General features: G+C 46.5%; 79 protein-coding genes and 1 other RNA gene (2 of these 80 cut by a window edge). 19 read left to right on the forward strand and 61 right to left on the reverse strand.

The window, feature by feature from the left end:
- From BBR47_RS25805 to BBR47_RS25825, 4 genes are all read right to left on the reverse strand, one after another.
- Positions 1 to 17, reverse strand: partial view of a dihydrolipoamide acetyltransferase family protein gene (locus tag BBR47_RS25805; protein ID WP_015893386.1) — the 5' end (the start) only. Its footprint begins 1,228 nt before the window's first position; 17 of the gene's 1,245 nt are visible here — the first part of the coding sequence; its start codon is at positions 15 to 17; the stop codon falls past the left edge of the window.
- Positions 18 to 51: 34 nt separating this feature from the next.
- A complete protein-coding gene (locus tag BBR47_RS25810; protein ID WP_015893387.1) occupies positions 52 to 1,086 on the reverse strand; it encodes an alpha-ketoacid dehydrogenase subunit beta in 1,035 nt (344 codons plus the stop codon).
- 28 nt (positions 1,087 to 1,114) lie between these two features.
- Positions 1,115 to 2,113 carry a thiamine pyrophosphate-dependent dehydrogenase E1 component subunit alpha gene (locus BBR47_RS25815; RefSeq protein WP_015893388.1) on the reverse strand — a complete coding sequence of 333 codons (999 nt, stop codon included), beginning with the start codon at positions 2,111 to 2,113 and terminating at the stop codon, positions 1,115 to 1,117.
- A gap of 444 nt (positions 2,114 to 2,557) precedes the next feature.
- Positions 2,558 to 2,938: a winged helix-turn-helix transcriptional regulator gene (locus BBR47_RS25825; protein ID WP_041749657.1), complete on the reverse strand. Its 381-nt coding sequence runs from the start codon at positions 2,936 to 2,938 to the stop codon at positions 2,558 to 2,560.
- Positions 2,939 to 3,050: 112 nt separating this feature from the next.
- Between BBR47_RS25825 and BBR47_RS25830 the strand changes: the two genes are divergently transcribed.
- The 3 genes from BBR47_RS25830 (at position 3,051) to BBR47_RS25840 (ending at position 6,443) form a co-directional block, all read left to right on the forward strand.
- On the forward strand, positions 3,051 to 3,713 hold the full coding sequence (locus BBR47_RS25830; protein WP_015893391.1) for an NAD(P)H-dependent oxidoreductase: 663 nt from the start codon (positions 3,051 to 3,053) through the stop codon (positions 3,711 to 3,713).
- A 907-nt stretch (positions 3,714 to 4,620) separates the two neighbouring features.
- Complete coding sequence (locus BBR47_RS25835) at positions 4,621 to 5,262, forward strand: hypothetical protein (protein WP_015893395.1); 642 nt, start codon at positions 4,621 to 4,623, stop codon at positions 5,260 to 5,262.
- A 323-nt stretch (positions 5,263 to 5,585) separates the two neighbouring features.
- Positions 5,586 to 6,443 (forward strand): SDR family NAD(P)-dependent oxidoreductase, encoded by an 858-nt coding sequence (locus BBR47_RS25840; RefSeq protein ID WP_015893396.1) that lies wholly within the window; start codon positions 5,586 to 5,588, stop codon positions 6,441 to 6,443.
- A 37-nt stretch (positions 6,444 to 6,480) separates the two neighbouring features.
- Here BBR47_RS25840 and BBR47_RS25845 read toward each other — a convergent pair whose 3' ends face one another.
- Positions 6,481 to 6,852, reverse strand: a complete 372-nt coding sequence (locus BBR47_RS25845) for a DUF2165 family protein (RefSeq protein WP_015893397.1) — start codon at positions 6,850 to 6,852, stop codon at positions 6,481 to 6,483.
- Positions 6,853 to 7,079: 227 nt separating this feature from the next.
- On the opposite strand from BBR47_RS25845, the gene BBR47_RS25850 reads away from it, so the two are divergent.
- Entirely contained in the window at positions 7,080 to 8,543 is a 1,464-nt protein-coding gene (locus BBR47_RS25850; RefSeq protein ID WP_041749658.1) for a PLP-dependent aminotransferase family protein, read from the forward strand.
- Positions 8,544 to 9,051: 508 nt separating this feature from the next.
- On the opposite strand, the gene BBR47_RS25855 is transcribed toward BBR47_RS25850, so the two are convergent.
- The 8 genes from BBR47_RS25855 to BBR47_RS25890 form a co-directional block, all read right to left on the reverse strand.
- On the reverse strand, positions 9,052 to 10,011 hold the full coding sequence (locus BBR47_RS25855; protein WP_015893401.1) for a carbon-nitrogen hydrolase family protein: 960 nt from the start codon (positions 10,009 to 10,011) through the stop codon (positions 9,052 to 9,054).
- Between the two features lie 68 nt (positions 10,012 to 10,079).
- Positions 10,080 to 10,652, reverse strand: coding sequence for an SCO family protein (locus BBR47_RS25860; RefSeq protein WP_015893402.1), 573 nt, complete (start codon positions 10,650 to 10,652; stop codon positions 10,080 to 10,082).
- Positions 10,653 to 10,667: 15 nt separating this feature from the next.
- Positions 10,668 to 10,994 carry a c-type cytochrome gene (locus BBR47_RS25865; RefSeq protein ID WP_015893403.1) on the reverse strand — a complete coding sequence of 109 codons (327 nt, stop codon included), beginning with the start codon at positions 10,992 to 10,994 and terminating at the stop codon, positions 10,668 to 10,670.
- 110 nt (positions 10,995 to 11,104) lie between these two features.
- Positions 11,105 to 11,437, reverse strand: a complete 333-nt coding sequence (gene cyoD / locus BBR47_RS25870; protein ID WP_041749659.1) for a cytochrome o ubiquinol oxidase subunit IV — start codon at positions 11,435 to 11,437, stop codon at positions 11,105 to 11,107.
- The gene (gene cyoC, locus BBR47_RS25875) at positions 11,438 to 12,034 is read right to left on the reverse strand and encodes a cytochrome o ubiquinol oxidase subunit III (RefSeq protein WP_015893405.1); all 597 of its coding nucleotides are present in this window, start codon (positions 12,032 to 12,034) and stop codon (positions 11,438 to 11,440) included.
- Positions 12,034 to 14,007 carry a cbb3-type cytochrome c oxidase subunit I gene (locus tag BBR47_RS25880; protein WP_041749660.1) on the reverse strand — a complete coding sequence of 658 codons (1,974 nt, stop codon included), beginning with the start codon at positions 14,005 to 14,007 and terminating at the stop codon, positions 12,034 to 12,036. The genes cyoC and BBR47_RS25880 overlap by 1 nt, the downstream gene beginning before the upstream one ends.
- A gap of 36 nt (positions 14,008 to 14,043) precedes the next feature.
- Positions 14,044 to 14,949, reverse strand: coding sequence for a ubiquinol oxidase subunit II (gene cyoA / locus BBR47_RS25885; RefSeq protein WP_015893407.1), 906 nt, complete (start codon positions 14,947 to 14,949; stop codon positions 14,044 to 14,046).
- Positions 14,950 to 15,149: 200 nt separating this feature from the next.
- Positions 15,150 to 16,607: an aminotransferase class I/II-fold pyridoxal phosphate-dependent enzyme gene (locus BBR47_RS25890; RefSeq protein ID WP_041749937.1), complete on the reverse strand. Its 1,458-nt coding sequence runs from the start codon at positions 16,605 to 16,607 to the stop codon at positions 15,150 to 15,152.
- A 401-nt stretch (positions 16,608 to 17,008) separates the two neighbouring features.
- On the opposite strand from BBR47_RS25890, the gene BBR47_RS25895 reads away from it, so the two are divergent.
- The gene (locus BBR47_RS25895) at positions 17,009 to 18,304 is read left to right on the forward strand and encodes an MFS transporter (protein ID WP_015893409.1); all 1,296 of its coding nucleotides are present in this window, start codon (positions 17,009 to 17,011) and stop codon (positions 18,302 to 18,304) included.
- 73 nt (positions 18,305 to 18,377) lie between these two features.
- Here the strand turns inward: BBR47_RS25895 and BBR47_RS25900 are convergent, their stop codons facing one another.
- The 26 genes from BBR47_RS25900 to BBR47_RS26025 all read right to left on the reverse strand — a co-directional run bounded on the left by BBR47_RS25900 (position 18,378) and on the right by BBR47_RS26025 (position 76,678).
- Positions 18,378 to 18,560, reverse strand: coding sequence for a hypothetical protein (locus BBR47_RS25900; RefSeq protein ID WP_015893410.1), 183 nt, complete (start codon positions 18,558 to 18,560; stop codon positions 18,378 to 18,380).
- A gap of 12 nt (positions 18,561 to 18,572) precedes the next feature.
- Positions 18,573 to 19,403 carry a hypothetical protein gene (locus BBR47_RS25905; protein WP_015893411.1) on the reverse strand — a complete coding sequence of 277 codons (831 nt, stop codon included), beginning with the start codon at positions 19,401 to 19,403 and terminating at the stop codon, positions 18,573 to 18,575.
- A gap of 721 nt (positions 19,404 to 20,124) precedes the next feature.
- A complete protein-coding gene (locus BBR47_RS31850) occupies positions 20,125 to 20,259 on the reverse strand; it encodes a hypothetical protein (protein ID WP_269446209.1) in 135 nt (44 codons plus the stop codon).
- 32 nt (positions 20,260 to 20,291) lie between these two features.
- Positions 20,292 to 21,362 carry a DUF5050 domain-containing protein gene (locus tag BBR47_RS25915; RefSeq protein WP_015893412.1) on the reverse strand — a complete coding sequence of 357 codons (1,071 nt, stop codon included), beginning with the start codon at positions 21,360 to 21,362 and terminating at the stop codon, positions 20,292 to 20,294.
- A gap of 98 nt (positions 21,363 to 21,460) precedes the next feature.
- Positions 21,461 to 22,567, reverse strand: a complete 1,107-nt coding sequence (locus BBR47_RS25920; RefSeq protein ID WP_015893413.1) for a DUF5050 domain-containing protein — start codon at positions 22,565 to 22,567, stop codon at positions 21,461 to 21,463.
- 267 nt (positions 22,568 to 22,834) lie between these two features.
- The gene (locus BBR47_RS25925; RefSeq protein WP_015893414.1) at positions 22,835 to 23,809 is read right to left on the reverse strand and encodes an ABC transporter ATP-binding protein; all 975 of its coding nucleotides are present in this window, start codon (positions 23,807 to 23,809) and stop codon (positions 22,835 to 22,837) included.
- A complete protein-coding gene (locus tag BBR47_RS25930; protein ID WP_015893415.1) occupies positions 23,806 to 24,852 on the reverse strand; it encodes an ABC transporter ATP-binding protein in 1,047 nt (348 codons plus the stop codon). The genes BBR47_RS25925 and BBR47_RS25930 overlap by 4 nt, the downstream gene beginning before the upstream one ends.
- On the reverse strand, positions 24,828 to 25,808 hold the full coding sequence (locus BBR47_RS25935) for an ABC transporter permease (protein ID WP_015893416.1): 981 nt from the start codon (positions 25,806 to 25,808) through the stop codon (positions 24,828 to 24,830). The genes BBR47_RS25930 and BBR47_RS25935 overlap by 25 nt, the downstream gene beginning before the upstream one ends.
- Positions 25,805 to 26,776: an ABC transporter permease gene (locus BBR47_RS25940; protein ID WP_015893417.1), complete on the reverse strand. Its 972-nt coding sequence runs from the start codon at positions 26,774 to 26,776 to the stop codon at positions 25,805 to 25,807. The genes BBR47_RS25935 and BBR47_RS25940 overlap by 4 nt, the downstream gene beginning before the upstream one ends.
- Before the next feature lie 87 nt (positions 26,777 to 26,863).
- Entirely contained in the window at positions 26,864 to 28,609 is a 1,746-nt protein-coding gene (locus tag BBR47_RS25945; protein WP_041749662.1) for a peptide-binding protein, read from the reverse strand.
- Between the two features lie 208 nt (positions 28,610 to 28,817).
- A complete protein-coding gene (gene ltaE, locus BBR47_RS25950) occupies positions 28,818 to 29,873 on the reverse strand; it encodes a low-specificity L-threonine aldolase (RefSeq protein WP_015893419.1) in 1,056 nt (351 codons plus the stop codon).
- Positions 29,870 to 31,126: an ATP-grasp domain-containing protein gene (locus tag BBR47_RS25955; RefSeq protein WP_015893420.1), complete on the reverse strand. Its 1,257-nt coding sequence runs from the start codon at positions 31,124 to 31,126 to the stop codon at positions 29,870 to 29,872. Before BBR47_RS25955 ends, ltaE begins: the two co-directional genes overlap by 4 nt.
- Complete coding sequence (locus BBR47_RS25960; RefSeq protein WP_015893421.1) at positions 31,101 to 32,153, reverse strand: PLP-dependent cysteine synthase family protein; 1,053 nt, start codon at positions 32,151 to 32,153, stop codon at positions 31,101 to 31,103. Before BBR47_RS25960 ends, BBR47_RS25955 begins: the two co-directional genes overlap by 26 nt.
- A complete protein-coding gene (locus BBR47_RS25965; protein ID WP_015893422.1) occupies positions 32,143 to 33,669 on the reverse strand; it encodes an argininosuccinate lyase in 1,527 nt (508 codons plus the stop codon). The genes BBR47_RS25960 and BBR47_RS25965 overlap by 11 nt, the downstream gene beginning before the upstream one ends.
- Before the next feature lie 51 nt (positions 33,670 to 33,720).
- Positions 33,721 to 34,992, reverse strand: a complete 1,272-nt coding sequence (locus BBR47_RS25970; protein ID WP_015893423.1) for an MFS transporter — start codon at positions 34,990 to 34,992, stop codon at positions 33,721 to 33,723.
- A 27-nt stretch (positions 34,993 to 35,019) separates the two neighbouring features.
- Positions 35,020 to 35,919, reverse strand: a complete 900-nt coding sequence (locus tag BBR47_RS25975; protein WP_041749663.1) for a kinase — start codon at positions 35,917 to 35,919, stop codon at positions 35,020 to 35,022.
- Between the two features lie 39 nt (positions 35,920 to 35,958).
- Positions 35,959 to 44,721 carry a non-ribosomal peptide synthetase gene (locus tag BBR47_RS25980; RefSeq protein WP_015893425.1) on the reverse strand — a complete coding sequence of 2,921 codons (8,763 nt, stop codon included), beginning with the start codon at positions 44,719 to 44,721 and terminating at the stop codon, positions 35,959 to 35,961.
- Between the two features lie 18 nt (positions 44,722 to 44,739).
- Complete coding sequence (locus tag BBR47_RS25985) at positions 44,740 to 46,767, reverse strand: condensation domain-containing protein (RefSeq protein ID WP_041749664.1); 2,028 nt, start codon at positions 46,765 to 46,767, stop codon at positions 44,740 to 44,742.
- A gap of 79 nt (positions 46,768 to 46,846) precedes the next feature.
- Positions 46,847 to 56,389 (reverse strand): non-ribosomal peptide synthetase, encoded by a 9,543-nt coding sequence (locus tag BBR47_RS25990; protein WP_015893427.1) that lies wholly within the window; start codon positions 56,387 to 56,389, stop codon positions 46,847 to 46,849.
- A 10-nt stretch (positions 56,390 to 56,399) separates the two neighbouring features.
- Positions 56,400 to 63,503 (reverse strand): amino acid adenylation domain-containing protein, encoded by a 7,104-nt coding sequence (locus BBR47_RS25995; protein ID WP_015893428.1) that lies wholly within the window; start codon positions 63,501 to 63,503, stop codon positions 56,400 to 56,402.
- Positions 63,504 to 64,342: 839 nt separating this feature from the next.
- On the reverse strand, positions 64,343 to 69,307 hold the full coding sequence (locus BBR47_RS26000; RefSeq protein ID WP_015893429.1) for an Ig-like domain-containing protein: 4,965 nt from the start codon (positions 69,305 to 69,307) through the stop codon (positions 64,343 to 64,345).
- 224 nt (positions 69,308 to 69,531) lie between these two features.
- Positions 69,532 to 70,059, reverse strand: a complete 528-nt coding sequence (locus BBR47_RS26005) for a hypothetical protein (protein ID WP_015893430.1) — start codon at positions 70,057 to 70,059, stop codon at positions 69,532 to 69,534.
- The gene (locus BBR47_RS26010) at positions 70,040 to 71,824 is read right to left on the reverse strand and encodes a sensor histidine kinase (RefSeq protein WP_015893431.1); all 1,785 of its coding nucleotides are present in this window, start codon (positions 71,822 to 71,824) and stop codon (positions 70,040 to 70,042) included. The genes BBR47_RS26005 and BBR47_RS26010 overlap by 20 nt, the downstream gene beginning before the upstream one ends.
- A complete protein-coding gene (locus BBR47_RS26015) occupies positions 71,821 to 72,501 on the reverse strand; it encodes a response regulator transcription factor (protein ID WP_015893432.1) in 681 nt (226 codons plus the stop codon). Before BBR47_RS26015 ends, BBR47_RS26010 begins: the two co-directional genes overlap by 4 nt.
- A 299-nt stretch (positions 72,502 to 72,800) precedes the next feature.
- Positions 72,801 to 75,371 carry a LuxR C-terminal-related transcriptional regulator gene (locus tag BBR47_RS26020; RefSeq protein WP_015893433.1) on the reverse strand — a complete coding sequence of 857 codons (2,571 nt, stop codon included), beginning with the start codon at positions 75,369 to 75,371 and terminating at the stop codon, positions 72,801 to 72,803.
- 188 nt (positions 75,372 to 75,559) lie between these two features.
- Positions 75,560 to 76,678 (reverse strand): hypothetical protein, encoded by a 1,119-nt coding sequence (locus BBR47_RS26025; RefSeq protein ID WP_015893434.1) that lies wholly within the window; start codon positions 76,676 to 76,678, stop codon positions 75,560 to 75,562.
- Positions 76,679 to 76,810: 132 nt separating this feature from the next.
- On the opposite strand from BBR47_RS26025, the gene BBR47_RS26030 reads away from it, so the two are divergent.
- Complete coding sequence (locus BBR47_RS26030; protein WP_041749665.1) at positions 76,811 to 77,884, forward strand: RDD family protein; 1,074 nt, start codon at positions 76,811 to 76,813, stop codon at positions 77,882 to 77,884.
- A gap of 48 nt (positions 77,885 to 77,932) precedes the next feature.
- Here BBR47_RS26030 and BBR47_RS26035 read toward each other — a convergent pair whose 3' ends face one another.
- The 4 genes from BBR47_RS26035 to brnQ form a co-directional block, all read right to left on the reverse strand.
- Positions 77,933 to 80,254, reverse strand: coding sequence for a S9 family peptidase (locus BBR47_RS26035; RefSeq protein ID WP_015893436.1), 2,322 nt, complete (start codon positions 80,252 to 80,254; stop codon positions 77,933 to 77,935).
- Between the two features lie 206 nt (positions 80,255 to 80,460).
- Positions 80,461 to 82,053 (reverse strand): sensor domain-containing diguanylate cyclase, encoded by a 1,593-nt coding sequence (locus BBR47_RS26040; RefSeq protein ID WP_015893437.1) that lies wholly within the window; start codon positions 82,051 to 82,053, stop codon positions 80,461 to 80,463.
- A gap of 166 nt (positions 82,054 to 82,219) precedes the next feature.
- Entirely contained in the window at positions 82,220 to 82,867 is a 648-nt protein-coding gene (locus BBR47_RS26045; protein ID WP_015893438.1) for a 2OG-Fe(II) oxygenase, read from the reverse strand.
- Between the two features lie 202 nt (positions 82,868 to 83,069).
- Positions 83,070 to 84,416 (reverse strand): branched-chain amino acid transport system II carrier protein, encoded by a 1,347-nt coding sequence (gene brnQ / locus BBR47_RS26050; RefSeq protein WP_015893439.1) that lies wholly within the window; start codon positions 84,414 to 84,416, stop codon positions 83,070 to 83,072.
- Between the two features lie 626 nt (positions 84,417 to 85,042).
- Here brnQ and BBR47_RS26055 point away from each other — a divergent pair.
- The 3 genes from BBR47_RS26055 to BBR47_RS26065 all read left to right on the forward strand — a co-directional run bounded on the left by BBR47_RS26055 (position 85,043) and on the right by BBR47_RS26065 (position 87,810).
- Complete coding sequence (locus BBR47_RS26055; RefSeq protein WP_015893441.1) at positions 85,043 to 86,593, forward strand: hypothetical protein; 1,551 nt, start codon at positions 85,043 to 85,045, stop codon at positions 86,591 to 86,593.
- A 240-nt stretch (positions 86,594 to 86,833) separates the two neighbouring features.
- A complete protein-coding gene (locus BBR47_RS31700) occupies positions 86,834 to 87,184 on the forward strand; it encodes a DUF6220 domain-containing protein (protein ID WP_269446221.1) in 351 nt (116 codons plus the stop codon).
- Between the two features lie 2 nt (positions 87,185 to 87,186).
- The gene (locus tag BBR47_RS26065) at positions 87,187 to 87,810 is read left to right on the forward strand and encodes a DUF2306 domain-containing protein (RefSeq protein ID WP_015893442.1); all 624 of its coding nucleotides are present in this window, start codon (positions 87,187 to 87,189) and stop codon (positions 87,808 to 87,810) included.
- 154 nt (positions 87,811 to 87,964) lie between these two features.
- On the opposite strand, the gene BBR47_RS26070 is transcribed toward BBR47_RS26065, so the two are convergent.
- From BBR47_RS26070 to BBR47_RS26110, 9 genes are all read right to left on the reverse strand, one after another.
- On the reverse strand, positions 87,965 to 88,609 hold the full coding sequence (locus BBR47_RS26070; RefSeq protein ID WP_015893443.1) for a hypothetical protein: 645 nt from the start codon (positions 88,607 to 88,609) through the stop codon (positions 87,965 to 87,967).
- Positions 88,610 to 89,096: 487 nt separating this feature from the next.
- Positions 89,097 to 90,275, reverse strand: coding sequence for a hypothetical protein (locus BBR47_RS26075; protein ID WP_041749667.1), 1,179 nt, complete (start codon positions 90,273 to 90,275; stop codon positions 89,097 to 89,099).
- 188 nt (positions 90,276 to 90,463) lie between these two features.
- Entirely contained in the window at positions 90,464 to 90,775 is a 312-nt protein-coding gene (locus BBR47_RS26080; protein WP_231850525.1) for a hypothetical protein, read from the reverse strand.
- Positions 90,776 to 90,939: 164 nt separating this feature from the next.
- Positions 90,940 to 91,479 (reverse strand): hypothetical protein, encoded by a 540-nt coding sequence (locus BBR47_RS26085; protein WP_041749668.1) that lies wholly within the window; start codon positions 91,477 to 91,479, stop codon positions 90,940 to 90,942.
- Positions 91,476 to 92,804: a sensor histidine kinase gene (locus BBR47_RS29845; RefSeq protein ID WP_015893445.1), complete on the reverse strand. Its 1,329-nt coding sequence runs from the start codon at positions 92,802 to 92,804 to the stop codon at positions 91,476 to 91,478. The genes BBR47_RS26085 and BBR47_RS29845 overlap by 4 nt, the downstream gene beginning before the upstream one ends.
- Positions 92,797 to 93,492 carry a response regulator transcription factor gene (locus tag BBR47_RS26095; protein ID WP_015893446.1) on the reverse strand — a complete coding sequence of 232 codons (696 nt, stop codon included), beginning with the start codon at positions 93,490 to 93,492 and terminating at the stop codon, positions 92,797 to 92,799. Before BBR47_RS26095 ends, BBR47_RS29845 begins: the two co-directional genes overlap by 8 nt.
- A complete protein-coding gene (locus BBR47_RS26100) occupies positions 93,467 to 94,033 on the reverse strand; it encodes a ferric reductase (RefSeq protein WP_041749669.1) in 567 nt (188 codons plus the stop codon). Before BBR47_RS26100 ends, BBR47_RS26095 begins: the two co-directional genes overlap by 26 nt.
- 20 nt (positions 94,034 to 94,053) lie before the next feature.
- Positions 94,054 to 95,043, reverse strand: coding sequence for an FAD:protein FMN transferase (locus tag BBR47_RS26105; protein WP_015893448.1), 990 nt, complete (start codon positions 95,041 to 95,043; stop codon positions 94,054 to 94,056).
- A gap of 31 nt (positions 95,044 to 95,074) precedes the next feature.
- Positions 95,075 to 95,815 (reverse strand): hypothetical protein, encoded by a 741-nt coding sequence (locus tag BBR47_RS26110; RefSeq protein WP_015893449.1) that lies wholly within the window; start codon positions 95,813 to 95,815, stop codon positions 95,075 to 95,077.
- Positions 95,816 to 96,218: 403 nt separating this feature from the next.
- On the opposite strand from BBR47_RS26110, the gene BBR47_RS26115 reads away from it, so the two are divergent.
- Positions 96,219 to 96,704 (forward strand): hypothetical protein, encoded by a 486-nt coding sequence (locus BBR47_RS26115; RefSeq protein ID WP_015893450.1) that lies wholly within the window; start codon positions 96,219 to 96,221, stop codon positions 96,702 to 96,704.
- Between the two features lie 58 nt (positions 96,705 to 96,762).
- The gene (locus BBR47_RS26120; RefSeq protein WP_015893451.1) at positions 96,763 to 97,812 is read left to right on the forward strand and encodes a DUF3231 family protein; all 1,050 of its coding nucleotides are present in this window, start codon (positions 96,763 to 96,765) and stop codon (positions 97,810 to 97,812) included.
- 241 nt (positions 97,813 to 98,053) lie between these two features.
- On the opposite strand, the gene ssrA is transcribed toward BBR47_RS26120, so the two are convergent.
- The 4 genes from ssrA to secG all read right to left on the reverse strand — a co-directional run bounded on the left by ssrA (position 98,054) and on the right by secG (position 102,096).
- Positions 98,054 to 98,409: a transfer-messenger RNA gene (gene ssrA / locus BBR47_RS29870) on the reverse strand.
- Between the two features lie 157 nt (positions 98,410 to 98,566).
- Positions 98,567 to 99,040 carry an SsrA-binding protein SmpB gene (gene smpB / locus BBR47_RS26125; RefSeq protein ID WP_015893452.1) on the reverse strand — a complete coding sequence of 158 codons (474 nt, stop codon included), beginning with the start codon at positions 99,038 to 99,040 and terminating at the stop codon, positions 98,567 to 98,569.
- 148 nt (positions 99,041 to 99,188) lie between these two features.
- Complete coding sequence (rnr, locus tag BBR47_RS26130; RefSeq protein ID WP_015893453.1) at positions 99,189 to 101,711, reverse strand: ribonuclease R; 2,523 nt, start codon at positions 101,709 to 101,711, stop codon at positions 99,189 to 99,191.
- Between the two features lie 142 nt (positions 101,712 to 101,853).
- Positions 101,854 to 102,096, reverse strand: coding sequence for a preprotein translocase subunit SecG (gene secG, locus BBR47_RS26135; protein ID WP_007728789.1), 243 nt, complete (start codon positions 102,094 to 102,096; stop codon positions 101,854 to 101,856).
- A gap of 281 nt (positions 102,097 to 102,377) precedes the next feature.
- Between secG and BBR47_RS26140 the strand changes: the two genes are divergently transcribed.
- From BBR47_RS26140 to BBR47_RS26160, 5 genes are all read left to right on the forward strand, one after another.
- Complete coding sequence (locus BBR47_RS26140) at positions 102,378 to 102,773, forward strand: YqzM family protein (RefSeq protein ID WP_026134028.1); 396 nt, start codon at positions 102,378 to 102,380, stop codon at positions 102,771 to 102,773.
- Between the two features lie 82 nt (positions 102,774 to 102,855).
- On the forward strand, positions 102,856 to 103,608 hold the full coding sequence (locus BBR47_RS26145) for an ABC transporter ATP-binding protein (RefSeq protein ID WP_015893455.1): 753 nt from the start codon (positions 102,856 to 102,858) through the stop codon (positions 103,606 to 103,608).
- The gene (locus BBR47_RS26150; protein WP_015893456.1) at positions 103,605 to 104,369 is read left to right on the forward strand and encodes an ABC transporter permease; all 765 of its coding nucleotides are present in this window, start codon (positions 103,605 to 103,607) and stop codon (positions 104,367 to 104,369) included. Before BBR47_RS26145 ends, BBR47_RS26150 begins: the two co-directional genes overlap by 4 nt.
- A gap of 108 nt (positions 104,370 to 104,477) precedes the next feature.
- Positions 104,478 to 105,002 (forward strand): RNA polymerase sigma factor, encoded by a 525-nt coding sequence (locus BBR47_RS26155; RefSeq protein ID WP_015893457.1) that lies wholly within the window; start codon positions 104,478 to 104,480, stop codon positions 105,000 to 105,002.
- Positions 104,992 to 106,230, forward strand: coding sequence for a YjgB family protein (locus BBR47_RS26160; RefSeq protein ID WP_015893458.1), 1,239 nt, complete (start codon positions 104,992 to 104,994; stop codon positions 106,228 to 106,230). Before BBR47_RS26155 ends, BBR47_RS26160 begins: the two co-directional genes overlap by 11 nt.
- 40 nt (positions 106,231 to 106,270) lie before the next feature.
- Here BBR47_RS26160 and BBR47_RS26165 read toward each other — a convergent pair whose 3' ends face one another.
- On the reverse strand, positions 106,271 to 107,266 hold the full coding sequence (locus BBR47_RS26165) for an ABC transporter substrate-binding protein (RefSeq protein ID WP_015893459.1): 996 nt from the start codon (positions 107,264 to 107,266) through the stop codon (positions 106,271 to 106,273).
- Positions 107,267 to 107,449: 183 nt separating this feature from the next.
- Between BBR47_RS26165 and BBR47_RS26170 the strand changes: the two genes are divergently transcribed.
- The 3 genes from BBR47_RS26170 to BBR47_RS26180 all read left to right on the forward strand — a co-directional run bounded on the left by BBR47_RS26170 (position 107,450) and on the right by BBR47_RS26180 (position 110,895).
- A complete protein-coding gene (locus BBR47_RS26170; protein WP_015893460.1) occupies positions 107,450 to 108,457 on the forward strand; it encodes a FecCD family ABC transporter permease in 1,008 nt (335 codons plus the stop codon).
- On the forward strand, positions 108,457 to 109,494 hold the full coding sequence (locus BBR47_RS26175; protein ID WP_015893461.1) for a FecCD family ABC transporter permease: 1,038 nt from the start codon (positions 108,457 to 108,459) through the stop codon (positions 109,492 to 109,494). Before BBR47_RS26170 ends, BBR47_RS26175 begins: the two co-directional genes overlap by 1 nt.
- Before the next feature lie 573 nt (positions 109,495 to 110,067).
- Positions 110,068 to 110,895 carry an ABC transporter ATP-binding protein gene (locus tag BBR47_RS26180; protein ID WP_015893462.1) on the forward strand — a complete coding sequence of 276 codons (828 nt, stop codon included), beginning with the start codon at positions 110,068 to 110,070 and terminating at the stop codon, positions 110,893 to 110,895.
- Between the two features lie 166 nt (positions 110,896 to 111,061).
- Here BBR47_RS26180 and eno read toward each other — a convergent pair whose 3' ends face one another.
- From eno to BBR47_RS26200, 4 genes are all read right to left on the reverse strand, one after another.
- Positions 111,062 to 112,348 (reverse strand): phosphopyruvate hydratase, encoded by a 1,287-nt coding sequence (eno, locus tag BBR47_RS26185; RefSeq protein WP_015893463.1) that lies wholly within the window; start codon positions 112,346 to 112,348, stop codon positions 111,062 to 111,064.
- An 87-nt stretch (positions 112,349 to 112,435) separates the two neighbouring features.
- On the reverse strand, positions 112,436 to 113,977 hold the full coding sequence (gene gpmI, locus BBR47_RS26190; protein WP_015893464.1) for a 2,3-bisphosphoglycerate-independent phosphoglycerate mutase: 1,542 nt from the start codon (positions 113,975 to 113,977) through the stop codon (positions 112,436 to 112,438).
- Positions 113,978 to 113,989: 12 nt separating this feature from the next.
- Positions 113,990 to 114,748, reverse strand: coding sequence for a triose-phosphate isomerase (tpiA, locus tag BBR47_RS26195; protein WP_015893465.1), 759 nt, complete (start codon positions 114,746 to 114,748; stop codon positions 113,990 to 113,992).
- Positions 114,749 to 114,769: 21 nt separating this feature from the next.
- On the reverse strand, positions 114,770 to 115,343 hold the final stretch of the coding sequence (locus tag BBR47_RS26200) for a phosphoglycerate kinase (protein WP_015893466.1). The gene runs 611 nt beyond the window's last position; the window shows 574 of its 1,185 coding nt (coding positions 612–1,185); its start codon lies beyond the right edge, outside the window; its stop codon occupies positions 114,770 to 114,772.

Raw genomic sequence — 115,343 nt, forward strand, 5'->3', positions numbered from 1 at the left:
AGCACCTCGACTGCCATCGGTTTTCCCTCCGTTTTCTTCTTTCTTTCTGAATCAGACGCTCAGCAGCGATTTATCGCCAAGCAGTTCAGATACCACTTGAATCACCGTTTGTGGCGTCGGTAAGTACAGGTCCTCCAGCACAGGTGAGAACGGAACCGGGGTATGCGGTGCTGTAATCCGCTTGATCGGCGCATCCAGACTGTCGAAGCCTTTATCCGCAACCAAGGCCGCGATGTCGGTCGCAATGCTACAGCGTGGATTCGCCTCGTCGATGACAATCAGCCGATTCGTCTTTTGAACGGACCCCAAGATCGTATCCTCATCGAGTGGCGACAGGCTGCGCGGATCGACGACCTCCGTTTCAATTCCTTTCCTGGCGAGCTGCTCCGCCGCCTCCAAGGCTGTATGCACCTGTTTACCGACCGCGACGATCGTCAAATCCGAACCGGCACGCTTGATGTCCGCCTTGCCGATCGGAATTGTGTAATAACCGTCTGGCACTTCCCCTGTCATGTTGTATAGCGTCTTGTCCTCAAAGAAGATTACGGGGTCATTGTCCTCGATGGATGCCAGCAGCAGCCCTTTCGCGTCAGCAGGTGTGGACGGAACCACCACTTTGATACCCGGAATGGCCGTGAACAGAGCGTAAAGGCTTTGTGAATGCTGCGCCGCCGCCCGGAATCCGGCGCCGTGTGTCGTGCGGATCGTAACGGGCACCTGTGCTTTGCCCCCAAACATGTACCGGAACTTGGCCCCCTGGTTCAACACCTGGTCCAGGCAGCTTCCGATGAAATCGTTGAACATCAATTCCGCAATCGGGCGAAGACCAGTGGTCGCGGCAGCCATCGCCGCCCCGATATAGCCCGCTTCGGTAATCGGGGTATCCAGCACCCGCTCTCGGCCGAACTCCTGAACGAGGCCTTTCGTTACCCCGAGAACGCCTCCCCATGCTTCTTCATCCTGCAAATGGTCGACCTGTGCCCCGCCAGCTACGTCCTCGCCCATCAAAATCACGTTTTCGTCTCTGCGCATCGCGAGTTTCATCGCCTCGTTGATTGCCTGCGACATGGTTATTTTTTTAGTCATGTTCCCTTCCCCCTTTGCTATCGTTTTTTCAGTACGATACGTATACGTCTGTCAACAGTTCGGACGGCTCCGGGTACGGACTGTTTTCCGAAAACGCGACTGCTTCCTCGACCGCTTTGTCAACAGCTGCTTCGATTTCACCTAGCTCGTTTTCAGTAAACAGCTTTCCAGAGAGCAGATCGTTCTGGAATTTTCTGATCGCGTCTATTTCCGACAGATGCGCCTTCTTCTCTTCATCTTTTTTGTATTTCTGGGCGTCGCCCTCAAAGTGGCCGTAGTTGCGGTACGTCACGCACTCGATCAGAGTCGGCCCCTCTCCCCGACGAGCACGCTCGATTGCTTCCTGCGCTGCCTGATAAACGGCCAGCACATCCTTGCCATCCACTCGGATGCCGGGAATGTTGTAAGCGATTGCACGGTCCGCAATGGTTTTGCAGCTGGAGGCGTACGAAAACGGCGTGGCTTCCCCATATCCGTTGTTCTCTGCTACGAACACGGCTGGCAGCTTCCAAATGGCTGCCAGGTTGATCCCTTCATGGAACGTACCCTGGTTGTTCGCTCCGTCTCCAAAGAAACATACACTTACAGCGCCTGTCTGCTTGTACTTGGCTGTCAAAGCGGCTCCGCAAGCAAGCGGATAGCCACCCCCGACAATGCCGTTTGCCCCGAGCATTCCTTTGTCCAAATCCGCAATGTGCATGGAGCCCCCCTTTCCTTTGCAAAGTCCCGTGGCCCTGCCGTAAATCTCCGCCATCATTCCATTCAGATCGCACCCCTTTGCGATGCAGTGTCCGTGCCCTCGATGCGTGCTGGTAATGGTGTCGCTGTCGTCCAGGTGCGCGCAAAGCCCGACCGCAATGGCCTCCTCCCCCGCGTATAAATGGACGAAACCAGGGATTTTCCCTTGGCCGAACAGGTCGTGCACCTTGTCCTCGAACTTCCGGATCTCCAGCATTTTTTGGTACATCCAAGCTGCCTTTTCACGGGACAACGGAATTCCTTTGACTTGCTGATCCACTTTCGTCATTTGCGTGTCTCCTCCTCGAACATGTTTTATTGGGGTCCGGCCTTTGACACAATGGATATCGCAAAAAGTATGCCAACCGTCGAAGCAGGTCACATTGCGTTTTTTTGTAACCGCTTTACTTTTGGCGGGAAACAAAAGTGGACACCTGTCTCGTTTTGTCTCCTTTTGTACACTGGCTCACCGCGTGCCTTTGGAGTGTGGCAACGCAAAAAAACCTCCCGGCATTATACCAGAAAGGCCTCATCTGCAAATCCTATTCTATTACCTGGAGCAGCCTTATGCCGTTCAAAATGACAACCAGCTGTTCGCAGAAAACTGGCTTTGGTTTTTTAAACGATCGAACCCGGTTGGTCAATGGCAAGGTTGAACGAAAAAAGGCGCCATACGAGCTTGCGCTTACCGGGAGGTTACAAAATAAAAAACCACCCTTTCAGGTGGCGATTTTCATGACCCGTGAGCAGTAGATAGAGACTCTTCTGGTGCCTCTGTTTGAAAATGTTCTCCCCATTCTCGTAAATACTCAATGACAGGTCCCAAGCCTTGCCCTAGCTCGGTCAATTCGTACTCTACTTTTGGCGGAACGACCGGATACACTTCACGCTTGACGATTCCCGCTTCCTCCAACTCTCGCAATTGTTCTGCCAGCATTTTATGATTCACACCGAGTATATTTTTCTTTAACTCTCCGTACCTTTTTTTCCCTTTGAACAGCTGACAAATGATGGATACCTTCCATCTTCCCGCAAAAACCGAGACGGCAAGCTCGATTGGGCAAGGATATTCCTTGCCATTTAATAGGTACCTCATCGCTGGTTTCTTCTTCATCCCACTCACTTCCCTTTTCGTAAGTATTAACCGAAAAAGTGCGTACTTACTTTTCTTTAGTGTATTCGGTATGCTTATTTTTGTAAAACACTTTTACCGGAGGGAGCTCATCATGCATAAAGATCAAATTATAGAAGCCTATCAATTCAGACATGCCTGCAAAGAGTTTGATGCAGCTAAAAAAATTACGACGGAAGACTTTGACTTTATTATGGAGACAGCTCGCCTGTCGCCTAGCTCCTTTGGTTTTGAACCATGGAACTTCCTCGTGCTGCAAGAGCCGACGCTTAGAGAGAAGCTGTTACCCGTCGCATGGGGTGCGCAAAAACAACTGCCGACCGCAAGTCATTTCGTCATCGTATTGGCTCGGACCAAACAAGAAATGGCCGCTGATTCCGAATATATCCAACATATGATGAAAGACACGCAAGAGTTGCCGGAAAACGTCGTACAGCAAAAAGGCGCTGCTTACGATCACTTCCTGAAAAATGATTTCTCCGTGTTTGATGACGAGCGAGTCATGTTCGAATGGGCATCCAGACAGACCTACATCGCACTTGGCAATATGATGACATCTGCTGCGATGATCGGCATTGATTCCTGCCCCATTGAAGGCTTTGCAAAAGAAAAGGTTGAGGACATCCTTGCGGCGGAGGGGCTGCTGGACAGAGAACGTTTCGGCGTGGCTTGCATGGTGGCTTTTGGCTATCGGAAAAATGAACCCCGTGCGAAAACCCGACAAGCGAAAGAAGAGATTATTCGTTTTATCGGTTAAAATTCAGGATTGGTTACACGTAAAAAGCATTCGTATTCCGAATGCTTTTTGGCGTTCATCGTGACAAAAAAAGTAGTCGCCCGCAAAAGCAAGCGACCATCTTTCTTACCTATTTACTTACTCATCCGTATACTGAAAGCCTACGATGCGACCTGCTTCATCCACAGATATCGTGATTCCCTTGCCTGTGGCTGGACGGAACGTCACGTCTGCTGTCACAAAGCCATAGTCATAGTCTTCAAAACTGGAACCGCCACCGCCCCGCTCGACCTTTTCCTCTACTTTATACTGGCTTGCTTGGATTCAAGGAACAGATTCGGAAAAATAATCATTCGCTGTTTCTCTCTATCGTTAGGCCCGTTACTTTTTATTTGTCAGACTATCAAAAGACATTTCGCTTTTCCCTAGCAGATGGGTTGATCGAATCCCCCTGCGATCCACTCGATTGTGATGTGGAGCTGTCATCTGAGGCCCTGCATTATTGCTTCACCCATTTGTGGGGATGGAGTACGCTACGGATAAATAGCAGACTGCAAGCGCCAAAAGGTCGGAATGCCCGTTTCAAGCGCTTTGTCATGCTCGGGCATGTTGCACAGCTAAACAATTTCGGTATTTATATGGGGTGGAACAGGGCGTTTTTGCGTTTTGGGGTAAATTATTTGAGAGAGAAGATTCGCGACCGCTATATTACGTCAAACAATATATGAAAATAGGTAATTATACTCATTTTACCACAATTTAAATAGGTGTATTTTATCCTAGTTCCCTTGGGCATGTAAGAGAGGGTGTTATTATTCGAATATTCGCAATTAACCTCCCGTATTCCCAATATTATACACCCCATGATAGAATCGGAAAGGAAATTCCGCACATTTCCAATTATGTATAAAAAGGTGGATCAATTCAGATGAAAAAACTAGTATCCGTAGCTTTGCTGCTCTCCATGTTGGCTGTTTCTGCTTGTTCGAACAAGCCAGCTGATACAAAGCCAGCTGAGCAAAATGCAGCACAAACCACAGACGCTGCTAAACCAACTGAAGCTCCAAAAACAGATTCAACTACACCAGCTGCAACAACAAGCGACAAGCTGGAAGCGAAAAAGGTTCTGAACGACAAAGTGGAAATCTTGATTCCAAAAGGCTTTACTGTCATGTCCGAAGAGATGGCAAAAGCAAAATATCCGATGGAAAATCGTCCTTCCCTGATCTATACCGATGAAAAAGGTACCATTAACATTGCGTTTAGTCATACAGAAACACCTATTCAGGACAGCCTTCTCAAAGACATGAAGGACCCAATGAAACAAGCTTTCTCCAACATGTACCAAGATGCAACCTGGTATCGCGATGAAGTTATCCAAATCAACGGAAAAAATGTTGGTGTGTTCGAACTTCTGACTCCAGCTGCTGATACAAAAATTTACAACCTCATTTTCTTTACAGAGCTCGACGGCAAAATGCTGATGACCACTTTCAATTGCACCGAGGCACAAATGGAAGAGTGGAAGCCGCTCGCACAAGAAATCTTGATGTCTTATAAAGTGCAATAAGGAAACCACGATTCCCCCTTATAAAGAGTAAAGGCACCCGCCAATGGGTGCTTTTTTCGTTTTTTCTGTTTGTTGCATCCAACTCTTTCTTCCAACGAAGCAAGACCACCCGAGAAGGATACGGATAGGGAAACTGCAATGCTTGCTCGATGGATTGAAAAGCTTGGGTATGCATCCCTGCCATTCTTTGATTCACTGGCTTCATATTGGTCTCACCCAGATTTCCAGTATCGAACAAAATAAAATAGACTTATAATCAAATTATCTATTATAATTAAAACAAAACTTTATTTCGTTTGTTTTTTTTAAAAAGGAGGCCTACCATGAATCAGTTTGAGAACAAAGTAGCGGTCATTACGGGAGCGGCCAGCGGTATCGGTCGTGCATTGGCAATGCGCTGTGCTGAGGAGCAAATGAAGGTGGTTCTTGCCGATGTGGAAGTAGTGGAGCTCCAACGGGTAGAGCAGGAGTTACAATCAGCAGGAGCAACTGTTCTCGCCGTCGTAACGGACGTAAGCAAAGAGAAAGATATCCAGACGCTCGCACAGAAAACGCTAGACATGTTTGGTGCTGTCCATCTCTTGTTCAACAATGCAGGGGTTGGCGCAGGCTCGACAATCTGGCAAAGCACCCTCGCTGATTGGCAATGGGTCATGAATGTGAACTTATGGGGAGCCATTCACGCTACACAAATTTTCGTACCCATGATGTTAAAACAAGGAACTGAATGCCACATCGTGAACACCGCCTCTCTCGCTGGTCTAGAGTCTGGACCAGGGAATAGCATTTATCGTGTCAGCAAGCATGCATTAGTCAGTCTGTCGGAAACCCTCTACCACGAATTGAAAATGATCCAATCCAAAATTGGTGTTTCCGTTTTATGCCCCGGCTTTGTTCAGACGCAAATATGTGACGCCCATCGCAATCGTCCAGCCGAGTACAGTAAACCAGGAGATATTGTGGAGCCCTCACCGATGTCCAGCGCCATTGACCAGTTCATTCGTTCAGGTGTCGAGCAAGGAATTTCTCCGAAAGAAGTGGCTGATCACACCTTCCTGGCGATCAAGAGCAATCGCTTTTACATTCTGCCAGATCCCTCGTATAAAGAACCTGTGCGTCAACGGATGGAAGATATTTTGAACCAGCATAACCCGACGTTCGTGATTCCCTCTCATATTTAACAAAAAGCCACGCTCTCAAAGGAACGTGGCTCTTGTATTAGATATCTGTTAATTCTCGATCTCGCAAGGAAACCAAAATAACGAATCCAATCATCACTTCTGTAATGTTAAACGCTACCTGCTGACCATTCCATACTTGTGATTGCCACATGGCGAACCACTCTGCACCCACAATGGCAAATCCGAAAAACCAGATGCAAAAAGCAACCATGTAAGCGATGTATGCGAATGTTTTCGAGTTATTGAACGTTTTTGCATCCTTTTTTACGTTACGCAGCATATTTCCTGTAGCGACCCAACCAAAAAGTGAGAATAATCCTTCCGCAATGATAATTCCGATATAAGCTATGGTGTGAGCAGTATGATGCTCACGCCTCTTTTCCCTATTCCCTATACTGTCTTTACTCATTCTCGATCGGATTGACTCCCCCTTTCTCTTTGTAAGAAAAATCTATCTATTTTTATCACGAGTATTCATATCCATTAGATGGAAACCTAATCATACTCATTCGGAAATGGAACTAACCCATTCATGATTTTTACCCCGTCCATGTTCAACAGTTTGGAACGGTTTTGTCACATGTATTTTTCTTAACAATGTTATGATGAAATGGATTCACCCCTATATAACAAACAATGAATATGTGCAAGGTTGTGATTATTATTTGGAAGCCTGATCGGTCGAGCAGTCAAACTTTATACCACCAAATAGCCGATGAGATTGAACGCAGAATTTCATACGGAGAGTTCCCCCCTGGGAGCCTACTCCCTTCTGAGAGAAAACTGGCTGAGCAATTAGGTGTAAACCGAAGCACTGTTATTCTAGCGTACGAGGAACTCCGGGCATTAGGCATCATTGAGAGCAGAACAGGAAGCGGTACTCGTGTGTGTAAAAATAAATGGGAGGCAACTCCGAAGCATACACCGAACTGGCATCGATATGTAGAAGGTGGTCAATTCCTCCCGAATTTGTCTTATCTGCGTCGGATCAGAGAGGCCTTGCAAAAAGACAGCAGTCTCATCGATTTTGCGAGTGGAGAATTGTCTTCCCAGCTCTCACCAGGCAAGGAGATCAGTACCCAGATGAAGGAAAACCCCTTCACCGAATATTTGGGATACGATAATCCGCAAGGCTTTACGCCATTGCGTGAAGAACTGGTCTCCTATTTGTCACGTTACCGGAATGTACAGACAACGGACTCTTCGATTCTGATCACGTCGGGTTCTCAACAATCCCTGTATTTGATCACTCAATGTCTGCTTGCACCCGGCGATGCAGTTGCCATCGAAGATCCCTCTTATTGTTACTCGTTGCCTATGTTTCAATCTGCTGGTCTCCGCCTGTTCCGCCTCCCCGTCAGCAATAACGGCATGAATCCAGAAGATATTCGAGCCTTGTATAAAAAGCATCGGATCAAGATGATCTTTATCAATCCTACCTTTCAAAACCCGACTGGGGTTTGTCTTGATCCCACTCGGCGCATGCAGCTGTTGGATGTAGCAAGCGAACTGGGTCTTCCGATTGTAGAGGACGATCCATTCAGTCTCACTTCCTATGACGGCAAGCCTCCACTGCCACTCAAATCATTGGATCAGCTTGGCTCCGTTCTCTACATCGGTTCCTTTTCCAAAATTGCTGCATCCGGTTTACGAGTCGGTTGGATGGTGGCGCCTCATTCCGTTGTCGAGCGTTTGGCAGATGCCCGCCAACAGATGGATTTTGGCCTGAGCGTGGTGCCACAAAAAATCGCGGCCCAGTTTTTGCATTCCGATAACTTCCTGCCTCATTTAGAGCGGTTACGCATGCATTTACAGTACAGAAGAGATTTGCTTGTGGAGGCACTGCAAAAAGAGTTGCCCAATGAGCTTTCATTCTCCATTCCCCAAGGCGGATTACACTTGTGGTGTAAAATCAACCTGGATGTGAACGACAACCAATTATTTGAAGAAGCCCTTCGCAGAGGCGTCGTCTTTGTGCCAGGAAGTGTGTATGGTTCAGACTCCGGCTACGTTCGCTTTACCTTTGCGCGACCAAAAGAAGAGGAAATTACGCTTGGTGTCGCTAAATTTGCGGATGCGTTGAAGGCGGTTTTGTTATAAAGATGGTGGTCGGCCAACGATTGTGGTCGGGGGAAGCCCTGCCACATGTTTTCCAGTCGCCTGTATCCTCTCTACGTTCGGGCGGTCTCCTTCCAAACATGTGACAGGACTTTCGTACAGCTTTTTTTATTTCAATTTCTATTAGAACGTTTTGCGTGCTAGAACATAGGAGCACGATACCACTGATTTACTTCCTTGGATTCACGTTCAGGTTCTTTGCCAAAGCTGCGTGGAAGAAGCGCATTTCCAGTCCAAGCGCCTCTGGAGCCCATCCCAGCGTAGGAACAAATGGCAGGTAATTTCAGCTTCACTTATGGAATGCTTCATTGCAACTTCTACGTTTGAAGCGCTCCCGCCATTTGTTCCGAAGCGGACAGTCTTGACCCCTTGCGGGGCGTAGGCCGAAGCGTAGACTGGAAATGCGCTTCTTCCCCCACCACAGCAGCTACAAAAAAGACCTCCACCGCTTTTATCAAGCAAATGGAGATCTTTTTATACTATATAAGCTCTATTTCATCCACTTCACATTCTCTTTTTTCTCTTCATTCACCAACAATGTAAAAACATCGGGTCGCGAGTAATGTCCAACGACATCAAAATCGAATTGGCTATACGCGATATCGCGAATAATGTCCAGATCAGCGTAAAGAATCTCCTCCCGACCAAAAACAGGCTCGACGATATAGTCGCCCAATGGCCCCACAATCGCACTTCCACCTCTGCTCATCTCGTCTGGTGAAGAAGCAAGATCGTCGTAGCAGGCCAAATCAGTCGGATACATATCTTTTGTTACGTACTGATTGCTCGATAGAACGAAGCATCTACCTTCCAATGCGATATGGCGGATGGTAGCTTGCCATGCATCCCTCGCGTCTGCTGTAGGTGCGATGTAGATTTGAACGCCTTTTGCATACATCGCTGCTCGCGCTAACGGCATATAATTCTCCCAACAAATCAGAGCCCCGATCTTACCGTACGGAGTATCGAATACCGGTAAAGTACTTCCGTCTCCTTCGCCCCAAATCAACCGTTCGGATGCAGTCGGCTTCAGCTTGCGATGCACACCGAGCAACTCACCATCTGGTCCGAAAAATAAAACGGAACAATATAAGGTGCCACCGCTATTTTCATTGTCTCGCTCGATCACGCCAATGACGAGATACACGCCAGCCTTGCGCGCTGCCTCCCCGAGCTTGTCTGTCTCTTCACTCGGGACGACAATCGAATTGTCCCAATAACGAAACCAGTCTTTACGCCCCTCAGGTGAGCGACTGCCTACTTTTGCTCCAAAAGTAAGTCCTCTCGGATACGCAGGGATAAAAGCTTCGGGAAAAACAACGATTTTCGCTCCTTTTTCTCCTGCTTCCAATGTCAGTGAAACCGCCTTTTCCGTACTTCCCTCACGATCCATTATGACCGATGCAGCTTGAACAACTGCTACTCGTACGTTCTGTTGCTGAATGGACATGTTACATCCCCTCCCAAATGGAGCATCTGTCTTGCTTTCCTATTATTCGGCGTACCCGACTGGCTCCCCTACTCCTGCAACGCTTTCATATCCTCGATAATTTGATTGTAGGGCACGTCCGTCATTCCTTCATAACGGTTAACCACTGTTCCCTTTTGATCGACCAAATATAAAAACGTGTCGTGGATGATTTGATCGGAATTAGAGTCCTTTTCTATTGGCGTCTTGAATGACTTGAGAATAAACGTTTTGATCTCATCAAATCCGTAGCCAGTCAATGCATGCCAATTGGAGAAGTCAGCATTGAATTTACCCAGATAGGACTTCAATGCCTCTGGCGTATCTTTTTCTGGATCAACCGAGAAGGAAACAAACTCCACATCTACGCCAGCTTCTTTTGCTTTTTTCTGCAATTCAGCCATGTTTGCTGTCATCGTAGGACAAACGGTTCCACAATACGTAAAGACAAAGTTAGCAACCCAGACCTTATTTTCCAGATCACTTGATGAAAAAGGCTTCCCTTCCTGGTCCGTATAAGCAAATTCATTAACCGGATAGTTGTAATCATATCTTGCTGGACCACACGCAGTTACCAAAACCATCAGGATACTGAGCATGATCAACCAAGCTGTTTTTTTCATTGTACCGCCCCTCTCCTATTCCTTTTTCTCAGAGAGCCACTTCGCTAACTGGCCGATTTCTTCAGTGCTTAGCACTTTTTCATAACCAGGCATGCCATTTGCGCCGACCGTAATTATTTCAACGAGTTTTTCCTCCGTCATTTTCGAGCCAACTTGCTGCAAGCCTGGACCCACCCTACCGGATAAATCATTACCGTGGCAGCTCATGCAATTATTTTTGTATAGCTGCATCGCAGTTTTCTCAGCATCTGCAACTTCTGTTTGCTCTTCCGTTGCACCATTGCTGCATGCAGTTGCAACCAAGAACAGGGAACCAATCAGGAGATACTTGATGGCTTTCACAGAAACCCCCTACCATTCCTGCGGGAATAAGGTTACCTTTCAAAAAGGGACGGTCTGCAACCGAGAATCAGGGCGTACAGCAGTACGCCCCCCGATTGAATTTTATGTCATTATAGTGCGACCATGTTGTACATCATGATCCAGATAGAGCCGATCACGATGAGGAAGACGATAAACAACCCGAGTAAAAGCGACATCAAGTTGTAGCGTGGTTTATCCTCTTCTTTCAGGTGCATGAAGAAGAATAACTGGACAATAAACTGGAACAGAGCCGCTCCTAAATAGATGATGAGTCGCTTATCACTATCCAACCAGCCGTTCTCTAGCGCCAGGATGGGAATGATAGTGAATATAAGCGACAAGACGAAACCGATCACATACGATTTCAGGGAACCATGACCGCCGTGTTGTTCTGTCGTGCCATGCACAGATTGCTTGCTCAATTAATTCACCCCCATCACATACACGATGGTGAAGACGAAAATCCAAACAACATCAAGGAAATGCCAGAACAAGCTGATGATGTTTACTTTTCGTTTCGTTACAGGTGTAATACCATGCTTGGCGATTTGCATGATGACGATGATCATCCACCCCATACCGAGCGTCACGTGCAAGCCATGTGTCCCTACCAATGTGTAAAAGGCAGTCAGGAATGCACTCGTTCCAATCGTTGCCCCTTCACTAACCATATGGATGAACTCGTTGATTTCCAGGAACAAGAAGGATGCTCCCAAGAATACGGTAACTCCCAGCCAGTTCATCAAGGCAAGACGATTCCCCTTATTCATCGCGAGAATCGCAAGACCACTCGTAAAGCTACTGGTCAGCAAAATAAACGTACTCGCGTAAATCCCACTCATCTGAAACAGATCTTTTGGACCTGGACCACCATCCGTGCTGCCTTGCAGTACGATATAAGTCGCAAACAAGGTAGCAAACAAGATAACATCCGTCATGAGGTAGATCCAAAAGGCAAACGTGCGCAATTCCTCTTGGTCTGGATGATGATCATGATGTCCAGCATTCACATTAGCCATTACGTAATCACCCTCCCTGCTTCCGCCTCTGTACGTTTAATCTCTTCCACCGTGACATAGTAGTCCGTGTCGTAGTTAAACGAGTGAACAACCATACATGCAATCACACCGATAAACCCTGGTACCGCCATCCATAGCCAGTCAAAAATCAAACCGAATCCGACAAAAAACCAGAACATGGACATCACAATCGGAATACCGGAGTTTTTCGGCATATGAATCGGTTCCAGCTCTACTTTCGCTGGCTTTTCCAAGCCTTGCTCGATGCGCAGCTTTCTTTCATGCCAGTCATCTTGAGACGTTACCTGCGGCATGACGGCAAAGTTATAGAACGGAGCTGGAGAAGGAATCGACCACTCCAACGTACGAGCATTCCACGGATCGCCTGTTGTATCTCTCTTCATGTGCTTGATGCTATGAGCAATGTCCCAAATTTGGACAAGGAATGCAGCACCCATGATTACGGCACCAATCGTCGATACCAGGTTCATTTCAAACCAGCCCTTGTCCCAGCCGTACGTGTAAAGACGACGTGTCATCCCCATCAAGCCCAATGCGTATTGCGGCATGAAGCACAGGTAGAACCCGATGTTCCACAGCCAGAAAGCCCAACGGCCAATACGCTCATTCAGCTTGAAGCCAAAAATTTTCGGCCACCAGTAGTACAAGCCCGCGAAGAATCCAAATACGACACCCGCAATGATCACTTGGTGGAAGTGTGCAACGAGGAAGTAGCTATTGTGATACTGAAAGTCAGCAGGTGCCACGGACAGAAGAACACCCGTCATCCCACCGATGACGAAGTTCGGGATAATCCCGACCATCCACAGCATCGGCGTTTCGAACGTAATTTTTCCTCGGAACATCGTAAACAGCCAGTTAAACACTTTCACACCCGTCGGAATCGCAATCAACATGGTCGTGACGGCGAAGAACGCATTGACGTCAGCACCGGAGCCCATCGTGAAGAAATGATGCGCCCATACGAGGAACGAGAGAACGCTAATGATGATCATGGCGAATACCATGGATTTATAACCAAACAGCTTTTTCCGCGAGAACGTTGCAACGATCTCCGAGAAAATCCCGAACGCTGGCAAAACGATAATGTAAACTTCCGGGTGACCCCACATCCAAATCAGGTTGATGTACATCATCGGATTACCGCCGCCATCCAAGGTGAAGAAGTGCCCACCCAAATAGCGGTCGATAAACAGCAGTGCCAAGGTAACCGTCAAGATGGGGAATGCGAAAACGATCGCGATACAACTCGACAAAACCGACCAAGAAAACATCGGCATTTTCATCAAAGTCATACCAGGAGCACGCACTTTCAAGATCGTCACAATAAAGTTAATCCCGGTCATCAAACTACCAATACCTGAGATTTGAATCCCCCAAATGTAGAAATCCTGACCTGGCCCCGGGTTAAAGGCTAGCTCCGAATACGGCGGGTAAGCCAGCCATCCTGCATCCGGGGAGCCCCCAATGACGAAGGACAGGTTGAACAGCATCGCCCCTGAGAAAAACAACCAGAAGCTGAGCGCATTCAGAAACGGAAAGGCTACGTCACGTGCACCGAGTTGCAGCGGCACGATGACATTGAATAAACCAAACATAAGCGGCATCGCCATAAACAGAATCATAATGACGCCATGCGTCGTAAAAATCTGATTGTAGTGATCCCCACTCAAAAATTGCATCTCAGGCATGGCGAGCTGAGCTCGCATCAGGAGAGCATCTACCCCTCCTCGAAACAGCATGAGAACGGAAGCGAGAATGTACATGATACCGATCTTCTTGTGATCGACAGTCGTCAGCCATTCGCGCCAGAGCCATCCCCATTTTTTAAAGTAAGTCAGCACCGATACAACTGCGATGATACTGAGCACAATGCTGACGTCCGCACCATAAATAAGCGGATCGCCTGTTACGAAAAATTCAGAGGCGAATTCTTTCACACTCTCCCACATCGTTGTCTCTCTCCTCCCTCTTTCTATTTCAACCGATTATTCTTTCACCCGCGCTGGCGGTTGCACTCTCGTAGATAAGCCGTGATTGTGTGAAGCAGCATACTTGGTCACCGTCATCTCGTACAATCCTTCAGGGAAAGTGGAGAAATAGCGTACATCCGATGTTCCTTGTTTCGTCAGCTCTTTGTAACCATCCAGTGTCAGCTCAGGGGAAGTATGTTTCACCTGATTCACCCATTGATCAAAGTTTTCTTGGGAAGTCGCATTCGCTGTAAAGAACATCTTCGCAAACTCTTTTCCGGTAAAGTTCGCACCTGATCCCATGTACTCACCCTGCTCATCTGCTTGCAGGTAGAGAGTCATCGACATGCCGGACATGGCATAAATCTGACCGCCAAGCTGTGGAATCCAGAATGAATTCATCGGGGCGTCAGATGTCACTTCGAAGCGTACCGGCACATCCTCTGGGAACTGCACATAGTTCACAGTGGCAATGCCTTGTTCAGGATATTGGAATAGCCACTTCCAATCCAAATTCGTCACTTGAATCGTGATCGGTTTCTTCTCGGATTCCAACGGCTTGGATGGCTCCAACGAATACGTATACCGAACTGTCACGATCCCAATTAACGTAATAATGATGATGGGAATGCCCCACCAAATGATTTCCAGTTTCGTGCTGTGTTCCCAATTAGGCGTGTACTTCGCCTTTCTTCCTTTTCTGTCACGGTATCGCCATACAATGACAAACGTAAGAATTAGTACTGGAACAATCACAATTAACGTTAAAAGCGTGGATAAAATCATTAAGTCCTTTTGCTGTTCACCAATGGGTCCTTTCGGATCGAGCACGATATAGTTATCAGCGCAACCGGTCGTCAAGAACAGCAGGATGAACATGAACAAAAATGACATACAGCGTACTGTCTTGGACGTCTTCATGTCCTTGTCCTCATCTCCTATCACCATGCACAGGGTACTTTTGAAACAAGTCTTACTCTAAAGCCGGACCGATAGAGTGTCACCAGCCAATGACAAAGTGGATCAACCAGCCATGTTCAAGAATCCGCTGCATTTTGGTCACTTTTTCGACATAAAAAGAAAAAGGCCACCCCATGGCGGCCTTTCCTCCTATTGTTTCGTTATTCCTTGATGACACGTATGGTTTGTAGCGTCGGGTCTTCAAAGCCCTGTACTGGTAAACCTGCCTCCATGTTTCTCTTCGTATAGATGAGGTTCTCTTCCGAAATGATCTCACCCGGGATAAAGATCGGGATACCTGGTGGATATACCATGACAAACTCCGCGATAATTCTTCCCACAGCTTGTTCGACGGGAATCATCTCTGTCGGTGCGTAAAATGCATCGCGCGGGGTGACAGCCAGTACTGGTATTTTCGGGAGCTGCATTTTCGGGCGGGCTTTTCTGTTTCCTTGATCCTCGGACCCGGCAGCCAGTTCCTCCAAGGCATAGACAAGGATTTGCAAATCTTCTCTCGTATCGCTTGGTGTGATAATACAAACGATGTTGTACAGGTCAGATAGCTCTACCTCAATGTTAAAGCGATCACGGAGCCATTTTTCCGCTTCATATCCCGTAATGCCAAGGTCTTTTACCGAGATGACCAGCTTGGTCGGATCATGGGCAAACGCTCCATTTGTCCCGATAATTTCTCTCCCAATGCAGTACAAATCATTTATTTTATTGATTTGTGCCCGTGCTTCGTTTGCGAGCTGAATCGTTTGATCCAATAGCATTTTCCCGGATGTAACCAACCGCTTTCTCGCCACATCGAGCGAGGCGAGCAGTAAATAGGAGGTGGATGTCGTCGTGAGCATGCTATAGATGGCTTGTACACGCTGAAACGAGACGAGATTTCCCTGCATGTTCAACAACGAACTCTGCGTCAGAGAGCCTCCTAATTTATGCATACTGCTTGCTGCCATATCTGCACCAGCCTGCATCGCCGATAGGGGAAGCTTGGGATGGAAGTGAACATGTGAGCCATGCGCTTCATCTACGAGTACAGGCACCCCTCTGGCATGCGCAATTTGAACGATACTCTTCAAGTCACCGGCAATTCCGAAATAGGTTGGGTTGATGACGAGGACTGCTTTTGCATCGGGATGCTGTTCCAATGCTTTTTCCACAGCCTGTGGTGTGATTCCATGTGAGATCCCGAAAATAGGGTCTATTTCTGGATGTAAAAAGATAGGAGTCGCACCAGATAAAACAATGCCGCTCATGATAGATTTGTGTACATTTCGTGGCACGATGACCTTATCGCCAGGATTACATACTGCCATAATCATCGTCATGATGACTCCGCTCGTGCCTTGAACAGAAAATATGGTGTGATCAGCGCCAAAGGCTTCAGCTGCCAATTCCTGCGCTTGTTTGATAATTCCTTTTGGTTGATGCAGATCATCTAATGGTTCAATGTTAATCAGATCGATGGAAAGTGCATTTTTTCCCATGAACCATCGAAATTCAGGATCCATCCCTTTCCCTTTCTTATGACCTGGTATATGGAATTGGATTGGATTCTTCTGGGCATGCTTTCTCAACCCGTTAAAGAGCGGCGTTTGCCCTTGAATCAACATTTTTCCCACCTCACTATCCTTCCGTGTTGTTTGCATGAGTGATGTTTCTGGGCTGATTATAAAGGAAGCGGCCTCTTCCTTCATGATCCAATCTTGACTTTTATGAACCATCCAATTTGTGTCCTTCCTCGTAATTGGTCTGTTTCATCTTTCGTAAATTGCCTGCTTACAGTCCCTATGCAAAAGAACCGTTTAACGTCAATTCCCTGGCACAAATAGCCGCTATTACCGCCCTTGGTGTTTTTGCTTTTGCTAAGTGTTTCTTCAGCCGGATTCTCCTTGTGTTTACCCGTCGCCAATACTATACTGAATGCAAATTACCCATTCATTTCCACACGAAGCAATGACTGAAATTTCATAACTTACGAAAGCTTTCGCTCCATAGAAAGGTGGATCAGATGTCACTCAAACCTGAAGATTTACAAAGCTACATCGACTCCCCAGACAAGCAGCAAAGACTATACAAACGAACGCTCTGGATTGTCGTCATCTCACAAATTTTCGGTGGTGCAGGACTTGCGGCAGGTGTCACCGTAGGGGCTCTCCTCGCTCAGGATATGCTCGGTTCGGAAAGTCTCGCGGGCATCCCTGCCGCATTGCTCACACTTGGCTCTGCTGTCGCTGCGTTGCTGGTCGGTCGACTCTCTCAACGCTTTGGACGCCGTTTAGGGCTCGCTAGCGGCTTTTTAGCCGGAGGGATTGGGGCAATTGGGGTGGTGCTCGCAGCCGTCGAAAACAGTATTGTCCTTCTATTTGCTTCCTTAATTTTGTATGGGGCTGGCACAGCTACTAACCTGCAAGCCCGCTATGCAGGCACAGACTTGGCAAAGCCTAAACAGCGAGCGACTGCCGTGAGTATTGCCATGGTCTCCACTACATTCGGGGCCGTTGCAGGACCAAACCTGGTGGAAGTCATGGGACGATTCGCTACATCCATTGGTGTCCCCGCACTTGCTGGTCCTTTCATCTTGGGTGCCGCAGCCTTCATCCTTGCAGGTCTCGTATTTTGGGTATTGCTTCGCCCGGACCCGTTCATTGTTTCGAAAGCAATCGCCGAAGCACAACAGGTGAATCAGAGCTCGTCGGCCTGTCTGAATGAGAATCAGCTTGCAAGCAACAACCGGGGAATCATCGTGGGAGCCACCGTCATGATTTTGACGCAGATCGTCATGGTCGCCATTATGACGATGACGCCTGTACATATGAAGCACCACGGACATGGTCTCTCAGAAGTAGGCATCGTCATCGGTTTTCATATCGGTGCGATGTACCTTCCCTCGCTCTTGACGGGTGTACTCGTTGACAAGATCGGTCGCTCCACAATGGCCTATGCTTCAGGTGTCATACTGCTTGCAGCCAGCCTGACTGCTGCTTTTGCCCCAGCCGATTCGATGCCGCTGCTCATCACCGCTCTTGTGCTGCTCGGACTGGGCTGGAATTTTGGATTAATTAGCGGCACAGCGCTCATCGTGGATGCAACGCAGCCCGCCACTCGCGCGAAAACGCAGGGAACGGTTGATGTCTTGATTGCCTTGGCTGGTGCATCCGGTGGAGCCCTATCTGGTATGGTCGTCGCCAATGCCAGCTACGCAACACTTTCGCTTGCCGGGGGCGCATTATCGCTGTTGCTAGTCCCTGTCCTGATATGGTCCCACAGAAAAAGCAAACACCGTGTAGAGATCTCCCAAAACTAAAGCCACCCTCATCAGGTGGCTTTTTCTCTATCCAAAGGTATCCAAAAAAAAATAACACTGCTCACAGGCAGTGTCATTTTCCTCCGACCACTTTATTATCATGTCCTTCACTCGGACTATGCTCATCTATAATCTGTTTTAAGCTAGCGAAGCCAGGAGTAAATTTGCTGTTGGGAATCTTCTTCTTGGAAGAGAGATTTTTCGAGTAAACAGCAGTTTCGTTACCTCTTTTCGCGAAGAACTCAGCTAATTTCATCGTATCCCACTCCTAACTAGCTCTCTTTAAAGTTTTGACCTTATTCACAAACTTGGTAACAAACCCTAATAGTAACATATACGTTGTCAACCGCTCGAACTCCTGCATATTTTCGGGAGTAAATGTGTCATTCTTGTAAACAGCGACCGCAAATCCAAGTCGGAACTTGCCGAAATTTTTCACAATTGCAAATTGTTCGATGTCCGTGTTTTGAATACGTCCCTTTACTTGTTTATCGGCAATTCTGCAATCCTCTTGAAGCATGGAAGACAGTAGTAGCGTACGTACTGTGTCAAAATCTTTCAACTCGGTTAAGTAAAACACTTCAAACTGCTTGTCATTATTCGTAGGTACGATCCAATAGCAGCATAGCTCGTCCGGTTTCAAACCATAAATCGTCTTTACTTCCATTTCAAATGCCTTCATAAACGTGATCGCATTCGCATTAATAATAGCTGTTGATTGACCGCTCCCATCCAAGCTGTAAATCGCATTGGCCAATTCTTTCTCACAATATTTCACTTCCATCTGGAACTCGATCTCGTTCCCTCTAATCTTGTTGCAGATGAACAAAACGATGAATACCATTCCTGCCAAAATAGCGGAATACAAGATAGACAAGCCTAGAACAGAGCCTAATGAAGCTAGCTTGTTTTCCTCATGTGGCGGTGCCAGGATAAACAGCCATTCAATCGGTTGAAACATCCACTTATGTATGACTGCTATCAAATCTGGCAGCAAACCTTTTAACAATTCAAATACGAGCCATGAAACCAGAACGAACAAGATGCCAAGAACAGAAAAAACAATCTTCACATGGCTCTGCACGAGATTCTTTAGCACCTGTAAACCTCTCCTTCTGGTAAAGTTTTACATTATTTTAACATTTTATTCAGATTCTACAAATAGGAAAAAACTACCTACATTTAGGTAGTTTTTTAGGCGTTTCTATCGTTATCGTACTAACTTTTTGATTCCCTATGTACTGGATCGTCTGCTGTACAATCTTGCTGTTTTCTTCGATTCTCTTTAGCGGTTTAAATGAACTCAACAATTCCGCATTCCCCCTATCGGTATACTGGGTGTACTTCGTAACGAAACGCTCCCTTATTGGTCTGCCCATTTTTCACCTCTATCAAACACGAAATGCTCATTATGACCTTCATCCGTCTAGGTAATACCCCTTACCTTATGCCGTTCTAATTTTGTTTAGACCCCTCTTCTAGGTGCTGCTTTTCCACTGTTCGTGACGGTTTTGTTACAGACAATGCCGCTCCCATTGGCACCATTGACATCCTCAATCCTTGCCTTACTTAAAGATAATCCAAGCGAAAAGGAGTTAGTCAGAATGAATTCCATCATAGCGAAAAATGAAACCACTTTCCTATATCATTGCCATAGCACGCATTTTCGATAGATCAAGTAGACTTGCCCAACCTTGAATAAGTCAGTATCACACTCGGCGTTCTCGCCTTCAAGCTAAATGGCGGCCTCGAGAAGAAAGTGAAGATACCATATCAGTATATGCTCGTGTTCTTGATTTTGTTATTCGTGTGGATTGGTGTTAACCCATTTCGGCGACAGTCGGTACTTTGCCATTGATTCGTGGGTGATCGTCAGGCTGCCCGTTTAGTGCGCTCATCGCTTCTACTTTCTTGTTTGGCTTCAGTTGAATGCTCAAGGAATTAGCCCATAACAATAGAGCCACCCGCCTTGGGGTGGCTCTTATCCTTACTTCGCCTTTGGGGTTACCTTTTCCACTTTGTTTTCGCCCATCTTCACTTTGAATAGTTCTTTTTTATCATGATCGGAAGTTTGATAGTCGTAAAAAAAGATGAAATCTCCCCCGATGTTTAGCCGTAAACCCAATGGAGACAGTGGAGTTGTCTTGCCGTCCGTCATATTCATTCGGCCTACCATTTGTTCGCCGTTTATTTCTGAGATGTAGTATAGATAATTCCCAGCTATAATGATCGGTTTCTCTGCTGGTGGCAACCCTTTCTTGACTAGAGCAGTCTTCCCATCCTGCAATCCTATTTTATAAACATCGACGACTCCATGGTCTACCCATTTTGTATAGTAAATGAAATCGCCAGACAGACCGACAAGGGTCAGTTCTTTGTCTTTGCTTACGAGCTTTTTCTGCGTTCCATTCCGCTTCATTTTGTATAGTTGACGATTCTCATTGGTGTAAAAAATCCAATCTTGATAGAAATAAACTTCCTCAAACCGATCAAGTAGCTTCTTTTGATTTTTGCCGTTCGTGTCCATTCTGTACAAATGACTTTTATTATCCGCGTAATAAATGATATCTCCCACTACATACAATCTAAGTACGTTATTGGGGTCATCTTCCGCAGGACTACTGCTCTTGATAACTGTTTTCGAACTGCCATCTGTCTTGATTTTCATGAGCTCCATCACATCTTCATACGTATAGCCAATCTCATAAGGGGACATCTCAAGCTGATAGAATTCTTTCACGGGCTTATTGCGCGTATAGTAAATCCAGTCACCTACCACATTCAGATCATGGGCCCAATCACTGCTCAACTTTTGAAGAGAGCTTCCATCCTGTTTGATTTTGTATAAGCCATCGTTGTTATAAAAAATCCACTCTCCTTGAACGGCGACAAAGCTGCGGTATGAATTGATATTCACAGGATCGCTGCCCAAAACGTTTATCACTGGTTTTTTTGTTGGAGCAGTCGCCATTGTTTGTTGATTGCCAAAGCCAAGAACCACACTCAGACATACTGCCATCGCAATGGTGATCATCCATTTCCCTTGATGTTGCACCATGCATGCAACCCTCCCGTTCATAGCCGAATATAGCACAAGCAAATTTGCCGAATATTACCCCAACCATAACACTCACACGTGACGACGCGATTCATTTGTTATTTTCCTCTATACTTCGCTTTTGGTCCTACCTTTTCCACTTGGTTCTCTCCCAATTTCACTTTAAATATGTCGACTTTTGAACTATCGGAAGCACTATCGTTGTCAAAAAAGATAAAATCGCCTCCGATGTTCATCTGTTGACTAGAGTAGCGGATTAATCGATACAGCGGGGTTGTTTTCCCGTCCGCCAAGTTCATTCGTCCTACCGTTAGTGAGTCATACATTTCCGACATATAAAACATATAATATAAATGGTTCCCGGCAATGATGATCCGATTGTCAGCTGAACGCAACCCTTTCTTGACAAGAGAAGTCTTCCCATCCTTCAATCCTATTTTATAAACATCTTCTACTCCACTGGAGTCTACCCATTTTGTATAGTAAATGAAATCGCCAGACAGACCGACAAGGGTCAGCTCTTTGTCTTTGCTTACGAGCTTTTTCTGCGTTCCATTCCGCTTCATTTTGTATAGTTGACGACTCTCATTGGTGTAAAAAATCCAATCTTGATAGAAATAAACTTCCTCAAACTGATCAAGTAGCTTTTTTTGATTTTTGCCGCTCGTGTCCATCCTGTACAAGCGACCATAACCATCTGCGTAGTAGATGATATCTCCCACTACATACAATTTCTGTACGTTATTGGGGTCCCCTTCCGCAAGGCTTCCACTTTTGATGACTGTTTTCGAACTGCCGTCTGTCTTGATTTTCATGAGCTCCGTCACATCTTCATACGTATCATTGATATCGTAAGCGGGCATCTCAAGCTGATAGATTTCTTTCCTAGGCTTGTTGCGCGTATAGTAAATCCAGTCCCCTACAACATTCAGATTATCGGCCCAATCACTGCTCAACTTTTGAAGAGAGCTTCCATCCTGTTTGATTTTGTATAAGCCATCGTTGTTATAAAAAATCCACTCTCCTTGAACGGTGACAAAGCTTCGGTGTGAATTGATATTCACAGGATCGCTGCCCATAACATTTATCACTGGTTTTTTTGTTGGCGCAGTCGCCATTGTTTGTTGATTGCCAAAGCCAAGAACCACAATCAGACATACTGCCATCGCAATGGTGATCATCCATTTCCCTTTATGTTGCACCATGCATACAACCCTCCCGTTCATAGCCTAATATAGTCACAGCGAAGATATCCCCCATTCCGATACAATCCGGCAACTCTGATTTATATGTACCAAAGCGAATCCACCTTCGTCTAGATATATATGTAAATTTTGTAAAATTATATATCAAACACATCAGAACAATGGGACGAGTTCCATTTATGATTTTCAGGAGGGATAACCGTGTTTTGAGAATAGAAGAAGCCACCCATCCTAGGTGGCTCTTTCTCTTTCTCTTTCTCTTTCTCTCTATGCTAAAGGGAAATGACACGCGACCTGCCGATCCTGCCCAACCTCTATAAGCTCGGGAATCTCCTTGCTGCATCTCTCCTGCGCCATCGGACAACGAGGATGAAAACGACAACCTGACGGCGGATTGGCCGGAGATGGTACATCCCCTTGCAGGACGATCCGCTCTTGTCTACGATGCGGAGTGGGCTTCGGAATCGCCGACAACAATGCCGCCGTATACGGATGCAGTGGCTGTGCAAACAAGTCATCCGTTCGTGCAATCTCCACCATTTTCCCCAAGTACATCACGCCTACCCGATCAGAAATATGGCGTACCACATTCAGACCATGCGCGATAAATAGATAGGTCAGCCCCATCTCTTTTTGTAATTTCATCATCAGGTTCAAAACCTGTGACTGTACGGATACATCCAGCGCAGAAACAGCCTCATCCGCCACAATAAACCGTGGTGAGAGTGCGATTGACCGCGCAATACCGATCCGTTGCCGCTGTCCGCCGGAAAACTCATGCGGATACCGATTTCGTCTCGAAGGATCGAGTCCCACCAGACTCATCAGCTCGACTACTCGCTCATCCATTTCCTTTGCAGAAGCCCGCAGATGAACCCGCAAAGGCTCTCCAATAATATCACTTACCAAAAATCGTGGATTCAACGAACCAAACGGGTCTTGAAAAATAATCTGCATATCCCGTCTCAGCTTCAAATTCTCTTGTCTATTCACCTGATGGATATTAGTTCCGTCAAACAGCACTTCTCCGCTTGTCGCCCTTTGCAAATTCAGCACGACACGCCCCAGTGTCGACTTCCCGCAGCCGGATTCCCCCACGAGCCCAAATGTCTCCCCTGCGCGAATTCCAAAAGATACATCATCTACGGCTTTTACATGACCGATGACACGGCTCAACAAGCCGGCCTTAATCGGAAAATACTTTTTGATATGGTTGGCTTCGATCAAATATTCCCGGTTCATTGGCGGTTCACCTCTGCTTTGCTTCCAGCGACTGAATTGGCACGCTGATTTATTCTGAAGTGGTTGCTGACATCTTCGTTCAACCAGCAAGCCACTTGTTGTCCCGTAACAACCTCGCGCAAAATGGGCTCCTCTTTTCGGCATTTGTCGATCGCATACGGACAACGCGGGTGAAAACGGCAGCCCGTCGGCAATTGAGTGATGCTCGGGATGGTGCCTTGGATGGTGTACAATTCTCCGCCGCGCTCTCCTTCAAATCCGGGAATAGACTGCAGCAAGCCAATCGTGTAAGGATGCCGGGGCTCGTCAAATATCCGTTCGACCGTTCCCTCCTCCACAATCGTTCCTGCATACATCACCGCGATTCGATCCGCCATCTCTGCTGCTACCCCCATGTCATGGGTGATCAGCAAAATCGACATGCCCAATTCCTTTTGCAGCCGTCTGAGCAAATCCAAAATTTGCGCCTGAACCGTTACATCAAGAGCTGTTGTCGGCTCGTCTGCTATCAGCATTTCTGGGTTACAAGCCAGGGCCATCGCGATGACCACACGCTGGCACATCCCTCCAGACATTTCGTGCGGGTACTGTTTCACTCGTACTTCCGGCGCCGGGATCCCAACCAGACGAAGCATATCGATTGCTTTTTTGAACGCATCCTGCTGGCTCATATTTTGATGCAGCATCAAGCTCTCCGCAATTTGGTCGCCTACCGTAAACACCGGATTAAGAGCCGACATCGGGTCTTGGAAGATCATCGCGATTTTGTTTCCGCGAACGTGCATCATTTCATCCAAGTCCTTTGCCGCCAGATCCTGACCGTGAAACATGACGTTCCCACTCTGAATAAATCCGCCCGCATAATCAATCAGTCGCATGACTGCAAGTGACGTCACACTCTTCCCGCTACCGGATTCCCCTACCAAGCACACCGTCTGTCCTTTGCCAACGTTGATGCTCACTCGATCCGTGGCCTTGACCGTGCCGTCATCCGTAAAGAAGCAAGTGGTCAAATTTTTTATTTCGAGGATGTTGCGTTCCACTTGTTCAGCCTCCTTTTCGGGTTTTTCTTTTTATTCCGTGGGTCGAATGCATCGCGGATGCCGTCTCCGACGAAGTTCACCGCTAGCACCACGAGTAAAATACAAAGACCAGGATAAAGTGCTTGCAAAGGATCGACCAGCATGAATTCCTGTGCCTTGCTCAGCATTAATCCCCAGCTTGTTTCAGGTGGTTGAATCCCCAAGCCTAAATAGGAGAGACCTGACTCTGACAGAATGGCCGAACCAACCATGAGAGTCGCGTACACAATGATGGGAGCCATTGCATTGCGTATCAGGTGACGCGTAATAATGCCCCAGTGCGAAACGCCGATCGCTCTCGCCGCTTCCACATACTGCATTTCCCGTAGCTGCAAAAACTGCCCGCGCACCAGACGTGCCACACTTGTCCAGCTCGTCAGCGACAAAATCAGGATCATGTAGACAAATTCCGCTCCGAAAAGCGCCAAAACCAGAATGTTAAAAAACAGACTCGGAATGGAGTTCATTACGTCCACGAGACGCATGAAGCAGGTATCAATCCAGCCGCCAAAGTAACCAGAAATCGCTCCAATCAGCGTCCCGATGACGACCGCAGCAAAAGCAACGCTGAAGCCGACCAGCATAGACACCCGACTGCTATGAATGAGGCGGGACAAGATATCACGACCGAGCTCGTCTGTTCCGAGCACATGCCCTTCTGTTCCAGGAGGCAGGTTGGTAATCATAAAATCAACCTTTGCCGGATCATGCGGTGCAACCCAATCGGCACCCGCGGCGATCCCAACAAAAAACAGGAGCACGATCAAGCCACCAACGGCATACGGATTGCGCATAAATTTTTTGCCCGCGGTTTTCCATAGCCCAGGAGGCTTTTCCCCAACAGAATTTGTCGGAAGCTGTCCACCTGGTCGATTCGGTTCAACAACAGTGTCATCTTGAAGCTGCACTTGACTCATGCTGCCCTGCCTCCTTTACGTCCAAGCTGCACTCGTGGATCAACCAGTGCGTAGATTAAATCGGCTAACAGGTTTCCGATAATCACCATCAGTGAAATCAGCAACGTGATCGACATCAACACAGAATACTCACGCGCTACAGCCATTTCCACAAACAGACGGCCCATGCCTGGCCAGTTAAATACACTCTCTGTCAATGCTGCACCTGCTACCAACGTCGGCAAATCCAAACCGATGATCGTCACGACAGGGATCAATGCGTTCCGCAGAGCATGGCGGAAAATCACGCGTCTTTCCTTCATCCCTTTGGCACGTGCCGTCCGAATATAGTCTTGCTCCAAAGCCTCCAGCATACTGGCGCGCGTATATTTGACATAGGCTGCGATGTTCACCAGTGTTAACACCGTAACAGGTAGAATCAAGTGCAAAATGAGGTCGCTTATTTGTCCCTCTTTTCCCATCGTGTACATGTCAGATAGTGGGAGCAGGTTCAACTGCATCGCGAAATACTGTTGGAGCATTATCCCAAACCAGAAGGTCGGCATCGCAAATCCGAGATAGGCAACGATGGAGGCGATCTGGTCAGACAGACCGTATTGCTTTGTACTGTTGTAGATGCCCCACGGGATGGCGATCAGCATGGAAAGCCCCCACGCTACAGACATGAGCACAAACGTATTCCAAACCGTCGGCCACAAAATATCGCCAACAGGAACGTTATTTTTAAAGGTATGGCCCAAATCTCCTTGCAGCAAATTACCGACCCATTTCATGTATTGAATATAGACAGGCTGATCCAACCCCATATTTTTCATCTGAATAAGCTGTGCTTCAGGAGACATTCCCGGTGAGAGCATGACTTTTAGCGGTCCTCCGGGTGCTGCATGCATGAGTCCGAACGAAACTACTGTGATCAAAAATAAAACAAGCACGGCTTGTAGTACGCGGCGTACTAAATATTCAGTCAATCAGCATCCTCCTTTCGTTTGAAAGGGGAAGGGGCAATGAGGCTGCCCTTCCCCCCTTTTCCTATTGCTAACCGCTACCAGCCGAGCTTATTTTTTGGTATCGTCGATCCACCAGTTCAGGAAGCCAAAGGTCTCCCCATATGGAATCATGGATACTGGTTTAAACTCATCCTTATATTTGACGCGAGAAGTCATGCCTCGTGGCGTTCCGTACTGATACATGAATACGTATGGCAGGTTCGTCGAGATTTCTTTTCCGACTTCTTTATAGATTGCAGCGCGTTCCTCTTGTTTGACCGTAGATACAGCTTTTTCCCAGAGCGCATCCAGCTTCGGATTGTCGTACCAGCCAGCGTTGTTGCCAGGCGGGAATGCCTTTTTCCCGAACGTAGAAATGCCATCCGGATCTGGATCAGACAATTGCCAGCCGAGTAACAGAACCTGGAATTTACCAGGGTTGGCATACTGATCGACAAGAGCCGAGAAGTCTAGTGCTTTTGGCTTCGCTTCAATTCCGATCTCTTTCAGGTTTTGCTGAATAACGACTGCTGCCTGTTCACGGCGACTGTTCCCCGAGTTGAAAATGAATTCAAAGGAGAAGCGATTGCCGTCTTTGGCAAGAATTCCATCTGCCCCGGCTACCCATCCGTCTTCTTTCAGCAATTGTTTAGCTTTCTCTGCACTATATTCGTAATGGACTGCTGCATCGCCCGGGTCTGCCCATGTACCTGGCAGGAACGGTGCATCCATAATTTTTCCGGTTCCTTTCAAGATATTGTCGATAATACCTTGACGATTGATTGCGTGGGCAATGGCCTGACGCGTTTTTTGACCTTCAAACAACCCGTAGTTATTCGGGAAGTTCTTCTTGTCAAAGTTGAAGGCAAAATATTCATAGCTAGGACCTGGCTCCGTCGAAATGTTGATCGTTCCTTTCGCCTTCACCGCTTCGAGCTGCGTGACAGGAATGGAATCTACCAAGTCAACGTCGCCTTTCATCAAAGCCTGTACTTGTGTGTTTTGATCCGCATAGATTTTGTACACAACCTTTTGAATATGCGGCTTCTTTTCACCCCAATAATTTGGGTTAGCATCTAGCACATGGAATTCCTTTTGTTTCCACTCGGTCCATTTGTACGGTCCGGAAGTAGGTGTCTTGGCTGGATCTTTTCCGTAAGAATGTGCTTGCAAATCTTTAAACGGTACGTCTTTCAACACGTGGGCTGGTGCCAACTTTTGCATTAATCCAAAAGCAAATGGAGCGTACAATTGTTTCAATTTGATTTCTACGGTGTAATCATCCAGCTTTTTCATCTCTTTCACTTTGTCGTATTTCGTAATTTCTGGTGATCCAGTCTCAGGAGTTTTGATGGCATTAATGGTAAAAATCAAGTCGTCAGCCGTGATTGGCGTTCCATCGGACCATTTCGCATTATTCTTCATCTTGATGGTATAGGTGAGGCCATCCTCGCTTATTTTCGGCAACTCGGCTGCAAGGGACCAAGGGTAAACTGCTAAATCAAAAGACGGGTTCCGATTGTACAAATACGCCTGAGTGTACTCCATAACGTCCCCGGATGCTGTATCATTCCCGAAAATCGGATTGAGCGTGACGATGTCAGACGTCGTAGAATGCGTAAACGTTCCACCGTCTATTGGTTTCTCATCATCCGTACTGGTCGCCTGAGGAGCCACCTGCTCCACCGGTTTTTTTGTTGGTGCTGGTGTTGTAGTTCCTGGCGAAGCATTGTTCCCGCTTGAGCAACCGACCAATAGCGCGCCGGTTAAAGAGAGCAACGCCAACGGCTTTAACCAACCTCTCCCTTTTTTCAAATCATTTCCCCCTCTTTCACATGTTTTCAAGCCTTTTCCATAACGGGTAATACATCCCAAGGCCTGTCTTTTTAATATTAAATAATTTTCTGTTATTTGAAAATATTTTCCCTTTAAAAGATTTGAAAAAATCAAATGATTTTATATTCTTTTATAAACCTTAATAATAAATCCCCCTTCAAATAAAGGGGGAGCGAACCTATCTGCTCTACACCGTTTGGAACTGCAACAGTTCACGTACAATGACTAGCGCCTTGTCGATATCCGCTGTCTCAATACCAGAATGAGTCACCGCTCGAATTCTGCCGTGACCGAGCTCAGCTACGCGCAGCCCATGTGCTTGCGCTGCTTCTATGAAGGTCTGCCACGTATGGACTGGGTGTTCAATCCGGAAGAACACAATATTGGTCTCTACATCTTCCACATGAGTCACGATTCCTGGAATCTCCGCCAGACCACGTGCCAAGCGTAGGGCGTTAGCGTGATCGACTGCCAATCGATCCGTCATTTGCTGCAAGGCAACCAGGCCTGGCGCTGCAATAATCCCTGCCTGACGCATACCGCCACCCAGCATTTTGCGCAGACGATACACTTTCTGAATAAAGTCTTCTGTTCCGACGACAAGGGAACCAATCGGTGCTGACAACCCTTTCGACAGACATATTTGTACGGAATCCGCATAACGAGCAATCTCAGCCGCATCCACGTCAAGAGCAACAGCCGCATTGAACAAGCGTGCACCGTCCATGTGAACAGGCACCGACTTTTCGTTTGCAAATGCGCGAACCTCTTCCAAATAAGACAGCGGCAGGACACGTCCCCCCATCCGGTTATGCGGGTTTTCCAGGCAGATCAGGGAAGGCAGTGCGAATTGTGGATCCTCTGGCTCCAACGGAAATACCCGCTCCATATCAGCGATGCCCAACCTTCCATCTGGCTGCGTCGGAATCGGCTCGTACATAATGCCACCACACACAGCTGCGCCACCCGCTTCATAGATGTAAATGTCCGTCTCATTGCCTACAATGACTTTGGAACCGCGAGGACAATGCGCCATTAAGGACGCCAGATTGGCCATCGTTCCACTCGGCATGAGAATGGCTGCCTCTTTGCCCAGCTTCCGCGCCGCTTCTTGCTCCAATTGGCGAACCGTAGGATCTTCCCCATACACATCGTCACCGAGTACCGCCCCTTGAATGGCATCCATCATCTGACTTGTCGGCAAAGTGAATGTATCGCTTCTCAATTCTATCAACGGTTTCATACCCCACTCTCCAATTGTTGACCTACTTGTACACTCAGGCTGTCTTTCACCTGCTCGATCAACTCAGCGGTCTCACTGTAATGCTTGCCTTCCACGATGACATAGCCGAGACGATGCGAAAAATTTTGCGGAGGCTGGACGTTTTGTCCGATTTTCGCATGAATCGCCACTTCAGCAATCCCCGGCAGGTTGCGAACGGTATCCATTCCCTTTATCCCGCCAAAGGTGCCCTGACTCTCAGACACGAGAAAATGAATGCCTGCACAGCGTTGCTCTTCGATGGTTTGAGACAATTCTGGCTCAAGTCCAGCCGCACACCGAATCTGTTGCAAAAGCAGATCAATCCCCGTGGATCGGCGAACCAGCTCTGGAATCATTCCTCCGGCAAGCCTTGCGTTGACTTCGATGACAACACAACCTGCTGATGTCCACTTCACTTCCGTATGGGCAGCACCGAACTGGTACTTCACCGCCGCTAATGCCCTTTCCACTGTTCGCTCGATCTCCTGTTTCTCTTCTACGGACAACGGTGCAGGGAAAATATGCCCTGCTTCCACGAAAAATGGATATCCCGTTAACCGTTTCTGGGTAATGCCGATAACAAAGCATTGCCCTTGCCATGAAAACGTCTCCACGCTAAATTCAGGGCCCTCGGCATACTGCTCGAGAAGAACTGTCCGAGCTGTTTCCTGACCGCGCGCATTGTACTTGATGGCAAGGATTTCCGCTGCCATATGCTCCACTTCATCCCAGCTAAAGCACAGCCGCACGTTATTGGACCCGCTATCGTCAGCGGGCTTCACCACGCAGGGCAGAGAAATGGAAGAGCGCGCTTCCAGCAATTGCTCCATAGAGCTTATTGCCAAAAATGTAGGCTGAGACACTTGATGCCTCTGAAGCTTCTCGCGAAATATCGCTTTATTGCGGCAGGCCTCAATTGCCTCCAGCGAATTGCTTATCCAACCGAATTTCCGGGCCAGCTTGGCAACCGATTCGAGGTAATAGTCGCTTGTCGACATGATTCCGGCTATCTCTCTGCCTTCCTTACTCACTTGTGCTACACTGTCAGTCAGCTCTGCCTGGGAATTCGTGTCTGTCACGACTACATGACATTCCAACTCATTCAAACCGTGGTAACGTTCAGGCTTCTCTGTGAAAAATACGGGTGTAAACCCCAATTTACGCGCCTTTTTCATAGCGAGCATACCTGTCCCCGTCGTATTCGCTTCAACGAACAGAAAGTGTTTGTTCATTCGGATACATCCCCATCAATTTAGAATAGGACCAACTAGTCACGACTGTCTTTGGTTCCACACATTGCGGCGTGTCTCGCAGGTTCATCTGCATTAGACCCTTGCTCTCCCGGTAAGAGTGGTTATAGATCGTATCGACATAACGATCCCCTCGATCCGGCAATATGGCGACGATATTACACTCGCTCCCGACCTGGCTCGCTAACCAGTTGGCTACGGCGTACACGGAACCCGAGCTGTTGCCAGCAAAAATATGCTCATTACGGGCCAACTGCAACGTAGCCGCAAATGCCTCAGCATCGTTCAACCAATGCACTTCATCGATCATGGAAAAGTCTACATTCTCGGCGATCAAGCTGTTTCCCAAGCCACCTTGTAGACGCGTCGGCTGATCGGGCTGTCCGAATATCACACTCCCTGCTGCATCAACCGCCACGACGCGCAGCTCCTTATAATCACGCTTCAATTCTCTGGCGGTCCCAGACAAGGAGCCTCCGCTGCCGACTGCACCAACAAGTACGTCAATTCGATCGAGGTCTTGCATCAACTCGGATGCCAGCGCAGCATAGGCACGCGGATTTTCCGGATTATCGTATTGGCGAGGCCAGAACGCTCCTGGATACTCGCTCATTAATTCTTGGAGTCGCTCCAGTCTGGCGCTTTGCCACCCTTGTTTTCCCATCTGCGAAACGACGTGAACGTGGCAGCCAAGCGAGGTCAACTTGGCATAGGTAATCGGGTCAATTCTCGGATCAGTCACGATGTGTACGTCATGCCCCAACTGACGCCCAACCAAGGCCAAGCCGCAAGCCAACGTTCCTGACGAGCTCTCGATAATCGGCATGCCCTCCTGAAGTTCTCCCGACTGTATCGCTGCCAGGATCGACTGCTTGGCTACACGATCCTTCATGCCAAACGGATTCATTAACTCAAGCTTTGCAAATACGGAGCCCACTGCCCTTTCATCAAGCCTCAGCTTGACCAGAGGAGTGTCCCCGATCGTATCTGCCAACTGTTCATACCGCATCTACGCTCACATCCTTCCCTTGCTTGCCAGAAAGAAGCCTCTTCAATACCCTCTCCCGCCTTTCTTCGATCGCCTGCAATTGCCCTTGTCGATCTTGCCATTCCCGTTGCAGCTCCTCTGCATGCTCCCTCTGTGCTGTCAGCATCTGCTGTACTTCCTCCGGGTTCGTGGAGCCCGCTGATTTCTTCGCGTACAAGCCCCCCTGCACATCGAAAGAAGCAGCGAGGAGTGCCGCCGTATCCGGTACTTGAAAGCCTGCTTCCGCGCAAGCCTCGTAGAGTAGCCGTGGATCTCCCGGCTCCGGCGATACACCGTGTTCCAGCGCGCGCACGATGTATATGCCTGCGATTACCTGTGCTGTGCGATACGGAATCTCATGCTCCAGCGTCAGCAAATTCGCAAGGGTAAATCCTCCAAAGAAGTCCCGTTTACATATATGGAGCAAACGATCCTCATTGAATTGCAAATGATCGATCACCGCCTTTAACAGGCGCAAGAGCGTTTTGGTTTGTCGAAACAACGTCAGAAGATGAGTGCCTGCCTCTTTGGACGTCTCTACCAAATTCGTGAAAGCTGTATTGCGCTGACCGAGCACCATATCCATATAAAATCCGGTTAGATGCGCACTCTTCCCCCGGATACGCTCGAGGATCGGGAAGTTTCTTTTCTGTGGCATGGCAGAAGATATTCCGGATAGCTCATCCGGCAATTGGAGGAAGTTCATTTCGCTGCTGCCCCATTGAATCAAATCTGTTGTAAACCGGGAGATCAATACGGAGAAGGTGGACAGCTCTCCTGCCATCCTCAAGACCCACTCCCGAGACGCAACCGCCGACAACGCACTTATCCGAGGCTGTCGAAACCCTAGCAACTTGGACAACCGTTGACGGTCCCACGACAGTTCCACCCCTGCCATGGCCCCTGCCCCAAGCGGGCACTGATTTATTTCGTCATAGATTTGTATCCATCGGTTCATGGCTTGCAAAAATTCACTGTTCATAGAGGAAAGATAGAATCCAGGGGTAATCAATTGTGCGGATTGGTAGTGTGTATATCCCGGCATGGGAACCGAACGATATTGAACAGCCAGTTTATGCATCGATTGAATCAGCTGTCCCAATTCTCCTATTATCTCTAGCCATTGCGTACGACCAAACATCACTTGGGCGCACGCTTGAACATCATTGCGGCTGCGATCCATATGCCAACACGGTACAGGTCTGGGGAGCAAACTTTCCATATAACGCTCGAGGGCAAAAGAGATATCAGACATGTTCCGTCCGGGGTCAGGAGCGATTGTTTCTGGTGTAGCGGTCTGAAGTGCCTGTGCGATAGACAAAGCGTCTTGTCGTGTAATCAAGCCCATCCTGACATATTCCAACAGCATGGCGAATTCAATCTGAATATACCCAGGCAGCAAATGATCGACTTCATATTTGAACTGTGGTTCCAATACTTCATCATGCAAGAGGCGGCTTGGTGTCGAAGCTATACGGCCCGTTAATTTTACACTCATGCAAAAGTACACCTCGCTTCCGACTGAGTAACGATCCAATCAGGAGTTACCCTAAAGAGAGATACCTCCTGATTTTTGTTCCACATATTCGTAGCTTTGTTCTTTTTTCATTCTCAAGTGTGGATTCATCAGCATGAGAACCACAATGAGAAGTCCCGCTCCGCCAATGATTCCAAAGATCGTAAATATGGAAACAAGACCAGTAGTCAAACCTACCAGGAAGACCGAAACAGGCATAGCGCACAGAACCATTACACTAATCAAGCTCGATGCTCTTCCCAAGACTTCTTTGGGCACCATCAAGGTGATCAACGTCCCCATTTTGATATTCACAAATGCGGAGCCTATTCCATTCACAAATACACAAATGACTTGCCAAACAAGCGGAATGCCAAATGCAAACATCCCGATTCCGATGCTGAACAGACTAATGCCGCAGCAAATGTAAATAATCGCATCATATCGATTCAAATAATTAATACAGAGGGACCCAAGCAAAATCCCGATAAAAAAGCTGATCTCGAGCATGGCCAATTCGGTAACATTGGAAACGATCAGTGGCAGCAGGATCGTTTCTGGAGCCGTCAAAAAATTGAGGATGGTAAAATAAATCATGCAGTTTCGCAAAAAGTCATGCTTCGTAATCGCATGGATTCCATCCTTCAAATCCGTCATGATCATCTTGGCTGTAAACTCACTGACAGTAGAAATGACAAGCTCTTTCTCGTTAATCCATAAAATAATCAGTGCACCTAACAAATAGGTGACGACATTCAAAATAAAAGCATATTCCATTCCAAACGCGATCAACCCCGCTGCCAATGCCGGAGCCGCCAGACTGACAATCGTTTGAATCATCTGCGATAAGCTTTGGGCTTGCGTCATATGTTGTTCGGGAACCAGTGTCCGAATCGCTACCGTGAGTGCTGGCCGAAAGAAGGCACTGACTGTGGTCAGCAAAACGGCAATGATGATCAGTGCAGCAGGATGTAGCCTATTAAACAAAAACAACAGAACGATGCACAAAATGAGCGCTGCTCTCAATAAATGCGAAACGACCATGATCCTCTTTTTATTTCCTCGGTCAACAATAACGCCCGCAAACAATCCGAATATGATCAATGGAATGGTCTCCGCTGCCAATAAAATCGACATTAACAAAGGACTTTCCGTCAAAACCTTCATTAGCCAAATAAGCGCTAATCGATACACTCCATCTCCCATATTCGAGACAAATTGCGAAAAGATTAAATAGCGATAACTTTTCAAGCTCAGCAACGCCCGAAAAGATACCTTTTCATTAACGCTTACTGGCTGTTCCATCTCGGTCATCCACTCCCAATACGAACGCTACGTGTGGTACACATGCACTTCTTTATTCAATTCACTTAACCATCTATACCCCAGTTCGAGCTTTTGATAGAAGTCAGGTTCTTCTTTCAACAATAAAATACCGAGGCTGGTCCCGCTGTGTGCCACAACCGTACCTAACCCTCCAATTTTCTCGTTGATCTCCATGACTTCCGGCAATAGCTTCTTGGGCAGAATTTTTTGATTCAAGATCGCACTTCTGGACGACACGGCGCCTATCGTGTGGACATCTCTTTCTCTGATCGCTTTCGTGATTTTTTGCAACAACACGCTGTACTCCATCTTTTCTTCGTGGGTATAAGGCTTTGTTCGCTTATTAAACTCAACAGTATCGATGGTTCCTCCCTCATCAATACTTACAATGCATAATGCCGGGAGTTCCCCGATGTATTCTCGCAATCTGACTTCTTTGTGGTAGTAAGAAACGGAACCCTCATACATCACGCCATCCGTCGGCTCTATACTCGACAAAAACCACTCTAGTAAGGAAGGCTCAATGTTGATAAGAAAACAATCCCCAACCGCTCGGGAGGCAGCCACCAAATCTGCTGATGAGCTTGCCAAGCCTTTTCCAACCTGAAGTTCGGAGTTGATCTCTAAAATTCCACCCGCTGGCAATCCATAGTGTTGAATGATTTTTTCGACCAACCTTTTTGATTTTTGCTTGGAGCTTGGCACGACGACGATCTCCTGTAAGGTTGGAATCGAATAAAAAGTAGCGTAGGATGTATTTTTGATAGGCAAAGTAACCAGAAAATCCAGATTATTTTCCTCAAGAATCCCCTGCAGAAGTTCTCCAAAAGTACCGACAGATACACCGATTCCTACGTCATTCGTATTAGGAAAACGACTAATGGAACTAGTCTTCATCATGCTCATAGTGGCCCCCCGTTTACACGAATATGATTTGGTACTGATTTACATGATGATCGCTTCCGCAGGACGATAGCGTTTCATGAAGTAATCGAAAAATTCAATTTTGTTGAATTGACTTTTATTCGTACTAACAAAGACTCCCATTTGTTTTTCTGGCAGGAACCACATAAATGAGTGAAAGCCGATCACCTCGCCTGCCTTCGCCAAAACATTCTCATGTACGTATTCTGGATGGAATTTTACTGTAAATCCATACCCTGTAGACGTCCCTTTTGGATGAGGGACTGATTTACTGGAGAACATTTTTCCTATCGAATCTGCCTCTAAAATGTTTTCTTTGCCATCAGCACCTTCACCTAAGAGAGCCAGCATGAATGTAGCGATATCATTCCCCGTGGAGAGCATGCTGCCGTCTGGTGAGATTGCAGGGCTGAAATCGTACTTTTGCACCGCCTGATTTTCTAGATCATAGCCTGTAGCCATTTTTGCCTCTAATTCTGGTTGTAGTAGAAAACTGCTGTTTGTCATTTCGAGAGGCGCAAAGAAATGCTCACTTGCAAAATGATCAAAGGAAACGCCCGTAACTCTTTCCACGAGATAACCCGCCAGTATAAAGGCAAAATTCTCGTTCCCAAATTGTTCGCCAGGTTTGTATACCACGGTTGGCATGTATCGGTGAATATACTCTCGTAACGTTAAGGGGTCACGCCCGCCAAAATTATAGCTCTGGTCATTTCCCACATCTGGCGAGTCAAACCCTGTTGTGTAGCTGAGTAAATGTTCTACCGTTAGTGGTCCCTCCACTCTTCTCGGTATTTCAATATCGAGGTATTGCTGAACATCCTCGTTCCATCCAATCAGCCCTTGCTCCACTAGCTTCATAACGGCAGCGACTGTTACGAGCTTGGAAATCGATCCTACCCTGACTACGGTTTCCTCTGCACTCATAGGTACTTTCTCTGATAGATTAGCGTAACCGTAAGCTTTCTTCACTTTCACTTGGCCGTGCTGAACTACCACCGCAATTGCACCAGGAAGATCATTCATCATAGAAGAGTCGAAAAATCCGTCTATCACTGCTTCGAAATCTACATATTCTCCAGCGATTTCATGGTCAGGACTGTTGCGCAATTTCATCATGCAGTGTTGGATGACCTCCATCAGACTATCCTGGAGGCATGCAGTAAGTCGTTCGATGGTATCCGCTTTATACTGTGCCTCGCTATAACCGATCATAAAGTGAAAGCTTCCATTCAACACCACGCACTCAATGTCAATCTTGCATTCCCGAAACTGCTCCAGACTCATTGATTCTCCGCCTGAGAATGTGGACAATTGAATGTCGTCATCCTTTCCCTTCCGATCCATATCAAATTGTCCCAAATAATTAAAGCTGACCTCAGGCTGTACATTCATGGTGGTGTTTGGCGATTTTGCAGACAAATATTTCAATACACCGTAGTGAATCCCTTTATGTGGGATTCCTCGTACCTCTTTTTTGATTTTCGGAATGATAGCTGACGGATTCATTTCATTCCCGACGTCTACCATTACTGGATATTCACTCGTGAACCATCCTACTGTGCGGTTCATGTTCAGATCTGGTAGAATCGACTCCCTACCATGCCCTTCCATATTCAAAGCAAGGCAATCGATATTCGCCCATTTTTTGAAGGCCATTCCAATAGCAGCCAACAATAGTTCATCGATTTCCGTCTGATAGGCACGATTGGCTTGTTTTAGCAACTCCTCGGTTCGCTGCTGATCCATCGTGACCGTTTTGGTCCTGGTTGTTTTCCGAAGCGGTTTTTGCTCATCGTAATCCATTGGCAACGTTTGAGCATCCCTCTCCTCGATTCGATTCCAATATTCACGCTCTTGTTCAAGTCTTTCGCTATTGGCATACTCGTTCAATTGTTGCGCCCACAATTGGAAGGAATCACTTTTTAAAGGCAAACGTATCTCTTCGTTACGAAGGAGCTGCCCATAAGCTGTTTTAAAATCATCGATTAAAATGCGCCATGATACCCCGTCTACGACTAAATGGTGAATAGCAATCAGCAAGTGATCGCCATCCGAGCATCGGAATAACCCCAGCCTCATTAATTGACCATCAAAAATGTTAAGCCTTGATTGAATTTCACTGCATTTCAAGTCCATCGCTTGTTCGAGCTCAGACCCGTTCTTGTCTGGATAGTCCCAAATCTCCAGACTATACATGCCGCTAGTGTTGACGCCTCGATTGTAAGCTTCATAGCCGGTATTGGTCTCGCGGAAAATCATTCGCAGAGCATCATGGTGTTGTACGAGCTTATCGATGACTTTGCGAACCATCCTCTCGTCAAACCGCTCTTTACGGTACAACACAAAGGATTGGTTATAGTGATGGAGATGCTGACTGTGTTCTTGCATCAACCAATGCTGAATCGGTGTCAGTGGTACAACGCCTTCCATATCCTTCTGGTCAATTTTTCGATTCAGCGGTTTCAGTTTTGTACTCAGTTCTGCAATGGTTGGATATTTGAAAAGATCCCGAATTTCCATTTTGTATCCCAAAGCTGCCAATTGCGAGGAGACTTGAATCGATTTGATAGAATCGCCACCGAGCTCAAAGAAGTGATCCCTAATCCCAATCTTTTTCTCATGTAAAATGTCTTGCCACACAGCCACCAATAGCTTCTCGGTGTCCGTATTGGGCTCCACGTATTCCCTTTCACTCTGCAAGACGATGTTGATATCCAGTAGTACTTTTCGATCAATCTTTCCATTCGGCGTTACTGGTATTTCCTCTAGCTGAACAAAATGGGATGGGACCATAAATGCCGGTAACGACTTCCGCAACGACTCCCTCAATACATCCGATTCCACAGCTTTTGCAGCTACATAGAATGCAACCAGCCTTTTTTGACCAGATTCATCCGCTCTTGCGATAACGATCGCCTCGCGAATATCAGCCATTCTTCGTAATTCCGCTTCGATTTCTTCCAATTCGATTCGATTCCCACTTATTTTCACCTGATTATCCCATCGCCCTAAAAATTCAATATCTCCGCTGGGGAGCCATCGCGCCATATCCCCTGTCTTATACATCTTTTCGCCGATACAAAATGGATTGGGAACGAATTTTTGATTCGTCAAATCTGGCTGCTTGAAATATCCTTTTCCTACTCCCATGCCTCCAATATACAGTTCTCCCGGGACACCCACAGGCTGCACATGAAGATTAGCATCCAGAATGTACATCTTCACCCCTGGCAAAGGCTTGCCAATCGGCAAAAATTTGTAATCTTGCTGGTCAACCCTTTCATAATAGGAGGAATCAATAGCTGCCTCCGTCACTCCATAGCAGTTTAAGATTCTCATTGTACTTCCGTATCGATCGACAAGCTTGTGAAAGGCATGTAACGGGCATTGATCCGAGCCAAGAATCAATATTTTCATGAAGTCTATGTTGAGTCCGTTTTCATAGACATAATCCATGAAAGGAAGCACCAGGACGGGAGTCGAATCAAACAAATTAATCTCATGCTTTTCCATCAGGTAATAAAGGCGCTCCAAATCCACTCTCGCATCTTTTGGGCAAATAACCAGCTTCCCACCGTATAACAGACATCTCATATAATCACCAGTAAACACATCAAAAGAAAAACTTGCCCATTGCAAACTCCTGACGGGGAATTCATCTAGCTTGTATTCTTGTTTCCATGCTTGTGCAAGCGAATGAAGCTGACGGTGTTCAATCATGACTCCCTTTGGCGTTCCCGTAGTGCCCGATGTATAAATCACATAAGCAAGCTGATCAAACTGAACAGGTAACCCCAGATTCGTATTCTCCTGATGATAGGACTCCTCATCGTCAAGCATGATCATTTTTTGGTCAGCATTCACTTTATGGCGTACCGACTGATGCAGCAGCAAAACTTCTGCTCCCGAATGTTCCAGCATGTATCGTATGCGCTCTTCTGGATAATCAGGGTCAATCGGGACATAGGCTCCACCCGCTTTCAAAATGGCCAACACGCCAACGACCATCTCTATGGACCGTTCTGCGATGATCCCCACCAATTGATTGGCACGGACGCCCTCAGCTACCAATGTCCGCGCCAGCTGATTGACCCGTTTATTCAGTTCTGAATATGACAGTTCTTGCTCTTCAAAAGCGAGAGCAATTCGATCCGGGGTTCTCTCCGTTTGCTCCTCGAATAATTCGATAATCGTTTTATGCTCATCCCCATTGGTAAAAGAGACTTCCTTATAGGCAGAGATCATTGCCTGTTTTTCTTCCACGGACAATAATTCGATATGCTTGAAATGAATATCTGGTTGATTGGCTACCTGTTCGATGATGTTGCCCAAATATCCGAGCATCCGTTGCACCGTTTCTGGCTTAAATAAATCCGTGCGATATTCAACAGTCAAACCAGCGCCATGTTCCAGATCCATGCATACGAGCGATAAATCAAAATTCGTCATGGAATTATAGGATTCAACGGCTGTCATTTCCAAACCGCTTATTATATTTTCCTCTTCTACCTTCTCTATATATTGGAACATAAAAGAAAAAATAGGATTGCGGCTGACATCTCTTTCCGGGTTAATTTTTTCGACCAATTTATCGAATGGATAGTCATGATGCATGTAAGACTCCAGTGCTTGCTGTCTCCAAACGTGCAACGCCTCGATGAAGGTATGCTCCTGATTGACTTCCAGTCTCAACGGGAGTGTGTTAATAAAAAATCCAATGACCTGCTCAATATCCATGTGATTCCGGCCAGCTTCCGGAGTACCGATGATGATATCCTGTTGATTGGTCAGCTTGGACAGCCAAATGCCTATCGTTGATAAAATCACCATAAACATGGAGGCATCATGCTGCTGCGCAATCTCTCGCATTCGACCAAACGTTTTTTCCGAAATCGGATAAGATTCCAGTGCCGAAAAATACGTTTGTACAGGCTGGCGCTGAAAATCTGTCGGCAAGTCCAATACGGGAATCTCTTTTTCAAATGTCTTCAGCCAATACGCTTCTGATTCTCCCAACTCTCCATGATGAATGGAATGATTTTGCCAGACTGCGTAATCTTTATACTGGATGTTCAATTCCGGCAATACGGGCTCTATTCCTTGATGCAAAGATTCGTAGATGGTGCCCAAATCCTTCATCAAGATCCCCCATGACCATTGATCACTGATCATGTGATGCATGTTCATTAGCAATACGTATTTTTCTTCCGCAGCCTTGCATAACTTCACACGAAACAATGTATCCCTTTCAAAATCAAAGCTGGTTTCCGTCTCTTTTTGGATAACCAGATCAATTGCTTCTTGCTTCGACGCTTCGGACTCCTTGGAAAGATCGACAAATGCATAGGTGAAGTCATTACCCGGCAGCACCTGTTGAACGGGGCGTCCGTCTCTTAACAAGAATTTTGTTCGCAACACTTCATGTCTTTTCACCAGTAACCCAAAGGCCTGATGCAAAATACGTTCATTCAACGGTCCCGTGACATGGTAGATCGTCGGCATATTATAAGCCGTATTCTCGGGCTCTAGCTGCTGAATGAAAAACAGTCTCCTCTGCGCATGTGACACCGGGTAATACACTTGTTCATCTGCCTTGGGGATCATTAATCGCTCCTGTTGCGTTTGGAGCTCTCCTATGGACTGCGCTTCTTCGTGATGAAACAGGGAGGACAACTCCCGAATGGTTCGATGCTCGAATAAGTCCTTGATGGTAACTTCTATGCCCATCTCTCTTTTCATGCGCAAGCGAACCTGGATGGTTTTCATGGAATGCCCGCCAAGCTGGAAAAAGTCATCGTCGATCCCGATGTCCTCTACGTTTAGCACGGTACGCCAGATAGCTGCCAAGCTTTGTTCCAGCTCATTGCGCGGAGCGACAAATGCTTCCGACTTCTTTTGAATCACGTTTGTCTCTGGCAATGCTTTTTTGTCTACTTTTCCGTTGCGATTCAGTGGCATCGCATCCAGAATGACGATACGCTCTGGAATCATATACTCCGGCAAAATCGTTCTAAGATAAGCCTGCAGCTCCTGTTCGCTCTGCTGTTCATGCATGACCACATAGCAAACAATGCGGGTCTGCCCATGTTCATCCTCTCGTGTAACTGCTACACACTGTCTCACCAGCGTGTGACGTAAAAGGGCGTTTTCTATCTCGCCGAGCTCGATGCGATGTCCGCGTACTTTTACCTGAAAATCAGCACGCGTAACAAATAGGAGTCTCCCATTTGGCAAAAAACGTCCCAAATCGCCTGTCTTATACAACCGTTCCGTTCTGCCCTGCAAAAATGGATTTTCTGAATAGGCTAGCGCTGTGCGTTCAGCATCATGGAGATACCCCCGCCCTACACCAATTCCAGAAATGTAGATTTCCCCGACACAACCAACCGGAACGGGGCGCATCCATTTGTCCAGTACATAGTGCTTCATATTGGCGATGGAGCTTCCCAAGGCTACATAAGGATAATCATCATGGGCATACGAACGATCAATGATTTCATGCATCGTATCATCTGAGCACTCCGTTGCTCCATACGTGTTTACTACGGTCACATCCGGATACAGGTCTTGCCACTTTTTGCACAGCGTTACTGGCAATCCCTCTCCTGTAGAAATCATGTATTGCAATTGAGGCAAAGCGTGCTGTTCCGGTGGAAGAGTCAGGGCAGCATTGTGTAAAGCTTCAATCATCGCTGGTACCATCTGAACCACGGTGACACCATCTCGATTCAAGGCTTGAAGCAATGCATCCGGATCAGTAGCCGTCTCGTTGTCGTAAATCACAAGCTTTCCCCCTGCCATCAAGGGAGCGAGGAACTGCCAAACAGAAATATCAAAGCAATGGGAAGCATTCTGCATGACGATGCTGTCTGAATTCAATCCAAGGACATCCATTTTGGCGTAAAGATGATTCAGCATGCCACTATGCTCGATCATTGCCCCTTTTGGCATACCAGTGGAGCCTGAGGTAAAGAAGACGTTTGCCAAATCATCATGCGCATTGATGATGTCTGGATTCGATGTATCCGCCGCTCGCAAAGAAGAGATGTCTGCGCTTGACCCGTCCCCCTTGTTCAGGCAAAACACGACCGGCTTGTGCTCCGATCTATCTGCCAAGGTCATACTCCGCGCTTGGAAACTCGCCTCAGTCAGTAAGACCTTCGCCTTGCTGTTATCAAGGATGGTAAGAAGACGTTGATCGGGATGGGCTGTATCAAGCGGCACATAGGCCCCTCCTGCTTTCAGCACAGCCAAAATGCCAATCAGCATGTCAATGCTTCTCTCTGCAAATAGGCAAGCAAGATCATTTCGGCCAAATCCTTGTTTTCGCAGCCAGTGCGCCAAGCGGTTCGAACCCTCATTCAATTCCCGGTAGGTGATGGATTGCTTCCAATCGATAGCAGCAACAGCGTCAGGATTGCGCCCCGCCTGCTCTTCTATCACTTGCTGTGCAAATCGCTCCATGCTGCGATTCGACTTCGCAAAGTTGCCCATCACCTCAGTCATCATCCCTTGCTCTTCATCCGTCACGATGTTCAGATTGCTGATATTCCTGTCTGCCCCTTGGCAAATCTGCTCGAGCATATGGATGTAATGGGATTGCAGCCGTTCCAGATCGCTCTTGGAGGACGCATTCTCATGGAAGAATTGAATCTTTAAGGACTGCCCGACCGTTATGACTATCTCCACTGTTTGGAGGCCGCCGCGATAAAGCATGGTAGATTCCTTGTGATCTTCTACACCATTTCGTATTGTCAGTGTCGTTCCAAATACAGGATCCGTTTCGCGTACACCTGCATAGTTACGGATCATGTCTAGTGTGGCCCTTTCATGTTGCTGCAATTGTTCCCAGCCTTCCTGGACTTCCTTTACCACATCACGCACTTTTTGATTCGCATGCACGGTCAGGAAGACAGGTAAGCTGTGAGCCAGTGGCCCAATAATGGTATTCGCCTCTTTCCATGCTTCGGGTCTGCCAGAGACGGTAACGCCAATGACCATTTTGTCCTCGCCACTGTACATATTCTCCAAGAGCAGCCAAGCAACCTGAAAAATTGCCTCTACGGATACTCGCTGCTCGAATGCCATCCTTTTGATCGACGTGGTGAACGCTTCGGAAAGAACCGCGTTGCAACTGATCAAATGACTTGCTTCCTTCTGTGCCCCTTGTACCGGATAAAACACAGTCTCGCTTTCATAGCCTTGGAATTGATTTGTCCAAAAGCTTTTGACTTTGGAGCCATCTTGGCTTGATTCCCAAGCAACGTACTCTTTGAATGAGGCTCGCTGGTCAACAGATGGCTGAGTACCCCGTACCCGTTTCAGCCATTCCGCTACAAGAAGCTCGCGACTGGCATCGTCCATACATAATGCATGATGGGTCCAGATGAGGACGGCTTGGTTGGGGTCCATCTGCAAAATCGATACCCGGATTAATGGCCCCTCCTCATACGCAATGGGCTCCTGATGGGATGTAAGCGTAGAGAGATACACTTGCTCTTGCTGTTCAGGAGATAATTCCCGTACATCATGCCAGTCAATGGGGATGGGGAGCTCCTTCAATACGACTTGTACATGTTTATTTTTGAGCTGGCGGCAAACCGTTCGCATCACCGGCGTCTCGCTGACTAATTCCTTCCACATTTCCTGAACGCTTTCCGGTTCGAGACGGTGCTCGATGAGATAGCGCATGGTTGTCATCTTGTCAGGGCGTAATAATTCCTTTTGCACCATGGAAAGCTCTATGACTTCCAGTACGTTCTCTTTTGTTAAATGCTTCAAGCCAGTCCACCTCTTTCGCTACAGAAATAATTGTTCAAAATCATCACTGGTCAGGAATTGGCTGTTTAGATGACTGACAATCTCGCGGATTCTTTGATGCGGCTCGGCTGTCACACTTTCCAACAAGTATGCATAATGGGTGCAAATCCGTTGCACTGTCTCCTTCTTGAATACATTCGCACGATAGGTAATGGTGCCATTTATGTGATCGTTAGTTTCAAGGATGCGGAATTGAAAATCAATCGTGGAGGGATATTCGTTCTCATTCATTTCAAATAAGAGTTGGGGCTCATGAGGTTTAGGAAAGGAAGCTTGCTGATAGTGGGCTTCTTTTAACTTGCTCTGTACTTGCAAAACCAAATCGCCAAATAGTGGATTGCCGGATAGATCCGCTCGTAAAAGCAAGGCGCTTGGGGCATCCTCGCACTCATCCCGCCCCGCACGAAATGCCAAAGTCAAATCCTCCATCTCGGTTTCTGCATACAAAAGTACGAGAAATGCAGTCATGAATATCGCATAGGAAGAGGTATCCCAAACTTCCACGAGTTGAGCGATCCCATTTTCCTGCATGCATAACCATTCAAACGTCTCTTGCTCGAATTTCATAGAGTCGGTAGAGACCGGAGTGACGTCCTCTGGCAATATCTTGAGGGAAGGCAAATGAGCTAGGCTTTTCATCCAATCATTGGGCTGACCTGCATATACAAGGATGGTTTCTCCGTCATTTTTCAAAAGAGAAAGACTGGTGCGTTCAAAGTCGGCAACCCATGTGGCAATGGTTTCTTCATCCAAAATATCCGAATTGTATTCGAATCCTGCCAGAATATCATGATGGTTGTCCTTTTCAACGACCAAACACAAATCATACTGGGATACATTTTTTCCAATCGGATAGGTGCTTACGGTAAGACCATTACTATCAAACGTATTTTGGGCATTGCCCAGCATAATCGCTGCATTTTGCTTAATCGCTTTTTGATGGACGAAAGCCGTTGAAAAAAAGGACGCATATTTTCTATCGCGCTGATATTGCAACTCAGCTGCTATCAAAGAAATGGGATAGTTTTGATACTGTGAACATACAGACAACTCTTCATCGATCTGCTTTGCCAACTCACGTAGCGAGCTGTTCTTTGGAATTTTGATTCGCAGAGGAAGCATCACCATACACGGTCCCATGATCGTATGAAACTCTCTTTTTGGTCTGCCGTATCTCGGTACGCCAACAATGATGTCGTCTTGCCCAGTTATCCGATAAAGAAAAGTACTAAAAAGGGATAAATAAATGACATCGGTAGGATATTTGTTCTGTTTATGATAAGCAATCAACGCATCCCGAAGTTCGGGGGTAAACGTAAAGAATGCTATCCCGCCTTTAAACGAAGGGGTACTCGGACGTTTTTTATCTGCCGGTAATTCAAACCTCTCAAGAGTTCCGCCCAATTTCTTTTTCCAAAACACTCTCGCAGCCTCGCCTTCTTGGCTGGCTATGTACTTCTGTTCCCACTCCACAAAGTCTGCGTATTGGTGTATTTGTGGTTGCAACTCGTGAACATTGCCCGTGATCAGTAGTTGGTAGATCATCGTAAATTCATCGAGCGTGAGTGAGACACTCCACCCATCAAAACAGATATGGTGAAACTTGAAACTTAATATACTGCCGCTTTCTTTATAATCCAGCAATCTGCAACTGAATAACGGCCCTTCTTCCAGCGCAAAAGGCTTGCTAAACTCTTGATGAAAATAGTCTCTAATCATCGTATCGTCCCAAGTAGCGGAAGACACATGTTCAAAATCCAATACGGGCTCGCTATATACTTTCTGGATGGGCTCGTCTTCCAAAACAAAAATGGATCGATAGATTTCATGGCGTTTCACGATCTCGTAAAGAGCACGGAGCGTAACCGATACATCCAATCGACTTTCGAATCGGAACAAATACTGCTCCTGATAATAGGGACTCATTGGATAGACCAAATCGTGAAGATAGTAATCTTTTTGAGCCTCAGATAGAGGGATGGTTTTGACAAAGGTTTTATCCATCATTCGTAGTCTCCCCGATACGCAAATGCATAATGGTTGGGCATGCGGCTCTCACCAACATGCCCCAACAGCCATAAACTCGTTAGCTGAACAGTTCATTGAAATCATATTCTTCCACCAGGTTTATTTGAGACAAGCGCTGCATTGGATTGTCGATCATTTGACAGATAACATGCTTTAGCTGATCCAGTAACGCATTCATGGCATTCTCGCTGAATGCTTCCATGTTGTAATGTGCCGTTAACGTCAGTTGGTCATGACGCGTGGACAAAAATAACATCATATCCAATTGATCATCTTGAACGAAGTGGCTGCCTTCATACGTTTTGATTATCGATTCATCCAGAAAACGACGTAACGGACATTCCGTAAAGGTAATTTCATCTGATTCTGGCTGATTGTTCGATACATGTTGTCCAATAAAAACAATGGAATACAAATTCTTCTTATCGCCCGTGGCAGCTAACTGATCCTCTATGACCAAATTGTACGGATACTCTTGATTCTCATAAGCACCGTATGCGGTTTCTCTTGTTCTGTTCATCATTTCCAATACGCTCGGGTTGCCTGACAAGTCTGTGCGCATGGCAACCGGATTGATTAGCGGACCAATAATTCCTTCAAGGTCCGTCTGTGTACGGCCAGATAATGTCGATCCGACAGTAAGGATGGTTTGATCCGTGAGAAGTGACAGCCAAATGTTGATCGCCGTAAGCAAACTCGTATAGACGGTACCACCAGCCATTCGAGTCAATTCTAAAAGCGCTTGTCCCGTTACTGGCTCAATGGGAAGCGATGCTACGTTTGAAATTCGGTTGCCATGAGTGAGTAAATGTGTCTCTCGCGGTATGAACGGCGCATCTACATTTTGTTGCAGCTGTTTTAACCAATAGTCCCGTTGTCGGTTCAATTCTCCATTTTGCAATCGTGTTTGCTGCCACAAGGTGTAGTCCATATAATCCAATGGCTTGGAAAACTCCTTTTGCACACCGCTCTCTATTTGTTGATAAATGTCCGCGAGATCGTTGATAAACACATCTAAGGACCAGCCATCAAATCCAATATGATGAGCACTCAAGATAAGGAAATGCTTCGATGGTGTCATCCGATACAAAGTCATTCGGAAGAAAGACTCTCGTGAAAAATCAAATGGCTTGTACAAAGCGGATTGTAAATCGGCTGTGATTCGCTGCTCGCCTTCCGTCACAGATAATGCAGACAAATCTACAAACGCATTCTCCACCTCAAGGTCGTCATGCACTTTTTGATACAATTGCCCTTCGTTTTCTATAATCGTCGTGCGCATGATTCTGTGACGTTCAAACATAAGGCTCATAGCCCTATGCATAGAATGACTCTCAACGGGACCCGCTACTTCAAAGAGGTAAACCCCTCCTACTGCTTCTTGGTCACTGAATTTTGCATGGAACCATTGTCTTCTCTGCCCATGGGATACTTCGAATAAGGAGACATCTCTCTGATTCTCCACTCGTGATACTTCATGGATGCGGGTATTCGCCTCGCTGCCTTGCTTGATCTCAGATATACGAGCGGCAATCGCTTCAATGGTTGGAAACTCAAATATTGTGCGCAACGGTATGTCCATCCCAAAAACGGTTCGCATGCGGGAAATGACTTGCGTAGCCAATAAGGAATGTCCACCTCTATCAAAGAAGGAGTCCCTGATCGAAATCTGATCCACTTGCAATATATCGCACCAGATGGAGTGGATAAGCTCCTCAGGTATCGTGCGCGGCTGGATGATCGAGAAATCGCTTGGTTTCATGACTGGTAATTCCAGTTTATTTCGATCAATTTTTCCACTCGTGGTTTTGGGAACGCTGGCCAACTTCATGAAATAAGTTGGAATCATATAAGCAGGCAAATGCTCCTTCAGGAATGTCCGCCATTCGTTTACATCCCCGTCCCCCACGATATATGCTGCCAATTCGGTAGCTGACCTGTCGTTTTTAACAGAAATTACGGCTGCTTCACGAACGGACGGATGTCTGCTTAATGTGGATTCAATTTCACCCAATTCCACCCGCATGCCTCTGATCTTGATTTGATTATCTTGTCTGCCTACGAATTTGATGTTGCCCGAAGGCAGGAAGTACCCCTTGTCGCCAGTTCGATATATCCTTTCCCCTGGTACAAACGGATTCTCCATAAATACTTCTTTGGTTTTCTCGTGATCATGCAGATAGCCTCTGGCCAATCCAAGGCCACCAATATACAGGTCGCCGATGACGCCAATTGGGACAGCCTTCATATTCTGGTCAAGCACATAAACTCTGTTGTTATCAATCGGCTTGCCTACACTCACACAATCCTTTTCCAACGCGTCCATTGGCGAGCATGTGTATAGGGTGGAGTCGATCGATACTTCTGTAGCCCCCCATGTATTATGGAGTTTGGCATTTAGCATTTGATAGAACTTGCCTACTGTTTCGGGTAATAGCGCCTCACCACTGGAGATGACATTTTTTAATTTGTGCAACTTGGCTGCATCCTCTGGCGTAAGGGCGTCCACAAACATATTGAGCATGCTCGGTACAAATTGAATGCACGCAACCTGATAGTGAATGGCAGCCTGGATAATCGCCTCAGGGTCCCGATGCAGCCATGGTTCCAAGAGTGATATCCGTCCCCCTACAGACAATGGCCAAAAAAACTCAACAGCTGCATCATCAAATGTTAACGTTGTTTTTTGCAGAACAGACTCTCCCTGCTCCAAGCCATGTTGTCGCTGCATCCATAACATGCGATTTACCCAACCAAAATGGTGGTTTTCTACGCCTTTCGGATTTCCCGTCGAGCCTGACGTGTAATAAATCGACACCAAATCTGTCGGTTTTACGGTTTGCTCCGGCAATCCCTCCGGCATACTTGCTATTTTTTCTTTTTCCGCTTGGGAATTTATCCATCTAACATGAGTGGCTTGTCCAAACAGGTTCATGAACTCCGGCTCAGATATACAAATGTTGGTTTTGGAGCCCTCCAACAATTTCGTCATCCTCGCTTGCGGCATCTCTGTATCCAAGGGGAGAAATGCTCCGCCAGCCTTTACAATGCCGAGGATCGATATGACAAGCTCAATGGAGCGATTCATAAAGATCCCGACAGGCGTATTGGGTCCAACACCCAGCATCATCAGGTAGTGCGCCAACTGGTTAGAACGTCTATCCAGTTCTTGATAAGTAATTTTTTCACTGCCATATTCAGCTGCGATGAGTTCCGGTGTCTTTTTTGCTTGTTCGATAAACAAATCATGCAGGCATGTATTCTCTGGAATGGCGACTGCTGTATCATTCCACTCCACGAGGATTTGGTGGCGTTCTTCCTCGCTCAACAATTCTAGCAAGGCCATCGGCACATCCGGTGCGTTCACAAGCTCTTGCAACCAATTCGCGAAGTGGTCTGTCATTTTTTCAATCGTGGATGGATCAAATAAATCTGTGTTGTAGATCATGTTCATTACGAGACCGTCCTCAGACTCCCCCATGGATAACTGAAGATCAAATTTCGCCACATTGATCTGAACCGGCATTTTCTCTAATTGACCACTGGACGAATGATAGACATCCGCTTTCATTTCCGCCCAAGTGAACACCGTCTGAAATACTGGGGAGTAGCTCGGATTGCGTTCCAGTTGTAGTATTTCTACGATTTTTTCAAACGGGACATCCTGATACTCCTGTGCCTGTAACGCTTTTTCTTTTACTTGGGCAAGCAATTGCTTGAACGTTGGATTGTCTTGGAGGTTCGCCCGGTAGACGAGCGTATTGACGAAAAAGCCAATCAAGCCTTCGATTTCCTTTACGTTTCGGTTCGCTATGGGGCTGCCCACCAAAATATCAGTCTGTCCGGTATATCTGGATAAAAAGCCTTGGTAAGCGGCCAGCAGAGTCATGAATAAGGTGGTATTCTCTTGCCGACTGAGCGCTTTCAGCTTTTCAAGCAGTTCAGTTGTCAGCACCATCTTGTGCATATTTCCCGCATAGGTTTGAACGCTTGGTCTCGGTCGATCAATAGGCAATTGCAAGACAGGAAGCTCCCCAGATAGCTCCGCTTTCCAATAATCCAGTTGTTGGCTCATCACTTCATCTGTCAGCCATTCGCGCTGCCATACTGCGAAATCAGCGTATTGAATCGGCAATTCTGCCAATTTTGCACGTCCTCTTCTCTCTGCTGCCTCGTAAAAGGCCAGCCATTCTTCCAATAAGATATTCTCTGACCAGCCATCCGTAATGACGTGGTGCATCGTGCAAAGCAAAAGGAACTGATCCTCTTCCACGACGATTAACTTGGCGTGAATCAAAGGTCCCCGCTGTAGATCAAACCTTCTGTCTGCTTCCTGCATGATAGTATCGTGGATTTGCTCTTCTTTTTCAGCCGCAGATCGATCTCGTAGATCAATCACCGGCAACGTTCGATACACATGGGGTTCAATGACCTGGAAAGGTTGACCCCCTTCATTCGAAAACACTGTGCGCAAGATGTCATGACGTTGAAGTAACGCATTCCATCCCGTTTCCAGCGCCTGCACATTCCATTCCCCGGTTAAGCGCCACATGTGAGGAACGTTGTATGCCGTACTCTCCGGCTCTAATTGATGTAAAAACCATAGTCGCTGCTGGGCATGCGATAACGGCAGCTTTTCTCGATGCGAGGCTTTCGCAATAGCTGGTGTCCGTACTCTTTTGCCATCCCGGCCCAGCTCCTTGATTTTGGCATCTAGGCTTGCGATCGTCGGGCATTCAAACAGGATGCGCAACGGGATAGACAGGTGGAAGGCTTCCTGCAAGCGGGAAATGACCTGCGTCGCAAGCAGCGAGTGTCCGCCCAAATCGAAAAAGGAATCGTGGATACTCAAGCATTCCGTTTCCGTTTTTAAAACGTCACGCCAAATGGATGCGATCCGACTCTCTGTGTCCGTACGTGGTGCGACAAATTCATCCTTCATCGTGCGCATTTCTGGCAGCGGCAGTGCTTGACGGTCCACCTTCCCGTTAGCTGTAAGCGGGAAAACATCCATTTTCACAAAATAGGAAGGGACCATGAAAGACGGCAATTGTTCACTCGCATACCGTTTCCACTCATCTACATCCCCGTCTCCCGCGATATAAGCAATCAGACGTTTATCATCCGCTCCATATTCATGTACAAGGACGACCGCATCTCTTACTCTCTCATGCTGGCTGAGGACAGCTACAATCTCACCGAGCTCGATCCGGTTTCCTCTTATTTTGACTTGATGATCTTTTCGCCCGATAAACTCGATTCCTCGCCCCGGCACATATTTCACCAGGTCGCCCGTCCTGTATAACCTCGCTTTGGGGTCTTGTTGAAACGGGTGTGGAATAAATTTCTCTTCGTTCATCTCTGGTTGATTCCAGTATCCGAAAGCCAGTCCCTTGCCTCCCACATATAATTCCCCTACGAGACCGTCAGGAACTACCTTTAACATTTCGCTTAAGATATATATCTCTGTATCATCGATCGGTCGACCGATCGGAACGGAGTGCTGAATTGCGCTCTTATTTTTTATAGGATAATAGCAAGTAAATGTCGTGTTTTCAGTCGGGCCATACCCGTTAATCACCACTGTATCTGGTAACATATCCAAGGCACGTTGCGCATGCTTGGCGGACAGGATGTCGCCACCAGCCAACAATTGACGCACCCCGATTAAATCTTTGATCCGGTAATCGATCATTTGATGAAAGATTCCCGCGGTTAGCCATAACGTACTGATTTTTTCATCGCGCAGCACCTGTCCCAATTCTTCCAGAGACAGACTGGGAAATGGATAAATCACCAATTTCGCGCCATTTAGCAAGCTCCCCCATATTTCGAAGGTTGCTGCATCAAAGGAAATCGACGCGAGTTGCAGCATGGTTTCATCCGGTGTGAGTGATACATAAGAGACTTGCTTCGTAAGGCGGATCACCCCGCGATGTGGGATGAGTACCCCTTTGGGATTTCCTGTCGAACCAGATGTATACATTAAATAGGCAAGGCTTTCTGAAGTTGTACTCTCGCCTAGATTCGCATCGGATTCCTTGCTGATCTCGCTGGCGTCCAGATCGGGACATACGATTTTTAATCCGTCTGGCAGTCTGGATATCAAGCCTTCTTGTGTCAGTACAATCGAAATGCTTGCATCTTGCAGCATATAAAACAATCGTTGCTCGGGGTAGGCAGGGTCTAGAGGGACATAGGCACCGCCTGCCTTTAAAATAGCAACCATACTGACGATCATTTCAAACGAGCGATCCATGTACAAGCCAACTCGGCTCTCTACTCCAACCCCGCACGCTTGTAAATAATGCGCCAATTGATTCGCTCTGCTATTCAGCTCTCTATAGGACAGGCTAGTTCCTTTGTATACTAATGCAGTGGCATCAGGATGAAGCTCCACTTGTTCTTCAAATATGGTAGGGATGGAATCCTGCGTGAAGACTGTAGCCTTGGTGAGATTCCATTCGAGCAAAAGTTTGTGACGTTCTTCCTCGGTCAACAATTCCAGCAAGGCCATCGGCACATCCGGTGCGTTTACAAGCTCGTGCAACCAATGCGCGAAGCGGTCTGTCATTTTTTCAATCGTGGATAGATCAAAAAGATCTGTGTTGTAGATTATGTTCATCACAAGGCCATCTTCGGACTCACACATGGATAACTGAAGATCAAATTTCGCCACATTGATCTGAACCGGCATTTTCTCTAATTGTCCACTGGACGTGCGATAGACATCCGCTCCCATTTCCGCCCATGTGAACACCGTCTGAAATACCGGGGAGTAGCTCGGATTGCGTTCCAGTTGCAGCATTTCTACGATTTTTTCAAACGGGACATCCTGGTACTCCTGTGCCTGTAGCGCTTTTTCTTTTACTTGGGCAAGTAATTGCTTGAACGTTGGATTGTCTTGGAGGTTTGCCCGGTAGACGAGCGTATTGACAAAAAAGCCAATTAAGCCTTCGATTTCCGTTACATTTCGGTTCGCGATCGGGCTGCCCACCAAAATATCGTTTTGTCCGGTATATCTGGCTAAAAAGCCTTGGTAAGCCGCCAACAGGGTCATGAATAAAGTCGTATTCTCTTGCCGACTGAACGCTTTCAGCTTTTCAAGCAATTCGGATGCCAGTACAATCTTGTGCATACTTCCGGCATAGGTTTGAATGCTTGGTCGTGGTCGATCAATTGGCAATTGCAAGACAGGAAGCTCCCCAGATAGCTCCTCTTTCCAATAATCCAGTTGTTGGCCCATCACCTCATCCGTCAGCCATTCGCGCTGCCATACAGCGAAATCCGCGTATTGAATCGGCAATTCTGGCAGCTCCGCACGTGCTCCACTCTCTGCTTCCTCGTATAAGGCCAGCCATTCTTCCAATAAGATATCTTCTGACCAGCCATCCGTAATGACATGATGCATCGTGCACAGCAAAAGGAACTGATCCTCTTCCACGATGATTAACTTGGTTTGAATCAAAGGCCCTCGCTGTAGATCAAATCTTTTATCTGCTTCCTGTTCGATATACGCCTGGATTTGCTCTTCTTTTTCGGCAGCAGGTCGATCACGCAGATTGATCACTGGTAGCGTTCGATACACATAGGGTTCAATGACCTGGAAAGGTTGCCCCCCTTCATTCGCAAACACTGTGCGCAAGATTTCATGGCGTTGCAGTAGCGCGTTCCATCCCGTTTCCAGTGCATGCACATCCCATTTTCCTGTTAACCGCCACATGTGAGGAACGTTATAAGCCGTACTCTCCGGCTCCAACTGATGCAAAAACCATAGACGCTGCTGAGCATGCGATAACGGCAGCTTGTCCCGATGAGAGACTCTCGCAATAGCTGGTGTCCGTACTCTTTTTCCATCCCGGCCCAGCTCCATGATTTTGGCATCTAGGCTTGCGATCGTCGGGCATTCAAACAAGACGCGCAACGGGATCGACAGATGAAAGGCATCCTGCAAGCGGGATATGACCAGCGTCGCAAGTAACGAGTGTCCGCCCAAATCGAAAAAGGAGTCATGGATGCTAAGACGCTCCACCTTTACTATTTCCCGCCAAATCTCTGCGATCCGATTCTCTGTATCCGTACATGGTGCGACAAATTCATCCTTCGTCGTGCGTATTTCTGGCAACGGCAATGCTTGACGGTCTACCTTCCCGTTGGCTGTAAGCGGGAAAGCATCCATTTTCACAAAATAGGAAGGGACCATATAAGGCGGCAATTGTTCACTCGCATACCGTTTCCACTCATCGACATCCCCGTCTCCCGCAATGTAAGCAATCAGACGTTTATCATCTGATCCATATTCATGTACAAGGACGACGGCTTCCCTTACACTCTCATGCTGGTTGAGAACAGCTACAATCTCACCGAGCTCAATCCGATTTCCTCTTATTTTTACTTGATTATCTTTTCGCCCGATAAATTCGATTCCTCGCCCTGGCACAAATTTCACCAGATCGCCTGTTCTGTATAATCGCGCTTGGGAATCTTGTTGAAAGGGATGCGGAATAAATTTCTCTTGATTCAACTCCGGACGATTCCAGTATCCGAAAGCCAGTCCCTTTCCTCCCACATATAATTCGCCAACAAGACCAACAGGAACGAGCTTTTGCTTATCGTTTAGGATAAAGACCTCCGTATCATTGATGGGTCGACCGATCGGAACAGAATGTTGAATCTCGCTCTTCTGTGTTATGTGATAAAAACAAGTAAATGTCGTGTTTTCTGTCGGGCCATACCCATTAATCACCAGTGTCTCTGGTAACATGTCTAAAGCTCGCTGCGCATGCTTGGCAGACACGATGTCGCCGCCAGTCAGCAATTGACGCACTCCTTTTAAATCTTCGATGCGGTAATCGATCATTTGATGGAAAACGCCTGCGGTAAGCCATAGCGTACTGATTTTTTCTTCACGCAGCACCTGTCCCAGCTCTTCCAGAGACAGACCGGGAAATGGATAAATCACCAATTTCGCGCCATTTAACAGGCTCCCCCAGATTTCGAAGGTCGCCGCATCAAAGGAAATCGACGCGAGTTGCAGCATGGTTTCTTTCGGTGTGAGGGTTACATAAGAAGCATGCTTCGTAAGTCGGATCACTCCACGATGGGGGATGAGTACACCTTTCGGATTTCCTGTCGAACCGGACGTATACATCAAATAGGCTAGGCTTTCAGAGGTCGTGCTTCCGCCTACATTCGCATCGGATTCCTTGTTGATCTTGCTCACATCCAGATCGGGACAAACGATTTTCAATCCGTCCGGCAGTCTGGACACCATGCTTTCTTGTGTCAGCACAATCGAAATGCTTGCATCTTGCAGCATATAAAGCAATCGTTGCTCAGGGTAGGCAGGGTCAAGCGGGACATAGGCCCCGCCTGCCTTTAAAATAGCGACCATACTGATGATCATTTCAAACGAGCGATCCATGTACAAGCCAACTCGGCTCTCTGCTCCAACCCCGGACGATTGTAAATAATGCGCCAATTGATTTGCTCTGCTGTTAAGCTCCTTGTAGGTAAGGGTTGCATCTTTGTATACCAATGCAATGGCATCAGGATGAAGTTCCACTTGTTCTTCCAATAATGCGGTAATGGAATCTTGCATACAGCACCTCCTAATGATTACTCCACATTTCCAGCAGTTGTTTTTCTTCCTCTTCTGAAATGAATCGCAAGCCTTCTATTGATTCCTCAGGATATGCCGTCACTTGTTCGAGCCAATTCACAAAATGTCCGATCATTCGTTCTATGCTGGACGGATGAAATAAGTCTGTATTGTAGCCAAATGAAATCGTCAACGAATGCTCTGAATTGACTTCTATGGAAATGGACAGATCAAATTTGGCAACCTTGATGGTACTTTTCACTGGCTCAATGGTTCGATTTGGCCATTGCTTTACGTCTCTCAGATGGGTCTGCATCGTAAAAATCGTTTGGAAGATAGGTGAGTAACTTGCATTTCGCTCTGGCTGAAGGACCTCTACGATTTTTTCAAAGGGCACATCCTGATTTTCTTGCCCACGCAATGTTTTTTCTTTGACTTGGGCGACCAATTGCCTGAAGCTTGGATTGTCTTCGACGTTCACTCTGTAAACCAGCGTGTTTACAAAGCACCCGATTACCCCTTCCATTTCTTTTCGCGTGCGATTCGCGACTGGACTTCCTACTAAAATGTCGGTTTGTCCGGTATAGCGAGAGAGAAAGCTCTGATAGGCGGCCAGCAATGTCATGAACAGAGAAGCACCCTCTTGCTTGCTGAAAGCTTTCAGTTTTTCTAGTAATGAAGGGGTCAAATCGATATGCTGCATGTCCCCTGCATACGTTTGAATGGCTGGCCGTGGACGATCGAATGGCAACTGAAGCACCGTGAGCTCGTCTGCAAGCTCCTTTTCCCAATACGCCACTTGCTCTTTCATCGTCTCGTCTGATAGCCACTGTCTTTGCCACACAGCAAAGTCCCCGTATTGAATGGATAACGGTGGCAGATCGGCAGGCGTTCCGCTGACTGCTTCTTCATAGAAGGCCATCCACTCGTCCAACAAGATATCCTCTGACCAGCCATCGAAGACAATATGGTGGACGGTACAAAGCAGAACATACTCCGATTCATCCTGCTTAATCAGCTCAGCTTCAATCAACGGTCCTTGACTCAAGTCAAATACGCGATCAGCACTCCGTTGAATACAATGCTGGACCTGCTTTTCTCTTTCATCCGCAGAGAGGCTGCTTACATCAATGACGGGTAGTGCTCTTGGCTGATGCGGCTTGACGAGTTGAACAGGGACGCCATTTTGTTTTGCGAAAACAGTACGAAGCATTTCATGACGTTCAATCAATTGGTTCAATCCTTTTTCTAAGCCGACAACATCCCATGAACCGCTTAAGCGCCATACATAGGGAATGTTATAGACGTTGCTTCCTGGCTCCAGTTGGTCAAAAAACCACAACCGGTGCTGCGTAAAAGATAACGGGATCGGTTCCGTTCTATCCACTTGCACGAGAACAGGCAGTTGAAACATTTTCTCGCCTTGACGCAATTCGGTTATCCGCTTTGCCAAGCCCTCAATGGTCGGGCAATCAAAGATCGCTCGGAGAGGCAGATGTTGACCAAACACATCTCGTATGCGCGATACAACCTGTGTTGCTAACAGGGAATGCCCGCCCAATTCAAAGAACGAATCATATACCCCAATTTGGTTTACTTTTAAAATTTCACTCCATATGAGTGCGAGCAATTCTTCCGTTGAGTTTCGCGGCGCTGTGTAGTGATGGCTTACCATATGGATCTCAGGCAGTGGCAATGCTTTACGATCCAATTTGCCACTCGAGGTGAGTGGCATTTTCTCCACCCGTACAAAATAAGAAGGAATCATATAAGGCGGTAACTGCTTCTGTAAATGGCTTTTTAACGTCTCGACCTCTGATGCCCCACTGTAATAAGCAATTAATCGCTTGTCCCCCGGCTCATATTCGTGGGCAATGATGGCAACTTCTCCTGCCCCCTGCTGCTTCCTCATAACCGCTTCGATTTCACCTAATTCAATCCGATAACCGCGAATTTTGACTTGATTATCCATACGGCCGATGTACTCCATATTGCCGTCTGGCATCCACCGCGCGTAGTCACCTGTCTTGTACAGCCTTTCAGATCGATCACCAAAAGGATTCGGGACAAAACGTTCAGCTGTTAACTCGGGCTTTCCGATGTACCCTCGTGCAAGTCCAATGCCCCCAATAACCAATTCACCCATCACACCTATTGGTTGCAGGTCCCCTTCCTTATTGAGGATGTAAGCTTGAATATTATCCATAGGCTTCCCAATGGGGATTACCTCGCTAGCGGCCTGGCAATCATAGTAGGTCACTTCAATGGTCGTTTCTGTAGGACCATACAGATTGGTAAGCGTCGTCTGATTCCGTTGCCCGATTAACCGATGAAAACGTTGAACCTGTTCCGTACTCAGAGCTTCCCCAGTCGTATAAACTCGCTGTAAAGTTTTTATTTCCTCTGCGCAATCCACGTTTTCCATATGGTCTAAAAAGATGCTGAGCATAGAGGGAACAAAATGAATATAGGTTACTTGGTGCTGGGCAACCGTTTTGACAATAACCTCCGGGTCTTTCTCTGCTTGGGGAGCGAGGAAACATAGTTTGCTGCCAGTGAAAAACCACAGGACTAATTCCGTTACGGAAACATCAAAACAATAGGGAGTCTTTTGCAAAATGGTGTCATGCTCGTTCATGGGGTAGCGATGGACCATCCAGTTCATCCGATTGACAACCGAGCAATGCTCGATCATGACTCCTTTTGGTGCCCCCGTCGAACCTGAAGTATAGATGACGTACGCCAAATTTTTCGAATGAGAAACGGACTCCAGATTATCGCATTCTACATCCTGATCCGGCCTATTCTCTTCCAATAACAGGACGGGACCATTGAAATCAATTGCTGTCTTGAATTTTTCTTGCATGACGACGATCTTCGTATCGCTATCCTGGAGAATATAGGACAGTCTTTCTTTTGGAGCTGCTGTGTCCATCGGCATATACGCTCCACCCGCTTTTAGAATGGCAAGAATACCAATCATCATGTCGGGAGAACGCTCACTCATTAACCCTACTAATGTATCCGGCTTCACTCCCAGATTTCGTAATTTGCTTGCCAGGAAGTTTGCCCGGTTATTTATTTGCCTGTAGGTCCATTGCTCGTTGCCGAATACAACCGCCATTCGCTCTGGTGTCCGGACAGCCTGCTCCTCGAAAATTTGATGGAGTGTTTTCTGATCCTCAAACGCAACAGCCGTGTCATTCCACTCTTGGAGAATTTGGTTCTTCTCAGAAGCGGTCAGCATAGGCATGGAATGCAACGTCCGGTCACTGTGCGTCAGAACGCTTTGCAGTAATTCAATATAATGATGAAACATGCGGCGCATGGTAGATTCGTCATACAAATCCGTATTGTATTCCCAGTCAAGGCTTATACTTCCGAATTCATCCTTTGTTAAAAGGGAAGAAGCGAGCTCCTCATGATTTGTCACTACGACGTTGATATCAAATTTTGCCGATCCGTTGCTAATGCCTTCGGTGAGTTGAATATTCAGATTGGATACAGGGAGATGAGTGACTTTTGCATCCTGGAAACTAAACATGACTTGGAAAAGAGGGTTGCGGCTTTGATCACGCTTCAGTTTTAAGGCATCGACTACTTGATCAAAAGGAATTTCTTGATTCTCGTACGCTTCCAGGGCTGACCTCTTCACGTCTTGCAATACATCCCGGAACGTCATATTGTCGGTAAATTGCTGACGGATCACTATATTGTTCACAAACATCCCGATCAATTCTTCCGTGTCTTTCCAACGTCGATTCGCGATACCCGAGCCAACAATAATGTCTTCTTGATTGGAATAACGATGGAGCAAGGTTTGAAACGCAGCCATCATGACCATGAATAAGGTCGTATTTGTTTTCATGCAGTAATCACGCAGTAGAAGATACAGTTCCTCCGGTATTAATTGGGTGAACATATTCCCGTGAAAGGTTTGATTGACTGGCCGTGGCCGATCAGTGGGCAATTCCAGAATCCCATTGGCCCCTTCCAGTAGATTCTTCCAGTACGTTAATTGCTTGTTTTCCTTGCCACGCTTAAACAGCTCATTTTGCCATACGCAATAGTCTGCGAATTGAATCGGCAACTCAGCCAATGGGGACGGTTTATTTTCAAGATAGGCACTGTACAGCGTAAACAGCTCTTTTAAAAATTTGCGGAATGACCATCCATCATGAATCAGATGATGCTCCACAAACAAAATGACAGACTCCCACTCAGAAATCTTGTAAACAATCCAGCGCGCTAATGGTAGCTGCGAGATATCAATCGGCTTTTTGATCTCCATTTGAATCAGTTTTTGGACTTCAGCAGCACGATCACTCTCAGGTAGGTGCGAAACTTCGACAACAGGCAATTCCACATCGAATGGTTCAGAGATCACCTGATAGGGCTGTCCATTTTTCTCATGAAAAACGGTTCGGAATATTTCATGTCTACGCACAAGCTCCGTAAAGCATTTATTAAGAATGGGGAGCTCCAGCATCCCACGCACTTTCATTGTGGCTTGAAAAATATAAGCCAAGTTATTGGCGCTTAACTGTTCTAAGAACCACACTCTTTCTTGCGAATAAGAAAGCGGCAATTCGCGATCTCGTGACACCCTCTTGATGGCAGGGAATGCATCTCCTGCATTTACCTCATCTGCGGCAGCTACGATTGGCACGATGCTCCGAATCGTCGGATAAGCAAACAGAGCAGACAACGGAATCTCTTTCTTGAAAAGAGCACGGATTCTCGCAATCACCTGAGTCCCCAACAGCGAATGTCCGCCTAATTCAAAGAAATGATCCTCGACTCCAATCTCGTCGTATCCGAACAAATCCAGCCAAATATCCAAGAGCTTGGTTTCCCATTCCGTTTCCGGTTTTACATATTCCGTCGAAACATGCGGGCGACTATTGCCTACCTCTGGCAGTGACTTACGATCAATTTTTCCGCTGGGAGTAAGCGGGAAAGCATCCATTTTCACAAAATACGCTGGAACCATAAACTCTGGAAGCTGAGCCTTCAAATAATCACGCCATTCTGTTACCGTTCCAGACCCGATCACATAAGCGATCAGCTTGTTATTATCATAGGCGTCTTTTTTCGCCACAACGATTGCTTGTTCCACAGTCGAATGATTGCCTAACGTGACTTCAATTTCCTCCAGCTCAATTCTGTACCCTCTCACTTTTACCTGACTGTCATTTCGCCCGATATATTCCAGGTTTCCGTCAGCCAAGTACCGAACCAAATCTCCCGTTCGATACAAACGCAAGTCTGATTCTGGACAATACGGGTTGGAAATGAAGCGTTCCTTTGTCAATTCAGGACGGTTCAAGTAACCTCTTGCTACCCCTGATCCCCCGACATACAGTTCTCCGGCAACTCCGACAGGTTGAATTTGTAAATGCTCGTTCAATACGTATAGCTGTGTATTGGCATTCGGTTTTCCAATGGGTATTTGCGCGTGCTTTGCATCTGGATGGCATTGGAAGCTGGCAACCTCGACTGTTGTCTCTGTCGGCCCATACGTGTTGTATAAGCTTGTACCATAAGGAATGGTCAATAGATCGATACACTTCGTAACGACATGAGGCGGAAGCACTTCCCCTCCAACTGTGACGTATTTCAAGGAGGATAACGCAGAAGAAGAATCCTGTTTTTCTATATAATCCAATACGGCTTTCAACATAGACGGCACAAACTCAAGGTGGGTAATTCGATGCGCCTCGACAGCTTTCACAAGCAAGGCGGGGTCTTTCTCATCGCCATTTGGGAGGATGTACAGGCTAGCACCTTTCAACATCCACCAAAAGAGTTCCCAAACAGAAGCATCAAAGGAAACAGACGTTTTTTGCAAAAGCCTGTCCGTATGTAAAAGAGGACTGCGACTCTCCAGCGTTTGAAGAAAATTCATAACAGAATGATGCTCAATCATTACCCCCTTGGGATTTCCTGTCGAACCGGAGGTATAGATGACGTAAGCAAGATTGTGGCCGTTTACTTCGATCTCAGCGGGCTCCGTGCTTTCATTCGACAAAATTTCACAATAATCCGACAATTTAACCACTTTTATTCCGTCAGGTACTTTCGTCGCGGACGCTTCATCCGCAATCACTACTTGTAAAGCTGCATCTTCCATAATATAGTGGAGTCTTTGAACAGGATACGCAGGATCGATCGGTACATAAGCGCCTCCTGCTTTCAACACACCCAAGATACTCACGAGCATTTCAATGGAACGCTCTTGGCATATTCCCACCAGCACTTCAGTAGTTACCCCAATCTTTCGGAGGTAATTCGCTAATTGATTTGAGCGGATATCCAATTCTCTATAAGTCATCTTCTCTTGCTTAAACACGAGCGCAATGGCATCGGGATTCTGATTGGCTTGGAAATCAAAGGCGGTCAAGATTGTGTCAGGAACATTCGAGGGTTCATCATTCCTGCACCACTCGTCTAGCAGTTCCTTCTCTTGGTTTTTGGTTATCAGTCTCAATAAATCGATAGGCGTTTCGACATGAGTGATTACTTGTTCGATCCAGTTGCAAAAGTTCTCGATCATTCGTCGTATCGTTTGTTGTGCAAACAAAAAGGAATTATATGTAAATGTTATATGCATTCCCTCAGCCTCTTCGACATTAACACGCAGCTCTACATTTGCTATTTGGGAGTCGACAAAAAGTTTGTTATCGTCATCCCCGGCTTTTCCTACTCGTAAAAAGGTATGAAATAATTTCGTAGTTTCGGAGCTACTAGCAAGCTTCTCCTCCACTCTATTCTCTTTGATTTCGTTCAACAGCTGCTTAAAATTCGTTGTTTCACCAGCAATCACTCGACTTGCAAAAAAGGTAGGACCATCACTCGCTATCGCTCCGACCCGAATGTCGTTTTGCCCCGTATATCTGTAAAGATAGCTATGGTATGCAGCTAAGAGTAGCGTAAACATGTCAGTCTCTTCCTGCATGCAAAGTAATCTTGCTTTCTCCCCAACCGTTTTTGACAGATCAATCGATTGCGTCTCTTCTGCATAATGAGCATTCTTAAGTCTCGGGAAATCAAACGGAAGCTGCAGCAATGGAGCCTCTTCTGCCATTTGATTCACATGATCTTTCATGGCCATGGTTATCCTCCCTTTTTGAGCTTGATAATGAAGGGGGAACCCTCTAAAATTATGAAGTTCCTCACCCGCTCTGCTTGACAGACTTTTAAAATGGATATTGGTCGGTAAGCCTCCCCCTCCTTTACTAAGTAGGCGTTGACTCATCGAATCGTCCACGTTAAAGACCGGACACCCGATTCGTTTAGGTGAAGCAAGTAAGCAGCGTCAAAAAAGGCCAGAATAGTTGACCAAAAAACATGTTGCGTCCAAATTTTACAGGGCATGTTCAAAGCGGCTACAAACGAGATGTGAAAGGGAAGGTAAGTGAATCGAAAGTGGAGTAGTGTTTTGAATACAGTTAAGTATGAAACACCTATGAAGTGGAAAAGCAGCTTCAGATTCTACTAGGAATAGGGGAATTATAAGAATAATTTACTTTTAAGAGAATAAATGTAATAGATTACCAATTATAGGCATTATATCACATCTGAATTTTATGTCAATTATTAGCGTTGACATTGGTTTATCATAAAACAAAAATAGACATGCTTACCTTCTCGGGTAGACTGGTGTAGAAATAGATCGATACCTGAGAAGGCTGAACATGTCTATTTTTCTATTAACCTTGAAAAAGGGTATACCCTCCTACTACTATCGAGACTGCAAATAAAATACCGAAGTACCACTTCGTAAACCGAAGACTGAACCACGAGCCTTCCCACCATAAGATCCCAAAAAAAATGGCCCCAATCAAGATGCTACTTGCAAAAGCAAGGAGTGCATTCTCCATCTTTCTTCACCTTTTAAACAGAATGGAAAAGAGGCTGCCCTCCACAGTAGATCGAACAGCCCCTTTTCATTTACCAGACCGTAATGTTAATCGTAATAGTCTCGCCGCCGTATTCCACTGTAATGGTTGTTTTACCAGATTCCAGTGCGGTCACGACACCATTTTCTACAGTCGCAATCTCAGGATCTTCCACTGTCCATTTGGCATCCTTGGTGACGATCTCCTCGTATCTATTTTCATAGACCGCATACAGGACGATCTCTCCAGTATTGTCTGCCTCCAAGCGCAGCGAAGAGCGCGATACTCGCAAATTTTTCACTTTCTTTTCCTCTACGACGAGCACACGATTAGTTACCTTTTTACCGCCGTATTTCGCAGTAATGACAGCCTTCCCGGAAGCCAGCGCTGTCACTTTTCCCTCTTTTGTTACTTCGATGACCTCTTCATTGCTAGAGGACCAAGTTGCTTTCTCTGTCACCTCTTCGGTGTTCTTGTCATTGAAGACGGCTGTCAGCGTTAGCTGCTTCTCCTCATCGATCTCCAGCACCAAATCCTTGAAGGAGGTCGTCAACGAACGAATCGTTTTCGTAGAAACCGTCACCGGAATCTCCAGTTCCTCGCCCATATAGCGAACGATAACGATGTCTTCTCCTTCTTCTTTGCCTGCCGTAATGCGACCCTGCTTGACGGTAACCAACCCGTTTTCCGTGTCGTACTCAACATTTTTGTCTCGCGTGATGTCTTTGCGTTTTTTGCCTTCTACCTTATAAACTCGTAAGGTTGTGGTTACTCTCGGCTTAATCCAGAAGGACGGTTCGTTTGTTTCCAACTGGAAGGTGGGTATTTCCTTAACGGTTACTTCCACCGAAGCGGTTTTGTTCCCGTCTACGGTCGTCACTGTAATCGTCGCAGTTCCAGGAGCTACTGCCTTGATCTTACCATCCTCATCTACCTCTACGATCTCAGAGTCGCTGCTTTCCCACTTGACCCGTTTGTTGGTGGCATTCGTTGGTTTTACTGTGGCTCGAAGGCTTTCTGTATCGCCAACACGCAATGTTAACTGCTCTTCCTCCAGCTCAACTCCGGTGACCGGCTCTCCTGTTGGTGGATTCGGCACATTTGGCACGTGTAGCTCAATGGAATCATCCAGTTCAACGGTGTTTCCTGCCTGGTCGCGAAGCTGGATCAGAACCTTTTTCATTCCATTGCCATACGTCAAGTTCCACGGTATCGTTCCCGTCACTTTTTCCCAGCTGCTCCACTTGCCTTGGTCATTGGAGATACGCATCTCGACATCTCCTAAATTGTCCGAAGCAGTAACATGCAGTCTCACGCTGGTGGAGCTGGTTAGACGATCATCATTGTTGATGACGAACGTTCCTGTTGGTGCTGTTTTATCCAAAGTAAACGTGATCTTGATTTCGTTACCGGAAGCATCTACAACCCGTAGTTCATGCTTACCTTCACTTGTTACCCGGTCGCCACTTGAGAATGGAGCACCGTTCAACGTCGCGGTTCCTTCGTTGAATGTGATGGTCACGTCATCTTTGTAAATGCCTTTGTCCTCGACTCCAGTAACAACGGGCGCATCTGCATCCAGCTCGATTGTATCTGACACGGTTGTAATGTGCCCTGCCCGGTCTGTGATCTGCATCTCGACAGTCTTGGTTCCATCACCGGACTTCAACTGCCATGCTTTGGTCGCAGTTACTGCCTCCCAATCGCTCCAGTCGTTGTCACCATTTGCGAAGCGGATTTGTACATCACTGGTACTGTCGTTCGCTGTGATAGCGAGCGTAACATCACGAGACTTGGTGGAATTGTCTCCGTTATTGATCGTGATAGATCCAGTAGGCGCCAACACATCCAGTACAATCGTATCACTTAGCTTTGTGACGTTCCCCGCTTTGTCCCGCAGCTTGACATAAACCGTTTTGGTACCGTTTGTGCTGCCATCAGCCAGCTTCCATGCTTTTGACTCCGCAAAACGCTCCCACGTACCCGAATTGTCATCGGCGTTAGAGATCGCCATTTCAATGTCGTTGGTATTGCCTGACGCAGTGAGTTGCAGTGTAACGTCTTCTGTTTTCGCAAATTCGGCTCCGTTATCGATGCTGAGCGTTCCAGCCGGTGGTGTTTTATCCAGCGTGAAACGGATCGTCGTACGATTTTGTGCATCATCCGTGACGACCAGCTCATACGAGCCTTCCGCAGTGACGACAGAACCGCTCGTAAACGGATTGCCGTTTAGTAATGCTGTTCCCTCATTGAAGGTAATCGTTACGTCGCTCGCATAGACACCATCCTGGGCGACTCCTGTGACAACTGGTCCAGCGGAATCCAGCGTGATTTGCTTTTGAAGGGCCAATCTATTTCCAGCCGGATCTCTTAGCTCCAGATAGACCCTTTTGGTTCCATCGCCACCGCTCAGCTCCCATGGAACGTCGCCTTTCGTCGGCGCTGTTTTCCAATCGCTCCACGTCAGGTTGTCATTCGACAAGCGCATTTCCACACCATGAGCATCAGCCGACTCCACACTCAACGTAACCTTGCTCGTGTTGGTATACGACTGACCTTGATTGATCTCAAAGCCCCCCGTAGGGTTGGTCATATCGAGTGTGATTTCATCGGTAAAGCTGGCAATATTTCCTGCCTTATCCTTTACTTCCATGGAAACCGACTTGGTTCCGTCTCCAGTCAGCAAGGTCCACGCCTTTGTTGTGGTCAGCGTTTCCCAAGAAGTCCAATTGGCTGGATCGCTCGTATCATGGGAAAAGCGCATCTGTAGTTCATTGCTGAAATCGGTAACGGCAATTTGTAATGTCGTTGCTAGTGTATTGGTATAATCGGCGTCACCATTGATCTTGAAACTGCCCGACGGCTTCGTTTGATCAATCGAAAATGCAAGCATTGCTGTATTGCCCGCTTCGTCCGTGACAATCAGCGTATAAGCGCCATCGTCATTGACGATTTCTCCGTCAGCGATCGTCTTTCCGTTCAAGGTCGCCTTTCCTTCGTTGAAGCTGATCGTCACACTCTGATTGTACAGCTTGTTGTTCTCTACCCCTGTGACTACAGGCGCAACCGTATCGAGTGTAATTGTTGTCTGTAAATCATGCGTGTTGCCAGCTTCGTCGATCAACTGTAGATAGACTGTCTTCTGTCCATCCCCATTTGTTAGCTTCCAAGACTTGGCGCTCGCCACATCCTCTAGTGCACTCCAGCTGGTGTTATCGTTGGACAGCTTCATTTTCACCTTGTTGGAAACGTCAGTGGCATCGATTTGCAAAATGACATCTTGGTTATTCGTATGAGTGGCTCCGTTATTAATCGCAAATGTTCCAGTTGGCGCGGTTTTATCCAGCGTAAAGGTTACCATTGTCGTATTCCCCGCTGTATCCGTCACTACCAGCGTATACTTGCCCTCCACACTCACCTTTGTGCCACTGACAAAAGGAGCACCATTCAATGTTGCTGTGCCGTCGTCGAAGACAGGTGTGACATCTGCCGTGTAGAAGCTGCCATTCGCTACCCCTGTCACAACAGGTGGCGTTTTGTCCAACACGATGGTACCCGATGTATAATACATATTCCCTGCACCATCACGGAACTTCGCGTAGACCGTTTTTTGCCCATCTCCGCTAGCCAAGTTCCATTCCAGCTTGTTGTTGACAGGAACAGGTATCCAGCTACCTGTAAAGCTGTTATCATTCGACAACATCACTTCTACAGGGCCGTTCGCATCACTTCCCTGAATGGTAAGCTCCACCTTTTCTGATGAAGTGGCTACGTTCCCATTATTGATCTCGATAGTCCCTGCCGGAGGTGTTATATCCAGCACAATGCTATCCTGCGCTTTCAGAACAGTTCCTGTTCCGTCACGCAGCTCCATGAAGATCGTTTTGGTCCCTTCGTTTGTCGTAAAGGTCCACATTACTGGTGTCATAAACGACTTCCATTCGCTCCAAGGACCACCTTCTACATTCGCCAAACGATATTCGGGCTTGGCCGCGTCAGGATCATCATGGGCCATGGTGAGCGTCACATTTGGTGAATTCGTAAACGCAGCACCACCATTGATGATAACCGTCGCTGTCGTTGGTGGTTCATCTACATCCGTCACCTGGATGTTCATCACCTTGGTGAATATATTGCCAGCCGAGTCTGTTGCGGTGATCGGTACAGCGTAAGTCGAGCTCGTTTCAAAATCAAACGTTTCTGTCGCCTTCAGTTGATTTCCGTCAACAGTAAATGGAACCGTAGGGTTTTGAATATGGAACGAAGCGGTGTCTCCTTGATCAGGATCTACTGCCGAAAGCGTACCAACTACCGCTCCTATTTGATTGTTTTCGGGAATCGAATTGGACGATAAGAGGATATCGGTTGGTGGAGTGTTAAGAGCATACGTGATTTCTAGCTGAGAAGCATAGCTAGCATTTCTTTTGTCGTAGAAAATAATTTGAGGCTGATACAAGACAGGAACAGGTGGTGCTGTTTGTCTTCCTCTTAAAACAAAGGTAGCTTTTTTGTCTGGAATATTACTCATGACAAAGCTGGTTACATCAAACGATTTCCACCCTGTGAAATTAGTAGGAATAAACTCATTTGTTATGATTCTTTCCTGATACGAAGGTAGCACAGTCGCAAAATCATCGTTCCAATTGTCATCAAACGAGCCCCATAGATCAATGAAAGGCATATCTCCACCTGTTGCTTCTACCTTATGCACATAAATTTTCAGAACAGCAGACTGAATTTTCCTCTCACTTTTCACGCCGCTCAGGTCAAAACGTAGAGCAGCATTCGCAGCCCCATAATCCCCACCAGAGTCTCGCGCATAGCCGACGATCAGCGTATTGGGAACACCCTGATAATCCAAGCCATCAGGATAGGCACCAAACGCATCCACGAACTTGTCTGCCTCTACTCCAATCTCTAGAAGTTCCGCTGCGTTGGCTTTTTCTTGAATAAGCATCGGTTGGACAATTGCAAACAGCAAAGTAAATACCAACAAACGAGCCATCATTCTTTTCATCAATAACGTTGTCCTCCTTCCTTCTTCATTTCAACTCCCCCTACTGTCGACACATTCCCCCAGCAAAACATCTAGGTGAAACAAAAATATGGTAACAACAGTCTTTTGCAAAAAATACTAACTAAAGTTATGTCTTTTCGTGATTGATTTTTTTCAATAAAAAACCCCACCGTACTGTTGCAAACAAAAAGAACCCCAAAAATGGGGTTCCAATTTAGCGGGTGTTATTTAAGGGTTAGCTCCTTCTCCCATGTCTTTTTATTGCCTTGCTCATTTTGAAAGACCAAGATCAATTTCCCCTTTTCCCCTTTCAACTCATCCTTGTAAAAGAAACCGGTGAACTGTCCATTGCCACTGATGTAAAAGCCATTCCCACCAGAGATACCTTCACTGTCATTTTTGATCGCTTGCTCAGTAGTGTTTACGATATCAGTTTTCTCGGACTTCCACTGCATGCTAGCTAACGAATAGCCGGCAGGTAGCTGTTCGATAGAGAAATCGAAGCTATTCCCCTCGATGGGTTTCGGTTCCTGGTCGACCACGACGAGAATTTCTTTTTCCTGCTGTTCTGCGGCAATGTCTTTTGCAACTTTCTCCGGTTGTTTCTCCGTGTTTTCTTTGTTTTCCTGAGGAACTTGCCGCGGCACTTGACCAGTCGATTGTGAAGGAACTGGTGTGCCACAAGCACTAGTAACGAGTGATAGAACCAATACAGCCAGGAAGCTTTTCATATTATTCTTTTTCAAATTCATTGTCATTTCCACCTTTGTTTTTATTTTCAACCAACGTGAAGGAAAAAGCGACTCCATTCACGGTATTTTCCGCATCATAATCACTACCATGCAGATCGAGGATGTGTTTACAGATCGCTAATCCGAGACCCGTGCCGCCAGTTTTCCGCCAGCGAGAGCTATCTACTCGATAAAATTGCTCCCATATCCGCGTTAGTTGATCGTCTGGGATATGCGCTCCTTCATTTTCGATTCGAAACCGGATGCACTCCCGCTCGCGGACCCCGGTAATCCGAATCTCACTTGATGGATTGGCGTGCCGGACTGCATTGCCGAGCAAATTCACGATCACTTGCTCGATACGTCTTGGATCTGCCCATACGTTGATCTCTTCAGGTAAGGCAAGCCATAATCGTACCTGCTTGTTTGCCAGCTGTAGTTGAAAAGAAGCGGCTACGCGATCTATTATTTCCGATACGGGAAACGATTGTCTACGAAGCAAAATGGCTTTGGCTTCGAATTTGGACAACTCCAGCATATCCATAATGAGCTCGTTCATCTTGTCGACTTCGCTTAAAATGACATCCATGTATCGCTCCCGCTTTTCATGTGCGACATCATCTTTTAATCCTTCCGCAAAGCCCTTCACAATGCCAAGCGGGGTCTTGAGTTCATGAGAGATGTTTGCAATCAATTCTTTGCGAAGCTGCTCCATTTTTTCCTTATGCTCTAAATCCTCGCGAAGAGTGACATTGGCACTTTTCAGATCTTTTAATGTTTGATCCAGCTTACCAGCTAATGTATTCAGATGGCGAGAAAGCTCACCGAATTCATCCTGAGAATGAATCGAAGCAAGTTCTGTGAAGTCCAGATTAGCCATACGTGAAGCGGAATGACTCAACGTAACTAATGGTTGCGTGATGATCTTCGAAAAGACAAAGGACAGCAGCAGTAAGATGACGAGGATGACTGGCGTCGCGTATAGGGAATAGCTGGTCAGCATACTTACCGCATCGCTCACTGGTTGCAACGTCGTCACCGCCAGTATATAATTCGCCCCGCCCTGATAGGAGAATCGATGAATCACGATGGCATAGTTTACACCACTCCACGGATCCGTCCACTTCCGCTGGATGAATGATCCGCTTTTCATCTGTGTAATCTCGTCGGATTGCTGCGTCAGCCATGGTCCGATTTGATCAGCTACGAGGGAATCCTGATAAAAAGGGTTATGTGCCCGCTGCTGACTAGGCAGCATGAGTTCAGAAATAACTGCCGTAACCCGGGTTAGTCCATTTTCGGTCACATTTGTGGATGGACTTTGCCTCGCAATCCGTATCGGCTTCATGATCGTATTCTTCTCATCCATATAGATTCCGTCGATGGTAATCGTGTCTCCAACATGGAGTCCTTCAGGAAGATCGGTGCTTTTCATTTCTTTTAGCGGTAAGGTAATCGCTTGATTTTTATTTGCTACTTTCATTTCCAGAAAATAGGGGTCGAGATTCAATTGCCTGAGCTGCTCATCTACGATCGCGATGCTGGCATCTGTGCGATTCATCAATGTACCCACCAGCTTATCCAGCTTGTGCTTGTCGGGAGGGAGTTTGGCGTACTCATCTGGGAAAGATGCCATTGCTTGCGAGAGCTCGCTTACTTTCGCATTTAAATAAAAGCGCTCAAAGAAAAACTTTTCCCCTATCAATATCAAAGCGTAGAGCAAAAAGACAAAAACAAAAGTGGCGGCAAATAATTTTGTCACAACGTTTAGTCGAAGTCGTCTCATCGCTTTGCCTCAAACTTATATCCAAAACGGATCATCGTCTGAATCAGATGCTGCTCTGTATCCAGCTTGGCCCGCAGTTTTTTCACATGGGTATCAACGGTGCGATGGTCGCCAAAGTAGTCCATCCCCCAAACCCCATTCAATATGCTATCTCGGGACAAGACCGTCCCTTCATGCTTGATGAAGAACAGAAGCAGCTCATACTCTTTTGGTGTCAATGAAACCGGGACGCTGGCAATCGTAACAGTGTGAGCTCGTTTGTTTACCGTCAATGCTCCAAACTGAGCGATATCATCTCCCCTCCCGATGCTCCCCTCTGCTCTTTTCATCAGAGCCTTGGCACGGGCCACTAATACTTTTGGGCTAAACGGTTTGGTGACATATTCGTCTGCGCCAAGCTCAAAACCCATCAACTGGTCATCGTCGTCTACTCTTGCTGTAATGATTATGATGGGAATGTCGGATTGCTGGCGGATTTTTCTGCACACCGACCAGCCATCCATCTCGGGCATCATAATATCTAGTACAACTAAATCGACAGAGTGCAGAGCAAAAAGCTCCATCGCCATTTTACCGTGCTGCGCTTCGTACACTTCCCAAGCTTCTTTTTTAAAATAATCCGATACAAATTCACGTATGAGCTCGTCGTCCTCTACGAGTAACACTTTCCGTTTCATTTCCGCGCTCCTTACTCGTGGTTGTGCATTTATTGCATAGATTACCAATTTATCGTGAAATTTACGAACCTGTATCTCACCGTCACCATTCCTATGACCGCCAACCCTGTTTTTACAAGATGAGTATAGATGGCTGATGTGACCGTTGTGTGTACATGAGGTGGATTTACGAAGAAAAACAAACACCCGAAAATGGCTGAGGCCACTGAAAACATGCAAAACGAGCCTTAGAATCGATTCTAACGGCTCGTTTTCTTTCGTTGGGACTTTTTCAGTGGCCTCCGTATAGGCGGGGGATTCTACTGGTCGATCTCACTTTCTCTTAATCTGACGATTGCTTGTGCACGATTTTTTACCTGGAGCTTGCTAAAAATTTGATGCACATGCCCTTTTACCGTCCCCAGTGTGAGATGCAGCTTGTCCGCAATATCCGAATTCGATAACCCTTCACCGATCAGTGCCAGCACTTCCGACTCTCTTTCCGTCAATTTTTCCAATGCAGGGGATACCCGAATTTGAATATCAAGCGTAGGAAATTCCTTCTCAACACTTTTGAGCAGCATCGAAAGATAGGCCATCTCTTGCTTGGATACGTTTTTGCTTTTATAGAGTGAATAGAGCATTTTGGCAACGCCAGAGCCTTCATCCAAAAAAGTGCGTACATAGCCTTCTGGCGCGGCTAACGTCACCGCCATGCGCATACACTCCATCGCTTCATGCTGCTGTTTTTGGATCATGTAAGCTTGGCTGAGCAGAAGAAAGGCTTCAATCCGACTCCCGAGCCGATCCTTTATTTCCGCCTCGTGCTTTAAGCTGGTTAGCAGCATAATGGCTGCACTGTCGTTTTTTAAATAGAGGTATACCCGGGCCAACGTCATTCGCTCAAATTCATGCCGGGAAGCGACAATATCTACATTCATTTTCGCATAGGGCTCGACCCATTTTTCTATTTCTTCCCGTCGATTTTCTTCGATCCATAATCGGACGCGGAACGTTTCTACAAAAGACATCCAATGAGGAGGCGCATCATGCTGGCGGCATAGCGAAGTGATTTCCTCCATGGCCAGCCACATCTCGTCGTTACGGTGCTCTGCTTTTCTCCATCGAGCCAACGTCAGATAAACCGGGACCAATACACCGAAGTTCAAAGAGATCGTGCCTAACTGAATCGCACGAGGTACGAAATATTTCAACTGCTCAAAATCATTTTGCTCATAATAAAGCTCGCCCAAAACGATAGAACCGTAGGCCAATATCCCAAGACCACTGTGCTTCCAGATCGCCCTTAGTTTTGGATAGTATTCATTCACATTAGACAAATACCCGCTTAAGGCCACACGACTGCGCAGTACGTATGGCTCATCCGAATTCAGTTCAATGCCAACGATGAAGTAGCGGCTGAATTTTGGCTTCATGTGAACGGATTCTTCCATATATTTGAGAGAAAGGTCTACATTTCCCCGCATCACTTCGATATATCCCCGAAGCACACACATTTCTACGCGGCAGTCGTCATAGCTCCCATGATTGATCCGAGTTGCTTCGTCAGCCAATTGAAGGAGGATTTCCGCCTGATCAATTTCATTGGACACAGCATGCAGCCAGGCAAAAGCAATGCACAGCTCGGGGTTGCTTTCCAACCAGGACGAATCAAAGTATCTCATCCATCTGCGCAGTGTAATATTTTCGTACTGTTTCAACATCCACGGCGCATGTGCAACGATCAAACGGCTTGCCCGGTTCCAATCCTTTCCGAGAAACGCATGCTCAGTCGCCTCCATGATCCACCCGTGACTTTCAAACCAACAGCTTGCAGAGATATGTAGGGCAGGAAGCAGTTCGTTATATGTTTTCCTTACGTGGGAAAGTAGAAGTTCTGCGAACAAATGGTGATAACGATACCACTCATTTACGCCATCCAGCGCGATCACAAATGAATTCGTTCGCTCCAGCATGCGAAGGATGTCGTGAGCGTCCGGCTCCCCGGTAACAGCTGCGCATAGATCGCCTGTCAGACGCGGCAGTATGGACGTTTTCAGCAAAAACATCTGCACCTTTTCTGGAAGTCGTTTCAATACTTCTTCCGTCAAATATTCCCCGACGTACTTGTCGTTACCGGAAAAATGATGAATGACCTTAGACGCTTCGGGCTTTCCTTGCATGGAAAGCGCTGCTAACTGCAAACCGGCCACCCATCCCTCCGTTCGTTTGCTTAGCAGGCCAATGGCTTGTTCTGACAAACTCATACCCAGTTGCTCACAGAATAAACGCCGGCACTCCTCTTCATTGAAGCGAAGAGTGTCTGAGCCCAGTTGCTTCAACTGTTTCCGAACGCGTAGACGATGTAGGGCAAAAGGAGGTTCCTCCCGCGTAATCAGGACGACATGCATATAGAAGGAAGCATGCTGGATCAGTGTCTGCAATCCTTCATGAATAGAAGGCTCCTTTATGAGGTGGTAATCGTCCAATACCAGATAAAAATCACGTTCAAACCCCGCAATTTCTTCGAGTAATACGGACATCAACTGCTCAGCAGAAGCTGTGTACTGTGGGTGAAGCACCGAGGAAGATTCTTTGCCCACGCCTTCCTGTGCCATATCAATTGCCCTAGCAAAATATCGCCAAAAGCGCACGGGATCATTATCTGATTCATCCAGGGAGATCCAACCGGTCGGTTTGCCGGAATTTTGCGTCCATTGACTGACTGCTGTCGTTTTACCGAAACCGGCTGGCGCACACACGAGAATCACTCTTGCGGCGCCAGCGTCATCGATTTCTTTCCATATCTGATGCCGAAGTAACAAGTCCGAACCATACTTCGGAACATGAAGCTTGGTTGCGATAAGTGGACTGTACGTTAATAAATCCATACGCATCTCCTGCCTAGAAGTAAAATGACATTCATGAAGGAAACATGGAGCGTAGCCTTTCTATTGATGACTGGAAGCGTAATGAGGTTGGCTAACGGGGGAAAATGGGATCATATAATGATAGGAAATATTGCTCAGATTAAAGATACAGCAAAGTCGCTCCTGCGTGGGTATTTTTTTTATGAAAGTCATCTAACCATTCTGTTGATTCGTCTGGCTTCTATCGCAACCTTTTTACTGTACAGCCTTTTATCCTGTTTGAGTTGCAGCACCTTGGCACACTGGTGCGCCTTTCTCAAAACGTTCTTGCTGTAGTTGTTTGTCGCTTTCAACATCTGATTAGCCCAGTGGTACGCTTCTCTAGCCAAAACCTCGTTGCTATCCTTTGCCTTCAAGCTGATATCCAACAAGGTCTCGCTCAAGCTTCTGCCCAAACCGGTACTCCTCCAGGAAGAAAAGAGTTTGAGCTCTGGTTCGCACTGCTTGACGCTCGCAAAAGCCTGGACCCAATCCTGTTTGAGCAAATGGATTTCGGCGATTTTTAACCAAAGGAATACTTTATCAAACGAATCTTCCTGTTCCGGTAGATCTAGTGTGAGGTAGTGAAGTGCCTTGTCGTACTCTTCCAATTGTTTTGCCTGATGATACAGCAGAGAATAATTCTTTTTGTCAGAGCCGAGCTGCTCCTCTAGCTTCTCCAGTAATTTTCTGGCTTCTGCCATGTTACCGAAATCACATGCTCTGTCCATTAACGTAATCAAGGACTCATCCTCGGGATTGGCGGGGTAATTCCTCGCCTTGGATTGAAACCATCGCTCCATATGTTCAGCCGAATACATCGTTGCCAGCTCCTCTTTCTTATTCTGAAAGAAAGAGCTGATTCGGTACAGATCGTTCTCTTCGATATACGTGATCGCCTCTTCAATCCCCGCTGAAATAATATACTCGGTATCAAAACCATAATAGGTATCAAAATTGCTTAATTTTGCCTGCTCAAACAGAGGGATATGGGTAACATCCTTATACTTCGCCAACAGGTAAGCCACGATGTCCATCGATTCATGTAATCCCTGATACGGATGGAACTTATGCATCTCAATCTCTTGGCTCATCAAATAGTACAGGAGCTCCTTGTCTGCTTCTGTCACAGTCTGATCGTATTGAAGCTGAACGATCAGCGCGTATCTTTTCAGCCCATTTTTGTCATAACCGTATGCATCCTTACATTTGCTGTATGCAAAAGAGCCCCAAAGGTCTTTGGAATGTTTGATCAATGGCAATTGCTCGGGTATTTGGTGGATTTCCATATGCTATTCTCCTCTCCCCTGCATGGGATAGCCTTGCTTATCTTTTCCCATTCTAATCGTCTACAATTGACAATACAATTTTCAAAATGGTTAAATGTAATATGTTTACATTTCTTCAGGAGGTGCACAAAATTGGAGCAACAACCACCATCATCATCGGTACCGACAGAGTTTTCTCCGCTTGCCCAGCAGGAACCACCCAAAAACATGGGAGATTTATCGAAATCGTACGACAGGGCGACGATTTTTTTTACGAGATGGGGAGCCCATGTTCTTGATTATATTCTTCTCGCTTGTTTTCTAACCGGCTTTCTCTCGTTTGGGGTTTCCATCACCAAAGACGTCTACAGTCTCTATTTTTTCATCTTAGCCGCAATTATCCTATGTTCCTATTATGTACTGTTAGAAGGACTTACCGGATATACGATCGGAAAATTTACTTTCCGCATCATTGCTGTTAATGCAGAAGGACGACCACCGGGGTTATGGAAATCATTTATCCGTTCCCTCATTCGTCTATTCGAAACAAACGTATTTCTTCTAGGCGGATTGCCAGCCGGTATCAGTGTGTTGGCTTCCGACAAAAAGCAACGGTTAGGCGACCTGGCAGCGAATACATACGTCGTGAAAGTGAAGGATCTGAACAACGTCAGCAAAAAGCAAACCACCGTACTCGCTATTGTCTTTTCCATCGTAGCCGTTTTATCCATCATTGGTATGATTTTTGGAATGATCGATATCGCATCAAGAACGCCTACCGAAGAAATTTTCTATAGCAAGGATAAACAGTTTCAAATATCGGCCCCTTCGGATTGGAGCAAGGATTCATCCCTTCACGATGAAGCTGATATAGGAATCTCCAATCGTAGTCGCGAAAAGTATTTATTGGTACTGTCAGAATCGAAACAGGATGTAGACAGTTCATTGACGCTTCAAGAATATGCCCAAGTCATTGAAGCAAACCTTCAAGAGGGAGTAGATAATGTATCCATTGATAAACAGATTCGTACTGTAGTCGACAACCAGGTGGCCATCCAATTCAATGCCAAAGGCGAAGTAGACGGCATTAAGGTCGCTTATATTGTGACATTAGTCGAAACGCCTACACATTTTCATCAAATCATGGCTTGGACAGAAGAAAAAAGATTTGCATCCCTCAAGCAAGAACTGCAAAAGGTCAGCGCAAGTTTTCGCGAGGTAAAATAGTGACAGAACACAGAAGCCACCTTCATCAGGTGGCTTCTTCCTCTTGCACTACTTCTCTATCGGTTCTCTATCACTGGCCTTTTTGTTGGCTATTTGATTTCCCCATGGAGGTTCGGCTCTCATCAAGTGCCGTATAAAATAATCCCATTTTCTGCGGATAAAGTACGGCTCCATAGAAAATCCGTGATGTCGGTTGGGCAATATCAGCATGTCAAAGTCTTTATCCGCTTTAACCAATGCATCCGCCATCCGAATCGTTTGGGAAGGATGCACATTATCATCCATATCGCCACTCACCAGCAAGAGCTTTCCTTTCAGATTCGCTGCCAGACGAGCATTGTCTTGATCTCTGTACAATACCGGATCATACAATCCTTGATAGCGTTCTGCCCATGCTGCTATATACAGCCGTTGATCATGATTTCCACACGCGGAAACAGCAACCTTGTAACAGTCAGGAAATGAGAGAATGGCCCTTGTCGAAGCGTAGCCTCCCCCTGACGAGCCCCAGATGCCTACCCGGTCAATATCCACATACGGGTAGCGCTCAGCCAATTGCCTTACCGCTGTCATATGGTCAAGCAAGCCTCCTGCTTCCTCCAACTTTCTGTCTGAGACGTCATGGAACGCTTTCGAACGATAAGGTGTTCCCATTCCATCCAGGATCAATACGATAAAGCCCAGCTGCGCTAATGACTGTCCACCACCCAGCGGGTCATGGTTTCGGCCTGGATCGAGTGCGAAAGCTTTCGGTGTGTTGATGATCTGTGGTCCCCCGTAAATGTAATCGACAACCGGATACTTGCGGGAAGAATCAAACGGGAATGGACGCAGCATCACCCCATAAAGATCGGTCACGCCGTCTCGTGCTTTGACGGTAATCCTTTCTGGAAATTGGTACCCCATCTCGAGCAGCATTTCCACATCTGCGTACTCCAATTCTCGAATGAGGCTACCATCTACCGAGCGGAGAACAGTTACTGGCGGTAAATCAACTCGCGAAAACGTATCGACGAAATACTTCATAGTGGGAGAAAACACAATATCATGCTCTGCATCTTCAGGTGTTAACAACGACAAACCGGTTCCATCCAGACGAACGCGGTACAGGTGTTGATAATAAGGATCGCGTCCTTCCTCAAGCCCACCTCCAGTGATGTACACCCATCCCTGCTGCTCGTCCACTGCCATCAGCCTACGTACCGTCCAGGGGCCCGATGTGATCGGATTGCGAATCGCTCCCGTTTTGCCATCGCAATGGTAGAGGTGGCTCCATCCATCACGCTCTGAATGCCAGATGAACGAGCCATCGGCCAATAATCGAATATTCGGATTAGACGCTCCGAGATTATGCAGGTCTTGGTTCAAAAACGTATCGCTTTGTTCCCGCAGTAGCGTGCAAACCTCACCAGTGCAAGCATCCGCTACGGAAAAATCGACCGAACGGGCATCACGGGACATCCGGGTGATATAGATCTGTTTACTGTCGGATGACCATCCGGCCATTTGCATCCCCGGAGTGAGGGGTGAGACTGGGCATGCCTGTAATGGCTCGCTTTCAATTCGGACTATGGTTCGAGTTTCCAGATTACAGATTACTAGCTCTGCCAATGGTACGTGTTCATCGCCAACTATTGGATAACGGTACGAGTGCAGTACCGGTCTGACCCCTTCCCCTTTTGGTACAGATTGGATCAGATGCATCTCGCGCACCTTTCTTTGGTCAAGCCTATGGGTCAGCAGCATCTTGGAATCGGGTGACCATATCACCACTGGAGGAAGCTTACTGCCATTCAATCGCTCCGCTACGGTCGAGAGCCTACATTCAGGTTGGGTTCCGTAATCATAGTAAGCCTTGCCGTCATAGGTAAGCCTGATACGCCTTCCGGTTTCGAGTGATCGAACATACAAGTTGTGATCATATATGAACGCCACCCATTTTCCATCTGGAGACGGCAGTTCATCCATCGTCGGCTTTTTAAAATGATCGATGGGCTTGCAGCTGTATTCCTGTAAATCACACTTCCAAACCGTACCGTCCATCTCAAACTGGAATGCCGATCCACTCTCAGTAAACATAAGTTCCCCAAGTGGCAACGTTTCTGCGCTATACGTTTTACCTGCATGACATGACAAACAGACAGCTAATCGTTCGTGATCGAATGCTGGCTGACTCGTATTCTGTTCAGCATCCACGATCACATATTGCCTGCCAGTCCCCTTTTCCAGACGTAGTTCACGGATGTACCAGAACTGATTCCCACTGATCCAGTTTGGCCTGACAAAAGCATTGAATATTGCATCGTAATAATTGGCGGGATGCAAGCGTTGTGCCCTCTCATACTGTTCCCATGTGACAACATTCTCCATGCCAATCCCCCTCTTTCAAAGTGAGATACAAGAATCATGTGCTTCACATTTTCGAACGACAAATTTCCTTAATTATCCATTTGTTACATACATACGTAAAGAGCGCGATAATATATCTCCAAATTTACTATTTTAGCACCTGACACGTGAATTTTTTCAAATGAAGAAAGAGGCGATCTCTCGCCTCTTCGCTCCTAACATAGATTTTATTCCTCTTCCGCAATCATGGTTTGGTTCCTACCCGCTCTCTTCGCCTTGTACATGGCCTCGTCAGCTACATGCAGCAGACCTTCAGGAGAAACAGCATGAGAAGGATAGTGCGCAATGCCTTGTGATACGGTTAGTCGCTGCCCGATTGGGTTTGTCCGTGTTTCCAAGGCACGACGTATTCGTTCGGCTACCTGATAGGCCTCCTCCAAACCAGTATGAGAAACGAGGACAACAAATTCCTCACCGCCAAAGCGACAGCTGACATCCTCAGGCCGAAGGGAGGAAGAAATGATTTTCGCAAAATGCCTCAACACCTCATCTCCAGCCTGATGGCCATATGTGTCATTAATGGCTTTAAATCGATCAAGGTCCATCATCATAATAGAAAAGGGGATTTGCTCCGCCATCCATTTTTGCATGGTTTCCTCGAGTGTTCTTCGGTTCGTTAGCCCTGTCAATGGATCTGTTCGAGCATCGTGGGTCAATTGCTCCGTCTTCTTTTTGATATTGGTTAAGGCAAAGCGAATAGCACGAGATAACAGCTCAGCCTCTCGATTCCAATGCTGGCTACCCTCAGAGAGTTCCACCTCTTGTCTCCCGGCCTTACTCACAAGATTGGCCAAAGATACGAAGGGTTTGGCTATTTTGCGCGCAAGCACGATCACAACGAGCATTAATAATAAAAAGGAAGGCAACATATACAACAAAACGGATTGAATATCACGATTTACTTGTTCTTGAACAACACTGATAGGGGACACGACAACGACACCCCAGTCATTCTCTGGAACCTTTACGTACGCAGCTAATACTGTCTGTCCCCTCAAGTTGACCATCTGTTCATAGCCATTTTTCCCTTGGATCAGCTTGCGTACGGCTGGATTGGCACTGATATCCTCTCCGATCCGGTTTGGATCACGGTGGAACAACAAATGACCATCAGAACCTACGATGTAAAAAGAGGAACCTAGTTCATCTGTTGGATTACTTCCAAAGATCGTATTCAAAATGTTATCTTCATGAAGATAAATCGTTCCCCCGATAACCCCCCGGTAAATCCCGTCTTTATCAAATATGGGTTCGCTCATCAATACAATGAGTCGCTTCGTACTTGATGTTACGTAAGGTTTGGAAATGTATGGCTTTTTTAAAGCTAATGCCATTTTCGCCGTTTCCGTTTTAACATAGCTTCCTACTGTACCAATAGATCCGGGAGACACACTTTGAACACGTCCCGTTTCATCTACCACGGTAACCGAATTAAAATAGTTGTTTGTACGACGGATCAACTCAAGCTTGGAATATACATCATCCGCAGTCATCTCGTTCCGATTGGAAAAGATGCTCGCCGAATACTGTAAGCTACTGCGCATGGATTTAATCAAGGCGTCTAGGGTATGACTCATTTTGATTGCACTCGTGTGATTTAAGGTCAGCGTCGTGTTAATTAGTGCCTGTTTTTTGGATTGATAGAATGAGAGAAGTAGGATGGTGACAGTCAGGATAACGGATAAAGAGACTAGTCCTGTTAAAAGTGTCACCAGGCTAATCCTTTTCGGGCGGCTTGCTCTTTTTTGTAAGACAGGCATTGGATGCCCCCTTGTATTTGGCATATAGCTATTATGCCATAAATAAAAAATAGTCTAACACTCGATAATATTCATTTCAAGTATACAAGAAAGTTCAAGTAGCCGACCTTGGCTTGGGGACATAAAAAGGCCACCTTTGTCAGGTGGTAGTTTCCGCATATATCATCTAGGAGACCCGAAAGCTTTGTCTTCTCATCCACATCGTTGCAACCCACTTTTCTCCATGGATCACTTGTGCACCTGCATGCAAAGTGAACTCGTTTACTTCTTGATTTCTATAAAAATATTCAAAGTAGACAGCCATGCCTTTAGTGGGAAAAACAGATAAATGAAGCAAAGGGAACACTGTTTCTCCGCCTTGTTCCACATCATTCAAATACATCACGAGCGTACTAATGCGATTGTTCGTACTTGCGCGACTCGTTTCTGCAAAGAAATCATAATGAGGTTTATATTCTTGGCCAGGAGTATATCGTAGAACTTGTAAGCCATCTCCATGCTCAATCGGAATGTTCATGATTTGAGAGATTCGCTTCTCGATCCTTGTAATTGTCTCCGTCTGCTCGCAGAACACCCCGCTGCTCGTTCGAATAGAATTGACTGAACGATCTTCGCCTATTTTTGAGCGTTGCAATCGTTCTCTGGAATGTTCAATTAGCTCATCGCATTCGCTATCGCTAAGCACATTTCCTAACACGACAACCAGCGGTTCCTCATACTTGGCAAGAATTCGAATCTCTCGATCTTCTGTCTTGATCCTATTTCCAGTCTGATCAAATATCGTCCGTTCTTTCCCAGTCGTGTGCCCTATCATCGCTATGCACCCCACATATATGACATCCGTCGCAAAAAACAGAATACCATAAAATGGGTAAATACCAATCAGTAAACTTTAGAAAAATCAATTTTTTTAACGCCCTCATCATAAACAAAACCCGTCTCCTATATGTGAAGAGACGGGTTTGCCCTATTGAAAGCATCTTCTAAGTGGCATGTGTCTATATGAAAGGTTATTTTCATGCTTCCTTTTGTTTTTGAACGTGGTACATATTCTTCCGGAATACACTGATCATGTATCCGCATACCCCACCTATAATAGAAGGCAACAGCCAGCCCAAACCAACGTCATACAGTGGAAGGTACTGAGAAAAATAATGATAGACAAAACTATTTTCGACTCCAGCAGCCTTCAAGCCATCAAACAGACTAATCAGAAAAGTGAAAAACAAACTTCCTTGATACACTTCTGGTCTGCCATTGAATGCTTTGTGCAGAAACGTCAAGAAGAGTAACGAGATCGCAATCGGGTACATGGTCATTAAGACCGGAACGGAGACCTTAATGAGTTGCGTTAATCCAATATTAGCAACGAGTGTACTGAAAACAGACAAAATAACCGCAAATTTTTTGTAAGAGATCTTTGGAAACAACGAATGAAAAAAAGTAGAGCAAGCTGTAATAAGCCCTACACTTGTCGTCAAACACGCCACTGTAATCATTAATCCCAATAAAATGGCACCGTAAGAACCAAAGTAGTAATTGGAGACTTTCGCCAAAACCTGAGCGCCATTTTCTAAGTAGCCCAGCTTTTCTACACTAGAGGCACCCATAAAGGAAAGTGCGGTATAAAAAAGGGCGAGGAGTAAACCGGCTATCATTGTTGCTTTTGCGCACGTAGCCAAAACTCGTTTTTTGGCAGTAATACCTTTTTCTTTAATCGCATTCACAATGATCATTCCAAAAACAAAAGCTACAAGCGCATCCAATGTCAAATACCCTTCTTGAAAGCCCTTGAAAAATACATGGGACGTGTAATCTGCTTGCGGGGCTTGAAGGGCTCCAATTGGATAGATAATAGCCGTTATCGCAATAATTCCGATAAATGTTAATTTAATCGGAGTTAAGATTTTTCCGACTACATGGATAATTTTCATAGGATTGAGCGATAAGAAGCACGCAATGGCAAAAAACAGGATGGTAAACAGAATCAAGGGTGCGGGACCTGCCTGTTCTGATAAAAAAGGCTTTACCCCAATATCAAACGATACATTGCCGGATCTAGGTATCGCAAAAAACGGACCGATTGCCAGATACAAAACAATCGTGAATACCATTCCGAATACGGGGTGCACGCGACTGGCCAAGGAGCGCAAGTCGTCTGCTCCCGAAAAAACAAAGGCTGTGATCGCTAGTAAAGGCAACCCAACCCCTGTAACCAAAAAACCTGCATTGGCTATCCATACATTTGTTCCGGCTAATTGCCCAAGCATTGGCGGAAAAATTAAATTACCCGCTCCAAAAAACAAAGCAAATAACATGAACCCGATCGTAACGACAAAAGAAACTGGCGCTTTCTGTGACACAATAATCCTCCTAATTGTTCTCTATCTCTCAATCATAAATGTTCGTTCAGATGACTGCTTACCCAACCCTCATTTATTCATTCTGATACTATACTCCAAATAAACATTCTTTTCAAACACATCACACTTCAAAGTACCGCTCTCAAACTTACATCCCTGTTACAGTTTACTATAAGTACCCCCATATCGCATCTGGAAGTACCTTCCCTAGAAACCAAAGCATCAAGGACTTTAAAAATATTTCAGAAAATATTTATTTTTCTTAACTTGAAATCAATTAGCAATCTTCCTTATAATTACATTAAAACCTATTCATTCCATTCTTCTAGAAAGGAGGTGTCCACACATGAAAAAGGTCGTAAAAGTAGCAGTAAACAAGAACAAACAAGTGCAAGAAATGAAAGCATTGAAATGGCGCGTAGTTGTTGATGTTTGCTTGTAAGAGAGTCAAAAAGCATACATGTTTTCCATAAATGAAAAACGTTAGGAAGGAGGGGATTGCCCATGAAAAAGGTAGTGAAAGCACAACTTTCTAACAATCAAAACGTTCAAGAAATGAAATTGCTTTTCCATCCAATTATGACACTTGCGTGTAAAAAGTAATCGATCGTTCAAGAGCACCTCGTGTGCTCTTGAATTTTTTACATAAGGTTCTCGCTTTCCAGGCAGTAAGCAAACATGACGGGACGGTGCAGATTATGAACCAAGCGGTTTTGTTGGAAAGATACCATCAGTTGAGAGAACTTGCCGAGGATCCAGACACATGGCTAGAGTCAGAGATCGGTTCCGATCTTTGGGTGGATGGAATTAATGTATTTTTAACGGTATCACCAGAGGATTTCATTGAGGGACTTGAGCGATTCGAGAGTAGCTATGGTTTTAAGAGCCATGAAATTGTTAACACGATTCTTCAATTTCAACGTTATTGTAGAGAAGCATCTGCGGATGGTGAATTTCCTTTATACCAGGCTCTAGCAGTTGGGATGACCTGGTTGAGCTTACACCCTCAAATAAACGGCAGCTATTTCAACTTGCCTGTTCAAATTACCAATCACTCCATCGCTTTGTTGTTAAGCCCAACCTACTTAGCTGTTTGGGCACATAGTTACAATGAAGGCATTGGATTATACTTAGATTTACATTCGACGCTACCCACATTATTCCGACCCGAGCATGGACGGATCTATCAAAATGCAGGATCGTATTTGGAGGGAACGCACATCAAGTTTCCTTTTCAAAATTACTTCCACGAAATTGCTCATATCCTCTTCTTCCATGACGTCTATCAACGTGTACTAGGGAGCGAAGACGAATGTAGAAGCTACTGGACACATATTGAGGCTTGCATTTACGGACTTGAGGAGCAGGTGCTCGCTGAAATGATGGAAGTCCAACCAGATTTGCATGCCATCGATGATGGATTCGGAAGCAGTAAAGGTTTCGAGGATTTTATCTCTTATCGCTTTGGAATTCTTGCTGCTCAAGAGAATCATTCGATACCAAAAGACACGGTTCGTACTTACATCAAAAGAAACATGCAATTAGGTGAAGCGAATGAAAACATCCCTGATAATGAGGTGAAAGCGAGGATTCTTGCTAGTCATAAGCTAGATGAGGAACGATTAGAAGAGCTCGATACTCACTGCAAGGCATTTGCTACGGCATTGCAGGTACATAGCTTGTGGGGAATCAAAAGCTATCGACGAAACTCGATCCCAGCGTTTCGTGAAGTGGTAGAGCTACTCTCCCCTGATGCGTACTGTATGCAAAAACTCGAAGAATCTATGCGACCAGATTCATGGGGGACATTAGAGGATTTGTTATCCAGAAATCCGTTTGATGAGATATGCTCGCAAACAAGGGAAAAGAATATTCACGTATGGAACTGGCGTGATACCCTGTCTCGCTTGGCAGAAATGCGCGGTTATTTGGCAAACGCGAATGAACCTGGTTACGGTGAGACCAATCAAGAGCTGTTTCAGATAGCAAATCGTTTAGCTAGAGTCATTCACGAGGAGAAACAAAAAGAGGGCCCAGCAGAGCAGCATGAGAGCCAGTACGCGGACATGAAACGAGAAATTAGCGAAGCATTAAACCGATTGCCTAACGTGGAAGTACGCGACCACTTGCACAATCTTCTTTCCAAACCCTATTACTTTGTGTTAGAGCCCAATTAATAGCTGACTATGAGTCAAAGACCGGCGATATTTCCTATGTTGGTCTTTGTTTTTTTATGTATACATATCCCACGATGACATTCAGATTTTATCCTTTTTTAAGAAATCGTTTAGGGTTTGTTTTGAACTTGCGTTTAGGATGGGGGTAAGACAAATGATTCAGATGGGAGCGGTTTTTACATGCTTGAGATGAATGAGAAGATTCCCCTTCCCCCTCCTCGTGTGAAAATAGTGAGGTACATGTTTCTTTTCCTCGCATGGGTGTTTTTTGCTTTCATTATTGTTCAGGTATCACTGGCAGGTCTTGGGCTATTCGTCAACGGAGAACATTGGGGAATGCATAGAACCTTGGCTCAATATTTTGCACTGCTTCCAGTCGGCATGTTGGTTCTCACTTTCCTTGGAAAGCTGCCCGTTCATCTTCGGTGGATTTGTCTCGGATTATACCTCATGATCGTTGCGCAGTTCCTTACCGTTATTTACTCCTCTCACTTAGGAATCCTCTCTGCGCTTCACCCGGTCATCGCCTTGTTTCTCTTCTGGGGATCTCTTACCACCGTAAAACATGCTCATCATTTAGGGGGGAAATAGACATGGAACTCCCTAAAATTTGGTGGGCGTTATTTCTTGTATCTCTAGTGGTTATCGTTCCATTTATGGCTCCCTATTTAACATTCGATCCTGCAAACAGTCGCATCACGATTATTTCCGGTTCTCTTCAATATCCTTTATTAGTTGCTCATATCGTGTCTGCTTTCATTGCTCTTCTCACTGGTTTTTTCCAGTTTGTCGACCGAATTCGCTTGAAGAACCCAAGGATACATCGTTTTCTTGGAAGGGTTTATGTGTACAGTGTGTTTATCAGTGGACTACTCTCTTTAGCGAGTATCTTTTATGCAGAAAATTTCATGAAGGCAACAAGCTTCCTGATCTTATCCTTGGCTTGGCTATTCACTTGCTGGAAAGGGTACCGTACCGCCATCAACAGGCAATATGAGGAACACCGAAAATGGATGATTCGCAGTTTTGGAATGACATTAGTTGCCGTAAGTGCGCGTCTGTTGGTGCCAGTATTACTCCTTCTGTACTTTATTTTACACGGTTTTTCTCTTCCGCATGGTATGGAAACCGTTATTGGAGAGGTATTGAATGTAAACATTTGGGCTGGTCTCATTCTTAATTTTGTTATTGTGGAGTGGGTTATATTGAAGAAATAGGCTAGCTTCGTTACGTCACATGAGCGTTGAAGTGGTTGTTAGCGCAAAGAAGGACTATCTCGATCGGTTGAATCGGGACAGTCCTTCTTGTAGATCGGTATTCGTCAGATACGGCTTTCCCTCCAGGAATCAGAAATCGAATTAGGAAAGTCACCTAAAAATACGAGTTTCGATGCAGACTACGTTTGGTTTTTTCAAGTGTCTTGATCAGCAAATACTTTTGTACGCCCTTGGATTCGGCAATAGCCCGTTGGCCGTAATGTTCTGCTTCTGCCATGTTTCCTTGATGATAGGCCACTTCAGCATCGAGTAACAACTGGTAGATACGGCTTTTGATCGCGGATCGGTGTTGGCTGTAGGCATCTTGGTTGTTTTTTAGTAGCGATAAATGTGCGAAGTAATAATGTCGATGCTCGATTGAATCAATCTTTCCGAGTGCTTTTTCTACTAAATCGTAGTTGCCGCGATGGAGTTCTACCACTATGGTGATGTAGGCGCGAAGCTTATCGGATGTGATTTTTGCTAGTTCCTTCTCGGCTTCCGCTTCGTTGTCGTGTAGATAGGCGTACAAAAAACGATAGTAAGGTTGTTTTGAATGTTTGACGTAGCGTTCAACTGTATTCATGTTGGTGCTGAATTTAAAAATGTACAGGTCTTTGCCGATGAGAAGGACGAAAGCGATTATGAAAAAGGTGATCCATACGATTGGGGTAGGTTCTATGTCTAGGAAGAAGATCGTTAAGCCACCTGCGGCTCCGAGGAGGAGCATGGTTAGTAGGCTTCGTAGAGTGGAAGACATGAGGGTGGTGCTCCTTTTCTTTTTGGAAGTATTCTTTTAGTCTAGCATAAGAGAAAGAACATGCATCCAAAAATCAGGGCAAGGGTCATTTGCGGATTTTATAGGGTTTCTACTTAGTGAATCTGTAGTATATTCTAGTCGTTAACCAGTTTTTCGCTTCCACAGTCATCGTATTATATTTTCTGTTGTAAGATAGCAAAAGCTTGTAATATCTCTTCCTACACCTCAATGTATAGCGAGCCTTCCCCCATAAACGAAAAAAACTACCCTCATAAGAAGGCATCTTTATATATTTGGTGGAGACGGGGGATTAATCCCCCGTCCAAAACCAGCGATATATGAGCACAAATCCGAGTGCCATCATTTAAACAATTTCCATTTTCGATCTGTGACACACTAGTAAGAAACCTGGTAAGACTCCCTTATAGAGCGAATTTTTAATAATTCAGCAATATATAGGAATCAATTGTACTTAGGCAAATCAATACTAATATGATAACTCAAAGTCATTTTTTAATTCTTCTAAAATTTCCTCTGGATACTCAGTGTATACTCGATAATTTATCATTTTTTCTGCCAGTTCATCATCAATAATTAGTATAAGTATTTTAGACTCTTCATATATTCTTTTTCTTGCCTGTAGTAGTCTTTTAGTAGGTTTGTTTCGTAAAAATAATAATCCAAATCTTCCTATAGTAGGCTTTAATAGATACATTCTAAGTTGATTCAACTGATCACCATTAACATTAGTAGCATAGTTCTTAAATTCACATATGATATGCTTACTATCGAATTCTGAATTTATCATACCCCAAAATCCCATTGTCTGGTTATTAGAAATAACCGCATCTCTTCTTGTATCCCCATTCTCTGTTCTTGATTGCTTTATAATAATTTTGAAACGGGGTAAAAATAAAAATTCTAAAATTTGAATCCCAATTCGTTCGTAATCCATCCATTCCTGTTTTCCTGGTTTACACCTCTTTAATTCTACTAATAAGGATTGGGCTCTCTTTTGTCTCTCATATATTTCAGATAGATCAACGTAAACTCCTTCCATAAATCCATTCAGTACTCCATAGATATTTTTATAGTGCAACTTAGAAACCTTATCTTGTTCTACATACTGTTCTAAATTCACAAGGTTATTGTACATGTCTGGATAATTCACTTTAAATTGCTCTTTTAGGTCAATAAACAACAAAATAAAATGGTTTATAAATTCCTCAGCATTTTCTCGTTCTAATTTAATTTTATCTTTTCGTTTCCCAGAAACTTCTCGTGAATCACTTATTTTCAATAAAAATTGAAGAACTATATTCGCAAGTACTACATGTTGTGTAATCGTATAGACATTAGCGATGAACGATCCATGTATATCTTTAATTTTGGAAGATATCGGGTCATTAAAAATGCAACAACTAATTAAGGTTGTAATTGGTTTCTTATAATCAAACTGATATTCCCCAACTAAAAAATCTCGTAATTCTACCTTTATTCCAATTGAAGCAGATATTATTCGTATTCCATCACCTGCCTTCATTACAGTATCTAATAACGAGTTTTCATCTTCTTCGTCTCCTAAAAGAGTCCTGCATGTATTGTGAATAAGTATTACTGAGAATATTCCTAGAGTCTTAACCTTTTTTATTAATGTTTCTCTCAAATTAATTATACCTCCACAGCTAATCTTATTATCAGTACCTGATCTTTTTCGTGCATGAATCTACCTTATATAGGGATATTTGATTTTAAATTCCAAACTCATTTAATATTAGTTTGACCTATATAACTTAGTCTACCTTATCTAACAAAACATATATTTCTGTTAGTCAAATATTGTAGACTTAATGTTCAAACAAATATATTGGTTATCATTCTGATTTTTGCTAGTTCCTTCTCGGCTTCCGCTTCGTTGTCGTGTAGATAGGCGTACAAGAAACGATAGTAGGGTTGTTTTGAATGTTTGACGTAGCGCTCAACTGTAGTCATGTTGGTGCTGAATTTAAAAATGTACAGGTCTTTGCCAATGAGAAGGACGAAAGCGATTATGAAAAAGGTAATCCATACGATTGGGGTAGGTTCTATGTCTAGGAAGAAGATCGTTAAGCCACCTGCGGCTCCGAGGAGGAGCATGGTTAGTAGGTTACGTAGAGTGGAAGACATGAGGGTGCTCCTTTGTTTTGGGAGTATTCTTTTAGTTTAGCATAAGAGAAAGAGTCGGCATCCAGAAATTGGGTGAACGTAAAAAACACCGCTCTTAGGCGGTGCGAAATGAGTTTCGTTACATTCTAAATAAGTCGTAAAGTTTCGCTTTTCCCCTCTCCTCTTTATAAAAAAGCATGCAGCAAAAAAAGAAAGGCAAAAGCGAGTCCTGTTCGCAAATGCCACTTCTTGTCCAGCTTCCGATACCGCAGTATTCCGGAGATTGGCACAGGGAGCAATACGAGAAGAGCCAGAAGACCGCTCACGTTTGAAAAGTTCAGCTCAATTCCATATAGAAATGCACCCACGACATGGATGAAAATGAATGCGAGTGCCACTAAGGCAAAAGGCGTATGGCATTTACGCGCCAAACGAGAAGCCACAATCATCCATTTCTTCACGTCGTTCCATCGATTAATCAGGCCTTTTTGAAGCACAAACAGGATAGCGTAATGGGCGAGAACCACGAATAGAGCTAATCTGGCCAGAGAACCTTCATCTTTAAACATAAATTTGAACGCTTTCGTATGGAAAGTGAGCGATGGATACGGATATAGCTGCCAGAGCTTCCACGCCACAATGCCAATGGCAATCGCAAAGGCGATATATACCAAAATCCGCTCCTTCTTATTTGGTATCCATTGTCGCTTCTTACTATGTGTCATAGTCGAATATCACCTCTTGGTTGAATCACAGGAAGTACAACAATGAATCGGGTTCCTTGTTCCTTAGAGCTTTTGACACTGATCTGCCCTTTGTGCATTTTCACAATTTGATTGGCAATGGCAAGTCCCAGCCCTGTCCCTTCGACGTTACGGGAACGCGCCTTGTCTGCACGATAGAACCGCTCGAATACATAAGGCAAATCTTCTTCAGGGATTCCGTTTCCGTAGTCATGGACAGAGCAAACCACTCTGTTCGTCCCTTCTAATAGCGCTTCTATTTCTACCTTGCCCCCCTGTTCACTGTACTTCACTGCGTTGTCGAGCAAAATGTAGAACAGCTGTCGGATGGAATCACTGTGTCCCATCAGAAAGACGGAATCGAGCTCGGCTCTGTTTATTACCGTTACTTCTTTAGCACCTGCCTTGATCTGCATCCGATCCGCCACTTCCCCAATTAGCCTTTGAAGAGCGATAGGCTGAAAAGAAAGCTTTTGATTTGCCTCCACATCACTTCGGGCCAATGTTAGTAGATCATCAATCAGCCTGCGCATCCGGTGTATCTCATCTACCATGCTCAGCAGTACGGACTGGTGAAAAGCAGGCAGTGATTCTTTCTTTTCCTTCAAAATTTCCGCCGAAGACAAAATGACACTTAGCGGTGTACGCAATTCGTGCGAAGCATCCGTAGTAAAGTCTTTTTGTCTTTTATAGGACTGATTGATTGGTATCATCGCACGCCCTGAAAACCAGTATCCAATCAGGGCAGCCAGTGCAAGCAAAAGGATGCCAATCAGGAAGAACACCCATCTCATTTCGTGCAGCAGCTGCTCCATTCGGGATACGTCCTCCGCGAGGTATAGCTGCACATCCTCATTTGGGAAAACAGGACGATAGACCATAAAAATTTTCTTCTCCCCATCTACTGTCAAGGGAATGCGCATCGTTTCCCCTGCTTCTGGTGGATGTTGCATGATCGCCTGTTGAAAAACAGACAAAAGAGAACTGTGATGGGCAGGATTTTGCTTTAGCATCTGTTGCCCTTTCGATACGATCAGGCATAGCTGATTAGGCTGCAAAAAGTCAAAGTCCATTCTTCCTTTGACTGGGATGCCTCCTTCTCCAGGTGGTCTGGGGAGCAGCATTCTCGTCTGTGACTCCTTCCATTCGTGAATGGTTTTTTCCGCGATCGATTCCAACTGCGTCTGCTCATTGCGATGAATAATAGCAGCGAGTGTCCAATACGATCCGAAGAACACCACCAGGAGGATCAACGCAAGCATGCCGCTGTACATGAGCGTCAGTTTTTTCCTCGTATACTCAAACACTTTCGTTCTCCCCCGCTACATACAGGCGATAGCCGACACCCCTGACGTTGTGAATCAACTTGTGCGAAAACCCTTCGTCAACTTTTTTGCGTAATAGCTTGATCGCAGCATCCACAGCATTGGGGGTAATCGTCGCATCCAGCCCCCAGACATAATTAACAATTTGATCGCGAGTGAGCACCTTTTCTGTATGTCTGAGGAAAAAATCCAACAGCTGGAACTCCTTTTTGGTCAAAGTGAGTAATTGACCCTCTCGATAGACCTCGTGAGTCAGCCGATCCAGCGTAATCCCCGCATATTCGCAGGTCTGTTCCTGGTGCATGGAAACCGGTATCCGCCTAGTCAATGCATGAATTCTAGCGAACAGCTCTTCAAAGGCAAACGGCTTGATTAAATAATCATCTGCCCCTCTGTTTAGCCCAGTCACTCGATCATCAATTGCATCTCGGGCGGTCAGCATCAGGATAGGAGTCTGATCGTTGCTTGCCCGTATCTCCTCACACAGCTCCAACCCGCTTTTTTTCTGCATCATCCAGTCCAGAATGTACAGATCATAGTAGGTCTGTTGTACATACTCCATCACAAGCTCCGGGTCCGCTACCCATTCCACCGTATGATACTCCTGACTTAATTTGTATCGAATCAAGGGTCCCAGCTTTGGGTCATCTTCTACCAGCAAAATGTGCAAGGCTACGTTTCCCTCCTAAAAAGCCTCTGATGATCAAGAGAATCGTCAAGATTGCAAACGTGAGAACATAGGAAATAAATATCCATCCGACATTCGTATCCGAACCAACACCCATCCCATGAATGAGAGCCATCACAAAAGTGGGATAGGAACACAGATGGAGCGCTCTCCATACTTTCTTGTTCAGCTTATTCCGCAGATCAGTAGTCAAAATAATGGCAATCATACCAAACGCAGCGATCGTACCCAGTCCATTCATGAGCGGTGAATGCTCCGCTGAAAACGGCAACAGCAATTCCGCCCAGGAAAAAGGCATGAACGTATCAATTACAAGCAGCATCGCATGAAAAATTCCCAGAAACATCCCCAAAACAGTGGCTGCTGAATGTAGTTTGTAAAGTTTCCCCTTTGTTTTTGGTGCCCATCCAGGCATGCTATAGCAAATTCCCAAGCTTACTCCTGAAAAAAGCATGAAATAGGACAGCAGTCCGAAAAATCGGATCAGCTCCCAAGTAGGCATGTGTAAAACCCATTCGGTCATAGCATTCGCTTTCCTTTCGTCTAAATCGCTATATCATGAAAAAAATCAATTTGGTCGAGCTCCCATCTCTCCTTTTGATGATGTGAATAGCTGACTAGATGGAGGTCTCCTGTTCCAGACACGATCAACGCTTCCATACGCGGGCAATGTTTTCGGAGTAGGGCTATCCCGCACTCCAGTCCCACTATGCAGACTACCTTTGCCCAGATTTCGCATGCAATTACACTATCCCCTGTAACGCTACACTGGATGACATCACTATTCCCAGGCTTCATTGTCCGGGGATCAATGAGATGATGCCGTTCTTCGTGCTGCCCGTTCTTCCATCTTCGGCCCCACACGCTTGAAGTCGCTACTGCACCTTCTCTCCTGGAGACGATCGTCAGCTCCTCATCTTGATTCCACGGGTTTGCGATGCCAATATACCATGGCTCATTAACACTGCTACCTCCCCATAGCTGCACGTCTCCCCCAGCATTGATTAAGCCTCTTTTGATCCCATGCTTACGACGCAGCCTTTCAGCAAGCCTCTCAGCCGACCACCCTTTTGCGATACCTCCCAGATCGAGATGTGAGCCTGCTTGCAGCTGAACAGCTTTCATTTGAGGATGAAGCATCATGGCGGTTTTATGGAAAGAAAACTCCTTCGTGGTGGTCGTCGTCTTCTTATCCAGTTTTTCAAAGGATTCGCTGTATCCAGCAGCATGAAGCGCATCGTAGACGAAGGGAGTAAAGATGCCACCTGTCTGTAAGCGAAAAGACTCTGCTAGTGTCAGCACCTCTGCCATTAGCTCCGATACTAGTGTGAGTCGGCCACTATGGTTATTGAGATAGGACAACTCGCTGTCCGGCAAAAACCGGCTAAATCGGTGCTCAACTTGGTAGAACCATCTGTCCACGATTTTCGCCAGCTCTTGACTCATTTGCTCGGATGAACTACGCAAAATGGTTTCTATCTCGGTATTCATGGCGCGACAGCGATAGTGATGCATTTGCACTTCTTGTTGCATCTCCTTTCCTACTGCACTATCTACGAATCAGTTAAGAGTGGCGGCTTCTGGATTGTGATTTTTTCTTTTCGCTCGGTTGTGCTTCCTCTTGCGTGGTATTACTTTCTTCTGTTTGAACCTCAGTTTGGCTATTGCCCTCAACGGATGTTACGGCAGTGCTTTCATCAGGTTGTGCAATCGGAATATCCGCTGGTGGCTGCTGTTCTACTGGTAAGTCTACAGATGCTGGAAGTTTTTGTATCCGGCTTTGAGTTGTCGCCGTTGTCGCCGAAACTACCTGCTTCCCTTCACTTTTCGCTGGCTTGGAATTCCTTACAGCTTTGGGTACGGAATTCTTGCTCAGCTGCTTTTGCACGGTGACTGATTTCCTCGCCGGAGTAGTCCCGACTGAATGTGATGCCTCGTCGTGAGTTTGGGCTGTCTTCTGTGTAGTCACAACCACTGGTGCGAGGACAGTTTCAACCGATGCCTGTGAGTTCTGGTTTTTAGGTACTTCGTTTTTAGGTACTTCGTTTTTAGGTACTTCGTTTTTAGGTTCTTCGTTTTTAGGTTCTTCGTTATTGTGCTCCTTCGTAGCCTCTGCCTCGTCTTGTATCTGTGGCGAATATCCCTGCGCATCCTCGTCGATACCAAACGCATTATCGTTTTTCTGTACGCCTTGTACCGCCTGCCCGAACGCTGGGTCTGTTTTTGCTATCTGAAATAAAGCCGCCAATGAAACGATGAGGCTTCCTCCAATTTTCCATTTTAGCCATTTCGACTTCTTCCCCATGCATTTGCTACCGTCCTTTCTCCGTTTCTTCCCCCACATTATAAAGAGCCAATCCTGAAAAAATCCTGAAATTCAAAAACGGAAATGGACATTTCCACTTAAAAAATAATCCCATTAAAACATCCTGCATTGTGGATCGACGAAAAACAAAAAAGGCTGTCGACTTTCTCGACAGCCTGGGCTTCCTAAGTTAGGAATCCTTTTTCCCCTTCCAATTGAATCCCTGATCTTTTGTAGTGCCCTACGTTTTCTCTTTGACACTGTTTTTTTTCTTTCTCAGTAAGCGATGAGTCACCTTTTTTCATAAATAAAATAAAACCATTCTGGAATCCTAACACACAAGGAGGTGAAGCATAAGAAGGTCACACGAGGGTATCTGAAATAGCAAGGTAGGGAAGGAAATTTGATTAGAAGCGCAGCAATTGAAAAAATGTTGTGGAGTATTGCCTTACCAGGGTTTGGTCAATTATTGAACGGAAAGTACGTAAAGGGATTAACCATGCTGGCACTAGAATTCATCATCAATCAGAAATCCCACTTAAACCAGATCATCGTCGCAAGTTTTCAAGGTGACATCCCGACTGCCATTCGATTGACAGATTATCAATGGTTGATGTTTTATCCGTGTGTATACATGTTTGCTATCTATGATGCATACCGGGATACTTTTTCAGCTGATATTCCCCCGTACTCCGTTTTTCCGTTTGCCTTCGCTGCCTTTTTCGCAACAATAGGCGTTATTTATTCCCCTATTTTCTGGATCTTCGGGGTACTATTGGGTCCTGTATGGTTACCCATGTTATGTTGCTTTTTGGGTATTCTTGTAGGAAGTATTTTGCAGTTTATTTTCAGAAAACTAACTCAGGGCATCCATAAACAGGAAACATAGTTTGGTCCATTATTGGCGAAAATTTAAAGGAAACATTCATTGGACGGAGGGGTTCTTTATGGAAACCATAGTGGAGGAGCAAACGACTCCATTTCAACAATTTAAAAATGAACATGATAAATTAACGTCCGCCGAGCAAGGAAAGCTTTGGGCTACATATGTTGGAAATACCATGTCGGTTTGCGTGTTGAGTTATATGCTAAATCATGTTGAGGATCAAGAGGTCAAGAAAATACTCGAACACTCTTTACAATTGTCTAACCAATTTTTACAATCGCTAAAAGGAATATTTGCAAAAGAAAACTACCCGCTTCCCGTAGGATTCACAAATGAAGATGTCAATATAACCGCACCAAGATTATTTGAAGATGAATTTTACCTTCATTACCTGAAATATGTTGCTAAGGCAGGAATAAGCCTATATGGGATCGCAATCCCTTTAGTTACAAGAGATGATACTCGAGAGTTTTTTACTTCATGTATCAATCAAACAGTCAACCTCATTAATATCGTAAATACTGCATTGCTTAAAAAAGGACTGCTAATCAAACCACCCTATATTCCGTATCCGGAAGCGGTGGATTTTGTAGAGAAACACAGCTATCATAATGGTTTTTTTGGTCGTGTTCGCCCCCTGCAGGCTCTTGAGATCACGCATCTTTACGATAACGTTGAAAATAATGCGACAAGCAAAGCCGTATTGGTTGGCTTTAGTCAGGCTGCGAAATCTAATCAGTCAAAGGCGTATTTTCGACGAGGGGAAGAAATAGCTTCCAAGCATTACGAAACCTTTAGCGGGATTCTGCAGGAGGAAGGTTTAACATCCCCTCCCATTCTTGATCAGTTGGTGACCACCTCCACCTCTGCACCTTTCTCAGATCGATTAATGCTGTTTCATAAGTTAGATATGTATGCAGTTAGAATAAGGGCTTATGGTAATGCAATATCTATGTGCGCAAGGCATGATGTAGCAACGAAATACGCTCGTTTTCTTGTCGAAGTTGGCAATTATGTCGAGGATGGATCAAATCTTTTGATTGAAAATGGTTGGCTGGAGCAGCCGCCTCAAGCTGTCGATCGAAATGCCCTTGCCTCTAATAGGCATTAACCCTTTCACCGAGTGATGAAATTTGAGCAAGAAGTGCCCATGTTGATGGCTCTTTCACCACTTGCTGCCTAACCAATGACGCCTAATAAAGCTATGGCTCCTACCCGGTTTGGGAAGGAGCCATAGTTTTATATTAACCGTTTGAAGTTCTTCAGGATTGTAAAAACCACCTCTTCAACACTAACAAACTGTAATATATAAAATAAAAAAACACCCACAAGGGGTGCATAATTGATATGTAAGGTGGAGGCGGGGGGATTCGAACCCCCGTCCGAAAACAGCGATACATGAGCATCTCCGAGCGCAGTCACTCATTTAGATTTCGGTACCGGATTCGCGGAGTGACGCGCTGACCCGTTACCTAGCCTGATTGATCTTCTTCCTTCGGCTCCAGGCGGAAGCCTCCGGCGTATCCCACTAAAGTTGAGCGCTAGTCATGCCACATGGGCGATGGAATGGTAGCGCCTCACTGGTTATTAAGCAGCGAGAGAAAGTTGTTTGTTGCCAGTTAATGGCGTTCCGCGTTGTTGACGAGGTCCGCAGCCCCCCGGCTCGCTTCTCATGCTCTACCATCCCCGTCGAATCCAGAACGCCCCCAGGTAGGTAAGAAAAAGTCTAAGTGAAGAGCCATTAAATCCACACCTAGACTGTATTGTACTAATAGTGTATTGGCTTTTTGTTGCTTATTAAATATAGCACAGGCGACAACCAAAACTCAACGTTGATTGCTGCCAAGCCTGCCAGTGCAATCCAATCAGCCTTTTTGGCGTTCGCGCAGAGCACGCTCGATATCGCGCGTAGACTCTTTTTTCTTGAGGTCTTCACGCTTGTCGTAGTTCTTTTTCCCTTTGACAAGTGCGAGCTCGACCTTGGCCCAGCCGCCCTTCAAATAAATGCTAAGCGGGACCAGCGAATACCCTCTTTCGCGAATCAGACCATTGAGCTTGAGGATTTCCAAGCGACGCATCAGCAGCTTGCGTGTCCGCTCTGGCTCATGGTTAAAGCGATTTCCTTGCTCGTACGGACTGATGTGCACATTGTACAGTAGCAATTCGCCATTCTGCACACGGGCGAAGCTGTCCTTGAGCTGGACACGTGACGCACGCACGGACTTGATCTCCGTACCGGTCAGCTCAATGCCTGCCTCGTATACTTGCTCGATGTGGTAATCGTGGCGCGCTTTTCGGTTTTGGGCGATTGTCTTGGTTCCGGCCTTATCTTTTGACATGGAGATCACCTCACTTGTACGTACTGCGTTTCGTACCAGTTAGTCTAGCAAATTTTGCCCATTGTGGCAAGTCATTTACCCGGTAAATAGGCAACCCCGAAAAGGGAAACAGATCGCTCCGCGTGCTTTTCGGGGTTTAAACAACTGTTTAACGGCGTTTCCGTTTCACCTGACTGGCTACATTTTTGCGGGTCTTTTTCTTGGACTTGACGAGATCCTCCCAGAATCCCTTCTGGCGTTTCGTTGGGGTATCTCCTTCTCCCGCACCAATTGGCAGCACTTCTTCACCGCTCGATGCTTTGCCCGATCCAGCACGGCTAGGTGGTTTGTTCCCTTCCGCTTTGCGGCGATCCTTGTATTTCTGACGGATTTCCGCTGGATGCTTTTTGTCCTTTTGTCGATCTGGTCTGCCTGGGCGATCTGGACGATCTGGACGGCCTGTACGTGAACGATCTTGTTGCTTGCCACGTGTCGGCTTACGATCCCCGCCGCGACCATCAATTACGCGAGGCGTACGCTCACGGCTACCGCGGAAGCCAGCCTTCGGCATCCCGACGATTTCGAAGTCGATGGTGCGCTCATCCACGTTGACATTCGCTACACGTACCTCAACGACATCCCCGATTCGATACTGCTTGCCTGTACGCTCACCAACCAGTGCAAATATTTTTTCATGGTAATGATAGTAGTCGTCGGTCAAAAAGCTGACGTGCACCAAGCCTTCAATGGTATTAGGTAACTCGACGAAAATCCCAAACGAAGTGACGCTGGAGATGACGCCTTCGAATTCTTCTCCCACTCGCTCCAGCATGAACTCCGCTTTTTTCAGATCGTCTGTTTCACGCTCGGCATCCACAGCCAAACGTTCACGCTGAGACGCATGCTCCGCGATTACTGGCATTTGCTCTGCCCAGTACCCTAGACGTTTTTCTGAGATTTGGTTCCCCAGCTCGATCCATTCGCGAATGCGTCGGTGGACGATTAGGTCGGGATAACGGCGAATCGGTGAAGTAAAATGGGTATAAAACTCCGTAGACAAGCCGTAATGCCCAAGACTTTCCGCGTCGTAGCGCGCTTGCTTCATCGAGCGCAGCATGACGGTGCTGATAATAATTTCTTCCGGCGTTCCTTTTACCTCTTCCAGCAACTGTTGCAATGCACGTGGATGAACAGAATTGCCCTTCCCGCGGATCGAGTAGCCAAAATTCGTGATGAACTCCATGAAGGCCATGAGCTTTTCAGCGTTCGGGTCTTCGTGAATCCGATACATGAACGGCTGCTTCATCCAGTGGAAATGCTCCGCCACTGTTTCGTTGGCAGCGAGCATGAACTCCTCGATGATCTGCTCCGCAATCGATCTCGTACGGAAGCCGATTTCTGTAGGGGTTCCCTCTTCATCGACGTAAATTTTCGCTTCGCGGAAGTCGAAGTCAATAGCGCCACGCTGCATCCGTTTTTTACGCAGCTTCAAGGCCAGCTCTTTCATATCCTCGAACATCGGGACGAGTCTGCTGTACTTCTCGGTTAAGGCTTCGTCCTTGTCTTCCAAAATACTGCGTACATCTGCATACGTCATGCGCTCATCTGTCCGAATCACGCTCAAAAAGATGTCGTACTTGACGGTGTTTCCGCCCGCATCCATCTCCATATCGCAGGAAATTGTCAATCGATCTACCTGCGGATTGAGACTGCATATGCCGTTGGACAAGCGATGTGGCAGCATCGGGATCACGCGGTCAACTAAGTAGACACTGGTTCCGCGACGATACGCCTCATTGTCCAGCTGAGACTTTTCACGAACATAGTAGCTGACGTCAGCGATATGCACGCCGAGTCTTAGGTTTCCGTTTGGCAGCCTCTCCAGGGAAACGGCATCGTCCAAGTCTTTGGCATCCGCACCGTCGATCGTAACCATCATTCGCTCACGCAAGTCACGACGACCGCTGATTTCCTCCTCGGAAATCTCATCTGGTGCTGCCTCTGCCTCTGCTAACACGTCCTCTGGAAATGCTTCTGGCAGGTTGAACTTGCGGATGATCGACAGGATATCGACGCCCGGATCGTTCTTATGGCCAAGAATCTCGACGACCTCACCCTCAGGATTCACTCGGCCCTCTGGGTAACGAACGATGTTCACGACTACCTTGTGACCATCTACAGCTCCGTTGAAGGAGTCTTTCGGGATGAAAATATCTTTGCCGATTCGCTTTTCGTCGGGGATCACAAACGCGTAATGCCTCTCGTCCTTAAATGTCCCAACGACCTGCTTGATTCCGCGCTCGACAATGCGGATGATCTGCCCTTCCAGACGATTGCCGCCCGCTTCTTTTTCCACGCGGACAAAAACCGTATCGCCATGGAGCGCCCCATTCATATCATTCGCATGTACATATACGTCATCCGAGTCAGGTGTCTCCGGGATCACAAATCCGAAGCCCTTCGGATGACTTTGCAGACGTCCACGTACCAGATTCATTTTTTCAGGCACACCATACCGATTCGCCCTGGTGCGGATCACCTCTCCGCTCGCTTCCAGTGCATTCAGTGTTTTCACAAGCTCCTTGAACTTAGCAGAATCCTTGATTCCAAATGCTTCTTCCAGTTCCCTCACCGTCATCGGGTGGTATGCTTGCTCTCGCATAAACGCGAGTATTTTTTCTTGATCTTCCATTCACAAACCTCCTTTTTCGCGTGGCATTCCCGCGTTTCTCTATGACCATCCTATTATGTAGTATTCACCGTTCCCGCATATCGCAATCGGAATAGAGAAAAAGACAGCAAGTTGCACTCGCTGTCTTCCGGCCATTCGTCTATTACGCTCCTGATTTCAAGAAATACCCGAGCAAAATCGCAAAAATCATGAAGCCAACCGCAAATACAACGGTCAGTTTCCCTAAAAGTGCGTCAATCCCGCGGGCTTTTTGTTTGCCCATCAGTTGCTCTGCGCCGCCACCAATCGCTCCGGAAAGGCCGGCACTTTTTCCCGATTGCAGCAACACGACGATAATTAAGCCAATACTTGCGATCACAAGTAAAATTTTCGCAGCCAATGCCATTTTCATTCACCTCAAAACGTATTTCCAAGGCGGAAAAAACCAATACAACAACTTTATCACACTTGTCTGGTAACAGCAACCCGCTAACCCTTCCATTATAAGAGAAATTCTCTCAAATAATATTGACCGTTATAAGGTAGACTAAGAGCAACGTGTTTTTACGAAAAAATGGCAAATTGTGTACTTTCTTTGTCTTGTTGGGTAGTCGCCTTGATATTGTCAAACTTTTGCCGTAAAATTACAATGAAACTTTATAATTCGCTTTGGGAGGTCTTTGTCAGATGGCTGGGTCCAACAAAAAAGACATGAATCAAAACGATGTAATTGATTCCGCGAAGGCCTTTTTCACTTCGTTTGGTATCTTGTTTCTTGTTTTTCTCATTGCACTCGTAGGATCAATCATTTTCCCACCAAAACATGGCGAAGAAGCAAATGGTGGCGGCGCACCAACTGCACAAATTGACGCTGCTGCTGTATTTAAACAAAATTGCTCTTCCTGTCATGGTCAAAATCTCGAAGGCATTGCAGGTCCAAACCTGACAAAAATTGGAGCAACGCTCAGCGCTGACGACATTGCTAAAATCATCAAAGAAGGTAAAGGCGGCATGCCCCCTGGAATGCTAAAGAAACAACCAGAAATTCAAGCGGTTTCACAGTGGCTGTCGGAGAAGAAATAAGTACATAGATAGCCTGTAAGAAAGAAACACCGAAGACTTGTCCTCTTCGGTGTTTTCCGCGTTAATGGGGAGGCTTTTATATATGACCATCCAGATTGAAGCTTTGGGGAAACAAATCCACTCCTCTACGAGTACATGGTTGTTCCGTGACGTAAACGCCAGCATTATGGAGCCTACGATTATTGGAATTCTGGGAAAATCAGGCCAGGGAAAAAGCACCTTGCTTCGTATTTTAGGTCGTCTTCTGCAACCTGACGCCGGTACGGTTTTCTTGGAAAAGAAAGAAATGTCACTGTGGGACCCGAGAGCTTGGCGAATGAAAATCAGCTATGTGGCACAGCAGGCTGTTATGCTGCCAGGCAGCGTGGAAGATAACCTGCGGACAGTAAGTACCCTGCATCAGCGTCCTTTTGATATGAAGCTCGCCTCCGATTTGATGGAGCAGTTATATATGGAAGAAATCGATTGGTCAAAACCAGCCACTCAACTGTCCGGCGGCGAAAAGCAACGGCTCGCTCTCGTTCGCAGCCTGATGCTTCAGCCATCTGTCCTGCTGCTAGATGAGGTCACCGCTTCCCTCGATACGAAAAGCAAGCAGGCAGCTGAGCGGCTCCTCGTCGATTTGCACCACCAAACGGGCACGACCTTAATTTGGGTCACGCATGATTTAGAAGAAGCTCGAGTCGCTTGCAAGCGCATTTGGTTTATGGCCAACCACCAGCTCGCAGAGGACACGGAATGTGAAGCGTTTTTCCACTCGCCCCAATCCGTGGAAGCTCGTGAATTTTTACAGGATGGAAATGTCCATGCTGCCCTGAGTGAGGTGCAGCGATGACACATACGTTTACGGGTTCATACATGTGGCTACTCTTTGCCTATGCCTTTGTTTTCATTGCCCTCCTGCTCTCTGTTTGGCAGAAGCTCGGTTTGGAAAAAGACATTTTGATTGGCACCATCCGCTCTACCGTTCAATTGCTTGCGATCGGCTACGTCCTACATTTTGTCTTTGCTGCCGACAGTGTCTGGTTTATATTATTGATCATTCTCATGATGATCTTAGTCGCTTCGTGGAACGCTGCCAGCAGAGCGAAGCAATTAACGGGGATCTTTTGGCGGATCTCCCTTTCACTTGCGATAACACAAATCATCACAATGGGACTGTTGGTTATACTCGGGCTTGTCTCTCCCACGCCGCAGTACCTCATTCCGATGAGCGGCATGATTATAGGCAGCTCTATGATCGTCACGAGCCTTTTTCTCACGCATATGAACAGAGAAGTTGAAGCCTCTCGTGGGGAAATTGAAACACTGCTGTGTCTGGGAGCCACTACTCGCCAAGCCGTGCATGTGGTGTTGAAGCGCGCCGTCAAAGCGAGCATGATCCCTACCTTTGACACGATGAAAACAATCGGACTCGTCCAATTGCCAGGGATGATGACCGGCATGATTGTCGCGGGTGCCAGTCCCATCGAGGCCGTGCGCTACCAAATCCTCATTATGCTCAGTTTCAGCTCCTCAGCTGCCATTTCGGCAGTTCTGATCAGCATGCTCAGCTATCAGCTCTGGTTTACGCGGGACTCCATGCTCCACTCTTAAATGCACACACTGTCGGACCTTTGTTTCCGGCAGTTTTTTTTGTTTTTGTAATGAAATGCACCCTGAGTCGTCAAATTACAAGTAGAACGAACAAAAGGTGGTTCAGCTATGGACAAAAACGGTTTAATGGAGCAATGGTTCCTTCGCTATGGCGATGATATTTACAAATTTCTTATTTACTACACAGGAACCCGCGATGTAGAGGACCTCGTTCAGGATGTCTTTTTAAAAGCGCTTCGGTCTCTGGACGCATTCGAAGGCAGATCGCAACCGAAAACTTGGCTATTGACGATCGCGAGGAATACCGCCATCGATCATAAACGAAAGCAACGTCTACGTAACTGGCTGCCAGATAAATGGCTGGCGAATGTAGAGACGGAAGAAAAAACACCGGAAGAAATTCTGAACGTACATGAGGAGCAGCAGGCACTTTACCATGCAATCCGTGACGTAAAACCCGCTTTTCGGGAGGTACTCATTTTGCGTGGAGTCAAAGGACTGTCCTCCAAGGAGACCGCTGAAATACTGGGGTGGTCCGAAAACAAAGTCAACGTGACATTGCACCGTGCCATGAAAGCCGTCAGAGAAATACTTGAGCGTGAGAAAAAGGAGATGATTGGCGATGCAATCTAATTCAGACCATGACTTACTAGCTAAATTGAAGGGGATGCCTGATATGAAAATGAACGGAGAACAAAAGCACGAGATCGTGTCTGCTATTCGCCAAACAAATGTGAGCAAATCTGGGGGGACTGCTTCTTTTCGTGGTTTTTCTGCGCTTGGCAAGGGATTGGCCCTCTGCTCGGTACTTGCTGTGACTGTCTGGCTGGGAGCCTCACTCCTTACGAATCAACCGCAGAGTACAATGCCAGACACCGTTGCGCCTATTGCTCCAAGCTCTCCTACCGCTTCTCCGGGACCAGCTCAAAACAACAGCGTAACAACACAGCCTATTCCGCAGTCAGAGGAGCTCTTGTCACAAATTCGCTCAAATGCTCAAGAAGGCAGAGTCATCTCCCTTCCATTCGTTCTGGAAAAAACGATAGATGATATAGAAAAGGGCTGGGGAAAGCCTGAGAAAACCTACACAGCAAATGGTCTGATCTACTCCGCCTACCCGAAAAAAGAAGTCGTGTTTGGCTACAACAAAGGCATGCAGCTCGTAGACATGCACAGGACAGATTCTCGCTTGCAGCAAATCAGCCTGTCTGCTGTCGAAAAGATCTGGGGAAAACCGAGCCGTATCAGCGAGTTTGGCGATCGTACGATTTATACCTATGATGTGACGAGCAAATATCAGGTCAAGCTAATCTTCCAAGGAACAAAAAGCACGAACAAGGAAGACCTGATTCTTGTTGAATACCAGCTGTATTACCCGCAAGGAAACAAAAATCTCATGCTTTATGGGAACAATGCCGATTTGTTGCAAAGCGTGCGTGATCTCGCCGGGAAAGGCCAAGTCTTTGGCAGTCAGTATCGTTTAGAAAAGGATGTATTCGATGACGCGGAAAAAGAGCTGGGCAAACCGGATGTCGTCTCTTTCGTCAATGGCATCACGTACAATACGTACCGGGATCTCAATCTAGTCTTTGCTTTTAACAAAGGAATGCAGATCGTTGATATTCGTTCCTATGATCCACGCCTACAAGCAATCACACTTGCCGAGGTGCGTAAAACACTTGGGGAGCCAACAAGCAAAGTCACAACCGGCGGCCAAACCATCTACACCTACAAGGTAACTCCTGATTACGAATTGAAATTCATTTTCTCAGGCATCATGACCGATGATCCAAACACAATCTACATCGATCACGTAAACATTTACTACCCACGTGGAACTTTTAACAACATGGCGGGGTAACCACAAAAAAAGACGGGAGCATCAGTCCCGTCTTTTCTCATTATTTACCGATGATGTAGCCTTCCAGCTCATCCAGTACTTTATTCGCTGCGATTACGCCACCGGAGGTATTCCAGATAGTGTCATCCACTTTGAATGCTTTGCCTGCTTTCACGACATTCAGGTTTTTCCAGAGGGAATCGTTTGTCCACTCCTGCTCCAGCTTGGAAGCCTCGCCTTTTCCTGTTTCGTACGTGAAGTAGAACATGATGTCGCCGTCCATTTCTGGAATGCGCTCTTTGGTTACTTCTGCTGCGAAATCATCTTTGTCTTGGGCAGCTGGACGTGCCAGGCCAAGGTCTTTGAAAATCGCGCCAGTGAAGGTTTTTTTGTAGTAGATGCGAACTTTACCAGGCATGAAGCGTACAACGGATACTTTTGTATTCAGCTTGTCGCCCGCTTTTGCTTTAAACTCTTCTACGCGCTTGTTCCAATCAGCGAGGATTTTTTCACCCTCAGCCTTTTTGTTTACTGCTTCCGCGAACAGAGAGAAGTTTTCTTTCCAGTCGCCGCGTGGCTCTTCCACGAATACGGTTGGAGCAATTGCAGTCAATTGTTGATAAATTTTTTCATGACGGAATTTCATACCCAGAATCAGATCAGGTTTCAGTGCCGCGATTGCTTCCAGATTAGGTTGTCCTTCTGTACCAACTGATTTTGTACCCTCAAGGAAGGACTTGGTGAAATCGTAGAATTGCGTTGGATCATTAGCTGCACCTACAGCCCCTACTGGTTTCACACCGAGAGCCATCAGAGTTTCAGTACCTTGGTTGGTCAACATGACAATACGTTCTGGTGTACCTTTGATGGTCGTTTCGCCCATCGCATGTTTTACTGTATAGCTTTGGCCGGAACCCTCCGAATTGCCTTTGGCTTGATCAGCAGGCTTTTGTTCAGTTGCTTGCGGAGTACCGCAACCGGTAACAACCAACAAGGTCGCCATTAAGACAGCAAAGAAAGCTTTACCGCCTGCGGTCCGATATGTACGAGAAAACATGATGAAAGGACCCCTTTCCCTTTTCTATAATGAGAATTCATATCAATGACAGAGTCTATCCTACCCCCCTGCCTGTCAAAAGTCAATCACAAATTGATAATGACTATCAACGTCATTGACACTTCCTTTATGTAGCTCTACACTTAACTATGAAACCATCTAAGATATAAGGATGTAGCCATCATGAATACTTTTTTAGCTAGCAACTTTCGTAAAATTCTGGGACTGGTATTCGCCCTTCTCTTCATGACATACCTCAGTTATGCCAGCCTCATCTTTGGCGTCGTTGACACAAGTTGGCAAACTGCGATTGATGCCTACACGAATTTCAACGGCTCTAATGAACACATCGTCATTAAAGAAGTGCGAGTACCGCGTGTGCTCAATGCGCTAACGGTCGGTTTCTGCCTCGGCTTGGCCGGAACTCTGCTCCAATCCTTGACGAGAAACCCTGTTGCAGACGTTGAACTGTTCGGTCTTAATGCAGGTGCTTCTCTTTTTGTTGTGTTCGCCGTTACATTTGTCGGGATCAGCTCCTTGACCCAGTTTACGTGGATTTCCTTTTTAGGAGCCGCTGTAGCAGGTTTGATCGTTTACTTGCTCGGTTCATTCGGCAGAGATGGACTTTCGCCTGTGAAGCTGGTTCTGGCGGGTGCAGCTATCACCGCTTTGGCTTCCTCGATCCGACACGGCATGATGGTCCTGAATGAAAAGGCCACAGACGAGGTGCTTTTCTGGCTGGCAGGGTCAGTCGGAGGCAGAAAGCTGGAGTACTTAGCCACTGTCTTTCCTTATATGATCATCGCCTGGATCGCTGCATTTGTCCTCGCACGCCCGATTCAAACATTATTGATGGGTGATGACGTAGCAAAAGGTCTCGGACAGCGCACATTATTGGTCAAATTCAGTGTCGGAATCGTCATCGTTCTCTTATCCGGTTGCGCAGTTGCTGTTGCTGGACCTATTGGTTTTGTCGGTTTGGTCACGCCGCATCTGGCCCGCTATCTCGTCGGAATTGATACTCGCTGGGTACTTTTGTACAGCGGCCTGCTTGGTTCCATCCTGCTGCTGTTAGCAGACATCGGCGCTCGTTATATTGCAATGCCTGCTGAAGTTCCTATTGGAGTAATGACAGCCCTGATCGGGATTCCGTTCTTCATCTATGTCGCACGCAAGGGGCTGGATAAATAATGAAAGACTATCTGTCTCTTCGCATCGGCAAGCGCTTTTCATCGTTTCAGCTACATAAAAAGACGCTCTGGTTTTCGCTACTCGCCTTGCTGATCGTCATCACCGTAGCGGTTGTCAGTCTCGGAATGGGTGAAATGAAAATTGCTCCGCTCGATGTGGTAAAGGTTTTGTTGGGAATCGGTTCAGAAGAAAATGCTTTGATTGTAGAGCAGTTTCGCCTGCCGCGCATCGTCATTGCCATTCTGGTAGGTGCCGCACTCGCAGTCGCTGGTGCCATCATGCAGGGTCTCGTCCGCAACCCATTGGCTTCCCCGGATATTCTTGGGGTATCGGGTGGAGCATCTGTTTTTGCAGTCGGCTTCTTGATGCTATTTGAAACAGTGAGCATCAAGTGGCTTCCTCCCATCGCTTTTTTGGGAGCAACATTGACGACATTCCTGCTATACGCCCTCTCTTGGAAAAAAGGCGTCACGCCGCTTCGTCTCGTCATGATCGGCGTTGGAATCAAAATCGCTGCGGGTGCCATTGTCACCATGCTGATCATGTTCAGTCCGTTTTTGCTGCAAAATAAGGCATTGCTCTGGCTGACTGGAAGCATCTACGGCGTTGACTGGAATGACGTAGTCATGATTTTGCCGTGGGTAGTCGGACTGATTCTCGTAGCGTGCTTGCTTGCAAGGCGCGTGAACATTCAACAGCTTGGCGATGATCTGGCGACGAGTCTCGGCAGTTCCTTACAATTGGATCGCTTCCTCCTCCTCATGATTTGCGCGGCTTTGACGGGAACAGCCGTCTCTGTTGGAGGCGATATCAGCTTTGTGGCTTTGCTGGCCCCACACATTGCCAAGCAACTGATTGGTCCGTCCTTTGGCGGTGCCATGACACTCTCGGCTTTTTTGGGTGCCATTATCGTATTGCTTGCGGATTTGATTGCCCGCATGGCTTTTTCACCAATCGAAGTGCCCGTAGGAGTATTCACCTCTGCCATCGGCGCTCCGTTTTTCATCTACTTGCTGTATAAAAACCGAAATCGCTAGAACTTTGTCCCGCTGTGGTGGTGGGGAGGAAACAGGAGAAAACGCTCAGATTCTTGTCCCACCCGCTGTGGGATTCACTGCCCGACTCCATGCAAAAAGCGAAACCGCGTCCAAAGTAGTTCTTTCAGGATGTTTTTCAGAGGTGGACGCTTAAGAGCGTGTTTCACTTTTTGCATTCCGTCTCGGTTGGTGTACCAAAGATCTTCGCTGTTTTCTCCTGTTTCCTCTACGAGCTTTCGTGCTAAACGAATTTTAAAAAGCCTTTAAAAGATTGAAGAATGTGCTCAGTAACGCCAGAGAAGAATATTTCCAGACGTAGCGACTTGTGGAGTCCGACCGAGCGGAGAAGGGATTCGCGGGCAAAAGAAACGCAACCGTGCCCATACGACGTAGCGGCTACCACTTTTGCGTTTCCCCGCGAATCCCTTCGGAGCGGACAGTCCAAACCCTCAGCGGGACGGAGCACTGAGCCTAGACTGGAAATATTCTTCTCCCCACCGCAGCCACATCGTGCTTTATGCGCTCCCGAATATATTTTTTAACTTCCTATACGTTGAAAGGAGTCCAACCCATATGCAAGCTTTGGAAACCCAACGACTTACGTTATCCTACGGAGAACGCAACATCATTGAAGCTTTAGATTTAAACATCCCGCGTGGAAAAATCACCGTTTTCATCGGCAGTAACGGCAGTGGCAAATCGACATTACTGCGCTCTCTGGCACGTTTACTCAAACCAACGGAAGGCGCCATCCTGCTTGAAGGAGAATCGATCGCGAAACGCTCTACCAAAGAGGTAGCCAAACGTCTTGCCATCCTTCCTCAAGGCCCATCTGCACCAGAAGGATTGACGATCCTGCAATTGGTCAAACAAGGACGTTATCCCTATCAAAACTGGCTACAGCAATGGTCGGAAGAAGATGAGCAGATGGTCAACAAAGCATTGGCAGCTACTCAACTCACAGATATGGCTAACCGCGCCGTCGACAGTCTCTCTGGCGGCCAACGTCAGCGCGCCTGGATTGCGATGACGCTCGCTCAAGGAACCGAAACCATTTTGCTGGATGAGCCTACGACTTATTTGGATATGTCGCATCAGATTGAGATTTTGGACCTGTTGTTTGAACTGAATCAAACGGAGCAGCGCACCATCGTCATGGTTCTCCACGATCTAAATCTCGCTTGCCGCTATGCCCATCATATCGTTGCCGTTCATAATCAGACCGTCGTGGCAGAAGGGGCTCCCAACGAAGTGCTGACGACCGACCTTGTCCGTACCGTTTTCGATATGGATTGCCAAATTACGCAAGACCCCCTGTACGGAACTCCTATGTGCATCCCGTACAGTAAAAGCCGTCTGGGCACTGTTCAGACCGAACGAAAAGCATTCGCCATGTCATAATCCTCAAACAGCAAAAAGACTGTCCATCGCGTGGTATGGGCAGTCTTTTTTCGTAGGCAAAAGCTTGAACATGCAACGAATCGAGGCTTCTAGTGGCATATGTCTTTCATCCAAAAAACAGCGGCAGTCCCGGACTTTTTTGCGTCCTGGACTGCCGCATGCAAGCTTATTTCTTCAAGTTGTAGAATGCAGAACGACCACCAAAGCGAGCTGTATCAGCCAGTTCGTCTTCAATACGCAGCAATTGGTTGTACTTCGCTACGCGGTCTGTGCGGGAAGGCGCACCAGTCTTGATTTGACCAGCATTTGTAGCCACTGCGATATCAGAGATTGTGGAGTCTTCGGTTTCACCGGAACGGTGGGAAATCACCGCAGTATAACCAGCCAGCTTCGCCATTTCGATAGCTTCGAAGGTTTCTGTCAGCGTACCGATTTGGTTTACTTTTACCAGAATGGAGTTACCTGTAGAGGTCTCGATTCCGCGAGCCAGACGCTCGGTGTTGGTTACGAACAAGTCGTCACCTACCAGCTGAACTTTACTACCCAACTTGTCAGTCAGCGCTTTCCAGCCATCCCAGTCATCTTCAGACAGACCGTCTTCGATGGAGATAATTGGGTATTTGTTTACCAGATCTTCGTAGAACGCGATCATTTCTTCTGTTGTTTTCACAACGCCTTCGCCTTCGAAGTGGTATTTGCCGTCTTTAAACATTTCTGTAGCTGCTACGTCCAACGCAAGGAACACGTCTTTGCCTGGCTCATAGCCTGCTGCCTTGATCGCATCCAAAATGGTTGTGATCGCTTCTTCGTTGGATTTCAGGTTTGGAGCAAAACCGCCCTCATCCCCTACTGCTGTGCTCAAGCCTTTTTCACCCAATACTTTTTTCAGGGAGTGGAAAATTTCCGCACCTGTGCGCAGCGCTTCCTTGAAGGAAGTAGCACCTACTGGCATAACCATGAATTCCTGAATGTCTACGGTGTTGTCTGCGTGCTTACCACCGTTCAGGATGTTCATCATAGGAACTGGCAGCATTCTCGCGTTGAAGCCGCCGAGGTAGTTGTAGAGAGGAACGCCGAGAGATTCTGCAGCCGCACGTGCTACTGCCATGGACACACCGAGAATTGCGTTTGCGCCCAGCTTGCCTTTGTTTGGCGTGCCGTCGAGCTGAATCATCGCCATATCGATGCCAACTTGATCCAGAGCATCCATGCCGATCAGTTCAGGAGCAATGATTTCATTCACGTTTTCTACGGCTTTCAGAACACCTTTTCCCAAGTAACGGGATTTGTCACCGTCGCGAAGCTCAACCGCTTCATACGCACCTGTAGACGCTCCAGATGGAACATCTGCGCGACCCATCGAGCCATCTTCGAGATATACTTCTACTTCCACAGTTGGATTACCGCGGGAGTCCATAATTTCGCGTGCATAAATGTCAGTAATCATTGCCATTTCTCGTCCATCTCCTTTTTTCAAGTGCACTTACAATCTATTTCGATTTAAACGTCAAGCTACCCTTACAGTGTGTCCCAGCGAAGCCTATTTTGCAAGTAACGATTTACCTGTCATTTCAACGGGTTGCGCTACTCCCAAAAGCTCCAAAAGCGTTGGCGACAAGTCTGCCAAAATACCGTCTTCGCGCAGGGCAGCCCCGTCTTTTGTCACAATTACAGGCACCGGATACGTACTGTGTGAAGTAATTGGTCGTCCCGCTTCATCCAGCATCAGATCCGCGTTGCCATGGTCAGCTGTGATGACGGCTACGCCGCCTTTTGCTACGATGGCATCGACTACTCGGCCCAAGCAAGCATCCACCGTCTCGACTGCTTTGATTGTTGGCTCCATCATACCGGAATGACCAACCATGTCACAGTTGGCAAAGTTCAGGATGATCGCGTCAAAATTGTCTGCCTCGATCTCAGCAACAACAGCGTCTGTCAGCTCTGGTGCACTCATCTCCGGCTGCAGGTCGTACGTCGCCACTTTTGGCGAAGGAATCAGGATGCGTTTCTCACCAGGAAACTCTTTCTCACGCCCGCCACTAAAGAAGAACGTCACATGCGGATATTTCTCCGTCTCGGCAATGCGCAGCTGCTTCAAGCCATGCTGGGAAAGCACCTCTCCCAATGTGTTATCCAGATTGGAAGGCTTATAAGCAACATACCCGTTAACCGTCTCGGAAAAATGCGTCAGGCACACAAAATGCAGATCGCGCGGGCGCTCATCTCCGCGGTCAAATCCACGGAAATCTTCATTCGTAAATGCCTGCGACATTTGAATCGCACGATCCGGGCGGAAATTATAAAAAATAATCGAATCGCCGCTTTGAACGGTCGTCACTGGTTTTCCGTTTTCATCGAGAATCACGGTTGGCATGACGAACTCATCCATAATGGACTTTTCGTAGGATTCCTTAACCGCCTGAACCGGATCACGATAAGCCGGAGCATCTGCATACACCATGGCGCGATACGCCTTCTCTACGCGCTCCCAGCGTTTGTCACGATCCATCGCATAGTAGCGACCTTGTACGGTAGCAATACGGCCAACACCCAGCTCAGCGATTTTGGCTTGTAGCTGCTCGATATAACCCACTGCACTGTCAGGCGATACATCGCGGCCATCGAGGAAACCGTGAATGAACACATCCGCAAAGTCCTGCTTTTTCGCCAACTCGAGCATCGCAAACAGGTGGTCAATATGACTGTGTACACCACCATCGGACAAAAGTCCGAACAGATGGAGCTGCTTGCCGTTTTGCTTCGCGTGCTGGAAAGCAGCAATCAGTGTTTCGTTCTCATAAAAAGCGCCTTCTTTAATCGACTTGGTAATGCGCGTCAAATCCTGATAAACGACACGCCCTGCCCCGATATTGAGATGGCCTACTTCGGAGTTCCCCATCTGTCCTTCTGGCAGCCCAACAGCCAACCCACTTGCCTCTAGTGTCGCGTGAGGGTATTGGTTCCAGTAACGGTCAAAATTCGGCTTGTTGGCTTGCGCTACTGCGTTTCCATACGTTTCGTTCCGCAGAGCAAAACCATCCACAATCAAAAGGGCAACCGGTTTTGGTCTTTGTTCCATTGCTTTCTCCTCCTATCGCGACGTTGCTCCTGCCACAAGCTGCAAGTAGCTGTTCGCTACGAGACTCGCTCCACCGACCAATGCTCCGTCAATGTCAGGCTGTGCCATGTAGCTTGCGATGTTTTCCGGCTTTACGCTTCCGCCGTATTGAATGCGCACTTTCTCGGCTGTCGCTTGTCCGAAGCGTTCACCGATTACGCTGCGAATAATGGCAATCGTTTCATTGGCATCCTCTGCCGTGGAAGACTTGCCTGTACCAATCGCCCAGATCGGCTCGTATGCAATAACGGTATCCGCCACTTGTGCAGCATCTACTCCAGCAAAAGCACCTTCAGTCTGCGTACGGACTACGTTAGCTGTCTCGCCCGCTTCCCGCTGCTCCAGGCTCTCGCCTACGCACACAATCGGTACGAGACCTGCTGCTAATGCGGCTACAACCTTTTTGTTCACCGTCTCATCTGTTTCATTGAAATATTGACGGCGCTCGGAGTGACCAAGAATCACGTACTCCACACCAATTTCTTTCAGCATGGACGCGCTGATTTCGCCTGTATAAGCACCTTGCTCTTCAAAATGCATGTTTTGCGCGCCGATGGCAATATCCGTGCCCGCCAGCTCTTCTTTAAGTGCAGTCAACGCTGTAAAAGGTGCGCAAATGACTTTTTGTACTCCGGAAGTATTATTGCTTGCCTTGGCTTCCTGCGCAAACGCTCTTGCCTCGGCCATTGTCTTGAACATCTTCCAGTTCCCCGCGATAATTGGTGTTCGCATGCAAACTCCCCCTCTTCGCTTTTATTGGTTATCTGCCAACACAGCTACGCCTGGCAGTTCCTTGCCTTCCATGAATTCCAGGGACGCTCCGCCGCCTGTAGAAATGTGTGTCATCTGCTCGGCTACGCCTGCTTTTTCCACAGCGGCTACGGAATCACCGCCACCGATGATCGTCGTTCCGCTGCATGCTGCCATCGCCTTGGCTACGCCAATCGTGCCGCCTGCAAAAGCATCCATTTCAAATACGCCCATCGGACCGTTCCATACAACCGTTTTCGAATCTACAATGACGCTGTGGTACTGTTCCACTGTTTTTGGACCGATATCGAGTGCCATCCAGCCCTCTGGAATTGCATCGATTGCGACGACCTGCTTTTCTGCATCTGCCGCAAAACGGTCAGCTACCACAACATCAACTGGCATCAGCAATTGAACGCCGCGCTCTTTTGCCTGCTCCATCAACGTACGTGCGAGGTCGAGCTTGTCGTCTTCACACAGAGAAGCACCAATGCCATAACCTTGTGCTTTGAGGAATGTATTCGCCATACCGCCGCCGATAATCAGGTGATCGACTTTGGTCAACAAATTTTCAATG

Origin of the sequence: Brevibacillus brevis NBRC 100599, assembly GCF_000010165.1 — a bacterium.
Taxonomy (GTDB): Bacteria; Bacillota; Bacilli; order Brevibacillales; family Brevibacillaceae; genus Brevibacillus; species Brevibacillus brevis_D.

What these genes read in the sequence shown, in the direction of transcription:
- BBR47_RS25810 (WP_015893387.1), bottom strand. Translation starts at nt 1,086, where the DNA reads ATGACTAAAAAAATAACCATGTCGCAGGCAATCAACGAGGCGATGAAA.
- BBR47_RS25815 (WP_015893388.1), bottom strand. Translation starts at nt 2,113, where the DNA reads ATGACGAAAGTGGATCAGCAAGTCAAAGGAATTCCGTTGTCCCGTGAA.
- BBR47_RS25825 (WP_041749657.1), bottom strand. Translation starts at nt 2,938, where the DNA reads ATGAAGAAGAAACCAGCGATGAGGTACCTATTAAATGGCAAGGAATAT.
- BBR47_RS25830 (WP_015893391.1), top strand. Translation starts at nt 3,051, where the DNA reads ATGCATAAAGATCAAATTATAGAAGCCTATCAATTCAGACATGCCTGC.
- BBR47_RS25835 (WP_015893395.1), top strand. Translation starts at nt 4,621, where the DNA reads ATGAAAAAACTAGTATCCGTAGCTTTGCTGCTCTCCATGTTGGCTGTT.
- BBR47_RS25840 (WP_015893396.1), top strand. Translation starts at nt 5,586, where the DNA reads ATGAATCAGTTTGAGAACAAAGTAGCGGTCATTACGGGAGCGGCCAGC.
- BBR47_RS25845 (WP_015893397.1), bottom strand. Translation starts at nt 6,852, where the DNA reads ATGAGTAAAGACAGTATAGGGAATAGGGAAAAGAGGCGTGAGCATCAT.
- BBR47_RS25850 (WP_041749658.1), top strand. Translation starts at nt 7,080, where the DNA reads ATGAATATGTGCAAGGTTGTGATTATTATTTGGAAGCCTGATCGGTCG.
- BBR47_RS25855 (WP_015893401.1), bottom strand. Translation starts at nt 10,011, where the DNA reads ATGTCCATTCAGCAACAGAACGTACGAGTAGCAGTTGTTCAAGCTGCA.
- BBR47_RS25860 (WP_015893402.1), bottom strand. Translation starts at nt 10,652, where the DNA reads ATGAAAAAAACAGCTTGGTTGATCATGCTCAGTATCCTGATGGTTTTG.
- cyoC (WP_015893405.1), bottom strand. Translation starts at nt 12,034, where the DNA reads ATGGCTAATGTGAATGCTGGACATCATGATCATCATCCAGACCAAGAG.
- BBR47_RS25880 (WP_041749660.1), bottom strand. Translation starts at nt 14,007, where the DNA reads ATGTGGGAGAGTGTGAAAGAATTCGCCTCTGAATTTTTCGTAACAGGC.
- cyoA (WP_015893407.1), bottom strand. Translation starts at nt 14,949, where the DNA reads ATGAAGACGTCCAAGACAGTACGCTGTATGTCATTTTTGTTCATGTTC.
- BBR47_RS25895 (WP_015893409.1), top strand. Translation starts at nt 17,009, where the DNA reads ATGTCACTCAAACCTGAAGATTTACAAAGCTACATCGACTCCCCAGAC.
- BBR47_RS25900 (WP_015893410.1), bottom strand. Translation starts at nt 18,560, where the DNA reads ATGAAATTAGCTGAGTTCTTCGCGAAAAGAGGTAACGAAACTGCTGTT.
- BBR47_RS25915 (WP_015893412.1), bottom strand. Translation starts at nt 21,362, where the DNA reads ATGGTGCAACATCAAGGGAAATGGATGATCACCATTGCGATGGCAGTA.
- BBR47_RS25920 (WP_015893413.1), bottom strand. Translation starts at nt 22,567, where the DNA reads ATGGTGCAACATAAAGGGAAATGGATGATCACCATTGCGATGGCAGTA.
- BBR47_RS25925 (WP_015893414.1), bottom strand. Translation starts at nt 23,809, where the DNA reads ATGAACCGGGAATATTTGATCGAAGCCAACCATATCAAAAAGTATTTT.
- BBR47_RS25935 (WP_015893416.1), bottom strand. Translation starts at nt 25,808, where the DNA reads ATGAGTCAAGTGCAGCTTCAAGATGACACTGTTGTTGAACCGAATCGA.
- ltaE (WP_015893419.1), bottom strand. Translation starts at nt 29,873, where the DNA reads ATGAAACCGTTGATAGAATTGAGAAGCGATACATTCACTTTGCCGACA.
- BBR47_RS25955 (WP_015893420.1), bottom strand. Translation starts at nt 31,126, where the DNA reads ATGAACAAACACTTTCTGTTCGTTGAAGCGAATACGACGGGGACAGGT.
- BBR47_RS25960 (WP_015893421.1), bottom strand. Translation starts at nt 32,153, where the DNA reads ATGCGGTATGAACAGTTGGCAGATACGATCGGGGACACTCCTCTGGTC.
- BBR47_RS25965 (WP_015893422.1), bottom strand. Translation starts at nt 33,669, where the DNA reads ATGAGTGTAAAATTAACGGGCCGTATAGCTTCGACACCAAGCCGCCTC.
- BBR47_RS25970 (WP_015893423.1), bottom strand. Translation starts at nt 34,992, where the DNA reads ATGGAACAGCCAGTAAGCGTTAATGAAAAGGTATCTTTTCGGGCGTTG.
- BBR47_RS25975 (WP_041749663.1), bottom strand. Translation starts at nt 35,919, where the DNA reads ATGAGCATGATGAAGACTAGTTCCATTAGTCGTTTTCCTAATACGAAT.
- BBR47_RS25985 (WP_041749664.1), bottom strand. Translation starts at nt 46,767, where the DNA reads ATGATGGATAAAACCTTTGTCAAAACCATCCCTCTATCTGAGGCTCAA.
- BBR47_RS25990 (WP_015893427.1), bottom strand. Translation starts at nt 56,389, where the DNA reads ATGCAAGATTCCATTACCGCATTATTGGAAGAACAAGTGGAACTTCAT.
- BBR47_RS25995 (WP_015893428.1), bottom strand. Translation starts at nt 63,503, where the DNA reads ATGGCCATGAAAGATCATGTGAATCAAATGGCAGAAGAGGCTCCATTG.
- BBR47_RS26000 (WP_015893429.1), bottom strand. Translation starts at nt 69,307, where the DNA reads ATGAAAAGAATGATGGCTCGTTTGTTGGTATTTACTTTGCTGTTTGCA.
- BBR47_RS26005 (WP_015893430.1), bottom strand. Translation starts at nt 70,059, where the DNA reads ATGAATTTGAAAAAGAATAATATGAAAAGCTTCCTGGCTGTATTGGTT.
- BBR47_RS26010 (WP_015893431.1), bottom strand. Translation starts at nt 71,824, where the DNA reads ATGAGACGACTTCGACTAAACGTTGTGACAAAATTATTTGCCGCCACT.
- BBR47_RS26015 (WP_015893432.1), bottom strand. Translation starts at nt 72,501, where the DNA reads ATGAAACGGAAAGTGTTACTCGTAGAGGACGACGAGCTCATACGTGAA.
- BBR47_RS26020 (WP_015893433.1), bottom strand. Translation starts at nt 75,371, where the DNA reads ATGGATTTATTAACGTACAGTCCACTTATCGCAACCAAGCTTCATGTT.
- BBR47_RS26025 (WP_015893434.1), bottom strand. Translation starts at nt 76,678, where the DNA reads ATGGAAATCCACCAAATACCCGAGCAATTGCCATTGATCAAACATTCC.
- BBR47_RS26035 (WP_015893436.1), bottom strand. Translation starts at nt 80,254, where the DNA reads ATGGAGAATGTTGTCACATGGGAACAGTATGAGAGGGCACAACGCTTG.
- BBR47_RS26040 (WP_015893437.1), bottom strand. Translation starts at nt 82,053, where the DNA reads ATGCCTGTCTTACAAAAAAGAGCAAGCCGCCCGAAAAGGATTAGCCTG.
- BBR47_RS26045 (WP_015893438.1), bottom strand. Translation starts at nt 82,867, where the DNA reads ATGATAGGGCACACGACTGGGAAAGAACGGACGATATTTGATCAGACT.
- BBR47_RS31700 (WP_269446221.1), top strand. Translation starts at nt 86,834, where the DNA reads ATGTTTCTTTTCCTCGCATGGGTGTTTTTTGCTTTCATTATTGTTCAG.
- BBR47_RS26065 (WP_015893442.1), top strand. Translation starts at nt 87,187, where the DNA reads ATGGAACTCCCTAAAATTTGGTGGGCGTTATTTCTTGTATCTCTAGTG.
- BBR47_RS26070 (WP_015893443.1), bottom strand. Translation starts at nt 88,609, where the DNA reads ATGTCTTCCACTCTACGAAGCCTACTAACCATGCTCCTCCTCGGAGCC.
- BBR47_RS26080 (WP_231850525.1), bottom strand. Translation starts at nt 90,775, where the DNA reads ATGTCTTCCACTCTACGTAACCTACTAACCATGCTCCTCCTCGGAGCC.
- BBR47_RS26085 (WP_041749668.1), bottom strand. Translation starts at nt 91,479, where the DNA reads ATGACACATAGTAAGAAGCGACAATGGATACCAAATAAGAAGGAGCGG.
- BBR47_RS26100 (WP_041749669.1), bottom strand. Translation starts at nt 94,033, where the DNA reads ATGACCGAATGGGTTTTACACATGCCTACTTGGGAGCTGATCCGATTT.
- BBR47_RS26105 (WP_015893448.1), bottom strand. Translation starts at nt 95,043, where the DNA reads ATGCAACAAGAAGTGCAAATGCATCACTATCGCTGTCGCGCCATGAAT.
- BBR47_RS26110 (WP_015893449.1), bottom strand. Translation starts at nt 95,815, where the DNA reads ATGGGGAAGAAGTCGAAATGGCTAAAATGGAAAATTGGAGGAAGCCTC.
- BBR47_RS26120 (WP_015893451.1), top strand. Translation starts at nt 96,763, where the DNA reads ATGGAAACCATAGTGGAGGAGCAAACGACTCCATTTCAACAATTTAAA.
- smpB (WP_015893452.1), bottom strand. Translation starts at nt 99,040, where the DNA reads ATGTCAAAAGATAAGGCCGGAACCAAGACAATCGCCCAAAACCGAAAA.
- rnr (WP_015893453.1), bottom strand. Translation starts at nt 101,711, where the DNA reads ATGGAAGATCAAGAAAAAATACTCGCGTTTATGCGAGAGCAAGCATAC.
- secG (WP_007728789.1), bottom strand. Translation starts at nt 102,096, where the DNA reads ATGGCATTGGCTGCGAAAATTTTACTTGTGATCGCAAGTATTGGCTTA.
- BBR47_RS26140 (WP_026134028.1), top strand. Translation starts at nt 102,378, where the DNA reads ATGGCTGGGTCCAACAAAAAAGACATGAATCAAAACGATGTAATTGAT.
- BBR47_RS26145 (WP_015893455.1), top strand. Translation starts at nt 102,856, where the DNA reads ATGACCATCCAGATTGAAGCTTTGGGGAAACAAATCCACTCCTCTACG.
- BBR47_RS26150 (WP_015893456.1), top strand. Translation starts at nt 103,605, where the DNA reads ATGACACATACGTTTACGGGTTCATACATGTGGCTACTCTTTGCCTAT.
- BBR47_RS26155 (WP_015893457.1), top strand. Translation starts at nt 104,478, where the DNA reads ATGGACAAAAACGGTTTAATGGAGCAATGGTTCCTTCGCTATGGCGAT.
- BBR47_RS26160 (WP_015893458.1), top strand. Translation starts at nt 104,992, where the DNA reads ATGCAATCTAATTCAGACCATGACTTACTAGCTAAATTGAAGGGGATG.
- BBR47_RS26165 (WP_015893459.1), bottom strand. Translation starts at nt 107,266, where the DNA reads ATGTTTTCTCGTACATATCGGACCGCAGGCGGTAAAGCTTTCTTTGCT.
- BBR47_RS26170 (WP_015893460.1), top strand. Translation starts at nt 107,450, where the DNA reads ATGAATACTTTTTTAGCTAGCAACTTTCGTAAAATTCTGGGACTGGTA.
- BBR47_RS26175 (WP_015893461.1), top strand. Translation starts at nt 108,457, where the DNA reads ATGAAAGACTATCTGTCTCTTCGCATCGGCAAGCGCTTTTCATCGTTT.
- BBR47_RS26180 (WP_015893462.1), top strand. Translation starts at nt 110,068, where the DNA reads ATGCAAGCTTTGGAAACCCAACGACTTACGTTATCCTACGGAGAACGC.
- eno (WP_015893463.1), bottom strand. Translation starts at nt 112,348, where the DNA reads ATGGCAATGATTACTGACATTTATGCACGCGAAATTATGGACTCCCGC.
- gpmI (WP_015893464.1), bottom strand. Translation starts at nt 113,977, where the DNA reads ATGGAACAAAGACCAAAACCGGTTGCCCTTTTGATTGTGGATGGTTTT.
- tpiA (WP_015893465.1), bottom strand. Translation starts at nt 114,748, where the DNA reads ATGCGAACACCAATTATCGCGGGGAACTGGAAGATGTTCAAGACAATG.